Consider the following 106,656-nt stretch of genomic DNA (forward strand, 5'->3'; position numbering starts at 1 on the left):
TATAGCAGCGGAGAGGCTCTAAAGTATATTGACGATAATAAGATAGATGCCTGGATGCCTAATTTTGGGCAGTATAAGCCCGAGCGCGAAGGCTTTATTTATAACAAAGAAAAGAATCAATACGAGTGTATAAAAGAAGGAGGACACAAAGCTGTATTGGTTTTTAAAGGTGAGAAAATCGACAGCAAAAATTATCGCAAAAACCAGTATAGAAGCAGTGAATCGGACTGTAAAAAATGTCCTTTACGAGAAGAATGCTGCGGTAAGGTCACCAAATTCAAAAAGCTGGACGACAGTATCCATAAAGAACTCTACGATAAAATGCATAAAAAGCTTACCCAAAATCCCCATTATGCCAGGCGGATGGCTCGGGTGCGAAGCAAAACGGTAGAACCGGTTTTGGGAACTCTGATAAACTTTACCAACATGAAAAGGCTCAACAGCCGTGGAATCCAACAAGCCAATAAACATGTTTTGATGGCATCCCTGACTTACAACCTCAAGAAATATCTGCGTTTCATAGCGCGAAAGCCTAAATCCCAAGCCGGAATTGTATCCCCACTACAAGGAAAGGCGCAGGCTTTTTCAAAAAGCCTCTTGTTGGGCTTAAAACAGACTGTTTTTAGTCTTCTTTTTTTTGAAAACAAAACTTTACTAAAAAAATAAACCTCCTTTAAATCGCTTTAAAAGAGGTCTCTTTTTATGTTTTTTTTTATAAAGTTTATTTTTTAAGGAGGGTTGTGCAACAGCTACATGTGTAAGCGGTAGTGCTTTTTCTCGGCATATTCTAAATCTAATTCAAAAACCGATCTCTATATTTTGTAGGTGTAACGCCTACTTCTTTTTTAAAAAGTCTTGTAAAGTAGGGCGGATTTTCAAAACCTAATTCATAGGCTGTTTCTGCTACGGTTTTGTCGGTACTCATTAAAATATTTTTTGCTTCCATAACTAATGAAATGTGAATATGTTCCAGTGCTGTTTTGCCTGTTTCCTGTTTTAATAAATCGCTTAAATATTTTGGTGACAAGGCTAATTTCGTAGCCATATATTTTACAGATGGCAAGCCGTTTTTTTGGAGACCTCCGTTTTCAAAATATTGTTTCAGTATGTCGGTAAATTTCGTGATTATGGTGCCTGATAAAACAGACCTATTCAAGAATTGCCGTTTGTAAAACCGTTGAGCATATTTTAAAATGGAATCTATATGAGTAATTACAATATCTTTGCTGAACTCATCCTGATTATTGTAATATTCCAACTCTATCTTATTGAATAAATCCCATATAATATCTTCTTCCTTTGGTGACAGATGCAAAGCTTCGTTCACTTCGTAATCAAAATATCCATATTTATTTATTTCTGAATGAAGGTTATGGTTTAATAAAAAATCTTCGTGGATATAGAGTAGAAACCCTTTTTCGCTGGTTTCTACATTATTCATCATTATTTTCTGATGTGGCTTTAGAAATGCCAAAGACCCATTTTCGTGGTCATACTTTGTCCTGCCATATTGAAAGGTTCCTGTTTTTAATTTTGTTAAGGCTATCGTATAAAACGCCATCGTAAATTCTCTCTCAATAAAAGCACACTTTTCTGACTTCTCAAAAGTTAGTATGCCCAGAAGCGGATTTTCAGGTGGTGGAAATCCGTTTGATTTACAGAGTTCACTTATCGTTTTGTAATGTTTCATAAGCCCTATTTCTTAGTGAATTTATTTAATTTCATTCGTTCTTCCAAAAAAATCAAAGGTATTTAGCTACCAATTAATTTAATGAATTTTCTATGCAATACAGCTTTAATGTATCGAATAATCATAAACTAATACAATTGATACAAAAGTAGGTTACATTTTTGCAAATTGGTTTATCTTTATTTTTAAAACAGAAAGCTAGTCCGTCACCTGAAAAAATCCCGTTGCAACCTGAATGAATTCCTGAAGTTTTTTAGGTACTGCAAGTTCATCTGCTTTAGACAAACTTAAAGCTTCATCTGCTTTTTCTTCATTAGATGCAAGCTCCACCCAATTTGGATTAATTATAAGCCCGTGACCAACAGCCACCAATGACAATCCTGTTTTTAGTGCCTCTATTGCATCATTATACTGTTTGATGCCTCCAGCAGCAATAACAGGAACTCTTTGATTGACGTAATTGAGTATTAAATTTAAAATTGTAGCATCTTCATTTTCATTATCTGTTGGTTTTTGTGAAAGCAGATCAGCAAGTGAAATGTGCAGGTAGTCAATTCCGCAGTCGATTAGTTTATCAATCAATGGAAAAGTATCTTTCACTCTATAACTTTCAGGTTCTTCTGGTGAGATTCTGAAACCTATCATAAAAGGTCTGTCGGCATACTTTTCAATTACATTTTGAATTTCTTTAATCACTTCTACAGCAAAGTTCATTCGTTTTTCGGCGGATCCGCCCCAATAGTCGGTTCTTTTATTGTAATAGGGCGAAAAGAAATTTTGCAATAGAAATCCATGAGCTCCATGCAATTCTATTCCGTCAAAGCCTGCCTTTATTGCTCTGTGAGTCGTTTCACCAAAAGCCTTTATCATTTCTAAAATTTCATCATGTGTAAGTTCACGTGATACGGTTCCTCCTGCATAAAACATCGATGGTGCTAATGCTACAGGACTTGCACTTACCGGAATACCATCAGGAATAAGATCCAAAACCGCTTTATTTCCAGCATGATAAATTTGAAGTATTGCAGGTGATCCTCCTTTTTTTGCAGCATTTGCTAGTTTTTTAAGGCTCGGCAAAAACGAGTCATCGTAAGAGGCATATTCATTGTTAAAGCCTATTCCGTTTGCCATTACTCTGGTGCAGCCCGTTATTACCAATCCAACGTTTCCACTTCGAGCTTGGTAATGCTTTATTTCATCGTCTGATATGGTATAATCATCATTGCTAGCCCAGGTTGTCATTGGTGCCATTGCAATCCTGTTTTTAGTTTCAATTCCGTTTTTAAATGTAAAAGTTTGGAATAATTGTTTTGTATCTGTTGTCTTGCTCATTATTTATTTTTTTATATTGTTAAATGATGATGCAAAGGTGGGGAGTTAAATAATTCTATTAGTTATACAAAAGTCTTAATTTGTGATACAAATTACGTTCTATTTATGAGTACGAGAGTACCTGTTAGCAGTAGCCTTTTCTTCTTGCATATCTTTTTATTTTTTTAAATTCAATATCTTTAAATTCGCTTGTTCGAGTACAAATATCTGTAGATAAAAATTTAGGGACTTTCGTCTTAAATAACTCTTCCTCATAATTTGAATAGATTATATAACTTTTCCCAATTTCAAATTCTACTCCACAATCTCCATTTCCTAAACCAGTATAAATTTTTATGGTATCTGTTTTTATATCTCCTTTTAGTTTCTCTGTCACCAAAACTGTATAAATTACTTTTTTTAATATCATGTTCGGAAAATTCGAATCGGTGTAAATTTCACGAGAAATGATTTTACCTGTAAATAAAACATCTACATGATTAATTGCTTTTTTCATTTTAGATTTTCCAATACAGGTGCAGGCATTGGAAAAGCTAGTCATAGACAAAAAAGAAATAATGAATAAGAGTTGTTTCATATTTTTTCTTAAGTACACTGGTAATTAGTGGTTTGGTAATAAATTAAGCCCATTCTTCGGATTTGCCACCCGAGCGATAGCGAACAGGCGAAGCAAATCATCCCAAATACAAAACCATTTTTCCATTAAGCCAATTGCCCAAATCCGTTGTAGTTGTTATGCAACGTTTTTATTTAACTGTTTTCTTATGAAATGAATAGCTAAAAAAGCAATGAAGGCTACGATTGCCCATTTTGAAGCATCTCCAGATTTATTCATATGTTCTTGATATTCTCCACCATAAGGACCTGAGTGTTTTATGGTATTAAGAACAAATAACATTTTTTTTAAATTTGACTTGTCATTTTTAGGGTCATCAAAAAGTTGAATATTTAGCCAACCTTTTTCTCCCAAGCTTTTGCCTTCAAATAAGGTTTTTCCAAATGCATCATATTTAGCAAGTGAATAGTTTTGATTTTCTTCAATTATTAATGTGTCACATTTGTAATCTTCTGCTGTTATTTTATTTAGCATTTTTAGCACACTTTCTGATCTCTCTTCTCCAGCGCCTGGATTCTCATAATATTGATATGCAATTATTGGTGATTTTTCAATATTACTAGAGTCAATAAAGATTTTTCCATTTTCATAAAATGCATCGTAATTCATCTCAGCATTTTCTTTTTTTACTTGGGAATATTCAGTTGGAACTTGAAAAGTTAAATCTCGTAAATCTATTTTAGTTTGCGAAAACAAACTAACTGTTGAGATTAAAATTAGGAAAAAAGGGTTTTTCATATGATGTGTTTCGTAAAATGTTGCATAACGTCTTGGCACTACCAGCGGGTTTGGGACTAAATTAAGCTCTTTTTTCGGATTTGCAAAATCATCCCAAATACAAAACCATTTTCCCATTAAGCCAAATGCCCAAATCCGTTGTAGCTGTTATGCGTTGTTTTTATTTTCCTTTTCAACTACATAATAGCTAATAAAAACGTCTTCTTCTTGTAATTGTGATTCTCTATTTACTTCTTCAAATTTTACTTTTTCAATATACTCTGGTTCAATTTTAATTTCGAATGTTTCTTTTCTGTTAAAATCTCTTGCTAATAATTCCCATTCAACAATAATTCTGTCGGAATCTGTATCTGGGAGTAGTGAAATTTCAAAATATCTATTATCTTTTTGAATTAAAGGTTTATTTTCTATTGGTCTGTAAGTTATTGTTTTGTTTTCATCATCAACGTAATCGGTAAGCGATAATCTTGGAAATAAAGGAGAACCGGTATCTAGTCTTGCAACTCCACTTATAAATTTTAATATTAATCGCCAATCTTCAATAACTACAGAACCAGTATTTTCCATAACTAATTCAAAATCGCACCAAGATTTATTAACTGTATTTGAATGAAATAATGAAAATGGTTTGAGTTCAAGAAAATCTAATTTATTCCCTAAACTAAATTTTTCAATTAAAAGTTCAGAGTTAGTTTTATCCGTTAAAGTATATTTGGTTATATTTTTTTCGAAAATCGGATTTAATATAAGGTTTTCTTCGAATTTATTAAAAGAGATTTTAAAATCAAATTTGTCTTTTTGATTGATTCCGTGTAGATACCAATTATAAGTATCTTTATTTTCTTCAATTAAATCAACAATATCTTCCCAACAATATAACAAAATTTCAAAAGAACCATTTGCTTGATTTTCAACATCTTTTAATCGTACAAATTCTTCTATTTTTGCATCTTTATTTGTTGTAGATGCAATAATGTAAACAGCAAGTTCAGGTTGAAACTTTTTCGCCTTTTCTATTTCTTTGAGTATTTCTTTTTCAGATAATTTGGCATTTGAATAATCATCTTTTCCTTTCGCTTGAATTCCCCAATATTTGGTTTCTCCTTTTGGAATTCCATAAACATCAACCCCAGCTTGTTCTTGACCTAATCTGCCATTTTTTTTAATTTTATTAGGAATTGAGAAAATCTCTCCCCAAAGTTTTTTACAAAGTGATTCAAAGTCTTGCCAATTCTCTGGTTTTCCGATGGTTTTTTTCATTTAATAATTTTGTCGTTTTCTGGTAAAATAACGCATAACGTTCTGGCACTACAGCGGGTTTGGGACTAAATTAAGCCCTATTTTCGGATTTGCCAAATCATCCCAAATACAAAACCATCTTTCCATTAAGCTCAATGCCCAAATCCGTTGTAGTGGCTGTTAGCGGATGGACTTACTCTCATTTCTAGTAGATTTTGGTCAATAAAATTATTCCGTAAATCCAAAAATTATATAAAATTGTGTATGTAAATCCGTAAAATATACTTCTTTCAATATTCCCACTACATTCTGAAGACTTTTTAAATATCAATCTTAATGCTCTGAAAAAAATCCAATATAACATTCCCAAGAACACTAATATTGATATCCAAATTATTGCTCCAAGTGCAAAAAACAGATAGCTAATAATAATCGTCGCTAAAATCCACAAAATTATACTCATTATTATTCCACCGATTCCTTCTCCAATTTCTGGCATAGAATGTCCGAAACCACCGTCAGCATTCATCTCTTTTAAAAAGTTTAGTTTTTTAGAGTCAAATTTATCCGTTAATTTCCCTAAGCTATCTTTAAGTTTAGTTCCGTTATATAAACTAATTGTAATAAAAAGAAAAAAAGCGATTGAAAGAATTGAGGTTGAAATTAAGGAATTTTCTATAACTGTTTTGTGTTTTCCAATTCCATAAAACCAAACACTTAAGATTGTAATTACAATACTAATTAATGATATAGTAAATATTTTTTTTGAATCAATTAATCTTCTTCTGTTTGGTATTTTCATTTTTACCGCGATTTTTTTAGTCTATCCGCTAACTAGTTTATATACGAAACAAACAGTCACAGATCTATCCGAATTCAGGTGTATATGCGAATGTTTGCTTCGTAATTATCTTCTCAAAGATATTTATTTTTTTGCTGTAAATAATGAAGTAAGAATTTAACATATAAAATCACCTGCCAAACCTGTAATAATCCAAGTCGGGATTTTCTTTATTATTGATAGAATCTAGTATCGAATTCATAGCCATTACGCTAAAAGTAATTCCGTTTCCGCCGAATCCCAGGACATAATGTTCGTTTCTGTCGGGATCCGGTTTTCCAAAGTAGGGAAGCCCGTCTTGGGTTTCTCCAAAAGTACCAGCCCAAGAATAATCGGTTTTGAAATTAATTTTCGGGAACTTTTTTTGGAATCTGGTTAAAAGAAACCGTTCTTTTTTGGGCAATAATCTATCTCTTTTCTGGGGATCTCTAAAATCTTCATCGCCGCCGCCCATAATAATCCGGTTGTCCTGTGTTGTCCTGAAATAGACGTAAGGTTTTGAAGTATCCCAAAAAATAGCTTTTTTAAAATCATTTGACAGTTCAGGAATACTTTCAGAGGTAATTACATAAGTGCTTTTAAGATCGACAATTTTCTCAGTAAGTGTTTCCGTGCTTTCGTAACCGCTGCAATGTATAATATGGTCGGCAGAAATAGTATATTTATTTTCGGTATGAGCAATCAGTTTTTCGTTTAGTTTTTTAGTTGAAATAATGTTCGTACGGTCAAAAATCTGCATTCCGCTTTTTTGGCAATACACAAACAAATCCTGAGCAAGACGATACGGATCCATAACGGCTGCTGTTGCAGATTCTATAGCGGCCAAAGCGTTCAATCCGAATTTCTCGAGATCCCATTTTTCCAGCCATTTCACATCAAAACCATGCTTTTTTCGTGTAGCGTATTCATTTTTTAAAAACAGGACATCTTTTTTCAAGGAACAGAAATAAATACTTTTTTTGAATTCAAACTGACAGTCACTTTTTATATCATCCACGATTTTTCGCAAATCAAAAATGGCTTTTTTTCCGTTTTTGTAACTGTCAACAGCACATTTTGAACCTCTTATTTTGATAAGGTCATGCAATGAAACATCGATTTCATATTGGAGCAGGGCAGTGCTCGCAGCCGTACTCCCATTAGAGATATCACGACGGTCAACCAAAACGACTTTTTTTCCTTCATTAATAAGTTTATAGGCAATCAAAGCTCCGGTAATTCCACCGCCTATAATTAAAATCTCCGTTTCAATATTGGATGCTATAGATGGATAACTGTTTTCCATAGCATGTTTTAAGGGCCAGAAGCTTTCTGTTGAGCGTAGTTTCATTTTGATAGGTTATTTGAAATTCGTCATAATCTTAAGATCTGTTTCATAAAAATTACTTTGTCTTAACTTTTTCTTTTCGAATTACTTTGTTACTTTTTTCGTTATACACTGCATCCAGTATTTCTTTTCCGGTTTTGCTGAACACTTTTATTTTTGGTGCTTCATGAGTGCCTGTTATCGTAATTGGAAAACCAATAATTCCAAAAGGAGGAAGCCCGAGGCGCATTCTCAGGTCTAAAAGACCATCGAAACTTGTTGTTCCTTTGAGCGTAGGTTTGAAACTGGCAACACTAAAAGTAAAAGGGGTAATATGAATAAGATTGTTATCAATGGAAGATTTAATTTGGATGCCTTCCATGTCGGGATTATTCAAACCGTCCTGACCCGTTTTTTGGCTTATTCCGTCAAATAATTTAAGACCTTTTACTTTTACATCGCGTAAATTCAAAGTTCCTCCACCTTCAAGTGATTCATAAATCGGACTCATATTTCCGTCCAGATCTCCTTTTATTTTATAATCTATTGAGATGATTCCATGAGCTTTTTCGGCCACAGTTACCATATCATGAAACATCGGAATTTCGTTGTAAGCTCTTTGTACACTAAAGTTTTTTGCACGAAAATGAGCATCAAAACGGGCTGCCGTTGGCGATTCATCTTTATAAGAAGCGTCTATCAGTAATGCACAGTCAATAATATTGATAACCGCATTTTGCAAATAAAAATTACCTTTAGAAATACATGTTTTTCCTTTGAGATCGTTAAAAACAAGTCCATTATATTCAACTTTGTCAGCATTGGCTGTAAGACTTACATTTAGATTTTTAGGAACAATGACTACTCCGCTCATTTTCGGATGGTCTTCTTTTGCATACTCAACTTCCAGATTCCGGTCTTTATTTTCACCTTTTTCTAATGCCATAAATTCATCGACATTGATCAGTTTTGATTTTAAATTGAAGTTCCCGCTTAAAGTGCCACGGGATTCAAGGAAATAATTGATAGTGTTTAACAGATAACCGTTTATATCAAAATCTGATTTTCCATAAGAAGCATAGAATTTCTCAAACCACATTTTTTCATTCTGAAACCTGAAATTTCCCTGTTTAATTAAAAAAGGTTTCGGAAAAAGTTCTGACGTGGCTTTGATATTTCTTAGCAGAATCGTTCCGCGATTATCCAATTTGTCATATTGCCCGGTGGTAGCATAACTTTGTTTTCCCTGAAGAGAAAGATCGGCTTTAGCATAACCTGTAACATCCATTCCTTTTCTGGAAAACACTTTGTAAATGTTACCTACATTAAGTTCTCCTTTTATTTTGGCATTATAAGCCAGATCATTAAAGTCAGAAAGAGCCGCTTTTACATACACAGGATTTCCTTCGAATACAAAAGAAGCAGGAGCAACTGCGATAATCAGGTCTTTGTAGGTGCCGGCTTTGTTAAGCACATTGGCTGCAAAAGTAATCTTTGTGATTGGGTTTGGATAGGAATCTGTTTTGAGCCAGCCATTATCTAATGAAATTCCGCCTCTGGTTTTAGGAAATAATTTTTTAGAAGTACTAAAAAGCCCATTTGCGTCTATATCGGTTATTAAGGTTCCTTTTAAATCTATTGTGTTTAAACCCAGCGCAGCATCAAGTGTAGCAAGATCAAGTGCGCCTTTTATCTTTGCATTGACATTCATTTCTGTGAATCCTTTGCTTTGCAAAAATGCAGTGAAATAATCATTATGCCCTACGTTGAAACTGAGCTTGCTTAAATTGACCCTTAATTTTTCGACATCAAGTGAAGGCATGATGGTATTAAGGTTCATTTGAAAATTGGTCAGCGGAACAGGAGCATCTTTATAATTTACAGAGCCTTCGTTAATTTTTATGTTGAAAGCAAGATCCGGTTTTTGTTTTTTGGCCACATTATAATTTCCTTTAAAAGTAAAAAGCAAATCACTTCGTCCGGACAGCTGTGTATTTTCAAGCCAGGTTAAATATTCAGGAGGCATTACCGAAAAGAGGTCTTTTAAAGTTGTGTTTTCAGAAGCAGCCTTGATATTTATTTTATATCCGTCTCTTAAAATGGTAAATAAACCGGTGAATTTTAAAGGCAATTTATTGATTTTCAATTCGTTTTTTTGAAGAATAAAAGACAGCGCATGTGTATTGATTCTGGTAATTAAATCGGCATGTACTTCTTTTTTTCTCAAATAAGCCGTTCGGTTGTAGTAGAAACTGACATTATCAATTTGTGCATCTGTGTTCAGGTCGAAAATATCTTCGCTTAAATTTCCTTTTCCCACATAATTGAAGCCTTTTGCATCTATCAGAATTTTGGCAGAACGGTCATTGTATTTAATGTTACAGTTTTTAAAATCAATGCGCTCTAAACGAATTGCAGTTCCTTCATCTGGAGCATTTTTATTGTTTTTGTCTTTTTCCGAAAGTTCTTCAGGAGCAATGTAAATATTGTAATTGGCTTGTCCTTTTTGATTCACCATTACATTTATATCAGCGTTTGAAACGTATAATTTGTTAATTTTTACTTCATTATCAAACAATAATCTTTTAATATTAATTCCGAATGCCACCTGTTTGGCTTTTAACAAAGTATCATTTTTAAACGGAGCAGAACCAGTTAGCGATAAATCATCAAGCGAAACGGTCAGGGAAGGGAAGTGGGTAAAAAACGAAAACCTGGATTTTGAAAATTCTATTTTGCTGTCTAATCTTTGGTTTGCAATTTTTTTGACCTCAGAAGCTACTGTTCCGGGAAAAAAAAGCGGAATTAAATAAAGCAGCAATAAAACAGAGGCTATGACTATTCCTGAAATTTTTAACGTCTTTAAAACAATATTTTTGAAATTGTAATTCATTTCGTATCACTATAGTTACGGTTTCTTTTTGGTATCTTCTGCTTTTTTGGCTTCTTCATCAGCTTTTTTCTTTTCTTCCTTAGCTTTTTCTTCTTTTTCTTCTTTTTCTTTTTCAAGTTTTTCCTGCTGTTCTTCCTTTTTTTCTTTTGCTTCTTCAAGCTTTTCTTCCTTCTCTTTTTCTTTTTTCTTAAAATAACCTCTCAAAAGAAAGTTGCTTTTGGCAGCTTCCATGTTTTCGCTGAAACCTTTAGTCCCTTTTTCCAGATTATTAAGCGTTTTGTCCATTGCGTTTGCCATGCCTGGATCACGCATTAATTTTGCCAAGGCTCCATTGCCGTTGTTCATGCTATGGCTGAAAACGGCCAGTTCTTCAGAAATTATACTTACGTTATCCATGCTTTTTTTGACACTTTTCATAATGTCGTTCATTTCAATTCCGTTAACCGACGCAATCTGTCCGTTATTTTCGATTATTTTTTGTGATTTCACACCAGGCGTAATAGTAAGTACTTTATCGCCCATTAGTCCGTCAGAGCCAATACTGGCTTTTGCATCGGTTTTAATAAATTCACGGATCTCGTCTTTAATGACCATTCCTACAATTACTGTAGAGTCGTTTGCCAGCTGAATTTCGTCTACAGTACCAATGTTGATTCCTGAAAAGCGCACGTTATTGCCAACCTCTAAACCGCTTACGGTTTTAAAACTCGATGTGATTCGAAATGTTGAGCCAAAAAGATTTTTTTGTTTTCCGATAAAATATACTGCCAGTACAAAAAGCAGTAGCCCTATAGTGACAAACATTCCTAATTTCCAGGTGTATCCAGATTGCTTTTTCATGATTTTTGATTTTGATTTTTATTCAAAGAATGAGCGTACCCATTCGTCTTCACTTTTTTCTAATTCTTCGTAAGTTCCTTCTGCGTGTATTATGCCTTCTTTTAGAACTATAATGCGGTCAGCGGTTAGCTTTGCACAAGCCATGTCATGCGTGATAATAATTGCAGTGGTTTTTTGCTTGTGTTTGATGTCTAAAATTAATTCGCTGATTTCCCTTGATGTAATGGTGTCTAAACCTGTTGTAGGTTCATCATACAAAATGATTTCGGGTTTTAGAATTAAGGTTCGCGCCAGACCAATTCTTTTGCGCATTCCTCCGGATAATTCGGAAGGCATTTTATCGACAGCATCCACAAGACCTACATTGTCCAGAGCTTCAAGTACTTCTTTCTCTACTTCTTTACTGGTTAAGTCCGGTTTATGTTTCCTTAGCGTAAAAGCCAGATTTTCCCTCACCGTCATCGAGTCGTACAAGGCACCGCTCTGAAATAAAAAACCTATACGGACTCTCATTTCGTTCAGTTCTTTTTTTTGAAGTTCCAGTACATTTTCGTCAAAAACATATATTTCGCCTTTATCCGGAGAAATAAGTCCGACAATGCATTTTATAGTAACTGATTTTCCGGAACCTGAACGTCCCAAAATCACTAAATCTTCTCCTTTGTTTACCGTAAAATTTACTCCTTTTAAAATATGGTTCTTCTTGCCAAAAGTTTTATGCAAATCTTTGATTTCAATGATTGCCTTTTTTTTGCTGGCTTTAACTTCTGCTGTATTTTCTGTTTCCTTTTTCATCTTAAAAAAATAAATCGGTTATCTGAACGGCCAGCATATCAATAATAAAAATGGAAAGGGAAGCTGTTACAACGGCTGAGTTTGCAGCTTTACCAACGCTTTCGGTTCCATTAGAAGCGTTAAAACCTTTATAACAACCGATCATTCCAATGAAAAAACCAAAGAAAAAGGTTTTTATAGTGGCCGGAATTATATCCAGGAATTCCAGTGACTGAAAAATTTTAGTGATATATCTGTAAAAGCTGACATGACCATGTATATTTATCCCCACATAACCACCAAAGATTCCAATAGCATCGGCAAAAAATACCAATATAGGCACCATTAAGGTACACGCCAGAATTCGGGTAACTACCAAATAATTATATGGATTAATGGCTGAAACTTCCATGGCATCAATTTGTTCGGTCACTTTCATAGAACCCAGTTCAGCTCCAATTCCTGAGGATATTTTTCCCGCACAAATCAAAGCGGTAATTACAGGGGCAATTTCTCTGATAAGCGATAAGGCCACCATTCCCGGAAGCCATGATTCTGCACCAAATTTTACCAGTGTAGGTCTTGACTGCAAGGTGAGTACCAGCCCCATTATAAAGCCAGTTATGGCAACCAATGGCAGGGATTTGTAACCAATAACATAACATTGTTTCAAAAACTGTCTGGTCTCATAAGGAGGTACAAAAACCTCTTTAAAAAACCGGCCAGCAAACTTGGTTGCATTCCCTACATCTTCGAAAGTATTTTTTAAGCTGAGAATCAAAATATTTAGTTTTTAGGTTGAAGTGTTTAAAAAAAAACAGTTTTTTTAACAGTTTGCGCTGCTTTTTTAATAATGATGAAAGTTACCCCTATACTTGTTAAAATTCTTTACACAACTTTTCATCAACCTTATATAATTTTCATTAACACATAATAATTAACACAAATTGACGTTGCCTAAAAATTTGAAGAAAAAAAAATCCCTTCTTGCTGAAGGGATTGATTTGAATAATTAAAATCTTTATGAGTTGATAATCATATCAGCTTTTGTTTTTACCAGATCGATTACTTTGCATTCGGCTTCCTTAAAATTTTCCATGATTAATCTGGCGGTCAGATAACAAACTGTAGATTCTGCTCCCTGATTCAGGTTTACATTTTCTTTTTCAAGACCATCGTATCCGCCTCCGCTTACAGGATTGTACATAATCTGGTTTAAATGATTTTTTCCTAAAAACCAGTTAAATGCAGTTTTCATATGATCTTTGTATAATGGATTCTTAAACGCATTATAAAAACCGTTTAAAGTCTGAATAATGTATGAAACATCAATTGGCTGTTCTCCATACTCCTGTGGCTGTTCATTTTTATGATACCATCCTTTGTTTGAAATCACTTTGAAACCTTTTTTGGTATACATTTTTGAAAGAAGGAAATCAAGCGATTCTAAAGCTATTTTTTTGTAAATAGGTTTGTTGGTTACCAGATAAGCATACAGCATAGATTCTGGAAGAATACCATTTCCGTAAGTCAGATAGTTTTCAAACCATTTCCAGTCTTTGGTGGCGTGAATTTCATAATTTGAAACCAGTTTTGCATTTAGTTTGTTGATAATTGCAGAAACATACAAATTAGGAATAACAGAATTATAAAGGTAGAGTCCTTTTGTAGCAAATCCGATAGATCGTGGTGACTGAATTGTTTCTGCCCAGGGCAAGCTTTTCAGAAAACACTCAGAAGCTTTATGAACAATGTTTTCAGGTAAAATATCTTTTAAGGCTACCACACTTCCCAACGCCCAAATTCCTCTCGCGTTTGAATCTTCAAGGTTTACTTCAGCATTTTGTTCAATATGTTCCCTGTTGTGTTCATCTACATAGTTGATAAAACTTCCATCGGGTTTTTGGCAGCGTTCAATAAAATCTACATAAATTAGAATATATGGTAAGTCATCCTTGTCGCCGGTCAATTTATAATGCATTCCAAGTGCTACCAGCGCTCGTGCATTATCGTCTAATGTGTAACCGGTAGATAAATCAGGAATTGATATTTTACAGAACTGAACAATACCCAGTTCAGTTGTCATTTTTTTGATATGCGCCAATTGAACTTCAGGATAATCAAATTCAATTGCAGTTTCATTTTCAATTAGGGTTTTGTAGGTATTCATGTGAGTAATAGCTACGTTTTCCCATGATGATGCACGTGTTTTAGCGAAAGCATTTTTGCCCATTTCTTCTCTCAAATGGTCGTCAGAAAGCAGTTTTAATGTTGCCTGTGCAAACTGATCTACATTTCCAATATCAACCAAAATTCCGCAGTCTGAAGTCAGAACTTCTACCGTATGTGGAATTTTGGATGCTACGAGCGGACATGCACAGCTCATGGCATAAGAAAAAGTACCGCTTACAGCCTGATTAGGATCTTTTGAAGTAAAGAGATAAATGTCGGCAGCTTGCAGGTAATTTAAAAGTTCATTAGTATCTAAATATTTGTTTATAAAACGAACATTTTCATGTAAATTTAATTCATCCACAAGGGCTTCTAATTTTTCACGATATTGATCAACACCGTCAACAATCAGATTTGGATGTGTTCTGCCAATAATCAAATAAAGCACATTGGGTTCTTTTTCTACAATTTTAGCCAAAGCCTGCAGACCGGTTTCAATATTTTTTCCTTCTCCCAAAAGTCCGAAAGTAGCGAGAACCTTTTTGTCTTCAAAACCGAATTTTCTTTTTGCCTGTTCAGGGGTTTCATAAACTACAACGTGGGTTCCGTGTGGCACGCAGGTAATAATTTCTTTCTGAATGTCATAATCTCTGATCAGTATGTCACGAGACTGATTTGTCATTACAAAAACCGAATTGCTGTAAGAAAGCAACAGTTTTACAAACGTTTTCAGTTCAGGATTAGGATTCTGGATTACACTGTGAAAAGTAAAAGTTACAGGTTTTTTTATCACATTTAAAAACTCTAACAAATGATCTCCATAATTACCGCCAAACAAACCAAATTCATGTTGGATATGAACAAGTTTTACCAAATTGTCATTATTGATTTCTTCGGCAACTCTTACATAATCATCCTTGTCAGTTGTGTTTAAAGTAAAGGCCTGTGTTGGATTTTCTTTTGGAGATTTAACCAAATCGCAAATTTCGCAGCTGATTGAATTTCCGTAGACATCCATAATTCCTTTTATGGTGTCCTGTGTATAAGTTGCAATACCACATTGTGTTGGCGGATAAGTTGACAGGAAAACTATTTTCGATTTAATTTTTTGTAGCGTCTTCATGGAGTTCTTTTTTAATTCGTTTAATAAATCGTTAAGGTTCAAAGAGGCCGCAGCGATTTTGTCATCTGCAGCGTCGTAATAAATATATAGTCGGTTTTCAAAAATGGCTGTTCCGGTCTGGAAAATCACATAATTTACATAACCATGTCTTCATAATATTCTGAAGGTTTTAGCATTGTTTTAATGTCTGACCAATATTCTTACTCATTATTGATATCTAATAAAACAGTACATTAATGATAATTTTTTCTGCGGTATGGTAGATTCTAAATGATAACATGATGATAACATGTTTTGTACCCAATTCCGCCTGTTTAAAATTTCATTTTTTAAAATTAGAATTTAGGCATACCTGAAATTAATCCAATCCGTTTAAAAATTAACTCTAATGATTATTTATGGGAATTATGTAATAAAGCTGTTTTGTAAAATAATTTTTATAAAACCATTTTTTAAAGTTAAAAAAAAAATTAATAGGATTAATGTTAAATATTTGATTATGTGATATTTGAGTAAATGTAAAATAGTTACCTGTGTTTTAGGAATATGTGTTTAAGCTGTTGAAAAACAGGGTATTATTTATTAAAAAAGCAAAATGACTACAAAATATCAAGAGAAACTAATGCAGCTTTTACTTACTAAGCCTCAGCAAGCGATAGAAAAACTCGATTTGGTTTACGTAAGTGACAAATCCATGCTAATCGAAAGATGTAAGGAAGGAGAGGTTTTTGTTTATAGAAAAAATGGAAGATGTATTAAACAAAAATCAGAACTTAAACGTATCAACAGTCTGGTGCTTCCGCCGGCCTGGGAAAATGTCAGGATTTCTGAACTGACCAACGGACATCTTCAGGCTGTGGGTCTTGATGATAAAAAAAGAAAGCAATACAGGTATCATCCTAAATGGAATTTAATTAGAAACCAGACCAAGTTTTATAAAATAGCCGATTTTGGAAGAAAACTGCCTTTTATAAGAAAGCAGGTCGATGCCGATTTAGAAAAAAAAGAATGGTCGAAAAATAAAGTTGTAGCCCTTGTAATCCGTTTAATGGAGGAAACTCATATTAGGATCGGGAATGAAAAGTATGCCAAAGACAATAAATCATACGGGCTTTCTACTTTGCGAAAACGACATATTAACATCAATAAAAATGCGATACGGTTTGAATTCATCGGAAAAAAAGGAAAACAGCATTCAATAACAATTCGTAACAAGCAACTGATTAAATTAGTGAGCAAATGTGAAGAAATTCCGGGTTGGGAAGTGTTTAAATATTATGATGAAAATGGAGAAAGAAAAATTCTCGACAGTCACATGGTCAACGTGTACCTGCACGAAATATCAGGTGAATATTTTAGTGCCAAAGATTTTAGAACCTGGTCAGCCTCGGTTATTTTTTTTGAAACCTTAATGGAAATTGGAATTACTGAAGATGAAAAAGAAATTAAAAAAAACATCCTTACTGCTTATGATGTAACGGCTGAAGCTTTGGGAAATACACGAAATGTCTGCAAGAATTATTACGTTCACCCGCTGTTAATATCAACTTATGAGGACGGAACAATAAAGGAATATTTTGATAAGGTCAAAAAAAGCCGTAGCAATAAACAGTATTTCTCCCGTACAGAAACTGCATTTTTAGAATTAATCAACCATTATCAGCCTCTTTCTATCTAAAAGAGTAGAATTTTTTGGCAATAAAAGCGATCGGAAAACCAATGCAGGTAATGATTATTAAAATGGAAATAAGCAAAGGAAAATCTAAATGTTTGTTCGGAAGCTGAGGAAATGCAATGGGCAGAACAATCAAATTCATAATACTCCATGCAAAAAGACCATATATAGCCCCGGACAGAAAAGCATTTTTTTTAAGAAATGGAAAATTCGGGTAGATGGTAAAATAAAACCACGCAAAGGTAAAAGCTATAAAATAATGCAAACCCAATCCATAGAAGACCATTTCGGGGCCGCCGGTATAAGCTTCCTTTTTAAAAATACCGCTGGCAATAGACCGAAGGATTTTTGTGGGATGAAGTTTGGTTAAAATGAAAGAATAAAAAGTAATTGCTGCCACAAGGTCCATTGTTCCTGCTACTAATCCGGCCAAAAAAACGGCTCCGCCTTTTGCTTTCATATAAATATCTTTTTAGGGATTGATGAGCTAATTTACAATTTATTTAGATATTTAAAAATGTTATTTAGTTGATTTGTATGACGTTGCGTGTGAATTAGTCCAAAATTGATCCATTCAAAAATGGTAAAGTTTTCAAAACCCGGAATCTGAAAATCGAGACATGTCAGCGTTAAATCATAAGTTTCAGAAGCTTTTAATAAATCAGATTCTATTGTAAGGATTTGTATAGTCAGGGAGTTTTTGGAATATTCTTTTGCTTCGGGTTTCAAAAAAGCGGGAGAATCCATTTTAGTATTAAAATCCAAAAAAATCCGTTCAAGTTCAGGTACATGCGCATCGTATTTACGAATTGTCTTTTGGGTATTTCCGGCAAATAATTCAGGATAACCTGAACACGCAAGAATAATATGCTGGATGACCTGTGCGGCTGTCCAGCTGTTTTTATAAGGAATTGTATTTAATTCTTCCTGCGTAAATGAAGAAACTGTTTCATTCCATTTTTTGAATGTTTCAATGATATTATTTTGTACAGTTTCTTTCATTTTTTCTAAAGATTATGTTCTCATTCGAGTATTGAGGTGATCCACCAGACATTTCCAAAAGGATCAAGTACGCCGCAGGCTGTGCGGAAATTTTTTGTAGCAATATCCATTACCTTTTTTGCGCCGTGCTCCAGGGCTTTTTGATATGTTTCCTCAGCATTCGGTACATAGACAAATAAATGGGCTGTTTGTTTTCTCCAGTCATTATTTACATCAGATATCATGATGGTATTGCCATTGATTATAATTTCGCCATGCATAACCGATTTGTTATCACGCAAAATTTCTCTGCTTCCTTTTTCAGCGCCGAAAACTTTTTGTGTGAAATCCATAAATTCTGAAGTATTTTCTAAAATTAAATAAGGTATTATGCTTTGATGATTGACCGGTAAATTCATTTTGTAAGATTTTAAGGATTGATAAGTATCTCAAATTTACAAATAAAATGTTTATTATTTTGAATTACAGTTGTTTATGTTTTTCGGTTTCAAGGAAGCACTTCGCAATGATACCCATACGATTTGAGAATTTCTATTATGGTATGGTTGCAAATAGACAAAGCATACACCCGCAGAATTTTATCACAGTCTTCAAGATCAAAATTGATAGTACTGTTTGGAAAATGCTCAAGAAGTTTCTTTACAATCATTTGAGACTGTTCTGCTTCCTGAACATTTGTTTTAAAAACTTCTATCACTTTTTTATAAGTTTACGAACCGATGTTTTTGTATCGTTCTATTTTGTGATAATAGATGTATGAAAGTGCCAGAATGACTAAAATAATCAGAGGAAAAAATCCATCAAATGTAACTCCGTCAACGGCGAAATGGCTAATTGAAGCAAATATAAAATCGAAGCCAAAACCTGCATAAGCCCATTCTTTCACATTCTTTGGAACTTGCGGAATAACTAATGCCAGAACTCCTAATATTTTGAAAACAACGAGCGCATTTCCAAAATATTCAGGATAGCCCAAATGTCTGATTCCTTCTTTAGCCAATTCAGTTTGTGATGTCAATGCGGGCATAACACCTTCAAACAAAAAAATAAGAATAGTGGTTGTCCAGAAAATGATTTTTGCTTTTTTCATAAAATAGTTTTTAATGATTAGTTAATGTATTACAAAGCTACAATTCTAATTTTCTGATAAAACGGACATTTCTGACTATTTTAGGGGCATTTGAGACAAGATTAAATTTGCTAGTTGGTTAATTGTTTATAGAAATTAGAAATTTTTGCTTTAGATATTGGAATTTAAAGCATAGTTCGTAATCAAAAACAAATCCTTAAAGCCTAATCTGGTGTAAATGTTTTTTCCTAAGGCAGAAGCTTGTAACTGTGCATATTCAGTATCAGCATCAATAGCTTTGTTTATGGCAAACTTCATAATTTCTTCGGCAAAACCTCTTTTACGCATTTCCGGAATGACTCCAACTCCGTGAATTCCCATAATGTTTCCGGTTTGAAAAAGAGTAAGGGTTCCTATTGGTTTTTCATCAAAATGAACCAGATAAAATTTTACATTCTCATAGTTGTGCACCAGTGTTTCTTTACTAATTATATAATTAAATGACAAAGGATAAATGTCTGACCAGGTTTTGGCATCTTCCTCGTTTAACACTCTTTTGAAAGTAAGATTGCTTTGAAGCGAGAGTTTTTTATCTGGTTTTAAAGCCATTGCCACAAGTTGGTTTCGTATTTTAAAACCATTTTTTTCGAATATTTCATTAGAATCACTCCCAAAAACATCCCAATACGGTATCACTAAGCCTGGATTGTTTTTTATGATTTCGAGAATCTGAGGAAGATTTTCTTCTGTGATATCTTCCCGAAACCATAATCGGTTTGGCCAGCCGGAGTTTTTTATCTGGCTGTATTCAAAAGGAGCGTTTTGATGGTATGAAAGCAGAGGAGCCGCAACAGTTTTCCAAAGTGTAGTGAGATTATCAATATTATCTTTGATGAGGTTTATGTTTTTCATTTTTGGATATTAAATTTATTCTGTAGCAAAGATAAAATTGGCTTTTTTAAAAAACCTTTACATATGTTGATTTACAAATCTTTTCCCAGCCCTTTTCGGATTCGGCTTAATTGTGTTGGTGTAATACCCAAATGAGAAGCAATGTGTAATAACGGAATGCGGTCAGCAATGTCAGGATTTTTTTCAAGAAGCCTAACATATCTTTCAGTTGCGTTTTGCATTACGAGTGCTACTTCTCTTTGTTCTTTTTCGATAATCCAGTTTTTTTCTAAATGTGCGATATAGAAGTTTTTGAGATCGTCATTTTGCTGAATCAGCTCCATATATTTTTTATAATTGATGTTGATTAAAATGCAGTCTTCCAGAGCTTCGATGGTAAAATTGGAAGGAGTCTTGAGCATTAATGAAACTTTGGATCCCGCAAATACATTTTCGAGAAAAAGGTTTTTGTTATAAAAATTTCCCTGTTGGTCTGTAATGAATGCTCTGAGAATTCCTTTTGCAATAAAATGTAGATCTTTCGCAATTTCGCCATTTTGTAATAATGTTTCTCCTTTTTTTAACATCTGGAAATGAGTGATTTCCTTAATCAGCTTCCAGGATTTTTCAGAAATAGGGGAGTAACTTTCAAAGGTTAATTTTAGGTTGTTGAGGTATGTTTCGCTGTTGAAAGTCATTTTTACTATAGCTTTTATGGAAGATTAAAATTAGATAAGTTTTTTGTTTGATGCAAGCTGAATGATTGTTCTGCAAAAAGGGGAAGATGCAAAGTTTTTTTAAGTCTTTCCTGAGAATAAATTGCAATGTTTCTTATGAAAACCGGTGTCCTAGCCCGGATAGAAGTGAAAATCCTTTTGTGGCGGGGTTCGCCACAAAAGATTGTAACGGATAGCCGGATTAGCTCCTAAAAAAACGCCATGAAACTAAATGTCTCACAGCGTTTAAAAGTTTTATCAGAATCTATTATTCGTAACAGGTGTAATCTACTTTAATTGTTTTGGCTTCGTTGTCTTTTGTGAAATTAAAGGAATCAACCAAATTGAAATCGTCTAAATGAAATGTTCCCCATAGTTTGTAATTATCATTTTGATCGGCACGTTCTGCTTCAGAGTAATATTTTTCGAAAGTTGTGTCGTTCTTTTTCTCTATTTTGGATTTTCTGAATTGAAGAACTTCCTTGTCCTGATAGGAGGTATAGGTATGAATAAAAGGAAATTTGTTATTTGCACTGCCACAATTATGCGTCCATACAACATTATTGATGTAATACGAAATGCAGTTGTTTTCGAATTTTTCTTCTACAAAAGTATTCATGTATGAAAACTTGTCATCTGCCATAAGGGTATATGATTTTTGCAATAATTGTCCATTTTCAATCCAAAAAACTTTGGTTTCATCGGCATCTCCAACATTCTCCGTAACTATCATTTTATTATCATCATAGTTAATTGCAGCGGCTGTCTGATCTTCTTTTATGATTTTTGTAAGCATACCGTCTTTGTAGATGAATTCTTTTTTGCTTCTGTTTTTTCCTTCATCATCGTAGTAGGTTATGGCTGTTGGAAATCCTTCATTATTAAAAGAAACACTTTTTAGAGGGATTCGGACTCCTTTCTTTTTGAGAAAATAGGAGTCCAGCGTTTTTAATTTTGCAGTTCCCTGCTGAAAAACAGGTATATTGTCTGCTTCAATGTCAGAAAAAGGTAAGGAGTAACCGCTGAGTAGCGCTTTCATAACTTCTTTGGATTTTGAAGTAATTTTGTTTTTACCTAATAATGAAGCCACTTCTTTTTTATACTTTTTGGTATTCACAACGTAGGAGGACTCTTTTTTGGATTTTAACTGCTCCGCGACAAATTCGGTAGCCATTCTTGTTCCTTCCTTGACCTGAACTTTATCATCAATTTTTCCGCTCCAGTAAGCAAAGGCCTGAAAAGCCTGGCCGTCTCCCGTAATGTCCAGTGTTTGTTTGTTTTCGAAAAAGATGTAGGTGTATTTATTGATTTTGATAATTTCAAGGTTTTCTTTTGAGAAATTACGTTTTAATTCTGATTCCTCTGAAAAGTATTCGTTTGCGCTGTCATATGCGACCGTAGTAGAATACTTGTCTACATCAACGAGGAAAACATACTTTTTTCCCTTTTTTATTTGAAGGGTATCCGGCGTTATTTTTTCTTCCTCTACTGATATTGCTGCCATTGGAGCTTGCTGAATTGTTGTAGTTTTCGTTTTTGAAACTGTTTTTTTTTTGCTTTTTTTTTGTGAGTATCCCTGAAAAGATAGTGTGAGAATAATAAAGATGCTTAATAAATGTTTCATTTTTAATAAGTTGAATATTTTTTATTAATAATTTCTTACAAATATAATTATTATATGTGTAAAAAATAATCATTTTCTTATAATTTAAATTAATATTTATTAACCAATGAAAGATTTATCTCAGAAAAATTAGGTCAATATGTAACTCTCGCTTTACATTATATTAAAATCAAAAAACGCCATGAAACCCAAAGGTCTCACAGCGTTTTCATCTCAAAAAATAAATAATTAACGGGTACGGGTATTATTTCCAGCCTCCGCCCAGAGCGCGGTACAAGTCTGTATTAGCTGTAAGTTGTTGTCTTTTGATATCTGCAAGTTCCAGTTCGCTTTGCAATAAATTGGCCTGAGCGGTTAAAACTTCAAGATATTCTGCCATACCATTTTTGAATAAAAGGTTGGCATTTTTGATCGCTTGCTGTAATGTTTTTACTTTTTCTTTTAAGAAAGTTTCCTGCTGTTGTAATTTCTCTACTTTAACCAAAGCATCCGAAACTTCGCTTACGGCAACCAAAACTGATTGTCTAAAAGCTAAAACTGCTTTTTCTCTTTCCGCTACAGCGATATTATATTGCGTTTTAAGTCTTTTGTTGTTCAAAAGAGGTTGCGTTAATCCGCCTGCAACCGTTCCGAATAATGAAGCCGGAATGTTGAACCAATTGCTGGTTTCGAAAGAGTTTACACCGCCTTGGGCTGTGATTCTTAATGCTGGATATAAATCTGCTTTTGTGATTCCAACGTTTGCATTGGCTACTTTAAGAGCCAGTTCGGCACTTTTTACATCTGGTCTTCTGCTTACTAAGGCAGACGGAATTCCGATTGCGTTATTGTTTTTCACTTCAATAGCGCTCAAACGAATTGTTCTTTCTTTAGAATCAGGAAACGAACCTGTCAAAACACTCAAAGCATTTTCCTGAATCGCAATGTTTTGTTCCAATAACGGAATCAATTGTGCTGAGTTTAATTTCTGTGCTTCTGATTGTTGAATTGCTAAAGTGGTTACCTGACCCGCATCGTATTTTAATTTGATAATATTGGTTGTACTATCATTTAAACGAAGATTTTGTCTGGCAATATCCAATTGCGCATCCAACATTAGAAGATTATAATATCCTCTCGAAACATTAGCGACAATATTAGTCTGCAATGCTTTTTTTACTTCTTCAGACTGAAGATATCCTGCGTACGCCCCTTTCTTTTGGTTTTTGATCTTTCCCCAAATATCTGCTTCCCAGGAAAGTGAAGCTCCGGCAGAATAGTCGTCAATATGTTTTGCACCAATTGCCTGATTTAAGTTCAATCCCGTAAAACTATTGTCTGACGGATTGCTTGTGCTTGCGTTTACAAATAAATTAACCTGAGGTACATTTCCCCATTTTGACTGTGTAAAACGGTATTGTGCAATTTCAATGTTCTTTTCGGCAATCTGAAGGTCGTTGTTTCTCGCAACGGCGCTGTCAATTAATTTGATAATATCTTTTTCGGTAAAGAAGTTTTTCCACTCCACATCGGCAATACTGGTTGTATCACTCGAAGTTGATGCATTCCTGAAATTCTCAGGAAATGCATCTTTTGGAGTTTCAATATCCTTTGATACTTTACAGGATATTAAAGTCGTGATCAGAATGGCGAAGGTCACGATTTTGGTTATATGATTTTTCATTCTTTCTTTTATTAAATTTCTGTACAAGTATCTTTTTTAGTTTCAAGATCTCTTGAGATTCTGTACGATATATAAGCGATGCCAAATATGATGGCGACTAAAGCTGTGGTTATATAGTTTTCCATTTATTATTTTTCTTCGTTATGAATTACAGCGATTGGTTTTCCGCTCACTTTTTCTTGTAAATGCTGAAAGATGATGAATAAAACAGGAATGATAAACAAACCTAGAATTACTCCCGAAAGCATCCCTCCAGCTGCCCCAATACTGATGGAGTGGTTACCTTGTGCAGATGGGCCTTTGGCACTCATCATTGGCACTAAACCTACCACAAAAGCAAGAGAGGTCATGATAATTGGTCGCAAACGTAATTTGGCTGCATCGATTGAAGCTTTAACTAACGCCATTCCTGATTTTCTTTTCTGTACCGCAAATTCCACAATCAAAATGGCATTTTTAGCGAGCAATCCGATCAGCATGACAAGAGCAACTTGTACATAAATGTTGTTTTCAATTCCAGTTAAACCAATAGCAACAAATACTCCAAAAATACCTGCAGGGATTGATAAAATAACTGCTAGAGGAAGGATATAACTCTCATACTGTGCAGCAAGTAGGAAATAAATGAATATCAAACACAGTAAGAAAATTGTAGCCGATTGACCTCCTGACGAAATCTCCTCACGAGTTTGGCCCGAGAATTCAAACCCGTAACCTGCAGGTAATTGTTGTGCTGCTACTTCTTCAATTGCTTTAATGGCATCTCCAGAACTAAATCCAGGTTTCGGAATCGCATTAATAGAAATTGAGTTAAATAAATTGTATCGTGATGCGGTTTCTGAACCATAAATACGGGTTAGTTTTACTAAAGTATTTATTGGAACCATTTCGCCTGTTCTGTTTTTTACAAAAACTCTGTCAATTGCGGTTGGATCGGCTCTGTCTTCAATATCAGCCTGAACAACCACACGGTAATATTTACCAAATCTGTTGAAATCAGATGCCTGTGCGCTACCAAAATATGCCTGCATCGTTTGTAAAATGTCTTTTACATTAACGCCTAACTGATTTGCTTTTTCGTCGTTAACCTCTAATTGTAATTGCGGATAATCTGCTTTAAAACTTGTAAAAGCAACTGCAATTTCCGGACGTTTCATTAATTCACCGATAAAGTTTTGAGAAATTCCGCTGAATTTATCCAGTTTTCCTCCTGTTTTATCCTGAAGAACTAAATCTAAAGCCTCAACGTTACTAAATCCGGGAACAGTTGGGAAACTGAATACGAAGAAACTTCCGCCAGAAATAGCGCCCAGTTTACCACGAACCTGATTCATGATTTCGTCAATGTTTTTTACTTCGCCGCGTTCTTCGTTTGGTTTAAGCAATACGAAAACTACTGCCGAAGATGGACTGGTAGAGTTGGTCAATAAGTTGAATCCTGAAATCGCTGTTACAAATCTTGAAGCATCTAAACCTCTCAATGTATTTTCAGCATCGGTCATTACTTTTTGAGTTCCGTCTAATGATGTTCCAGATGGTGTATTTACTGCAATCGCAATAAATCCTTGATCTTCTGTTGGAATAAACCCTGCAGGAGTTGTTTTCACCATTACAACGGTTGCAACAACAACTAAAGCTAATCCGCCTAAACTCAACCATTTTCTTCTAATTAAGAATTTAAGTCCGCCAACGTAACGATTTGTCAGCGATTCAAAACTGCTGTTGAAAGCGGTAAAGAATTTTTCTTTAAATCCTTTTTTCTCATAAGGCGCATTGTGATCGTGAGCTCCGTGATTATCTTTTAGGAATAATGCTGCAAGCGCCGGACTCAATGTTAAGGCATTTACTGCCGAAATTACAATTGCAATTGCCATCGTAAAGGCAAACTGACGATAGAAAACTCCTGTTGAGCCTTCCATAAAACCAACCGGCAGGAATACAGCAGCCATTACCAGCGTAATCGAGATAATAGCACCCGTTATTTCGTGCATTGCTTCATGGGTTGCGATTTTTGGAGACAAACGTTTATGCTCCATTTTCGCATGCACCGCTTCGACTACCACAATGGCATCATCGACCACAATACCAATCGCCAGAATTAATGCGAAAAGCGTTAAAAGGTTGATCGAAAATCCGAATAACTGCATGAAGAAGAACGTTCCTAAAATTGCTACAGGTACAGCAATAGCCGGGATTAATGTTGATCTAAAATCTTGCAAGAAGATAAATACCACAATAAATACCAGTATAAAAGCTTCTAGTAATGTATGCTCAACCTGTTCGATAGACTGGTCAAGAGATACTTTTGTACTATAGAAAATATTGTGTTTGATACCTTTTGGAAAATCTTTAGAAGCTTTTTCCATCATTTTGTTAATGGCAATCTGAATATCATTTGAGTTTGATCCAGCTAACTGAATAACCCCAATTACAATTCCTTTTTTACCATTTAAACGCGTTAAACTGTTGTAAGAGTAAGCACCCAATTCAACTCTCGCTACATCTTTTAAACGAAGAACAGAACCATCTGCGTTTGAACGAATTGCAATGTTTTGATAATCTTCTGGTTTGGTAAGTTTTCCTTTGTATTTAATAACGTATTCAAAAACCTCTTTGCTTCGCTCTCCAAATTTACCTGGAGCAGCTTCCAAACTTTTGTCCTGAATAGCACCCATAACTTCGCTTGGAGTCACATTATGAGTTGCCATTTGTGTTGGATTCAACCATACACGCATAGAGTAATCTTTTACACCACCAAAAATACTGGCAGAACCCACACCAGGGATACGTTTTAGTTCCGGAATAATATTAATCTGTGCATAGTTGGCCACAAACGTCTGATCGTATTTAGTTTCATCATCGGTGTACATACCAATTGCCATGATGAAACTGTTTTGCTGTTTCGCCGTAACAATACCTTGCTGCACAACCTCGGCAGGAAGCTGGCTTGTCGCCTGAGCAACCCTGTTTTGAACGTTTACCGCAGCCTGATCGGCATCTGTACCCAGTTTAAAGAAAACTGTAATAGCCAAAGTTCCGTCGTTACTGGCTGTAGAACTCATGTAAGTCATGTTTTCTACACCATTTATAGATTCTTCGATAGAAGGTGCCACAGAACGTAAAACCGTTTCTGCGTTAGCTCCAGGATATACCGCCGTTACCAAAACCGATGGAGGCGCAATATCAGGAAACTGTTGTAAAGGCAGTTTAGTTAAACCCAATACTCCCAGAATTACCAATAAAATGGAAATTACGGTTGCCAGTACAGGTCTTTGTATAAATATTTTGAACATTATTTCTTTTGATTATTTTTTGTTAGTTACTTCGGCAACTTTAGCTGCTTTTTCAGGCTGGATCGCTTGTCCGTCCTGAAGTTTGTCAATACCGCTTAACACGATTTGGTCACCCGTTTTTACACCGTCTTTAATTAAATAGTTCGTACCGCTTTTACCCACAACTGTGATAGGTATTTTGGTTACTTTGTTGTCTTTGCCTACAGTAAAAACAAATATTTTATCCTGCATTTCAACTGTAGCCGATTGTGGCACTAAAATCGCATCGTCATGGTTTAATCCTAAACGGATTCTTCCTGTGTTTCCAGAACGTAACGTTCCGTTTGCATTTGGGAAAGTGGCTCTAATTGTGATAGCTCCTGTAGTTTTATCAAACTGACCGTCAACCATATCGATTTTTCCTGTTTTTGGATAAGCATTGTTATCAGCCAAAATCAAAGTAACCGGAGGTAATTTTTTGATTTTATCACCAAGAGAGCTTCCTTTATATTGCTCTTTAAAGTGGATAAAATCTGTTTCACCCAAAGAGAAATAAGCAAATACTTCATGAACATCAGATAAAGTGGTTAAAGCCTCAATATCAGAAGCAGAAACCAAACTTCCTTGTTTTTTAGGTAATCTTCCAATGTATCCGCTCACTGGAGCTGTTACGTTAGTATATCCTAAATTAATTTTTGCAGAACCTACCATTGCTTTTGCTTGTTCGATATTCGCAGCAGCAATTTTTTGAGAAGCTTTAGCCGTTTTCAATTGGTAATCAGAAACTACTTTGTTCTGAACTAACGGCGTCAGTTTATCCACTTCTAAATTAGCGTTGATTAAAGCTGCTTCTGCAGCGTGAAGACTTGCCAAAGCATTGTTTAACTGCTCACGGAAAGGGCGCTCATTGATTTTGAATAAAGTTTGTCCTTTGTTTACATAAGCACCTTCGTCAACAAAAATTCTGTCAAGATTTCCGCTTACTTGCGGGCGAATCTCAACATCTACAGTTCCTTGTATAGAAGCAGGATATTCAGCGTCAGTAGTGGTATTGGTACTTGTGATGGCCAAAACTGGTAAAACCGGTGGAGGAGGAGCAGTAGGCGCCTGATTTTTGTCGCCACAGCTGCTTAATACTAAGGCCAGAATAAAACTGGTTATAATTACATTTTTCATTTTCATAGTGGTTTTAATTGGTTGAACATTTTCTCGGATAAAATTCTTTGGTATTCTGGCATTCTCGGGATTCATATTTAATTAAATTAAATTATCTAACGTTGTTAAGTAAATGTGCGCAAATTTCTATACAGTTATACTTTTCCAATTCTACTCTAAATCAGTATTAAATTATCTAACGTTGTTAAGTAAAAGTCTAAAAAAAAAGCTTTTATTACCTTTATTAAATTTTCTAACAGTGTTAAGCGAAAGTTATAAAAAAAAGGATTTTACATTATCCCGTTTAAATCATTTTACACTGTTAAGTAAAATTGAAAATTTTTTTATTGTATAGATTTGATGATACCAGTAATAGCATCTTTCAAAATCTGAGCATTTATTGTTTCTAAAATATCACTTTTGTTAATGATGTTAATGGCGATTAAACCATGAATAACAGAAAAGAAAGTGAAGTACTTTTGCTTTATGATATCTTCACTAGGATTGCTGTCTTTCATAATTTCAGCAATAACACCAGTGAACAATTTATAAGGTGCTTCCTGAGCCGAACATCGCTGTGCACAGCAGGTCATCTGGACACCAAACATCAGTTGATAAAGTTCAGTATTAGTAAAAGCGAAATCCCAATAAGTCATCCACATGGCTTCTAACTGATCTTCGGGTTTTTCAAACTTGTCTTTTGCAGTCTGTAACTCTTTAGCCAGTTTTAAAAAACCTTTGCCTGTCAGTTCTTCTAATATTGCTTCCTTATTCGAGAAATATTCATAAATAATAGGAGCAGTATATTCAATTCTGTCGGCAATTTTACGCATACTCAAACCATTCCAGCCTTCCTCTTTTACGATATCATAAGCAGCGCCAAGGATATTGTTCCTTGTCTCTTCTTTTTGTCTTAAAATTCGATCTTTGCTAGCCATTGTATTTAAGTATTAAATCGTTTAACACTGTTAGGCAAATGTATGGCGGATTTTCGGATTTCAAAATATTTTTATCATAATATTTTCTTATCGTACGATAAACAATTTAAAAAACGTTCGCGATGCCTTGATTTAATTGAGATTTAAATTTTTTGAAATATTTTTTTGAAGCAGAACATTTTTCGTTTTCAGGACGTTTTGTCCCGCTCTACATTGTATTTTTTGTGGTGAACCCCACCACAAAAAGATGTCATTTCGATCGGGGCTAGGCGAGGAGATATCGTTTTTATAATTTTTTACGTCTAGTTTCATTCCGACGAAGGAGAAATCACACTCGCAAATCGACAAAGATTGACAAGAAGCTAAACTCATTCAAAATGAAAATTAAGAAATTCAAAAGTTTCATTAAAACTTCTTATCAATTCAATTTTTTTATCTCTTCGCCATTTCTTCAGTTCTTTTTCCCGGGCGATTGCTTCCTGTATCCAGGTGAATCTCTCATAGTAAACTAAAAACTGAATATTATATTTTGCTGCAAGACTGCTAACATTTAAATCTATATTTTCTTTATGTTTTGCAAGTCTTTGTCTTAAGTTGTTAGTAACACCAATATAAAAAAGAGGTTCGATGCTCATTTGTTATAATGTAAACGTAATAAGTATGATAGCCAATTTGCGGATTTAGCATTTTTTTGTACGAATATACATGTTTTTTTTAGTTTCTATGAGTGTAGTATGTCATTTCGAGGAACGAGAAATCACACACGAAATTCGACAAAGATTGGAGACTACCTTTATGAGTTTCAAATGGATGATAAAATTGTTTCAATACATCCAATATGTCATTTCGAGCGAAGGGAGAAATCACACGCGGGATTCGATAAAGATTAGAATCATACTTTGCGGATTTTCAAGTTGATGATAAGATTGTTTCAAAGCATCCAGTTTGTCATTTCGAGGAACGAGAAATCGAACACGGAATTCGACAAAGATTGGAGGCCATATTTTATAGAGCTTCTGAGAAATCACACTCGTTTATCGACACAGATTGGCGACTAACTTTGCGGAGTTTCTAGTGTGATTTCTCCCTTCGCTCGAAATGACAAACTAAACTTCATATCACAATTTCTAATAAAGACCAAAGCATTAAGACAAGTAAACTGCATTTTAGCTCTCGGCGTAATGCGACAACACGAAACCCTCCAAATAGGACTAACAAATTTTGAAGACAATTATTATTGGATCAATGAATTGGCGGAGATTTTCAATCCTTATTTGAGTGAGGAGTAAGGTTTGTAAAATGGAAAAACCTCGATCATTAAAAATCGAGGTTTTATTTTTAAATACAATCTGTTCGTTACTTTGCGGGCACGGATTACAAATCCGCGCTATCGGCTCTTTTTGTATATATAATTTTAAATTTAATATGGTTTTTTGTAATTCTAAATGTAGACCATCAACTATAATATTAAAATTTTCATCACCCATATCTTCTATTTCATAAATTCCTTCTGCAATTATTCGGTTATTAATTTCAGTTTGATATAAAGTTGCATACTTTCCGTAATGAAATCTAAATTCTATTCCATCTTCATATTGATACAGAGGAAAATCTTGCTAATAATTGGTGAGTTTCAGTTGACGTAGGTGTTTTTTGAAATACTTTTTTCAGAGAAGAGAATAAATAATTTTTATTTCCACCCTTCATATTACAGATTTCTTCAGTCAACTTTGATAAATCATAATTTAATGGAATATCATTTTTTAATTCATCTGTAAGACCTTCATGCAAAATTTCGGCGAGTTTTGCACCAGATGGATAACCAGCAGATATAGACATTCCAGCTCCGATAAACAACACAACTTCTTCATTTCTTATAAGTTCAAAAACTCTCTCTCTAGCCATATTTATTATAATTTAAAGATACTTGACCAATTTAATAATATTTCTAATATTGATCTTATATTTATAAAAAAACAGTCCCTCCAAAAAGAGAAACTGTCCTAAGGCAAATTTTAGATTTGCAATCCGAAGAATGCGTACAGTAATTAGTTTATGATGTCGCCTTAACCATTTTAGATTAGATGAATGTTGTAAATAGGTTTTGTAAGTTGAACCCAAAAAGCACTATATCAATTTTTTTCGTAACATTGTCAAAAAAAAATGAAAACATCAACTACCATAAAAACCGCAATTGCTGTATTGTTTTTTCAGCAAACCGTATTTTCTCAGGAAACTAAAAAAGAAGTCATTTCAAGCGAGCCAAAATATACTATTGAAAACTGTGTCAATCATTTTGAACTGGACAAAGCCACCAAAACAAAAGTTGGCTACCAATATTGGTTCGCCGATAAAAATTTCACTCAGGAAAACACACTCAAAATGAGTATCGTCGAGCCTGGTAAGTCAACTCACGCACCACACCATCATCCGGAGGAAGAATTCTTTTATATTCTGGAAGGTTCTGCTTCTTTTTATTTAGATGGTAAAACTGTAGTCGTTGGCCCCAATACAAGTTTATACTGCCCATCCAACGCAGAACACGGAATAAGCAATGCCGGAACTACTAATTTGAAATATTTGGTGATTAAGAAAGATTTGAGGTAGTTTTTTTTTGAATAATTTAATAAATTTTAAAACAGCAAGTTAGTTTATGAGAAATTTTTGTTTGATACTTTTTGTTATCCTTTCGTCGTTTGATTCAATAGCTCAAAAAGTAAATATTGAAATTATTACTAAGAATAATGATACTATAAAAGATTATAAAATAAATGCCGATTATTCATTTGATAATTCAATGATTCTTGACTTACAGAGTAAATTAAAAGTTTATGATTCAGCAGGTAAAAAAAAGGAGTTTCTTCCTAATGAACTGAAATCGTTTAGTTTTATGAATGCAGGTAAGCGAGTTGAATTTATTAGTATTGAAAATAATGTATTTGGATTACTCTTGTACTCAAATAAACTTAAATTGTTGAAAGCTATTCAGGCTGGATATTCAAAAGTGAATGTTTTCATCGTTATAAGGCCTAACAACGGAAAGATATCATATATGGAGGCAATGGGACTCAGCAGGCTTATTTCGAAAAAAGTTATTACGCGCGAAATCACTGATTGTCCGACAATATTGGAAAAGGTAGAAAATAAGGTTTTAAAAATTAGTGGTGTAGAAGGGGTAATTGAATTAATAAAAGCTTACGAATCAGATTGTTTCTAAAGCTTTATTTAGAGATATTAAATGCTATTTGTCAACGTTTTATCCAAAGACCAGTAACCGCTACCTTTGATAAACAGAAAAACACTTCCGAGCAGCATTGCCCAGTCTGTTCTGCTTTCGTGAAGCAATTCCCAAAAACCTTTTTCCAGATAGATTGTAAATTTGGTGGTAGCTAGTGCCACAAGCATAATTATAATCAATGGAATGCTTGCCAGTCGGGTTAACAAACCAAGAAGAATTAACGAGCCACAAATGATTTCAAATGTACCTGTCAGATTGCCTAAGAAATCAGGTGAGGGCAAACCGATTTTCTCAAAACGCCCGGTTCCACGAAGGGCTGGGAATAAAAATTTCTGGATTCCTTCAGATAAAAATACTACTCCGACAATCAGACGGATTAAAATTGTAGTTTTAGATGAATCGGTGGTTATTATTTGATTTCTCATAATTTGTTGGTTTGGGTTAAATGTAAGCAAACATCCCAATATTCAGATGATTAGGGAGTAGGAATTTAGAAAAAAAGAAGTTTTAAATCGGATAAATTAATCCATAAAAAAAACAGCCTCAATAAATTTCTTTAAATGAGGCTGTTTTTGAAAGTTATAAAGCTTTTTAGTTTTTAATAAATTTGATAGCATTGCCGCCATTCAATTTTAAGAAGTATGCTCCGTTAGTTAAACTTTGGATATTGATTTTTGTATTGTTATCTATTGTTCCGCTTTTTACTTCAGAACCAGAAACATTATATATTTTGTAATTTTCTGTTTTGGTTAATGCAGAAATCTGAATAAAATCGGATGAAGGGTTTGGGTATAATTGTAACCCATTATTTGTTCCGTTAAACTTATCTGTTGACAATGTTAATGTACTTCCTGTCCAGTTTGAAGATGTACCGGTTAAAGCAAAATTATAAAGTGTTCCATTGTTAGAACCCAGTTCATCAATCAGGTTAGTTTCTGATGTGTTGCTTCCATTGGCAGTTCCCTGATTGAATTTATAGTAAGAAGCTAAACCTGTCTGTGGCAAAGTCAGTCTGACAGATTTGTTGGAATCGATTTCAGTTGCTGTTCTGGCGGTATTCCAAATACGTACTTCGGCAATATCCACATTCAGGTATCTATTATCGATATATGCAGCACCTATATATATATTAGGATTTGAATTCAAAACCACAGAACTAGGAACGTTTAATTGATTATCCAAAACACCGTCAACATAAAGAGCAGCTCCAACATTAGCATCTCTAACCAAGGCAACATGATGCCAGTTTCCATCAAGAAGATTAATATTACCGTTTACGGTTTGATTAAGGCTTCCGTCCCAAAAACTTAATTTATTGTTTAGAACAGAGAAAGCAAAATCATTGGCATAACCTCCCACATCAGAATCCATGATTCCGGCTCCTTGATAAGCTACAGACCCTGTAGGTGAATTGCTCAATAGTTTAATGTTGGCTTCTAATGTAAATGATTTTGTTGTGACATTTTTAATCACAACAAAATCATTTACACCGTCAAAATTTAGAGCGTTAGTTGACTGTGCATTTAGGGTTGTAGACAGCAACATAAGAAAGGATACTAAAATGTAATTTTGTTTCATAGATTTAGGCTTTTAATATTTAATAGAATTGATATAATTTACTTTTTGAACGCTTTTTTTAATTTTCAAACATAAAAATCCTTACAGATTATTCAGGTTTTTGACCATCGGATCTGGATTATGACAAGGATAAATGAATTATGAATAACGTATTTTTACCGAGCGAAAATACGACTTAAAATAGTATATAATCAAGAAAATAACTGCGAAATCAGAAATATTTTTGCGTTTTGGGTACTGATTTTAAGATTATTCTTAGGTTTTTATCTTTTTAATAATAAAAGCTATAAGAGAAGTATTTGTCAATTTTGATTTAAGGATTGTAATACGTTTTACAACTATCCTTTTTTAAATTTTTTGAGTATTTCTATGATTTCACGAACCAAATCTTTTTTGATGGTTAATGAATTAATTAAGTTGGGAAATTTTACTATTTAAAAAAGCTGGGCTTACAAAATAACGTGAACGATAAATGGTGCAAACTTCAAAAAAATGCAATTGTTTTTGAATTATGATTATATCTTTTACTATATTATTCGTATTTGAATTATGTTTTTAATTAAAGTCGAAAATATTTAAAGTTATTTTATATTCATTTAAATTAACGGTATTTGAAGCTTAATGCAGACTAATGACTTTTGTGATTTTCCATTCGTTGTTTTCTTTTTTCCAAATAATGGTAAACCTGCCAATTTTTGAAACACTGTTTGGTTCTTCTTTATTTTGAAATTTATGAAAGCCGATTTCTACAGCACCGTAATCTTTTATAGGATAAACTTCGATACTGCCTTTTACGAGTTCTCGGGTTACTTTTCCGCAGACATTTTTTTCGGTTGCTGAAACGATTTCGTTCTTAGAATTCATAAAACCGCCTTTATCATGAAAAAATTCTATATTTTCAGAAAAAAACGAACTGTATTTTTCAAGATTTACGTCGCAGGTATTATAAGCACCAAAAAAAGCACTGTCAAGACCGACAATAGTTTCGTATAAAGCGGGATCGTCTGGTATATAATTCTCTGTGATTCTGTATTTGGTTTTGGTCGAACAGCTTAAAAATGCTAACGCTGTGAAAATAAAAAGGATAGAGACTGCTGGTTTCATATCATAAGTTTGAATTACACAAACGAAGTTATGAAAAAAAGGTAAATTTATTACTAATGGTACATTGACTAAAATTGATTAAAAATGAATTATTTATATTTTAGTGTCATCATAAACCGAGTTGAAACCTTAACGTTTCATAAGCCTTCGACTCCGTTCAGGATGACACTTATAATATAGTAATATCACAAAACAGCAGTTTTTCTTTTTTTAATGATTTCCAAAAAAGCTAAGCATACTTTCCAAAGCATTTTCTGAATGCATTCGTTCACCATTTTCAAGAGATTCCCGGGCTATTTCTGAAGCTCTTAAAAGCATATTCTTTTCGTAAGCAGTAATAGCTTCATACATCGTTTTATCTGATGCTAAAAGTTCACTCAGTTCCAAAGCATCACGCATGGCCATGTTTACGCCTTCGCCTGCAAATGGGGGCATTACGTGTGCTGCATCTCCAAGCATTGTTACATTTGGCAGAGCTTTCCAGCTTTGGTCCAATGGCATGCAATAAATAGGGCGGGGGATAAATGGTATTGTTGCTCCTTCAAACAATTCGTGCCAGATTGTGCTCCATTCCGGATACTCTTCTTTAAACCAGTTTAATAATTGCGATTTATCAGAGTAATCCAAACCACTCTGTTCGGCCCATTTTTCATCTGTTTTGAAACTTGCGTAGAAACCAATTTCATCATCACCTTTTTGACCCATTAAAAGGTCTTTATTCTTTCCGAAAGCCATTATTTTTCCGCCACGAAGTAAAGAATTCATTTTTGGTGCTGTTGCCGACGCATTATAAATAGTGCCTTCAAGCATTGTAATTCCCGAGTAAAACGCTTTGATGTCTGTAATGTAAGGGCGTATTTTTGAATTAGCTCCGTCAGCTGCAACAACCAGATCTGCATATTCTGAATTTCCGTTTTTGAAATGAATCAGCCAGCCTTCTTTTTGTGGTTCCATCGAAGCAAAATGGCTGTCCCAAATAACTGTTTCGGACTGTAATGAATCTAATAATATTTTGCGTAAAGCGCCTCTGCTTATTTCCGGACGAAAATATTCATATCCAAAATTTTCTTCGGTTTTTGTATCGTGATCGCTGAACAAAACTTCTCCCTTTTCGTTCATAATTTGCATTCGGTCTGCACCGGGCATGTAGTTTTTTTTGAATTCATTCAGTAACCCCGCTTTGTTAATGGCTGCAAGTCCGGAATCTTCGTGCAGATCGAGCGGGGAACCCTGAACACGTGCATCTTTGTTGATGTCTCTTTCAAATACTTTTACACTTAATCCTTTTAATTCAAGAAGTCTGGCCAGTGTCAATCCGCCTGGACCTCCTCCGATAATGGCAATTTTTTTATTTTCTAAAAGCATAATTTTAAATTTTATGCCGCAAAATTATTTCTTGTGATAGACTAAAAATTGTAAAAAACGGTCATTTTGATTTTTGAATAATTCTTTGGGAGAAACACCAGAAAGTTTTTTGATTTCCTTTATAAAATGGGATTGATCTGTAAAATTAAGCTGTGGGGAAAGTTTGCCGTCTTTAATATGATGAAGAGAAGCCTGAAAACGCAGAATATTACAATAGGTTTTTAGTGAGATTCCCAATTGTTGATTAAAATAACGATTGATTTGTCTTTCGCTCCACGAAACTTTTTCAGATAATTCTTTGATGTTTATTTCGCCATCAGCAGCAAAAATTAATTCAAAGAGTTTGTGTTTTCGCAAATCAGTTTCTTTAGGCAAAAGTGATTTGATTTTTCGGGAAGCTTTTTGACTGAATTCCTCAAAATTATCAAGGTCGTTTATATTAAAACCCCAAAAATCATTTGGCAGTTCTTTTCCGCTGTCAACCAATTGAGCAATCGATTCATGAAAAATATATTCTAAAGCAAGCGGATTGAAACTAACAGCAAAAAACATTTCAATATTTGTTTTGGGCATTGTCTTCGGCTTGGTTTCAAGTCCCATCAACATAATCTGGAACTGATTATCAGTTGTTTTACATAACAGTAAATCAATTTTTCCGTTTGGAATAATGACACCTTCCTGAAATCCTGACAGATTTTGCAGAGAAGAAAAACAATACACAAAATCTGCAAGCTCAGAATCAGGCTGGATAAGATTATATACAAGTGGATTGTTCATTTTTGAGCTGTTTTGAATAAATGAAGACTGGATTTTGTTTACTTAATTTCAAATTGCTTCACCATCCAGTGATTGGAATGATTTTTAACCAAATCATTTTTAATGTCAGGATTTTGTGTGTTCAGATATTTATAAACCTTAAGCGGAACAGAATCTGGATAGACTGTTAAACCATTATTTATAGTCTTTAAGGCTTCAGCAGACTCATTATTTGAGTTGAATGCCTCGGTTTTATAAATGTACACGATTGCCGGAACTTTGTTATAGACCGTTTTAAATTCAGTTTCCAAATCATTCATTAAATCAACCTGAAATTTTGCATTTGACATTTTTCCAACTGCAGCGGTTTGTGTTATATGGTCCTGATAAATCATGAACATTACCAGCAGATGGTAATTGCTGGCTTTTGGATTTTGATATAGTTTTTCAAATTTTGTTGAAACTTCAGGATTCAGCTCACCCAAATCCGATTGTAAAACCTGGTTATAAAACTCCTGAAGCAAATCAAAAACAGCTTTGTCCTGAGAGTCAGTTTTAGTTTCTTTTTTTAATTGGGCGATGTATTTTTTATAATCTACAGGTTCTTGTGCTGTTATATTTATTGAAATAAAAAATAAAATGATAAGGCTTAGTTTTTTCATTGGATAATTTTGGGCGGGAATGTTTTTTAAAATTTGGTATTAATATTTTTTACAACGATGTATTTGGACATTTTTTCAGATAGCCAGGCAGTAAATTTGCTTTTGTTTTTAAATCCGAAAATATGGATGTCTGGAACAATTTGTTCAAAATGAGCATTTCTGTCCAAACCATATTCTCCTGGAAATAAAATTAAAGTCTAATTATTTGATGTGTCAATGCCTACTTATTTGCTTTCACTGTATAATAGTCATCAAAACGAGTATAGATATGTGTTTCTTCTAGCACTCCTTTATCATATATTTCCACTTTTGTCCTGTCTCCTGTTTTTCGGTCATAAAAGATTATTTCAGTCAGTCTTTTTTTGCGGTCAAATAATTCAGTTTTATGATTCCTGCCATCTTCCATATAATGAATCGATTTCAAGTTTCCGTTACTTTTATAAGAATAACTTTTTACGTTATAGAAATCTCCTCTTTTATAAGTTTGACCTTCGTAGATATATTCATTAGTATATTTTCCTTCAGTAACTAACTGCTGCTTATTGTTGTAAATAAAATAATAAGCCTCATTTATGGGATTTATTAATTCATAAAATGTTTGCAGTTCGGGATAGCTGCAAGGGCGGGTTATCATTTCTTCTTTTCTTTTAAAAACAGCTGTATCATTTTGTGAAACCCATAAAGTATCTGTTTCTGAGGTATTTGTTTTGTGTTTTATTTTTGAAATAATACTATTTTCTTTTTCAGAAGAATGCTTTTTAGTTGTAAAATTACAGCTGATTGCACTAAAAAATAATAATAAAATAAAGGGAATTATTTTCATTATACTCATTTTTTTAAGATGACATTTCAATAGAAAGGTTATAATTATCAGAATTATTTTTAAGACCGTTTGTACTCCATATTGTACATATCAAAACCAGGAGCCCAATAATCTTTTTTAATTTCGAAAAGTTCAAAGCCTTGTTTTTCATAAAATTTATAAGCTACTTGTGAGGTTCTGACAGTAATCCTCTGAATAGTTTCAATTGAATTAAGTTTGTCGATTCTGTGCTTAAGCAGTTTTGTTCCTAAAGATTTCCCCTGATAATCCGGGTGAAATATATCCCAGCTAATTTTTCCAATGGTTTTGTTATCGGCAAAGTTGATTCCGCCACAGCCTACAATTTTTTCGTCATAAAGTAAAACGTAATAAAGTTCTCTTTCGGTCTCTAAATAGCTTTTCAGGTCTTCCTCTTCCTCTTCGGCAAAGAATTCTGGTATATTTAGTTTTATTAAATTTATAACCTCATCTTTATCGTTGGTTTCGTATTCTCTTATTGTAATTAAGCTTGTCATTTTACTATGTTTTATTTTATCGGAATCAAAGATGTAACTCTCTTGTTAGCTGCATTTTTTTATTTGCGTCTTTCAAATAGCCATTTTGGAATTTCCTCGGTTATTAAAAACGGAATGACAATGTTATTATGATTTAGATTGCTTAAAGTTGTAAAAATCAAATTTTTGTTTGAAGATAATTTATTAAACAATTCAACACTTCCGATATAAGGATTCTCGTCATCTTTTTCCCCATGAATCAGCCATATATTTTTTCTGCTTAATTTTTTAAGACTTGAAAAATCAGGAACAGCAGCAACAGAAACGGTTGCAGCAAATTTTTCTGGCGCAATATTTAACAAATTTTGTGCAGTAGAACCACCCATAGAATAACCAACTAAATAAATCCTGTTTTTATCAATGTCCGGATATTCTTTTTCAACATTTTGAATTAATTCCAGTAAAGCAAAAACATCCTGCGAAGGTTTTGAAATTTGAACACCATCACTGTTTTTTTCATAATTTGAAGAGCGAGTGTTGAATTGCGGAGCCATTACGTAACATTGATATTTAGTGTAAATTTCTGGTCTCAGCCAAATTTTTGCAAAAGGTTCAAGTTGATTTTCATTATCATTTCCAATTCGGCTGGAGTTGTGAAAAGTAATTACTAAAGGATATTTTTTATTAATACTATCTTTTTTTGGCGTTAGAAGCCTGTAAGGAATTTGTGTATTTTCTTTAGTAAATATTTTTTTTAGAAAGGCATCCGTATTTAGACTATTTACTATTTTTCGATTATTTACGAAAGTTAAACTATCAACAGTTGTATCCCGGAACTCTTTTTTCTGTGCAAAAGTCCAATTTGCAGTTAAAAGTCCAAAAAGTAACATTAGAATTTGTTGTAAATTTATTTTAGACATAAAGCTTTTATAGAATTGGGACTAATTAGTTTATAGTGATAACGAAATTATTATTACAAATAGAAAAGACAATATATTTTACATCAGTGTATAATTTTTGATATAGGTTTTCCAATCTACTCCAAAAGGAATTTTTATGAAGTTGCCTTCTGGTGAAATCAATATTTTGGTTGGATATCCGGATACTTCAAATGCATCATTGGTTTGCTTGTCAATCTCGCTTACCGGAAATGTGTATTTATTATCGTTCATGAAGGCCAATAAATTTTGAGAGCCATAGGAAAAGCTATAAATCCTTAATTTTGAATCCTTATTACTGCTGTTTGTTGTAAAAAGAGATTGCAATTCTGGTAATTCTTTTCTACATGGACCACACCAGGTTCCCCAGACATCAATATAAATCCAGTTCTTTGGTTTCTCTGTTAAGTTTAGTTCTTCATTTTCATATTTTATTTTAACCTTAGGAACAGGGTTGCCCATTTTATGAACATAAGCTGTCCAGTAATCAGAAAAAGACAAATCAGAGTTTGATTTCTCGTAAAATTCACGCAATGACTTTAGGTTCACATCAGATGGATTCCCAAATGTGATATTACTTAATAAGACTAATGCTTCAGCATTTCGATTGTTCTCAACCAGATATTTTTGATATTTTGACTGAAATCCAAATTCTCTTGTATTACCGGTTAAAAGAGCAGCATCATAAAAATAAGCACTTTTTCGAAGCCTGTCATTTTGGTCGGGACTGTAATCTGAAGCTTTTTTCAAGTATTCTTCTTTAGGATCAATACGATATAAATAATTGTAACTGTAGGCTAATAAATATCTGTGCCAGGCTCTTTTTTCTTCATCCGATCTCTCTGTCTTGATTTTAACTATATAAGGATATGATTCTAAATTGGTTATATTTTTGTTTAATATTTTTGCTATGCCTTTATTATCGATAGCCTTCTTTTGTTCTAATTCCTGTAATATCAAAAGAGTATATCTTTCGGTTCTCGAATCATAATTTGTACTGTCTTTTAGAATACCATTAAGATCCTTTAAAATCCCCTTAAAATCATTTTCGTTAGTTGCCTCCATCGATTTACTCCACAGATAAATTGGAGCTACGATCGTATTAATTTTATTGTTGTTCTTTAAAATTAATTGTTCCAGATATTGTTGCGCATATAATCTTGGAGCATTCTGTATTTGTTGGGAAAGTGTATTGTGAATCCTGTCAATAAACATTTGAGGAGATAAGTGATATAGTTCAACAGAAGATTCAACTGCCGTTTTTGTTTCGCCATTTCGCCATAAATCACTAAGAGAATTGGTTAAAGTAAATGCTTTTTCAGGAATTTGTCCCGCACATAGGCTCAAAAAAGAAAGACCGATGGCGAATGTCATCAATAATTTGTTCATAAGGGTTTGGTTTTGTAGTTAGCGGTAATGAATAGGACTAATAGAAATAGCTAATCAGAAATAGCCTGAATCTGATAATTGACTTATTTATACTTCTCAAATATAGAAAATAATAGTTGTAAACCTACAAATAAACAAATTTAAAGTCTTGTGAACTTTTGTCAGGATGAGACAGTATTGGGTTCATGGTCGTAACTCCCGCACTAATGAGGGAGACTTTTGAGAGATTTAGGATTTATAACAGCATTAAAAAAATTGCGCAAAGTCAACCTAATTGTTTATGAAAACAGGATAAAGAGTTTGAAACGCGGCTTTTCAGATAAATTGCCTATAAATTAGGTTTATAAGAAACTTTTGTTTAAATATCCGCGTTACAAACGCTACAATTTATCTTTTAATTTATGCAGGCACTCGTTGCAAACGAGCGCCAGAGGGAACTTTTATTCAATACCAGGGCAATATCCCATATAATTTACTTCATATAAAATAACTCTTCTTTTTTTCTCAGTCAAATCAAGAATATAAAACACTTTATTTTGTGTTAAAATTTCACAATTTATTTTTTCATTATCGTATTGGTTTATCAAATCAGGTGATATTATTTTATCTTTATTTTTTTTCAAAAATCTTTTATTAACTATTTTTCTTTCTGATCTAACGTTAATATCTTTTTTTTCCCAACCTTTAAATTCTAAATGAAAAAACGAAAGATAAATACTATCTAATGTGAAAGCGAAAGATTTTTCTTTAAAATCAGTTGGGATTATGCGAGTTTGAATATCATTTTTTTTTTCATTTGCTTTTCCATGATAAGGAATATAAATAGTATCTAGTTTTTTTAAGTACTCAAAATCCTGACCAAAAACATTTGTTGAAATAATAAATAAAATGATTAAATAAATAACATTTTTCATCTTAATTTTTTTTATCAAGCCAAGTACGGCCATATTTAACATATAATTCCAATTTGTTTAAAGCATCAGAACCTACTTGAAAATCCGTTTTGTATGAAGTTGCTTCACTTAAGCCTTCTAAGCTTATAGATTCGAAATAATGTTGCCAATTCCAAGGTTCAGATGTTGATTGGTCTTTTTTTGTATAAACAGTTAACGATTCCACCTCTATTCTCCCTGCAGGATAGGTTAGAAAATCTCTTGATTCGGTTAATATTTTTGTAATAGTTGGAATCATATTATTGTACATAAAATCATGTTGCTCTTTACCAACAGGATATTTTTTATTAAGAAGACTTGCAATATCAGTAGGTCCCACAATAGGATTATTGGCTATTGTATATAAGTAAGCATGAATAAATTCGTGCAAAACAGTTTTTGCATTTTCAATCTTTGTTTGTTTCATGCTGCTATTGTTGAGTATTTTTTTATTGATTTTAATCAAAATATAAGGTAAATTAGGATCGTAAGTTGTGTTGGCATTTATTTCTTTAGTTGGGTTATCAGAGTCATAAACAGCATCTGCAAGCTCAAATTTTACATTAAATCTTTTACTATTGCCAAACATAGAAACAAATAGATTCTTAAATTCAGGAGCCAGAGTGAGATAACATGCGGGAGCGGGGGCTAGATAATAAATTTAGTTTTTATTATGATATAGTAATATTAGAATCTTTTTTGAGGTATAAAAAATTCTGGTTTTCAAAAGCCCGCACGAAAGGATTCGTGCGGGAGCAGTAAGAGATTCCATTTATTACTCATAAACTGGGCAATGATATATTAAATAAACTTTGTATAATACAATTTTTTCTTTTTTACTTTCATGTAAATCGATGATATAAAGTGTTTTATGGCCTGATAATAGGTCGCAGGCAATATATTGATTTTCAAATTTTTTTAAAAAATTAAAATCAATTGTACTTTTTTTATATTTTTTTAAAAATGCTTTATCTTCAATTCTAGGAAGAAATGAATTTCCGTTTTCTGAAAGTGGATTTTTATAATCCGGTTTTTCAAAAAGAAGATATTCTTTTTCTTTCTTTTTCAAGTAGAAGCGATAATCTCTATAATTACTTGTATAGATATTTTTTTTTAAGTTCTTTTTTTTCGTAAACGAAATATAAATCGTATCAAGTTTTTTTATGTAATCAATATCTTGGCAAAATCCAAAATTTGAAATGAGAAATAGAATAATTAACTTTTTCATATTTTATTATCTTTTAATTATTATTTATCCAATTCATTATGCCCATATTCTATATATTTGCTTAAGAGATTCCACTGATCAGAATTTTTAGGAAAATCTACTTTAAAACAATTAGCTTCGTTCAATCCATTTAAACTAAGATATTTATAATATTCATTCCAAATCCAAGATGTTGAAGTTAATGGATTTGTTGTTGGATGCATAGTTACTTCATTTTCTAAAACATTTCTACCTCTTTGAGTTGTCACCAGATCTCTAATTTCTCCAAGTATTTTCTGCATAGTAGGAATCATATCATTGTACATAAAATCATGCTGTTTGTTACCAACCGGATATTTTTTATTAAGAAGACTTGCAATATCTGTAGGACCCACAATAGGATTATTGGCTATTGTATATAAATAAGCATGAATAAATTCGTGCAAAACAGTTTTTGCATTTTCAATCTTTGTTTGTTTCATGCTGCTATTGTTGAGTATTTTTTTATTGATTTTAATCAAAATATAAGGTAAATTAGGATCGTAAGTTGTGTTGGCATTTATTTCTTTAGTTGGGTTATCAGAGTCATAAACAGCATCTGCAAGCTCAAATTTAACGTTATGCCTGTAATTACCACTAAACAAATCGCCAAACATAGAAACAAATAAATTCTTAAATTCAGGAGATTTTAGTAGTGCATCGTAAATTTCGTTAAACTTTTGTCCTTCTGGTGTATCATTTGTTATTGCAGATCGGTCAATATTATACGGAGAAAAATAAGAAGCCCTTACATCAAAAAGTAAATTAGGATTTAGACTCATTTGATTCAAGATTTGCAAAGGGAACGATTTTGATTCAAGATTTAGTTCTGTGCCTAATTTAATGATTTCAAAAGCATTTCGATTTGCGTTTGTTACAGTAGGGTTGCTATTTACATAATTTAGTAATGCAGTTGCGACGTGGTCTTTGCCATGCAGCCATTGCCATTGTTCAACAGTCATAGGTAATTTTATACGCAACATCCTAAGTGCTTCGGGTTCTGCATTAAGCGTTATAAAACCTACAGGACGCAGGTCATCGCAAGGAGTTCCTTTTTGTGTATGATTGGGGCGTTCAGAAGGTGGGTAATAGTGCGTGCCGCAATTACCGCAGGAACAGCAGCCTAAATCAGTAGTACTGCCGCCGGTGGTATCTCCTGATTCATTCGGCGGGTAGTAAGTCCATGTAACCGGACCATAAGAATAGCCATTATCAATATAAGGATTATCACTGCCACTACCACCGCCTGGGTAAGCGCCAGCTGTACCGGATAAATCAATAAATGAAGAAGCTGAAGGAACAGGATCCCCGTTTGGATAAATCAATTGAAGGCAGGGATCTTTTGAGGTTGTCTTGCCGGTGAGTGATGTTTTATTAAAAAAAGCACTGGCTCTGTATAAGTCAACTCTTCCTTTAAAATATTTAAAAGAATACAGGTTGTTTTTGTACGCCTCAAAGTTCTCAGGATTGCAGGTGTATTTTTCAACAAAAATATTTTGCGTTTTGTCCGGTAAAATATTTACGATAAGATTATAAGTGATGTTAGCAGGAGTATCACTAAACGAAAACCGGATACTGTAGTTTTTATTAGAAAGTGTATCCACAACTTCAATTATATTGTTTGTTTCAAAAACTGCTTCAGTACTTCCACCAGCTGATTTGTTGGTTTTAAATTTACCGGTTTTAATATTGCCAAAATTTTGATTTATAATAGCATCAACTTCAGGTATGTCGTTTAATGAGACAGTTTTGGCTTCAAATGGTGCTTTCTTTTGTAAAGCATTTTCATAAAGTTCATTCTGACAGCCGGAAATGGTCAATAATGCTAAAAATAGTAAAAAACGGATGTATTTCATAATAGTAAGATTTGGTTTGTAAAAATAAATAAAACAGGTGTAATGTGGAAAAATATTACAAATAAAAAAACTCCATAAAAAAAGTGCCATAAAACCTAAGTCTTACAGCACTTTCGAACAAATCAATAATTAATTAAAGCGTACAGGTTATTCGTTTACAACATCGCCTTCTTTTATTTCTTCGCTGGCGATTTTTACCAATTTGTCTTTCGGGTTCAGGTCTCCGAATATTTCGATTTTATCCTCGATTTCCCTTCCTTTTTTTACGTCTACTCTTGTCGCTTTGTGATTGACTACTTTAATGACAAACATCCCTTCGGCAGAACTCACCAAAGCCGATTTTGGCACTACAAATGTGCTGTCTTTTGCGTTAAGCGGCAATAGCACTTCGGCTACCATTCCGGGTAATAAATTTCCTTTGGTGTTGTGAACGTCCATTTCGACTCTTTCAGAACGTAATTTCAAATCCAAAGCGCCGGACATTCTGGTGATTGTGGCTTTAAAAGTTTCCGGCAATGATTTTACATTAAAACTCATTTCGTCGCCATTGTGTAAATACCCGGTGTACAATTCGGGAACAGAAACCGCCAGACGCAATTTGTTTTGCTGCTGAATCGTCAATAATGGCGAACTTGAAGTGGGACCAACAAAAGTTCCTAAATTCACGTTTCTTGCCGCTACGACACCATCAAACGGAGCACGAATTTCAAGATAACTTCTCATGATTTTTACCTCTTTATGAGCTGCAATCGCTGCCTGATATTGTGCGTAATCCGAATTTTTCTTTCCACTTGCCATTTCCAGATCATTTTTAGAAATCGTTCCTTCGACCTTGCTCGTTTCGTACAAACGGTTATAGGTGCTTTTACTGGTGGCGTAAATTGCTTCCATGGATTTCAGTCTTGATTCGGCTGCAGCCAGTTGAGAACTGATTTCCGGTGCTTCCAAAACAATCAAAAGCTGTCCTTTGGTTACTTTTGAGCCAATATCTACTTTGAGCGTTTTTACGAAACTGCTCACTTTGGCATACAAATCTACCTGTTGGAAACCTGTTAATTCGGCCGGTAAACGCAATTCGGTAGTTAGTTTTTCTTTTTCCAGAAGAAAGGTTTCCGTTTTCGGTTCGATTGCTGCCGTAACAACTTCTTCCTTTTTAGAATTACAGCTGTTCAGGAAAAATAGTGCTGCAAAAAACAGCGCGGTTGGTTGGAGTATTTTAGTCTTCATTTTATGATTTTATATAAAATATGATATAATGTCTTATTGAATAAACAGGCGGAAAGGATAAAAGTCTGTAGAGTACTTGCACGACCAATTGGCTTTGGGCTTTGGGCCTTGGGCTTTATGACTTTCGACTTTCGACTTTGGACTTTCAAACTTTATGACTTATTTAACGATGAAATATAATGAATGCTTTCTTCGTCTTCAGGATCGAGGGAAACAGATTGTGTCGTGGTATGTTCCTGTGCCCAGGCGAAAATCAACGGTAAAATTAATAATACTGCAAAGGTCGAAAACAATAATCCCCCAATTACGGCTCTTCCCAACGGAGAAACCTGATCGCCTCCTTCGCCATGACCAATTGCCATTGGCAGCATTCCGGCAATCATCGCCACCGAAGTCATGATAATCGGACGAAGACGCAGTGCCGCCGCTTCACGGGCCGACTCTAAAGCGTTTCCGTTTATTTTTCGTAACTGTTCGGCATTGGTAACCAGTAAAACGGCGTTTGCAATCGAAACCCCAACCGACATGATGATTCCCATGTACGATTGTAAATTCAGCGTTGAACCTGTAATGGTCAGCATCAAAAGTGCCCCCAAAACTACCGCCGGAACTGTGGTTAAAATAACCAGCGAAACTTTGAACGACTGGAAATTAGCGGCCAACATTAAGAAGATTACAAAGATGGCAACCAATAATCCTACTTGTAAACTACTTAATGTTTCCTCCAATACTTTACTCAGTCCAATTGGCGTGACAAATAAGCCACGTGGTAATTCGCCTAATGAACTGATTGTTGCATTAACATCTTTCGCTGCCGTCCCCAAATCGGTTTGATTGATGTTTGCTGTAACCGTAATGTATGGCATTGCCCCTAAATTGTCATTTTCACCGCTCACAAAGCCGGGTGTAATTTTTGCAACGTCACTCAAAACAGGACGAAGCGAGTTTTTTAATACCGGAATTTCGCCGATATCGGTTTTGCTTTTCATTTGGTTTAACGGAACCTGAACCTGAACGTTTACAGATAAGCCGGTTCGTTCGTCAATCCACGTATTTTTTTCGGTATATCGCGATGATGATGTCGAAGCAATCAGCGAACGCGAAATGTCATTCATGTCCACGCCGAGTTCGGCAGCACGGGTTCTGTCAATATCGATGTTCATCGCCGGATAATGAATCGGCTGACCGATCTGTACATCACGGAAATACTCTATTTTCTGTAATTTTTCAACGATTTGATTGGCATAGGTTTCATTTCGTTTTTTGTCTTTTCCTGCAATTCGGATTTCGATTGGAGTAGGAGAGCCCTGACTCAAAACCTTATCCGTTAATTCGATAGGTTCAAAAGTCAGTTTTACATCAGGCAGCACCTTTTTGATTCTCGCCCTGAACTCATCTTTAAATTCATCCATATCAGCATGGTAATCCTTTAAACTCACCTGAAAAACAGCTTCATGCGAGCCTGCCATGAACAAATAAATCGGGTTAATAGAAAACAACGATGGGTGCTGCCCTACATATACAGAAGATATTCCGATGTGTTCATTGCCGACCATTTTCTTCAGTTCTTTCAGTACCAAAATGGCTTTTTCTTCGGTACGTTCCAAACGGGTTCCGTCGGGAGCGCGCATTCTCAATTGAAACTGACTCGAATTTACTTTCGGAAAAACATCTTTTCCGATGAACGAAATAAATACAATAGCAAGTGTCGTAGCCAGAACCAAATACGTCAAAGCTGCTGCTTTTTTGTAAGGGAACAATCGTTCCAGTGTTCGCATAAAACGCATTCTGAAACGCTCGAAAGCACTGATTTTTCCGTTTCCATCCGTATCTGTTCTTTCCACATAATCCTTTTTCTGAGTAATCAGTTGTTTCTCTGATTCCGGTGTTAATCCGCAGGCGTTAAATTCGGCTTCATCGTCTGTAATTTCAGGTGTATGATCGTGTTTCGGATGCGCTTTCATTAACCAGTTTGCCATTACTGGTACAAAAGTCTGAGACAATAGAAACGAAATAACCATCGAGAATCCAATCGCCAAAGCCAATGGCAGGAACAAAGCTCCCGGAATTCCGACCATTGTAAAGGCTGGTGCAAAAACCGCCAAAATACAAAGCAGAATCAATAATTTAGGCAAAGCAATTTCCTGACAGGCGTCCCAAATCGCGAGTGCTTTTGGTTTGCCCATATCGAGATGCTGGTGAATATTTTCTATCGTTACGGTACTTTCATCCACCAGAATTCCAATCGCCAGCGCCAGTCCGCTTAAAGACATTAAATTGATGGTCTGTCCGAATAATTTCAGGAATAAAACGCCCGAAATAATCGAAATTGGAATCGTTAAAATTACAATCAAAGCTGCACGACGGTCGCCAAGGAAAAGTAAAACCATCAAACCTGTTAAAACCGCTCCGATGATTCCCTCGGTAATCAAACTTTTAACCGAGTTGATTACATAAACCGACTGGTCAAATTCGTATGATAATTGTACGTCTTCAGGAAGTGTGCTCTGGATTTTAGGCAATTCAGCTTTTAATTTCTGAACCACATCCCAGGTCGAAGCGTCTCCGGCTTTTGCAATACTGATATAAACCGAACGTTTTCCGTTTACCAAAGCGTATCCGTTGGTCACATCGGCACCATCTTTTACAGTGGCAACGTCACCTAATTTAAGATTCTGAACTCCACCTTTAAACAACGGAATCTGTTCAAAATCCTTAATTTCCTTAATCGTATTATTGGTAGGCGAAATGTAATTGATATCGCCAATTCTCACGTTTCCTGATGGTGCTGTCTGGTTGTTGATACGAATGGCTTCTACAATCTGATCGGGCGTCATATTGTGTGAACGAAGCAAATCGGGATCTACGTTAACCTCTACTGTTCTTGGGCTTCCGCCAAAGGGAGCCGGAGATAATAAACCCGGAATTGAGGTAAACGACGCACGTACATACACGTTCGCCAAATCCTGCAATTCGTTGTTCGAACGTATTTTACTGCTCAAAACCAATTGCCCAATCGGGAGTGACGAAGCGTCAAAACGAATGATAAACGGAGGCTGCGTCCCCGGAGGAAATGCCGCCTGAATTCGGTTCGAAAGTGAACTCAGTTCGGCGGCAGCCTGAGCCATGTTGGTGTTTTCATAATAGGTTAATTTCATAATCATTAACCCCTGAATATTTTTGGTTTCAACCGATTTTACCCCATTGGCAAAAGGAAGAATGTTCACGTAATTTTTAGCAAAATAAGCCTCCATCTGATCCGGAGTATAGCCTCCAAACGGATGAGCAATATAAATTACAGGCAAATTCATTTTCGGAAGAATATCTACCTTGATGTCTTTGATGGCACCAATTCCGAAGAAAAATAAACCGGCCACCAATACTAATATGGAGATGGGTTTGCGGAGTGCAAAACGTATTAAATTCATTAGGTGCTATAATTAAAATTCATTTATAAATAAGTCAAAATTGCCTGTTGCGGCTACTTTTAGCAAATACGATTGCCATACATTATTATTGACGATATCACGATCGATTTCGGCACGATTCAGTGTGTAAATTGTCTGGGTCAGATCGGTCAGGTCTGTTAATCCATTTTTGTATAATGTCGATTTTTGCAGATATGCTCTTTGTGCCGCATTTACCTGAATTGGCGCCTCGGCGTAATTCTCCAACGTGATTTTTATTTTATCATCCGCAAAATTAAGCTGTGACTTCAATTCCCTGTCGGCCTGATTGTATTCTTCCTGTAAAGCCTGAGAAACAAATTTTTGGGAACTTACCTGTTTGCTCATTCGGAAAGGTGTGGTCAGATTCCATGTAATTCCAACTCCAATCAAATAATTGGTACGATCCGGATTTACGCCATCCCAGTAATTTCGGTTAAAAGCGGTCTGATCTGTAGCGTAAGACGAATCAAATCCTGAAGCCCGGGTTTGTAAAACACCAAACGCACTCATCGTAGGATAATAAAAACGTTTGTACAATTTGACCTGCTGGTTGCTGTAATCTATTCTCGTTTTATACAATTGCAATAACGGGTGAAGACTGTCTGTGGAAGCACTACTTTTGATAAGCTCTTTTGGAATCTGCGTAACAAAAAGGGTATCAGTAACAAAATCCTGAGGTGCAACGCCCATTAAATCGACCAGTTTGTTATTTTGCTCCTTAACGAAATTCCGGGCAAGGTTTAGTGCCATTTTAGCTTTTGAAACTTCTGCTGTAGCCAAAGTAGAATCCACTCCGGCGAGTAATCCGTTTTTAACTCGTGCAACTGCTGTCTTTTTAAATACTTCGGCACGGTTTAAATTCTTTTGCTGTGAAATCAGTAATCTTTGGCTTGCCAGTAAATTGAGATAAGCGGCTGAGATTTTAATTTCCAATTGGAATTTCTCCTGGTTCAGATCTTTTTCTTTGGCTTGAACATCAATTTTAGACAGGTTGATTTTTTCTTTGGCTTTTCCGAAAGTGAAAAAATCCCAGTTCATATTCACTAAATAAAGTGCACCAAAAGCGGAGTTCCAGTTTTGTTCCGGAAGCGGCAATCCTGACGAAGCAACGCCCAGACCTCCAAAACCATATAATGGCCCGTTTTGTCCGTTTACGGTTCCGTAGTCCTGTTGCGCTGATAAATTAAGGTTGGGCAGGTAATCACGTCGTGATTGTTTAAGGCTCTCCTGCGAAGCATTGATGTAGTTGTTTTTTGCTCTGACTGAACCGTAATTTTCAAGCCCGGTTTTTATTGCATCTTTTAAAGACAGGGTCTGAGAATGACTGTTTAGGGCAAAAATCAGGAAAAATAATAAGGTAATTTTTTTGAAATACATAAACCCAAGTGTGAAATTATGCCTCAAATTTATTTCTGAAATCAGAATAAAAACCTTTATAAATGATGTACTTCACTAATAAATGACGAATTGAATTTGTCATTTTTTGGAAAAAATAATTAAATATTTGTTCGTACTTTGTAAACTATTTAAGTGCAGAAGATGAATAAAAAGCTAAGTAACATGATGGAAAACAAGTGGTGGCAGGAGATTGCCGTCGTTCTTTTTTCATTCACGGTTTATACCCTAAAAAATGACTGGATGCTTTTCAGTTCCTTCACTTCAATTTTAATGGGTATTTTTTTCTACTGTATTTTATACATGCATGCCCAGTTCAACAGGTTTTTTATACTTCCGATTTTATTCAAAAGCAAAAGACCGGTAACCTATGTTTTTTTAACACTTTTAGGGGTCTTTCTTTTTTCAATTGTTTTATATCAGATTACGACTTTAAGCATGTATGCGAACTGTCGTTTGTATCAAAATTCACATCAGCGCAGCTATATCTATCAGCTGGCTAGTGTTTTGGGGACTTTGGTTTGTATTTTGAGTCCGATTATAGTTTTTAAATTTTACAGAATCAATAAAAAACAGACAGACGAAACACTGCTTTTCAACCAAATGCAGCTGAATTCACTGAAAGGACAGCTGAACCCACATTTTTTATTCAACACTTTTAATACGCTTTACGGAATCAGTCTGGAATTTCCTGAAAGAACGCCTGATCTGATTATGAAAGTATCACAGCTGATGCGTTACCAGTTAGAAAGCAACAACAAGCAATCTGTTTCTCTGGAAGATGAATTGGAGTTTATAAACAGTTACATCCAACTCGAAAAAGAACGTGTCGGGTATCGCTGTGATATTACATACGATTGTAAAATTGACAACGAAAACGCCTATAAAGTATCACCAATGCTGCTAATTGCCTTTATAGAAAATGCGTTCAAGCACGGAACCTGTGCGATAGAAAAATGTTATGTACGTATTATTATTACAGTCGAAAACGGACTGCTGCATCTGCATGTAGTCAACTCTATTCCGAAGAAAACGGATGTGGTTTCTACTAAAATTGGTTTAAAAAATACGATTGAAAGACTGAATCTGATTTATGGAAAAGAGTATAAATTAGATATTCAGGAGGATAAAAATACGTATATCGCAGATTTGAAAATACAACTGAAAAAGTTTGTATAATGAAGGAAACTAAAAAATGCATTATCGTTGATGATGAGCCGGCAGCACATTATGTTTTGGCCAATTACATCAAACAGAATCCACAGCTTGAACTTGTTTTTCAGGGCTATAATGGCGTTGAAGCGATGGATTATCTCCGCGAAAACAAAGTTGATCTGATGTTTCTGGATATCAATATGCCGGAGATTTCAGGAATGGAATTGCTCAAGATTATTCCAACGCATCCCAAAACGATTTTAACCACCGCTTATTCTGAATTTGCACTCGAAAGTTATGACTACGGCGTGATTGATTATTTGTTGAAACCCATTTATTTTCCAAGGTTTTTAAAAGCTATTGATCGTTTTTTTGCAACAGAAAATGTAAAAACCAGAGAAGAAGAAATCGTTAATTCTGTTAGCGTAAAAGTCGATGGTTATTTTATGGATATCGAATTAGACCAGCTTTTGTTCGCACAAAGTTTTGGTAATTACGTAAAACTGCACACTTCAAAAAGAACTTATCTGGCTTCAATTACTACTACAGAGTTAGAAAAATGCCTTCCTGAAAAGAACTTCATGCGTATCCATAAATCATATATCGTAGCATTGGATAAAGTGGATGAAAGCGAAAAAGATTTTGTGGTGATAAAAAATGAAAAACTTCCGGTTGGAATTACCTACCGAAGAGAATTGACAGACAGACTCAAAAATAAAGACAATATATAAAAATTCAGAAATAAGTGCTTACTAATTCAGTTATTTCAAAAAGAAGCCTGACAGGATTAATTTTCTGCAGGCTTTTTTGATTCTGATTTTATTTCAGATTAGTTAACGGCTAACTTTTCTTTCCAAACAGAAAGGTTTACTCCTTTAAAAATTAGCCACAAGCTTAAGGCTAATTCTGCGATAAGGCAAGGCAGCAATAATACAATGCTAGAAAGTTGCGGAAAAAGAATTAACGCAAAACTGTTTAGAAGATAACAAAATCCGGCGATTGACATCAGCATTCCGAATACTTTAGGGAAATATCCGGATTTGTAAATTAAATACCCTTCGATAAGACATACAAAACCAAAAAAGATCAATCCAACCCCGAAGCCAAAGTCGTGCAATTTTATAGAAAGATAAGATAATGTATGCAATTGATCCGGACTAAAGGATTTTAAATAACCAGCATCTCCCAAAAAGAAAAGCGCTGCCAGTAGATTTAATTTGTTGGCAACTAAAACAGCAGTCTGAATCAGATTAAAAGACAAATTAAGGAGGGCGAGTTTTTTGCTTACAGGCCTAAGCAAATAATAAAGAATTATCATGACGGGCAGATCACAAATCTGCATAATCAAATCTGCGGTAATGCCAATTTTCCATAAAAAATCAGAATGTATAATGTTGTTTGCAGTAGCGGTTGCATCTCCATAAACAACTAGTTTATTTCGGACAAAGGTTTCAGCAAAAGCACCGGCTATGATGATGAGTAAATAAAATAACCCTGCGATTCGGGCATAAAGTTGTGGAGAATTTTCAAATTTTGTATTGTCTTTCATAGGCGATGATTTGGTTTGAAAATTAGACGGGCAGTACATTAAAAAGTTACTTGTTTTATCAATTAAAAATCATATTATTTTTAATGCAAACTGAAAATTTCAAGGAAACTTCATTTTAAATTCATTTATAAGTAGTAAATTTAGTATAGTTTTTTGAACTTGTTAAATTTTTAATGATAGAAAAAATGAAAAAAATATCTGTAATTTTAGCTTTGTTCGGCTTTAGTTTTTTACTTGCTCAGGAAGGTACGAATATGAAAAAAACAGTAACTCCTCCTGAAGTGGTAAAAGTTGCTTTTGAAAAAGAATACCCCGGAAAAATACCGGTCTGGTCTGAAGAATATGTTGGCGATGATAATGATGAACTTCGCTATGAGGCGAAATATAATGTAAACAAGACAACAAAAGCACTGGCGGTTTATGATAATTTAGGAAATATGAAAGCGTATGAGCTACAGATTCCGTTAAGTAAACTGCCGGTAAAAGCACAGACTTACCTGAAGAAAAATTATCCGTCAAAAGCAATAAAAGAAATTGCGGTAGTAGTGGATGATAAAAACAAAACGACTTATGAGGTTGGAGTCGAAAAAGATTCAAAGTTTTACGATCTCATTTTTGATAAAAGCGGAGGATTCGATGTCAGTATCGAAAAAAATTAAAATTTGCTTACTTACTAATTCAGATATTGAAACGACAAACCCGATAGTTTTGGCTTATCGGGTTTTGTTTTTGGATTAATTTTTTTAGGTATAATTAATTTTAACACATAGAAGCATAGTTTTTGTAAACGTAAAAGACATTTCACTTATTTAAAAAACGCATAGCTATGTGTTGAGAAATGAGTTTCTCTTTTTAACCTTTTCAAAAAAGAAAAACCTATGTTTCTATGTGTTGAAAAATAGATTGAATTTCTAAAATATTATAAAAATATTCCTCCAGAAACCTCAATGCGCTGCCCATTTACCCAGCGGGATTCTTCAGAACATAAAAAGGCAACTACACCGCCAATATCATCCGGTAAACCAACTCTTCCTAAAGCCGTTAAACCGGCAATCATTTTGTTTATTTCATCATTGTCACGAACAGCCCCGCCTCCAAAATCGGTTTCAATTGCACCCGGAGCCACAATGTTAACTCTTATTTTTCTTTCACCTAGTTCTTTCGCCTGGTATTGTGTCAAAGTTTCAATAGCGCCTTTCATCGAAGCGTAAGCTGCGTAACCCGGGAATGAAAATCTGGCCAGACCACTTGAAATATTTACAATTCCGCCACCATCGTTTAGTATGGGCAATGCTTTTTGGGTTAAAAAGAAAGGGCCTTTAAAATGAATATTAGTAAGCTGGTCAAATTCGGCCTCAGTGGTTTCTGCAAATGAATTATGAATTCCGATTCCGGCATTGTTTACCAAAAAGTCGAATTTATCTGTTTTGAAAATATTTTTTAAAGAGTTAGAAACTTCTTCTAAAAAAGAATCAAAAGTACTGGACTCCGCAACGTTTAACTGAATTGCGTCTGCTCTCTGGCCTAAGTTTTCAATTTCTTTTACTACCTCTTCAGCTTCGTCTTTTTTGCTGTGGTAGGTAATAATTACATCAATTCCTTTTTTTGCAATTGCAATAGCCATATTTTTTCCTAAGCCTCTGCTTCCGCCTGTAACTAAGGCGATTTTTGTATTTACTGCCATTTTATTTTTGATTAAATTAATAAACCAAAGGTAGGAGTGAAGCATTGTTCGGAATTTGTAAATATCAAACCGATGTTTGCGAAATTCAAATATCAATGACAATGGCAATGGCAATGACAATAACAATAACAATTTCAAAAATCAATTTCAATGTCAATAACAATTTCGATAACAATTTCAATTCAAAAATTAATATCAATTTCAACTCAAACTCAAACTCAAACTGGGAACTTTGAACTTTAAACCTGAAACTTTAAACCTGAAACCTGAAACTTGAAACTTGAAACTTTTAAATTAACCTCTAAAAGCTATAGGCGTAAATGAAGTTTGTTTTTTAAAGAAGTTCGAAAAATGTGCCAGTTCTTCAAAACCAAGCGAATAGGCAATTTCAGAAATATTCCAGTTGGTTTGTCTTAAAAGAATTTTGGCTTCGCTGGTTAATCTGCTGCTGATTAATTCGGTTGTGGTTTTTCCGCTATTTTCCTTTAAAACCTTGTTTAAATGATTGACGTGAACTGAGAGCCTTTCTGCGAAATCTTTGGCAGTTCTTAATTCTAAACGCTGATGAGGTGATTCAATCGGGAATTGTCTTTCTAATAATTCGGCAAATAAAGATGAAACCCTGGCTGCCGAATTGTGTTTGGAGTACAAAGCTGTGACGGGTTGTAATTTTTGTCCAAAGTGAATTAATTCAGCCACATAATTCCGAATTAAATCATATTTGTAGACATAATCAGAGTTGATTTCTTTTTGTATTTTGCTGAAAATGAATTCAACTTCAGTAATTTGTTCGTCTGAAAGCTGAAAGACAGGAAAACCGTCCGGTGCAAAAATGGGAAGTTCGTTTAAAACAATTCCGCTCTTATTTAGGAATTCATCTGTAAATACACAAAATTGTCCTGTTTGATTTGTATCCTGCGGAATGTAATTATAAGGAATTTTTGGTGTAGCAAATAAAAGAGCCTGTTTGTCAATTTCAATTATTTTATCCGCATATTCAGCTCTGTTTCTGCCTTTAATAAGGCTTATTTTGTAATACGCTCTTCGGTCATAAGGCATAGTACACTTTCCCAAAAGCTCTTTAATATTAAAAACATTAAACTGGCAGATCTCTTTTTGAATGCAGTTATCTAACAGCGAATTGGATTCGCTATTGGTTAATTCTGCAATTTCTTTATAAAATAGTTCGAGGGATTTCATATTTGGTTTATTTGTAAAATTCAAATATACGGAACTAATTATGAATTATAAATTGTTAGTTGTGAATTGTAAAAGGTGAGATGTGAGTTGTAAAATGTAAAATTAATTGCTGCTTACTTTCTAACCTCTAACATTTTACAAAATTAAAACAAACTTCCCTGAACAAATTCAGGCTGTGTATTTCCGTTAAATGTAAAAGTATCAATTACAAAAAACTGTTTTTTGACAGGATCAAGCTCCCGTAAAACAATTTCTTTACACAAAAAATCAATCTCAATAGTTGTAAAAAGCTGTGAAGCTATTTTAAGGTTTTCGGGTGTAAGTTTTCTGCCAATTGACAAATGCGGATCGTCACTTTTTTTGAGTTTTAAAGATTTCAGAGTTTCCTGAATCTTTTTCATGACCGCTTTTAGTTTGTTTTTTGAATCTTCATTAGGCGCAATAAAAAAGGCGCCGCTGTTTTCATAAGAAGAAAAATGGTCCAGATAAACAGGAAAAGGCGTAAAAGTGTCGCAGATTTTAAAAAGCTTTTGTTTAAAAGTATCGATTTGTAAATCATCAATCGTGAATTCGCATATCGTAATATGAGCGGTAGAATTGCAGCTATTGTACCAGTTGATTTTACTTTTCAGATATTCCTTCATTGTTTTTACTGAATCAATAACATCCTGCGAAGGATAAATTGCAACCGAATACTTTTTTTCCATTTTTTAAAGTTCCCCTTTTTTAAACAATCGGTCATAAATTTCAGACTGAAGCAATCCGCTGCCGCCACCAAAATGTTCTATGATTTCAACTCCCGGATGGGCTTTTAAACAAAATGCTGCAAATTCTTTTTCAACATGATCTTCAATCGCTGAACTTAACAAAACAAAATCGACCTTATGCTGTAAAAAATGATCCTTAGCCAATTCTTCATCATTAAACCCAACTGCATTCCAATTTTCATTAGCATTTACCAGCCGAAGCAAAATTTCAAGTATAGGCTGGTTTTTACCCAATATTAAAAAGTCATATTTTTTCATGATGAGATTTTTTACATTACAAAAATAGTTTTTATAAGTCAAAATGATCTTAATCCAGGTTAAGAATGACATTCGATAGAGATAAAAAAATAATGTTTTGAGTTAATCTAATTCCTGTTAAAAATCGAAATTTGATATAGCAAACAAAATCAGTATTAACTAAAAAATCAATATTATGCTACGTTGGACAGTCATTTTTATTATTCTAGCTATAGTAGCCGGAATATTCGGTTTTGGTGGTATAGCTGCCGGAGCTGCAAGTATTGCGAAAGTCTTATTCTTTATATTTATCGTATTATTCCTTTTGTCTTTAATCAGCGGCAGAAGAAAAATTTAGAACGGTATTTTCGAAATAAAGCAAAAAGCGGCACATTTATTTTGGTAAATGTGTCGTTTTCAATTAAAATAAAAATAGAATCATGGGAACAAAAAGCGGTGCTTATCAGGATGTTTACATTAAAAGAGAAGATATAATGGTAAGCTTAAAAAATGACGTGACAGATTTTTGCGAAAAATATATAAAACCTGTTCATCCTGAAAACTGGGACTGGTCGGTTCGCGATTTTGAAAATCCTGAAAATGACCCTACTATCGACGAGGCGAGGGTAATTGCCAGACTTGTTTTTAAAGATTTAAGTGAGGAAAAAAAGACCGATGTCGATCTTTCTACCATGAACAACGTCGAATCGATAAAAGCCTATTTAAATCCGGATAGCAAGTATGAAGCCTTTAATATGGAAGAATTTGCTTTCGCTCTAAAAGTTGAACTGGAACACGGAAAAATTAAGGATGTCAATGTGACCAACAACCATCCTTTTTTAACAGCCATGATTGCGCTCGCACACATGACAGAAAGCCTGACCTATTACAAAAGATTGAAAGTCATGGAAGCTGAAGGTGAAATTTATGAAATCATGCGTAAAATAGAAAGTTCAGACAGTTTTGAAAAAGACAAATGGAAGAAGGAACTGATTAAAGCTCAAGAAGAACTTACAGAAGCAAGAGCAGGTCTGGCGGAACGTCTTGAAAAAATGGATGATATTCCGGCTCTGGAAAAAATTGGGGATTAAGAGTTTTATACTTTCATAAAAAAAACCGTTATCAATTTTGAAACGGTTTTTTTGTGCTTTAATATGAGGGAAATCTAAAATTTTCTCGGATCGTTATCAGGATAAATTTCTTTATTATCTTCTTCCTGAATATCATCTTCTTTGTATTCATAATCTTCTTCTTCCTCAATTTCTTCTTCTTCATCATCCTGATCAATATCTTCTAAATCTTCTTCGGTTTCATTAAAGGTATTTTCGAATGAATCAGAAGGATTGTCAAATTCGTCATTAACGGTTTTTTCATCTCCGTCAATATCAATTTCGCTTAATTCGTCATCGTCTTCAAGGTCTCTGTCGCTATGAAAATCATCGTTTAAATCATCCAGGTCATCTTCATCATTTGTGATTTTTTCCTGGTCAGGATTGGGTTTATTGGGATCGTAGCCGTTTCTAACTGTAAATCCCTGTTCGGCAATTTCTCTGTTGGTTTGTTTTTGTTCATTGTTTTGATACAGTTCCTCATTCATAAGGACATTTTTATCTGTATTATTTGGATCTATAGTGCTCATAATGGTAGTTTTTAATGTTCTTAATTATTTAGGTCATGATTAGTCATTTCGTTGCTCTAACTCGTCATAGTCTAAGTTTTCATCGTTTTGAATACCTTCTTCTTCCGTTTCCGTTTTTTCAGGTTTGTAATAATTATCGTCTTCCTGATGTTTTTTTACATATTCTTCTTCGCTTATGCTTCCATCATTAGGAATATTTTCATTTCTTAAGATATTATCCTTTTTCAGCAGTTTGTCTATCGCTTTTTCGATTAAAACAGCAGCATCCGGATCCAGAAATCCTCCCTGAAATTTTTGTTGAAAGTAAAGCTGTGCATTTTCGTAATCGTTGTATTTGTTTGTATGATATGTGATATGCGTTTTCATGGTATATGCTTTAATAAATTGATATTACAAATCTATCCATCATTCCAAAGAAACGTCTTACAGGATTTGCCGATCTCCTTTCATAATATACAGGTGTTCATCTTGAAACTTTGAAATCAAATGATATAAGTAAAAGGCTGGTTAACAGTCTAATTTTGAAAATATTAATAACTTAAAATAGTATAGCTATGAAAACTACAGATAGTAAAAAAAAGGCTGCTCCTAAACAAAGCACCAAAAAAAGTACAGAGATAAAACCAAAAAAAGATGCCGCAAGTGGTCTGACAGAATTATTTGAAGATGGTCTTAAAGATATTTACTGGGCAGAGAAAGCTTTAACCAAAGCGCTTCCGTTAATGGCAAAAAATGCAACTTCAGCCGATTTAATTGAAGCTTTAAATTCTCATTTGACAGAAACAGAAGAACACGTAAGCCGTCTGGAAAAAGTTTTTGAACTAATTGGTAAAAAAGCTTCAGCAAAAAAATGTGATGCCATGGAAGGACTGATCGAAGAAGGAAAAGGAATTCTTGAGGAAACAGAAAGCGGAGTAGTACGTGATGCCGGAATCATCGCAGCAAGCCAAAAAATCGAACATTACGAAATTGCAACTTACGGAACCCTCAGACAATTTGCAGAAACATTAGGTCTGGCAGAAGCAGCAAGCATATTAGAATTAACGCTTGATGAAGAAAAAGGAGCCGATAAAAAACTTACCGAAGTTGCTGTAAATGCAGTAAATCTTGAAGCCGCAGAAGCAGATTAATTTTTAAGGAAAATCTAAAAGCACAGTTTCGGCTGTGCTTTTTTTGTTTAATCAAATCATGTAATTATGCCAGAAGGTCCTTCTATAGTGATATTAAAAGAAGAAGTTCAGCAATTTTCGGGACATAAAGTACTGGAGGTATCCGGAAACAGCAGTATTGAGATCAGCAGACTACAAAATAAGATAATCCGTGGATTTAAAACCTGGGGGAAACATTTTTTAATTTGTTTTGATGATTTTACAATCAAAATCCACATGCTGATGTTTGGTACGTACAGAATAAACGAACGGAAAGAAACAACGCCAAGGCTAAGTTTGATTTTTGCAAACGGTGAACTTCATTTTTACACCTGTTCTATTAAAATTTTAGAAGGAGACATCAATCTTTATTACAACTGGGAAGAAGACGTGATGAATGAAAACTGGAATCCGAAAAAGGCAAAACAAAGCATGGATAAAATTCCAGACAAATTGATTTGCGATGCTTTGCTGGAACAAAATATATTTTCGGGAGTGGGAAACATCATAAAAAATGAAGTTTTATACAGATGTAAAATTCATCCGGAATCTCTGGTTGGTAAAATTCGGAAGAAGGATATTCAAAGTCTTATTGATGAAAGCGTTACTTATAGTTTTCAGTTTCTGGAATGGAAGAAAAATGATGAATTAAAACAACACTGGCTTGCCCATACCAAAAATATGTGTGTTCGTTGTGATCTTTCTATTATAAAAAAATATACAGGCGTCAAAAAAAGAAGAAGTTTTTTTTGTACGAACTGTCAAAAATTATATCAATGAGAAAAGAAGTTTTAATAGGCTGCTCCAGCTTTAACAACCGCTACTGGAAAGGTATTTTTTACCCTGAAAACCTGCCTTCCTCTAAATGGTTTGAATTTTATAGCCAGCACTTCGAAACCTATGAATTCAATGGCAGTTTTTATAAATTCCCAACCGTGCGGATACTGGAAAACTGGTATAATAAAGCGCCTGAAAATTTTATTTTTTCAATAAAAGTACCAAAAGAAATAACGCACATTCGAAAATTTAACGACTGCAAAAATCTGATCCAGGATTTTTATGATATATGCAAAACTGGTTTAAAAGAGAAATTGGGATGTGTCCTTTTTCAGTTTCCGCCAGGTTATCATTTCACACTTGAAAATCTGCAAAAGATTGTAGCGAATCTCGATCCTGAATTTAAAAATGTCATTGAGTTTCGGCATGAAAGCTGGTGGATTCCGGAGGTTTGGAATATTTTTTCAGAAAATAATATTACATTTTGCAGCGTGAGTCATCCGCAGCTGCCAAAAACCATTTTCGCAGATTTCCCGCTAATCTTTATCAGACTTCACGGAACCCCAAAAATGTTTTATTCATCCTATTCAAATGAAGAACTCATCTTTATAAAAGACAAAATTATGAACAAAACGGCTTTTGTCTATTTTAATAATACAGCAAGTGAAGCAGGTATTCTGAATGCTTTGGAGTTTCAAAATGAATATAAAAAACAATGGCAATCTTAACTTAGACTGCCATTTGATCTACAGTTTTAAGCTGCCTTCAATTCCGTCATCCATAGTTTTTCCTGTAACAAATGCTACTGTCATTTTAGCAATTGCGACCATTTTGCCATGCTTGTTATTCCAGTAATAACCGTCTTCAGGAGCTACTTTTATGATACTCAGGTTAGGGTCATCCTCACCACCAGTCATCCAGATTTTAATGATTGGATTCCATAATTCTTTAATTCTTTTTCTATCATAAGAGACAGAAGCATTTCCATGAAGTAAAAGAAACTTATCGTGTGGCTGTGCAAAAATGAGTTCGACTTTTGAATTTTCCATAATTTCAGCATTCTTATTGCTGTTTTTATCGGATAAGAAAAAAATATTTCCGTATTCATCAATCTCCTGAAATGACATTGGTCGTGATTGTAATTTTCCGTCTTTATATGTACACAACATGCAGGTTTTAATATCTTCAGCTAAATCTTTTATTTTTTCAGTCGCTGAAACGTTTTTAAGGTCTTTATGATCTCCCATGACTTTTATTTTTTTAAATTAAATTTTGAATATATATAAAAATAAAGGTCACAATTTTCGGTTTTTAATGTTTATATAATTCATTTTTAGGATTATGATATTTCTATTTAAAAACTTCAAAAATTAGGAATTTATTGATAATTCTGTTTATTTGTCTATCTTTGATATAGATTTATTAACTCCATAAATCCCGCTATGAGTGATATAACGATATTCTACACTGACGATGACGAGGATGATTTGAGTATTTTTTCAGATGCTGTTGAATCACTACAAAAAAAGGTAAACCTTCAGACTTATACAGGAGGTCAAAAATTATTAAATGCAATTTATAATCCGCCGCCAAAACCTCATATTGTTTTTCTGGATCTGAATATGCCCGGAAAGAATGGTTTTGATGTTTTAGCGGAACTGCGTGACAATGAAGAAAAAATACAGATTCCTATAATTGTTTTTTCTACTTCAAATGAACCGGGAATTATTGAAAAATGCAGGTTATTGGGAGCCAGCTGCTTTATGACAAAGCCTGTTTTAATGAGGGATATCATAAAATCAATTGATTACGCTCTTGAAACTGACTGGCGAAATTTTGTTCCTACAGTTCATAACTTCGTTTATAAATCATAAACTGAATTTTTAAAATTCAGGAAGATAAATGTCAAAAGTAGCTCCTTTATCTTTTTCTCCTTCAGCGGTAATTATTCCTTTGTGGTTGTCTACAATTTTTTTTACGATGGCAAGTCCAATTCCGGTGCCTGCATATTCACTTTCGGTATTCAGACGCTGAAAAACTTCAAAAATACGGGTTTTATATTGCGGTTCAAAACCAATCCCGTTGTCTGATATTTGGAGATGGTAATACATTTTATCAGGAAAATCAACGTGTAAATTTATTTTTTCACCTATAATTCTTTCTGCTTTAATTTCGATGATTGGCACAGTATCTTTTTTAGAAAATTTAAGGGCATTTCCAATAAGGTTATGCAGTAATTGCCTGAATTGAAAAGGAATAATTATAGCTTCACCTAAGGGTTGCAAAATTACCTGAGCATTTTTTTCTTTAATCCGTTCAGAAAAATCAATTGTAACTTCTTCGGCAATTTCATTTAGATCTGATTTTATAAATATTCTTTCAGCAGAATTTGTTCGGGAATAGGTCAGGAGATCCTGTATCAGGGTTTGCATCCTTTTGGCAGAAACTTCAATTCGGCCTAAATATGTTTTGGCTTTTGTCGAAATATTATCTTCATCCAAATCAGACAAACGGCTTGCAAAAGTCTGAATTTTTCGAAGTGGTTCCTGCAAATCATGGCTAGAAATATAAGCGAAAGACTGCAGCTCAATATTCATATTTATCAAATCCCTGTTTTTGATTTCTAATTGTGCTGTACGCTCGGAAACTTCTTTTTCGAGTTTGTCGGTAAAGTTTTTCTGATCCTGAATGTCGGTGCTTGTTCCAACCCACATCTGAGTGTTTCCGAGCTCGTCTTTTTGGGCTACAGCACGGCTTAGCTGCCATCTGTATTCACCATCATGACGCCTGAAACGATGTTCGAAAAAAAAGTCATTTCCGGTTTTAACAGCATTCATCCAGTTGTTGATATTTTCTTTCCTATCTTCAGGATGCACGATTTGAAGCCATCCTTGTTCTTCGATATCTCTTTTTGATAATCCGGTATAGGTGAAAACAGACTGATTATAGTAATTCAGATTCCCCAAAGGGTCGCTGGTCCAGATATGCTGTGGCATAGAATCTGCCAAAAGCCTGAATTTCTCCTCACTTTTCATTAAAATCTGATGACTGTTTTTTTCGTCGGTAATATCTAAAACAGTTCCGAGCATTTTTATGGCGATTTTGTTTTCATCAAAAAAGATTTTACCATGCACCCTTATCCAGCAGATTTCATCATCCTGTTTTATAATTCTGCATTCATATTTGTAAATACCGGTTTGGAGAGCGAGCCCAAATGCTTTTTCTAAAATTGGCAAATCATCCTTATGTATTTGACTTTTAATTTTTTGACGTGTTATGTTGCTTCCTTTTTCCTGTCCGAAAATTTGAGGTAAATTTTCAGAATAAATAATGGCATCGCTTAAAAAATCTAAATCCCAGGTGGCAATTTCGGCAATTTCTATAGCCAGTCTCGTTCTTTGTTCTGCGATTTCCAGTTTTTTACGGGCTTCAACCTTATTTGTTACGTCATAAACGCTAACCATTACGCCATTTACTTCACCATTTTTTTCAAAAAGGGGAGTATATTGATAATCCAGATAAAACTTTTCCAGTTTGTCTTTTTGCTGAACATACGCAATGGCTTCATTTTCACGAATTGTTATTCCTTTTGAAACAACATCATTTAATAATTCGGGATATTTTTGGTTTAACAATTCAGGAAATACTTCCAGAATGGGTTTGCCAATAGTTTCCTGTGGGTTTCTTTGCCAGATCTTTTTCATCATAGCATCGTTTGCCATTTCGATTACATGATTTTTCCCTCTGAAAATAGTCATCGCTATCGGGGATTCCATTACAAATTTCCGGAAAGCCTTTTCGTTTTCTGTTAAAAGATGGCGGGCCTTTACGGCATCTGTAACTTCATAACTAACAACAATAACGCCGGTAACCTGATTGTTTTCTTCTCTTAATGGATAGAAAACCAAATTAAAATAGCCCGGTTCTTCTTTACCATATCGGTTTAAAATTACAGAAAGTTCATCTGTGTAATAAGGGATTCCTTCCTGAAAAACTTTTGAAAGTAAAGGATAAACGGTTTGCTTGGCTTCAGGTACTGCTTCAAAAACAGGTTTTCCCAGAATTTCATCTTCTGTTTTATCAATAATTTGAAGGTAAGTAGCATTTGCTGTTTCAACCACTAAATCGGCTCCTTTTAAAATTGCAATTCCAACGGGAACCTGCTTTATAGTATCCCTGAATTTCTTTTCGCTTTCTTCAACCTTATTTCGCGAAATTACCTGCATGGTAACATCGTTTGCAATGGCTACAATTCCGGAAATACTACCATCGGGTTCTTTCAAAGCTTCGTAAACGACATTTATAAAAGTATTTTCTATTTTACCGTTTCTTGTTAACCGTACGGGAAGCTCATAGTCTTTAAAAGTTTCGCCGGTAGTATATACATTTTCTAAAATAGCTTCAAGTCCCTGATCTCTAACCTCTGGAAGTGCATCAAAAACAGGTTTGTTAATTACCAGATCTTCTTCTTTTTCCCAAATTTCGAGCATACGTTTATTGGCTATTTCTATAATATGTTCTTTACCCCTAAAAATACACATAGCATTGGGTGTGTGAAGAATATTATTAAGATAGCGTTTGTTACTGTCTTCTAATTTTTTGACCAGATTGACCTTGTCTGTGGTTTCATTACAAATAACCAAAACACCGGCCGGTTTTCCAGACTCATTATTTACAGGACTATAACTAAATGTCCAGTAAACATCTTCCATTTTTCCGTTACGGTAGATAGGCAGTAACTGATCTTCGTGCCAGGTAGATTCTCCTTCGATAAGAACCTGATCGATAAGCGGTTTTATAAAGTCCCAGGTTTCAGGCCAGGAATCAGCCCCTTTTTCTCCTAAAATAAAAGGATGTTTTCCATTGTTTCCAAGGCTTGGGCGATACGCATCATTATAAAAACAAATATGTTCAGGTCCCCAAAACAAAAACATTGGAAATTTTGAATTTAAAAGTAGTCCTAACGTTGTTTTTAAGCTTTGCGGCCATGAATCTATAGAGCCAATCAGAGTTTTGCTCCAGTCTTTTGACCGGGTTAATTCTCCCATTTCACCGCCTTTTGCTAAAAAATCCTTATTTGTTTGGGTCATTGCGAAAAATTGTATTTTTTTAAGTATTGAAGAGGAGTAAAATCCTGTTAGAGTCAATAAATGTAGTGATTTTATAAATATATTTTCAAAAGGAAAAGTAGTTTAACAGGCTTTTTTTTATTTTTTGTGGTAAATATTTTTATGGGATAATAAAAAAATCTTTTGAGTTAAAGTGCCGGATTTAAACGAAGGAAATTTGTTTATATAAAGGATTTTGGAAATTCTTTTAGTTTACTAAATAAAACCCAATTCTCATGAAAAAGGAACTTGCTAAAAACGAATTAGAATATATAGATGAATATCGAAAAAATGGATATTACCGTAGTTTTTTGTTTAAACAGGGCGCACTAGTGGAAACAGAATCAAAGTATCCGTATCAGCCGGACGAAATTTCTATCGTGGCGCATCACCGCTACGAAGGAATGAGTAATCCCGAAGACATGTCGATTTTGTATGTAATTAAAACTGCAGACAATAAAAAAGGGACTTATTTATTAGGATATGGACCGACCGCCGATTTGGAAGCTGCTGAATTCTTTAAAGACATACCTGAAAAAAATTATGCTCTGAATTCAGATATTCATAAGCTCGTTTAAATAAGGACTCACTTGAATGGTTACATAAGATAAGTTTAGGATTTTTTTATTTTGCTGAAAAAAACAGCTGTTTCATGAATTTGGAGCAGCTGTTTTTGGTTTTAAAATTTTTATGTAAAATATTAATTATGAAACTACTGCATGAAATTGTATAACAAAAAACATTTTGACTATAGCGAAATTTGAATAGTTCAAAAAAGGAAATCAGATAGAGATTTATCAAATTTTAAAATTTTGAACAGTTTTTTTTAGGAACGTTTTAAAAGTTATCAGATGAAGAAACTTTACTTGAATACTGCCAGTATGAATACTATTTTTAATTATCTTAAAGATAGCCTTGACGGATCTTTGACTCTTGAAAGCAGTCAGTACAAACTAAAGACCAGAACTAAAAATGCAGACGGGGCCATAGATGGGATAACAGTAAGCTCTCATATTTCTTTTGTAGAGTTTGACATTGTATTTTATAAAGATACACAGCTAAGCCTTGAATCTGTTGCGGGTTCTAATGTATTGTTTGTTTATTGTTCTAAAGGGAATTTAGGACACAGTTTCGGAATTAACGGTGAAAGGAAAACAATAAAGGCGAATCAAAACGGAATCATAAGAAATACTTCTACTATTAATAGTGTTTTTTATTTCGAAGGTTTTAAACCTGTTCGCTTTTCAATTTTAAGTTATAATACTAAAGCAGAAAATAGTGGGCTTTTTTCTGCTATGAACAAGGTATTCTGTGGTAATAATGATAGTTACATAAAGGTTGGCAGACAAAATTTTGAAATAGCAAAAAAAATAAATGAATTTAATACTATTCCGCAAAGGGGAATTGTTAGAAATCTATTGAGAAACAGGATTTTGGAAGATATTTTAAAAATAGAACTTGACCAGCATACTTACGGATACCTCAAAGATTTACAACCGATTATGAGGCTGGCAAACAAACAGCTTGAGGAAATTAAAAAAGTTCGGGGTCATAATTTCTCTCAGATATTATCAGAAGTAGGTCACTCTGGCAGGAATCATTTTTTTAAAGTATTCAGAGAAAAATATCATCTGGTATTCAACAGGCATTTTAACCAAAAATTAGTTAGCTAACAGAGCATTATATATTGAAAAAAACAGCTTTTTAACAAGGCTGTTTTTTTATTCCTTTTCATAATTAAGAAGGAAATAAACCATTATTAGATTCAGTATTAATGAAATGCTGTTGGAGATAATAACTGGTATGTCATTTTTTAAAATACCGTAGACAACCCAAACCGCAACACCAAAAGTAAGTACGCCAAAAGTGAGCAGCGAAATTTGTTTTACCTTTTTTGTTTTCCACACCTTTATAATTTGCGGAATAACCGAAAGCGTAACACAAATTCCTGCTAAAAGACCAATCAGATCAATATAATTCATTTTTTTTCGATTTAATTATCCTCCTACAAGTTCCCCTCCGTTAATATGAATAAATTGCCCTGTAATATAACTGCTGTCTTCAGAAGCTAAAAAAACATAAGCTGGTCCAACCTCTGAAGGCTGTCCGGCTCTCCCCATCGGATTGTCTTTTCCAAAGTCTGAAACTTTATTAAACGTAGAAACAATCAAGGGTGTCCAGATTGGTCCTGGCGCAACTCCGTTAACTCTGATTTGTCTTTTTGCCAGCATTGTTGACAATGATCGGGTAAAACTCAAAATAGCTCCTTTGGTACTTGAGTAATCAAGCAGGTGCTCACTTCCCCGATAGGCGGTTACAGAACTTGTGTTGATGATACTGTCACCTTTACTTAAAAAAGGTAAAGCAGCTTTGGTGATATAAAAATAAGGATAAATATTGGTTTCAAATGTTTTTTGGAGCTGTGCAGTTGTAATTTTTTCCAGTTCTTTCTGAGGAAACTGAACAGCCGCATTATTAACGATTATATTTAATTTGCCAAATGTTTTGATACAGTTTTTAACGGAGTTTTTGCAAAATTTCTCCTCTTTTAAATCGCCACTAATCAAAAGACATTGCCGGCCTTCTTTCTCAATAAGCTCTTTTGTTTTTAAGGCATCCTTATCTTCTTTGAGGTAAACAATTGCAATATTGGCGCCTTCTCTGGCAAAGTGTACTGCAACGCTTCGGCCGATTCCGCTGTCACCGCCTGTTATAAGAGCTGTTTTACCCAGAAGCTTTCCGCTTCCGGTATAATTTTCCTTAATTATTTCAGGTTCAGGATTCATTAGGTATTCGTTGCCGGGGATGTCCTGTTTTTGTTCCGGAAATGTTGTCTTATTCATAGCTTTTCATTTTAAAAATATAACTAAAGTAAGATTCTCTTGTGGTAATGTTTAACGTGATTGAATCAAAAATTGTCGCAAAAAAGTTAAATTTTATAAGTTCACATGGGAATTATGTAACTTATTTGGTTTCATATAAAATAAGTGTTAAAATTTTTTTGGATACATTTGAGAGTTTTATAAAATTTAAATTCAAAAAAAACCAGTATTTACGCCCCTTTAATCATAACACCTTAGCCCACAAACAAATGGTATTAATTGTAGACGATATAAAGGCAAATATAATTGCCTTAAAAAAAACTTTAGAGCTACATAATATCGATGTAGATAGCGCAGAATCTGGTGAAGAAGCATTGAAGAAAATTTTACAGACGAATTATTGTCTTATTATCATGGATGTACAGATGCCCGGACTTGATGGTTTCGAAGTGGTAAAAATTCTGTCGGGGAACAAAAAAACAAAAGACATTCCGGTAATTTTTCTTTCTGCTCTGAATATCGAAAAAAAATACATTTTTAAAGGTTATGAAACCGGTGCTGTTGAATATATAACCAAACCAGTCGATACAGATCTGCTTATTTTAAAAGTAAAGACATTCCTTAAAATTTACGAACAGCAGAATCAGCTGAAAGAAATGAAAGACCTGCTTTCGAAAGAAATTAAAATCCGAAAAGAAGCACAGGACAATCTGGAGACAAAAATTTTAGAAAGGACAAAAGAACTCGTACTGAAAAACGAAGAACTGGAACTTAAAAATCATGAGCTGCAGCAATTTTCATGGGTAGTATCACATGACCTGAACGAGCCCATCAGAAAAATTCAGATTTTTATTAAAATCATCAAAGACCTTTATCTGGCAAAAGATGATAAAGCGGTTGATTATGTAAACCGAACAATTAAGTCTGCAGAACGGATGCAGACCCTGATTACAGATCTGCTTGCTTACTCTAGATTATCTTCAACTGTTCAGCCTGAAAAAACAGATTTAAATGTTGTGCTGCAGGAAGTGCTCTCAGATTTTGATTATCTGATTGAACGAAAAAATGCAACCATCAAAACAAATGAACTCCCAACGATTGACAGTATTCCAAGCCAGTTAAGACAGGTTTTTCAGAATCTGATTGGAAATGCACTTAAGTTTTCAAATAATACAGATGAGCCTCTGATTGAAATTACCTCTGAAATAATTGATGCAAAAAGTTTTGACGCAAAACCTTCATCCAATGGAAAGTATTGCAGGATTATCGTAAAAGATAACGGAATCGGTTTTGATGAAATTTATCTGGACAGGATTTTTGTTATTTTTCAGAGTCTTAATGACCGACAAAGCTACGAAGGAACCGGAATCGGACTCGCAATTGCAAAAAAAATAATCGAAAAACATAACGGGTTAATTACCGCCAAGAGTCAAATAGGCAAAGGGGCAAGCTTTATCATAGTTTTGCCTTTGCAATATCAGGAAATAAATAATGCACATGAAACAAAACAACTTTAAAAGGAATTTATTAATTAGTTCGTTAGTTTCGTTATTGATACTAATGATAAGCTCAACGGCTTCATTTTTGAGCATCAGAAGCCTGCTGAACAGCAACTACTGGGTAAACCACACTCAGGAAGTAATTTATAACCTGAATGAAGGTGTATCTATAATCACAGATGCCCAAACAAGCATGCGTGGCTATTTAATAAGTGGTAATGAACAATTTCTGGATCAGTATAACGATGCAGAAAAAAAATCGAATGTTATTTTTGGTAAACTGCAGGAACTTACTATTGACAATCCTTCACAGCAAAAAAACTTAAAAGAGTTGAAATCCCTTACGGATGTTTTTTATAAATATTTGCATAATCAGGTAGTTAAAAAGCGTTTAGGGAAAGGAACTGTTACCTTCGATCTAAATGAAGGTAAAAAACTGATGGATAAGCTACGGGCTTATTTTAAAAGTATTGAAAATACAGAACAAATACTTTTAAAAGAGCGAAACGCAAATTCGCAGCGATATGGTAATTATAGTTTTATATTAATTATTTCAGCATTTGTTATTGCTTTTGTTATAACAGTTGTTTTCTTACTTCGTATCTTAAAAGATTATAATGAGCGCTCCTTTCTTCAGGAAGAATTAGAAAAAAAAGACAGAGAAACCGCAGAAAGAATTCAAGCAATAAGCACTATTGCCGGAAATATTTCAAAAGGGAATTATGAGATCAGGGTCGATGATACCAAATCTGACGCCTTGGGCAGTGTTGGAGAATCGCTAAACAGCATGGGAGCTTCCTTAAAATCATCTTTTGATTTGTTGTCTCAAAAAGAATGGATGCAAACCGGAATTGCACAACTAAACAATGTGATGATAGGAGACAAAGAACTCGAAAAACTATCGCAGGATGTTATTGAATTTTTATGTCAGTATACCAAAAGCAGTGCAGGGGTTATTTATGCAATTGAGGGTGATGAACTGTATGCAACTTCAGGATATAGTTATCTTCCAAATAAAAACAGGCAACATATCAAGAAGGGAGAGGGATTAGTTGGACAATGTGTGGTTTCAGGAAAAATACTGGAAATAAAATCTTTCTCAGAAAGTGATGTTCAGATTACTTATGCTTTAGGAGAAATAAAACCCAAACAGATTGTTGCGGTACCATTAATAGATACTAAAATTGAAGGTGCTTTTGAATTAGCAAGTGTAAATGAGTTTAGAGAAATTGATTTGGAATTTCTGCAAGCCGTTTCCAATAATATTGCGATCGCCATAAAATCTACCCAAAACAGAAAAAGGGTTCTGGAACTATTGGAAGAAACCCAGGCACAGTCAGAAGAATTAAGGATTCAGCATAGCGAACTCGAAGCTATGAATGCCGAACTGGAAACCCAGACTGAAAAACTGCAGGCATCCGAAGAAGAATTGAGAGTGCAGCAGGAAGAGTTAGAACAAACCAACGAAGAACTCTCTGAACGTAGTACTTTACTGGAAGAAAGAAATAATGAAATTCAGAAAAAATCTGAAGCACTGGAACTTTCTACGCGTTATAAATCTGAGTTTTTAGCGAATATGTCGCATGAATTAAGGACTCCTTTAAATTCTATTTTGTTGTTGAGCCGTTTGCTATCTGAAAACAATAACAAAGGCATGAGCGCTGAAGAAATCGAATTTGCAAAAGTTATTCAGAGTTCAGGTAACAGTTTACTAGGTTTGATTGATGAGATTCTTGATTTGTCTAAAATTGAGGCCGGTAAAATGGAACTGGAATTTTTAGATGTGACGACCAAAGAAATAACAGACAATTTATCTAGTTTATTTTCGGTAGTGGCAAAAGAGAAAAAAATAGACTTTAAAATTATTGCAAAAGATGCACCGGTAGTTATTAAAACTGATAAAATGCGTCTTGAGCAGATACTTAAAAATTTAATTTCAAACGCAATCAAATTTACCGAAAAGGGATCTGTAAGTTTAGAGATTAAGATCAATGAGGATGATGATAAAATAATTTGTTTTATTGTAAAAGATACCGGAATTGGAATTCCGCTGGATAAACAGCCTTTGATTTTTGAAGCTTTCCAGCAGGCAGATGGCTCCACCAAAAGAAAATATGGAGGAACAGGTTTAGGGTTGTCGATAAGCAGGGAACTGGCAAAATTACTTAGAGGAGAAATTATTTTGCACAGTAAAGTAAATGAAGGAAGTACTTTTACATTATGTCTTCCGGTTTTTGGTTCTGAAATTAAGAAAATAACAGTCGAAAAGACACCGCCTATTGAAATTGAACTTATTGAAAATGCTGAAGCCAAAAAGCAAAAGAACAAATACATCAGCACTATTATTCCTGATGAAATAGAGGATGACAGAAATTCGGTTTCTGAAAATGATAAAGTAATTCTAATTGTTGAAGACGATATCAGTTTTGCCAAATCTTTATTAACCTTTAGCAGGAAAAACGGTTATAAAGGAATTGTTGCAGTAAGGGGAGATTATGCACTAAATTTTGCTTTGATTTACAAACCGGTTGGTATTTTGCTAGATATTGAACTTCCCGTAAAAAGTGGCTGGGAAATTCTGGAAGAGCTAAAAAACAACTCACAAACAAAACATATTCCGGTGCATATTATGTCTTCTCATAAACTGAAGCAGGAAAGTTTATTAAAAGGAGCCGTTGATTTTCTGGATAAACCGGTAACGTTTGAAAAAATTCCGGAAATTTTTATGCGAATAGAACATATCATCAGTAAAGAAGCGCAAAAAGTCCTGATAATTGAAGATAATCCTAAGCATGCAAAAGCTCTGGCTTATTTTTTAGAAACTTATGATATTAATTCTGAAATCAAAAGTGAAGTTTCAGAAGGATTAAAAGCACTTAATAAGAGTAATGTAGATTGTGTAATCTTAGATATGGGAATACCGGACAAACAAGCCTACCAAATTCTTGATGGTGTAAAGAAAAGCCCAGGTCTGGAAAACCTCCCTGTTATTGTATTTACCGGAAAAAGCCTATCAATTAAAGAGGAAGTAAAAATTAAAAAGTATGCAGATTCCATAATTGTTAAAACAGCACATTCATATCAGAGAATGCTGGATGAGGTGTCACTTTTCCTGCATTTGGTTGAAGAAAACAAAGGCCCGGAAGCGAAAAAAGAAAATTACAAAAAACTAAATTTACTCAATAATATTCTGCAGGATAAGACAGTTTTGATTGTAGATGATGATGTTCGTAATATTTATTCGCTAACAAAAGCTCTGGAAGTATTTAAAATGAATGTTATTACGGCATTTGATGGCAAGGAAGCTATAAAAATACTGGAAGAAAACCCGGACACAGATATTGTTTTACTTGATATGATGATGCCTAATATGGATGGTTATGAAACAGCAGAAAAGATACGAAGCAATCCAAAATTCCTGACACTGCCATTGATTGCAGTAACAGCAAAAGCAATGACGGGAGATCGTGAAAAATGCATCAGTGCAGGTGCTTCAGATTATATCACTAAACCGGTTGATATTGATCAATTGCTTTCATTGCTTCGTGTGTGGCTATATGATAAAGTTTAATTAAACAAAGCAAAATGGACAAAAAAAGACTTTTAATTGTAGATGATGATTCCAGAAATATTTTTGCTTTGGAAAACACACTTCGAGCCAAATCATTCGATTGTGTATCGTGCTTGAGTGCAGAAGAAGCCATAAAAATTTTAAACGCTGATGCCAATATAGATGCTATTTTGATTGATATGATGATGCCCGAAATGGACGGGTATGAAGCAATTCCTTTAATTAAAAAAATTCCGTTATATAAATCAACTTTTATTATAGCGGTAACCGCTCAGGCTATGGCAGGAGATGAAGAAAAATGTCTGGCAGCAGGTGCAGATGGATATATTTCTAAACCGGTTAATGTCGATAAATTGCTTTTGTTACTGAGCAAAATATAAATGACTATGATTGAAGATATTGAATTAGAAACCCTAATTAATGAAGTATATGAATATTATGGTTTTGATTTTGGTAGTTATTCCAGAGCATCCCTAAAAAGACGTGTAAACAGAATATACCAGCTGGATGGATTTACCCATTTTGAGGAGTTTCTATCAAAAGTAAGATCTAATCCGGAGTATTATAAACACATGGTTGACGAAATTACGGTAAATGTTACCGAAATGTTTCGGGATCCTTCTTTTTATGCAGTCATCCGAAATCAGATTCTTCCGCTGTTGGGACCAAAACCTTTTATTCGTTTGTGGCATGCAGGATGTTCGACAGGTGAGGAAGTGTATTCTGTCGCTATTTTACTGAAAGAGGCCGGATTGCTGCATAAGTCTATAATTTATGCCACAGATATAAATGCAAAGGTTTTAGAAACGGCAAAAAAAGGTATTTTTCCATTGAGAATGATGAAAGAATACTCCGAAAATTATAGGGATTCCGGCGGGAAAGAAGATTTTTCAAACTACTATACAGCCAATTACGGTATTGCAAAATTTAATGATGAACTGTCTCAAAAAATGGTTTTTTCACAGCATAATTTAGTTTCAGATACTTCATTTAATGAATTTGATTTGATTTTTTGCCGTAATGTCCTGATCTATTTTGATAATGAATTGCAGAAAAGGGCAATCAGTTTATTTGATGATAGTCTTGCTGTTTTAGGCTTTTTGGCTTTGGGCACAAAAGAAACCATAAAGTATTCAATAGCTCCAGACAAATACAAACAATTAGATCGGGAAAAAATATGGAGAAAAATCAAATAATTCCGGATTTTAAAGTGGTAATCATAGGAGGATCAGCCGGAAGTTTAAATGTCCTCATGCAAATTTTACCACAATTGTCTCCAATAAAGTCTTTTGCCATCGTAATTGTCGTACATCGGAAAAGCACAGATGAGCAAACTTTTGAAGAACTAATTGAAATCAAATCAGCTGTTAAAGTAAAACAAGTCGAAGACAAAGTTCCTTTTTTGCCGGGATTTATTTATATCGCTCCTTCTAATTATCATTTATTATTTGAAAAAAATAACACATTATCGCTTGATATTTCTGAAAAGGTCAATTACAGCAGGCCAAGTATTGATGTTTCTTTCGAATCAGCTGCTGAGGTTTACAAAGATAAATTGGTCGGAATCTTATTATCAGGATCGAATGCAGACGGTACAGAAGGATTAAAAGCAATTCAAAAAGAAGGAGGAACTGTAATTATTCAGAATCCCGAATCTGCCGAAATGTCTTTTATGCCCAATCATGCTATTCAAAATACAAGACCCGATTATGTTCTAAATATTAAGGAAATTCTTCAGTATATTCTTTTAATGGATAACTAAGTTTAATTATTTTAGTAGTTTAAAAAATAAACTATAATCATTGGGTAAATAAAATAGATTAAAAGTAAAATTGTAGTTAAAAAGTAGTTTGCAATTTAACCTGACATTTATTTTAATTTCATCCAAATGATTTAACTATAAAAATATTGACTTAATGAATTCACCTGTTTATGTTTTGGGTACCGGACTTTCGCACAACGGATCTGCAGTTTTATTAAAAGACGGACGTGTTTGTGTAGGCATCGAAAAAGAAAGGTTAAACCGGGTCAAACATGATGGAGGAAATGATAATCTGGCAATTCAGTATTGTCTGGATGCTGAAGGAATTCAGTTAAAGGATATTTCGCTTGTAGTACAATGTGCCAATTTCGATATTCCCGATCGTAATCAATATAAAGGCAAAAGACTTTTTACAGAAGCACCGGATTTGAAAATTGTTGATATTTCGCATCATTTGGCGCATGCCTACAGTGCCGTAGGAACCTGTTCGTTTTCTGAATGTGCGGTAATGGTGATTGATGGCTGCGGAAGTCCGCTAGACCAGTTTCTCAAACTACATCCCGAACAAAAAACATACATAAACCTGGAGATACTGAATGAAGTTCAGATGGTTTGCGAAAAAGACAGTTTTTACCATTTTGACGGGCAAAAATTAATTCCTTTGATTAAGGATTTCAGTAAAATGGCCGAAAAATCAGGTGGTTTATTTTCGCTTCCTACTACACAGCATTCTATCGGAGGATTCTATGCTTCCGTAAGCCATTATGTTTTTGGAGATATGGATGATGTGGGTAAATTAATGGGACTGGCACCATTTGGAAAATCAGGTGTTTATGATTTTGAAGCTTTTAAATTTAAATCGGGTAATCTGTTTGTAAATGAAGACTGGAAAAACCAATTTACGAATCCGTCAAAAGGATATGAATATTTCAAAAATAACTTTGATTATTACGCCAATGTAGCAAAATGGGCTCAGGAACAGGTTGAAAAAGCTGTTTTAAAATGCATTCAAAACCGATTAGAAAAATTTCCGCATAAAAATTTGTGTTATTCAGGCGGCGTAGCACTCAATGCTGTGGCAAATGCAAAACTTCAGGACAGCAAAATAGTCGAAAATATTTATTTTGAACCTGCCGCAGCAGATAATGGACTGGCACTTGGCTGTGCATTTTACGGCTGGCTGGAATATTTAAAAATGCCAAAAGTGCCCCATGACGGAAGTACTTGTTTTGGTAAAACATATACTAATGCCGAAATTGAAGCTGCATATAATAAAGAGGAAAACAGAAAATACAATTCTAAAAAGTTTTCGAATGTAAATGATCTGGCAGATTATTGCGCAGAAAAATTAAATCAGGGAAAAACGATTGCCTGGTTCCAGTCTGGATCAGAATTTGGTCCGCGTTCCTTGGGACGAAGAAGTATTTTGGCACATCCCGGAATTGAGGGAATGAAAGATCATATCAATCTGGACATTAAATTCAGAGAAGATTTTCGTCCTTTTGCTCCGGCAGTTTTAAAAGAAAAAGTGAATGAATATTTTTTACACGGAAGAAATAGTCCTTACATGATTTTGGTAGATAAAACAAAATCAGAGCATTTGGAAAAGCTTAAAAACGTCACACATCGGGATGATTCTGCACGTGTTCAGACAGTCGAAGAGAGTTGGAATTCAAAGTTTGCGAAATTGCTTACTGCATTTTATAAACAAAGCGGAATACCCGTTTTACTCAATACTAGTTTAAATAAAAAAGGAATGCCTATCGTTGAAACTCCCGAAGAGGCACTTGATTTATTTGAAATTACAGCTTTGGATATTTTAGTTATGGAGAACTATGTAATCGAAAAATAATGGTTATTCCAAATCTTTCAGAAGAGCATCTAAATTTGGCGGATTCATCCGTTTCAGTTCAGCAATTATAAGCTGTTTTTCTTTTTCGGAAACTTTTGCTGCAGGTCGGATAAATTCACTTTGACGGGCTTCTTTAAAAAACAAATCATCTGTCCAGTCATTTCGAAGTCCGTCAATAACCAGATGAATCCTGTCCTCAGTTCCTCGATTGGCTACAGAGTGGGTAAAATTGGCATCAATATACCAGCATTCGCCTTCGTTCATTATCAAACGATTTCCATCTAAAATAAATTCAACTTCGGTATTTGTAATGATGGGAATATGTAATCTGAAACAGCCATCTTCGTATCCCAGACAATTATCAGTATGTGGCTTAATTTCGGCACCAACATCTAGTTTCAATAAACGGGCAGCTGTTTTTTCAAATAAAAAGCTATCCAGAATTTCCTGAAAATAAGTGCATGAATCCATGATTTCGGTAGGAACCAGTTTTTCATTCCCTCTCGGAAGTGCAAAAATAGAATCTGACTTTCCGTTTTGTGACATTAAGGCAATAGAGGTCCATTTTCCTGTATAATCATTTGTGTTGTAGTGATTGGTCCAGCTTTTATCGATGATTTTACGAACGTCATTTTTAAGTTTTTCAGGATCAAAAAACATCGGAAACTTTATTGAGCGTACTAATTTATCCATAATTTAATCTCTTAGCCATTTTAACATTTTTGGAAAAGCTTCTTTACCTTCTTTTGCAGCATTTACTTTTCCTAAGGTAAGTCCTGTCCATTCCAGAAAAGGCAATCCAATATAATTTTCATTGGTAAAATTAGAAATCAGCCATTCCGACTCGTTTTTGTAACCGTTTGGATGAAATACAAATTCAACAGGTAATTCTAAATGTTTCGCAGCAGCAAAAGACCAAAGAATCGCACCCATTTCTTCGCCTTGAGAAGGCCAGTCAGCAGCCATTTGATCAGTACCTGCAAGTTTTCTTTCTGAAGAAGTTGTTACTGCCAAATGCCCTGCTTCATGAAGAATATCTCCGGGATATAATAATTTTTCAAAATCAATATAAAGACAGTTTGGACCTAAAGACAATCCTGGTAAAAAAGAAGTTTCCAGCTGCTTCTCAATAACTTCAATACCAATTTCGTTTAAAAATGAAAGGACTTTTTCTAATTCAGCAGTTTGATTTTTTACGGTCATGGTCAAATAAAATTATTTCGGAATTAAGTCAGTATACCAGAATCCGTAATCAAAAGCATCTGTTGCATTGGTGTCACAGGCCGTATTGCTGGATTCTGTTTTTGGTTTTTCATATTTTCGATATACGGTTTCACCAATTTCAAAGTTGATAGCTTCTGAGAAAATAGGCCCATCAAAAGTAAAAGTATGAAATTCACCATTCTCGCCGCAGACATCTACATTTTCAGGTAAATCATTAATAAAATCCTGATCTATGATTCGACTAACAAAACTTTTATCAAGATAACGTTCGTTTACACAAACCACGATTGTTTTAAACCCTAACCGAATGAATTCCTGAATCAAATCAGAAGTAGGGATTTTCCAGATTGGAAAAACAGCTTCAAAACCTATTTCGGCTAATTTGTCTTCACGGTATTTGCGTAAATCTTCCAAAAAAATATCTCCAAAAACAGAATGTGTGATGCCTTCTTTTTTCAATTCAGATAAGGTTTTAGTCATGACATTTTCATACACTTCCATAGTTGGCATTTCCGGAATCTGCATTATTTTTAGAGGTAAACCAAGGCTTTTAGCTTGTGTTTCAAGTAATTCTGTGCGTACACCGTGCATTGAAATTCGCTGATATTGCTGGTTAACGCTGGTTAGTAAATATTCAATTTTATAATCCGGATTTTGAAGGATTTTATATAAAGCAAGAGCAGAATCTTTTCCGCTGCTCCAGTTAAATAAGGCTTTTTTAGGTGTTGACACGTTCTCAAAATTTTCTAATGTAAACATACAAATTTCATTCGATTTGTTGATGAAACCTTTGTAACTTTGGATTTTGCCTTCAAATTTATTTCAATGAAATACTTCTTATTATTTTTCACCACTTTCGTTTTTGCACAACAAACCCAATTTGTCGATTTTAAATCGGTTTCGGGTCAATTAAAACTGAATGCCATTGAAAAATCGGTTTCAGGTTTGGTTGACTACCATTTTGAAGTATTAAAACCGATTGATACTATTAAGATTGATGCCAAAAACATGGAGTTTTCCAATGTAACAATCAATCAAAAAGAAGCTGTTTTTATCAATACAGGTAAGCAATTACAAATCGTAGGTCATTTTCAGGAAGGCGATAATCAGTTGACTTTTGAATATGCTGTAAAACCAAAACAAGCTTTATATTTTGTAAATATTGAAAATGCTGAGGTACAGATCTGGACACAGGGGCAGGGAAGATACACGAGTAACTGGTTTCCGAGTTTTGATGATGTGAACGAAAAATTGATTTTTAACCTTGGCATTACGTACGATAAAAACTATCAGGTTGTTTCGAACGGAATCTTAAAAGAAAAAACAGAAGAAAATAATCAATTTCACTGGCAATACCAAATGGAAAATCCAATGAGTTCTTATTTATTGATGCTTGCGATTGGTAAATTTGAAAAAAAAGAATTCAAATCAAAATCTAAAATTCCGCTTGAATATTATCTGGAACCCAAAGATGCAGATCGTTTCGAACCGACATACCGTTATTCGAAGCGTATTTTTGATTTTTTAGAGAAAGAAATAGGTGTGAAATATCCATGGAAAATCAACAGACAGATTCCCGTTCGGGATTTTTTGTATGCCGGAATGGAAAATACAACCACAACGCTTTTTGCAACCCGACATGTAGTAGATTCGATTGGTTTTGCAGACCGAAATTACACAAATGTTGATGCACACGAGCTGGCACATCATTGGTTTGGCGATTTGATTACCGCCGAAAGCAGTACCCATCATTGGCTTCAGGAAGGTTTTGCAACGTATTATGCCTTATTGGCCGAAAAAGAAATTTATGGTGAAGATTATTTTTATTCGAAATTATACGATACAGCGCAACAGCTCAAATTCGCTTCCAGAACTGATTCAATTCCGGTTTTGAATGCTAAAGCCAGTTCGTTGACTTTTTACGAAAAAGGAGCCTGGGCTTTATTTGTTTTGCATGAATCAATTGGTGATAAAGCGTTTAAAAAAGCTATAAAAAGTTATTTAAAGAAATATGCCTATAAAACGGTTAATACGCAGGATTTCTTTAACGAAATTAAAAAAGTATCTGATTTTGACTTAGATAAATTTCAGAAAACATGGCTTGAAACCACCGTTTTTGATACACCGACAGGTAATGCTCTGTTGAGTAAAAATAAAACGATTCAGCAGCGACTGGAAATTGATAAACTGAAAAAAACACCTTTAGCTGAAAAACAGGATTACTTTTTGAAAATTTTAAATTCAGATAGCTATCAGTCTGTAAAAGAATCGATTGTTGAGCAAATTGAGTCTGAAAAATACGAAGTTAAAAAAGCACTTTTAACAGCTGCCTTGCAAACAAATAACATTAAAGTTCGTCAGGCTGTTGCCGAAAATTTATCGAAAATCCCGGAAGATTTTAGAACAGAATATGAAACATTATTAGAAGATAAGTCCTATCAGACACAAGAAGTGGCCCTTTATTTTTTATGGAAAGATTTTCCTCAACGCAGAGCAGAATATCTTGATAAAACTAAAACATGGATTGGTTTCAACGATTACAATCTTCGTACGTTATGGCTTTCGCTGGCATTATCTACACCAAATTACAGCAATGATCCCGAAGGTTTAATTTCAGAATTAATTGCTTTTTCTTCTACAAAATACGAAGCTACTACAAGACAAAATGCTTTAGAAAAACTAATTGCGTTTAAAATTATTAACGATCAGGTGCTGAGTAATTTAGTTAATTCTACCACACATCACATGTGGCAATTCTCGAAATTTGGAAGGGAAACCATTCGATTGTTATTAAAAAAATCTGAAATGCGTGCTTCGTTTGAAAGAATTTTGCCTAATTTGACCCCCGATGAACAATTTCAGCTGAATCGTTTATTGAAAGAGTAAATAGTAATGAAGCATAGACATATAGAAGAAAGAATCAAGATAAAAGAATAGAAAAGTCTTTGTTCTAAAACAACAAACCTACAATTAATTTATGAGAGCATTGGTTATTTCCGGTGGCGGTAGTAAAGGCGCATTTGCCGGCGGTGTTGCACAATATTTATTAGAAGTAAAAAAATATCAGTACGATTTATACCTCGGGACTTCAACCGGAAGTTTATTGATTCCGCATCTGGCACTCGGAAATATTGAGCAAATCCATTCGATTTATACCAATGTCAACATGTCTAAAATATTTAATATTTGTCCTTTTGTGGTCAAAGTTAAAGATGGGGTTGATATTGTCACTATTAATCACTTCAATGTAATTCGCCAGTTTTTTAAGGGAAAAAGAACGTTTGGAGAAAGCAAAGGATTGAAGAAATACATTAGAACCAATTTCACCTTATCTGATTTCAATCAGTTAAAAAAACTTAAAAAAGATGTTGTCATCACGGTAACTAATTTTACAAAAAACGAAGCCGAATATAAATCGATAAAAGAGTGTACTTACGAAGAGTTTTGTGACTGGTCCTGGATTTCGAGTAATTATGTGCCTTTTATGAGTCTGGTTGAAAAAAACAATTGTGAATATGGCGATGGCGGATTTTCAAGCCTGGTTCCTATTCGCGAAGCAATCAACCGCGGAGCAACAGAAATTGATGTAATTGTTTTGGAAACGGAAGTGAATATGGAAAAAACGGTTATTGGCAAAAACCCATTTTCTTTAATGATTGATTTGTTTAGAATTGCCCTCGATCAGGTTGAAAAACATGATATTGCGATAGGAAAACTAATAGCAAACAATAAGAATGTAAAACTTAATTTATATTACACTCCAACAAAACTGACCAATAATGCCTTGATTTTTAATAAAGAGGTCATGAAAACATGGTGGGAACAAGGATATGAATATGCTCAGAATAAGTCTGAAATTATGAGTGATAATAAGTAGAATTCAATTTTAAATATGCTAAGATGTTAAAAATTCAATATAATAAGTATCTATCGAATGATTTTTTAGAAGAGTTCCTTAATTATAATGAGATTATGGAGAATTATCTTTTGCAAAGATATTTTAAGAACAGACAAAATTTTGATGTAGAAAAAATTTCTTCATTAGAAACGACTCAATTGATATCTTTTTCAAAAACTTTTTTTCAAGAATCTACATTTTATCCTCAAAGTTTTAGGACATCTTTTTTTATCCAAATCTTCTCAATTTTGGAGCATGAGTTAAAAGAAATATGTTCAATCCATTTTGAACATCATAAAATTGATTTTTCGATGGAAGATCTTAAAGGAAATAGTGAAATTGAAAAAGCAAAACTATACTTAAGAAAAGCAGGCAAAATTGATTTTTTAGAAATGAATCCTGAATGGGAATATTTAAATATAATGAGAAAGATTAGAAATAGATTTGTTCATAGCCAAGGTGAAATTAGCCAAAATCATGGAGATTGGAAAACCATTTATAGTTTTATAAACTCAAATAAAAATTTATTAGGCTTCAGAAATTGTGCTGAATATCTAGAAGAATATAAATTTAAAGAATTGTTCGATCTAAATTCAATATTTATGTTAGACATCCAAGCTCCTGAATTTAATTCTCGAATGATATCACAGGTTAAAAAATTCCTCGAAAAATTAATAAAAAAACTTAATTCTTTAGAAAATCCTACCATAGATCACCAACCTCATTCTTTATAAACCCCAAAGCAGCATTACTTGGCGACTGCTTTTCCAGTAAATCATTCAAAATCACTTCACGCAATTTATCAGCATTGTCTACACGGTCACTCATGGCTGCTTTACGAATCATTTGTATGGTTGCATTTTTTGCAGTTGTAATAATCGTCCAGCACTCATCCGACATGTAAATCTGCTGCGTTAAATTGTGTTCGAATTCCTGTTCAATTTGTTCAATTATAAAATTTTCGTAATCGTGTTTTTGTTGTGAAATTGGAGTGATACGAATTAATAATTTCGTCAGGTTAATTCGCTCCAAAAATAAGGTCATACGCTCGTAAGCCTGCAAACGTATAGGTAAAGATTGTTTTTGATATTCTTTGTTTAGTAAAAAAGCACGTTTTTTGTCATTGTTTTTAATGTGCAGTTCAAAAAAACTGTAAGCCACAAATCCGGTAACAATGGCTGGTAAAGTATAACTCGCTAATTCTATAATTCGTGTAAAATCCATTTCAATAATTTTTAGGCAAAAATATACTTTTTGAGGAGAAATACACTTTAAATTTTTAGTAATAAACAAATTGGAAGCCGTACTTTTGCAACTTGTTTTTTGAAACAATTCAAATACGATTTTAATGGATTCCTATATTATATTTTTTCTTTGTCTTGCTGCATTTGCGGCTGGATTTATTGATGCAATAGTTGGCGGAGGAGGACTGATTCAAACTCCGATGGGATTGATTTTATTACCAAATCTTCCAGTTTCGACAGTTGTTGGGACATTAAAGATTCCAGCCTTTAGCGGAACTGCTTTTGCTGCTTTTCAGTATCTTAAAAATGTAATTATCCAGTGGAGATTATTATTGGTTATGATGTGTCTGGCTGTTCCTTCGGCATTTTTAGGCTCAACGATTTTAACTCTTGTGAGTAACGATTTTATGAAACCGCTTTTACTCATAGTTTTATCTTTACTGTTTGTGTACACCTATGCGAAGAAAAATTTCGGACAGCATGTGGCTAAAGATCATTCTCCATCAGTCCAGATTATGTATGCTGTTGTCATTAGTGTTATTATTGGTTTTTATGACGGATTTATTGGTCCCGGAACCGGCAGTTTTTTTGTGGTTGCTTTTATCGCTTTATTAGGGTTTGACTTTTTGCATGCCTCTGCGAATGCAAAAATGGTAAATCTGGCGACCAACTTTGGGTCGATTTGTTTGTTTATAATAAAAGGAAAAATCATCTGGAGTATTGCAATTCCTATGGCTATTAGCAATGGAATAGGAGGCTGGCTTGGGGCAAAGCTTGCTATCAACAAAGGAAATGGCTTTATCAGGATTTTCTTTTTGGTTGTCGTAATCGGAACACTTCTTCGATTTGCTTACGATGTTTTCTATAAATAATCTTTGAATTCTTCATAATCTACCTTGTTTTGTTATCGATTACATTGGTTAATGTAATTATGAATAATGTATTTGTGTATAGCGCAATTTTTGTATGTAAATATTTGTTTTTTGTGATTTTTTTAACGTTTAACTTGTTTATTGATAATAAAATTATATATTTGTGTAATCGATTACATTTTTGTATTGACAGATTTTAGCTTCAGGAAAGCTTTTGAGGTGAAATAATTTGAGAAAAATAAGAATTACATCTACTTTAATAATATGAAGAAAAAGTTAACTTATCTGTTTTTTACAATTTTGCTTTTTCCTCTTGGAATGAATGCTCAAATTTATGTTTCACCAGCAGGAAAAGAAACCAATTCAGGAGCTATTGATTCTCCTACTACGCTTCAACACGCAATCAAAATTATAACTCCTGGGCAAACAATTTATATGCGCGGGGGTATTTATTCAATAGCTTCAACCATTTTTATTATACGGGAAAATAGCGGTACAGCTGGAAAACTAAAAAGAATAGAAGCTTATGCTGATGAAACTCCGATTCTTGATTTTTCAGCTCAAAGGGAAATCAACGAAAACAAAGGAATTGTACTGGATGGTTTTTATTGGTATTTTAAGGGAATCACAATTAGAAAAGCGGGAGACAACGGGATGCTGCTTTCAGGAAATAATAACACTATTGATAATTGCATTTTCGAAAAAAACAGAGACAGCGGATTACAGATCAGCCGGTATTATGCTGCTTATACCGCAATAAATCAATGGCCTTCGAATAATTTAATTCTGAACTGTGAGTCTTTTGATAATAAGGATTCATTAGCAGAAAATGCAGATGGTTTTGCTGCAAAACTGACGTGTGGGCAGGGAAATATTTTTCGTGGTTGTATTTCTCACAATAACAGTGATGACGGCTGGGATTTATATACCAAATTAAAAACAGGACCTATTGGGGCAATTTTATTCGAAAATTGTGTGGCTTACAACAACGGCACGCTCACTAATGGAACAACTACAGCAACGGGTGATAAAAATGGTTTTAAATTAGGTGGAGAAGGTATTCCTGTGAATCATATTCTGCGTCGCTGCATAGCTTTTGGAAACGGTCAGCATGGTTTTACAGACAATAATAATTTAGGATCGATTGAGATGACCAACAACACTTCTTACAATAATAAAAGTAATGGTTTTGGTTTTCGTGAAGGAGGAAAGCATCAATTTAGAAACAATGTATCTTATAAGTCTTTTAAAGATAAAATTTTTGGTAAAGATGTTGAAAATTCGAATGTCTGGTGGATAAAAGGAAGTACCAACGGAAGAACTCCGGCGCTTGTAATTAGTGATGATGATTTTGTTTCCTTAACAGTTCCGACTGTTCTTAAAAATGAAGACGGGAGTCCAAATTTAGGCGAATTTTTAGCATTGAAATCCAATAGTGATTTTATAGATGCGGGTATACAGGTAGCCGGAATTGAATTTAACGGAATAGCTCCGGATTTAGGCGCAAGAGAATTTGGGGCTCAGCAAAAAACTGATTTTGTATTGAAAACTGTAGCAAAACCAATTGCTGGAGGAAGTGTAACCGTTAGTCCGGTTAAAGTAACTTATGATGCAGGTGATGTTGTAACCTTGACCGCAATACCATCTCCAAATTATATATTTAAATCCTGGAGTGATGGTTCAACTACTGCCACGACAACAGTAAAAATGGATATCAACAAAACCATTACAGCTAATTTTAAAAGTACATTACCGGCTGCTTATATTTTGACAACTGTAGCAAATCCAACTGAAGGCGGTACAATTACTGTAAATCCGAATAAAGCCACTTATGCAGAAGGCGAAGTAATTACTCTTACAGCTATTCCTTCAGCGGGGAATGAATTAAAGTCGTGGAATTCAGGTGAAACTACCAATGAAATAACTGTTGCAATGACTGCTGATATGGGTATCACGGCAACTTTTGGCGAAAAACTCACAGGTACTCATACCTTGCGAATAGAAGAAGCTGCACCGGGATTTTGCGCTTATGAGGGAACCATAGCAATTAATTCAAGCGCTGCCAACAGAAAAGTAACGAATATCACGGATGCTCCCGGAAATGGAATAAATTATACGGTAAAAGTACCAAATTCAGGACTTTATATGGTAGTGTTTCGATATGTGCATAGAGGTAAAACTACAGCAGCAAAAGTCAAAGTAAATGCAGCAGATAGTATTGATGTAGCTTTCCCAATAACATCCAGCACAACCAAATTTGCGACAACCGAGCCATTAACTATTAAATTGAATAAAGGTATAAATACCATCAGATTAGAAACGATTGATGCTTTGACCTTTGCGAACATAGACTGGATGGAAATTACCGGAGAAGCTCCGGTGGCAGAATCTTGTCCATAAAACTAACTTTTTAAAATTGACCACTTTGAAAATTAACTATCTTAACCAAACTTTACTAAATGAAAAAAAAACTAACCACTTTGTTTTCTGCATTGCTGTTTTTTCCGCTTTGCGTATTTTCCCAAATTTATGTTTCACCAACAGGAGTTTCCGCAAACGATGGTACCATTGGTAATCCGACAACTTTATTAAACGCTATCAGTATCGTAAGTCCCGGGCAGACTATTTACATGCGTGGAGGGATTTACTCAGTTGCATCTACCATTTTAATTGCAAGAGCAAATAGCGGAACTGCTGGAAATTTGAAAAGAATCGAAGCGTATTCTGGTGAAACTCCTATAATTGATTTTTCTGCGCAGGCAGAACTTCCTGCAAACAGAGGTATTATTCTAGATGGTTTTTATTGGTATTTTAAAGGCCTTACCATTCGAAATTCAGGTGATAACGGAATGCTGCTTTCAGGAAGTAATAACACGATTGATAATTGTATTTTTGAAAAAAACAGAGATACCGGACTTCAGTTAAGCCGTTATGATGTAAATGCGACAACCATTAGCCAATGGCCTTCAAACAATCTGATTTTAAACTGTGAATCTTTCGATAACAAAGATGTTGGAGCAGAAAATGCTGATGGCTTTGCTGCAAAACTGACTTGCGGTGAAGGTAATATTTTCAGAGGCTGTATTTCGCATAATAATATTGATGACGGCTGGGATTTGTACACCAAGACAGAAACAGGACCGATCGGAATTATTTTATTTGAAAATTGTGTGGCCTATAATAATGGAACATTGTCAACGAGCAGTACTTCCGGAACCGGTGATAAAAACGGTTTTAAATTAGGAGGCGAAGGAATTCCGGTAAACCATATTGTTAGACGCTGTGTTGCTTTCGGAAACGGAAAGCATGGTTTTACCGACAACAATAATTTAGGTTCGATCGAAATGTCGAATAACACTTCTGTAAATAATGCTGAATCGAATTTTAATTTCAGAACTGGAGGGACACATCAGTTTCGAAATAATGTTTCTTATAACTCAGGTACCAGCGATAAAAACTCCGGAACTGACGTAAGTTCTTCAAACGTTTGGTGGATTAGTAAAAAGAGTACCAACGGAAGAACGCCTGCCATTGTTTCCAGTGCAGCAGATTTTGTGACTTTGACTCCTCCAACTATCATTAAAAATGCTGATGGAAGTCCTAATTTGGGAACTTTTGCTACCCTAAGTTCAAATAGTGATTTTATTGATGCAGGAGTTACGACAACGGGAATCACCTTTAATGGAAGTGCACCTGATTTAGGAGCAAGAGAAACAGGTCCGGCTCAGACAACAGATTTTGTTCTGACAACTGTTGCAAGCCCTGTGGCAGGAGGTACTATTGCTATAAATCCAAATAGTGAGACTTATAATGCAGGAACTGTAGTGACATTAACAGCAACTCCAGCTGCAAATTATCAATTTCTTTCATGGAGTAACGGGGCTACAACAGTAACCACAACTGTAACAATGGATGCCAGTAAAACGATTACGGCAAACTTTAAAAGCACACTTGCGGCAGCTTATGTTTTAACTGTAAACGCAACTCCTGCAAACGGAGGAACAATCACTATTTCGCCAAATAAATCAACTTATTCGGAGGGAGAGGTAGTAACGCTAACAGCAACTCCTGCTACAGGATATGTATTTGATAAATGGAGCAACAACGTTACAACTTTAACCACGACTGTTACAATGAACAGTGATGTAATCATTAGTGGATCGTTTACTTTGCCTGTTACAGGAACACAAACGTTAAGAATTGAAGATTCGACTTCATTCACCTCTGGCTATTGCGGTTACGAAGGAACTATTTCTTCAAATACGGGTGCTAATAACGGATTCGTAACTAATTTTTCGAACAGCCTTGGAAAAGGAGTGAGCTATACTATAAAAGTTCCAACTGCTGGTGTTTACAGTGTTGTTTTTAGATACGTAAACAGCAGTTCAGGAAATCCTACTACAGCAAAACTGAAAGTGAATGGTTCTGATGCTATTCCAGCCTTATCATTTCCAAAAACGGCAAATTCTACGACTTTTGCATTGACTGCTGCTGCTAATATTACATTGGTTCAGGGAGTTAATATAATTCGTTTAGAGACTACGGTGTCTTCTGCCTTTGCAGATATTGACTGGATCGAAATAACAGGTGAAACCCCGTTAGCAGAATCGTGTACAAGTCAGGTTGCAAAGTTGGCAATTGATGGTTTTGAACAAAATGTTTTTGATGCTTATGTTTCTCCAAATCCTGCTGTTGGGATCATTAATTTATTTGTTAATTCCTCTCATGTACAAGAAGCAAGTATTATGCTGACCAGTATAACCGGACAGCTGATTTTATCGAAAACACAACAATTAGATTCAGGAATAAATACTATTGCTGTAAATAAAAATACAATCACAAGCGGTTTGTATATTCTTACGATCGAATCGGAAGGAATAAAAAAATCGATAAAAGTAATTGTACACTAAGAAAACCAAAACCACTTTCTTAAATTGAAAAGCCACTTTGCTCCTGTGAAGTGGTTTTTTTCTTTTTAAGACAATTTTGATTTTTACAGAATTAAGATTCTAAAAGTTTAATTCTTATTTTTGCATAAAAGGAGAAAATTTCATGCAAAATTATATTGACCAGCTCAACGAAGCTCAACGAGAACCCGTTTTACAAAAAGACGGACCAATGATTATTATTGCTGGTGCCGGTTCGGGCAAAACCCGTGTTTTGACCATCAGGATTGCTTATTTGATGTATCAGGGAGTTGATGCTTTCAATATACTATCGCTAACATTTACCAACAAAGCTGCCCGTGAAATGAAACACAGGATTTCGGCAATTGTGGGAGCCAGTGAGGCGAAGAATTTATGGATGGGAACTTTTCACTCTGTTTTTGCACGTATTCTTCGTTCAGAATCAGAACTTTTAGGGTATCCTTCCAATTTTACTATTTATGATTCTCAGGATTCTGCCAGATTGATTTCTTCCATTATAAAAGAAATGCAGCTGGATCGTGATATTTATAAGCCGAAACAGATTTTAGGACGAATTTCGACATATAAAAATAGTTTGATTACCGTAAAAGCCTATTTCAACAATCCTGAATTGATGGAAGCGGATGCGATGTCAAAAAAACCTCGTTTGGGCGAAATTTATCAGCAATATGTAGAGCGCTGTTTCAAAGCCGGAGCAATGGATTTTGATGATTTATTATTGAAAACCAATGAATTGTTGACTCGTTTTCCGGAGGTTTTGGCGAAATATCAGGATCGTTTTCGTTATATTTTGGTTGATGAGTACCAGGATACCAATCATTCGCAGTATTTGATTGTAAGAGCTTTATCAGACAGATTTCAGAATATTTGTGTTGTTGGTGATGATGCACAGAGTATTTATGCTTTTCGTGGAGCGAATATCAATAACATCCTGAATTTTCAAAAGGATTACGAAGGCGTAAAAATGTTTCGTTTAGAGCAAAATTACCGTTCAACCCGAAATATTGTGGAAGCTGCAAATACGGTTATGGAGCACAACAAAACCAAGTTAGACAAGGTAGTCTGGACTGCTAATGAATTTGGGCCAAGAATTAAGGTTCACCGAAGTTTGACTGATGCCGAGGAAGGTCGTTTTGTAGCCAGTACAATTTTCGAACAAAAAATGCAGAGTCAGCTTCACAACGGGGCTTTTGCGATTTTGTATCGTACCAATGCGCAATCTCGTGCGATGGAGGATGCTTTGAGAAAACGGGATATTCCGTACCGAATTTATGGTGGATTGTCATTCTATCAGCGTAAAGAAATAAAGGATGTTTTGTGTTATTTGCGTTTGGTTCTTAATCCGAAAGACGAAGAAGCTCTGATTCGTGTAATCAATTATCCGGCACGAGGAATCGGGGATACCACTGTTGAAAAGCTAACTATTGCTGCGAATCATTATAAACGCTCGATTTGGGAAGTAATGGTAAATATCGATAAAATCGATTTGAAACTGAATGCCGGTACGAAAAACAAACTGAAAGATTTTGTAACGATGATTCAGAGTTTTCAGGTTATCGACCAAAATCAGGATGCTTTCTATATTACAGACCATGTTGCTAAAAAAACAGGTCTGGTTCAGGAATTAAAAAAAGATGCTACACCAGAAGGAATGGCTAAAATTCAGAATATCGAAGAACTTTTGAACGGTATTAAGGATTTTACCGAAGGGCAGCGGGAAATTGACGGGGCAAGAGGGGCTCTTTCCGAATTTATGGAAGATGTGGCTTTAGCAACTGATCTGGATAAAGATACTTCTGATGAAGATCGTGTTGCCTTAATGACGATACACCTTGCGAAAGGTTTGGAATTTCCACACGTATTTGTGGTCGGAATGGAAGAAGATTTGTTTCCGAGTGCTATGAGTATGAGCACAAGAAGTGAATTGGAAGAAGAGCGCCGTTTGTTTTATGTAGCACTTACACGTGCAGAACATCAGGCATATCTGACTTACGCACAGTCACGTTATCGTTGGGGAAAACTGACAGATAGTGAGCCCTCTCGTTTTATCGAAGAAATTGACGGTCAATATTTAGAATATTTAACACCTTCAGAAAGTAATTATCGTTACAAATCACCAATTGACGGAGATATTTTTGGAGATGTAGATAAATCTAAATTGAGATTGTCAAAACCTGTAGGAGGAACACCTCCAAAACATATTACGGATAACAGCCCAAAACCGGATTTAAATATTAGAAAACTAAAACCGGTTGCAGGGACGAACCCAAATACAAGTGCTGCAAATTTATTCGATAACAAATTAACAATAGGAAATGTTGTAATGCATGAGCGATTTGGAAAAGGAGAAGTAATAAATTTAGAGGGTGTCGGAGCAGATAAAAAAGCCGAAATAAAATTTGAAGTAGGCGGAATTAAAAAACTTTTGCTGAGATTTGCTAAATTAGATGTTGTAGGATAAATAAAGTTTCAAAGTTTCAGGTTTCAAGTTTCCTGCTTTGAACGTAATTTGAACTTGAAACCTGAAACCTGAAACAAAATTAAATTTAAAAAAAAAAAAAACATAAATGGCAGAATTTATTAAAATATATCCAGATAAACCTAGTGAAGCCGCAATTGCCAAAGTGGTAAAAGTCCTTCAAAATGGAGGTTTGGTGATTTATCCAACTGACACTGTTTATGGTTTAGGTTGTGATATTACCAATTCGAGGGCTTTAGAAAAAATTGCTAAAATCAAAGGGATAAAGCTTGAAAAGGCAAATTTTTCGTTCATTTGCCATGATTTAAGCAATTTGTCAGATTATGTGCGTCAGATTGATACTGCTACTTTTAAAATTTTAAAAAGAGCATTACCGGGTCCTTATACTTTTATTTTGCCAGGCAATAATAATCTGCCAAAAGAATTTAAAAAGAAAACTACAGTAGGTATACGTGTTCCTGATAACAATATTATATTAGAAATTGTGCGGCAGTTAGGCAATCCTGTAGTATCTACTTCTATTCACGATGATGATGATGTGATTGAATACACAACAGATCCCGAACTTATTTTTGAAAAATGGCAAAATCTGGTAGATATGGTTATAGATGGAGGATATGGTGATAATGTAGGCTCTACTATTATAGATTTATCAGAACATGAACCAGTTATAATAAGAGAAGGAAAAGGAGATATTGATGTTTTGTAAAAAAAAACTTAAAGTATAAATTTTTGAAGAAAATATTAGTAACTTTATTATTAGTTAAATTTAGTTAGTTAAAATTAAAAATAGTGCTACCCTTTTCAGGGGTATTTTAAAAAAAAAGCAGGTCAAACGACCTGCTTTTTTGTGTATTATAGTATACTATTATTTTGCCTGTTTTTTCATTTCTTTTTCAATCATATCATAGAACTGATCGATTTTTGGCATAACAACAATACGGGTTCTTCTGTTTTTTGATTTGTTTTCTGCTGTATCATTTGGAACCAAAGGAACATAAGAACTTCTACCTGCAGCGATTAATTTAGCCGGATTTACTCCTAAATCATTTGTTAATACTCTAACAATTGAAGTAGAACGTTTAACACTTAAATCCCAGTTGTCAAGTAAAACTCCATTGCTTCTGTAAGGAACATTATCAGTATGACCTTCAACCATACACTCAAAATCAGGTTTGTCATTAACTACTTTTGCAACTTTAGCCAAAACTGTTTTAGCTTTATCAGTTACATCATAGCTACCGCTTTTAAATAATAATTTATCAGCGATAGAAATAAATACTACTCCTTTTTCTACATTGATTTCAATATCCGGATCGTTAATTCCAACTGCACCTTTTAAGCTTGTAACTAATGCTAAAGTTACACTGTCTTTTTTAGTTAAGGCATCCTGAAGTCTGGAAATTTTCAAATCTTTTTCTTTCAAGCTCTCTAATGATTTTTCAAGGTTTTCAGCTCCTTTTGTTGTCAAAACAGTTAAATCTTTAGAGCTGTTGATAAGGTCTTGATTATGTTGTTTATAGCTTTCGGCGGTAGCGGCTAATCCTGCTTTTTCTTCAAGGCAAGAGTTTAATTTCACAGTACAAGAATTTAATAAATCCTGAATCTCTTTGTTCTTAGCTTCTAATGCAGCGTATTCTTTTTTTGATACACATGATGTGAAAGCCATTAGTACTGATAGTGCAATTACTATTTTTCTCATAAATGTTAAATTTAATTAGACGTTGATTACAAATTTAGTTTTTAATATTTTGATTATTGTTAAAGATTTCTTTAAAAACAATCAATTTTTTTATATAATACAAGAAAACGATGCTTTTTACGGTATAGTATTTTTGTATTTGAAAATCTTTTCTCTTTTTTAAGTAACCCAGTGACAGGTAATAAAATGAAAAGTGTGCATGTAAAACAGCAAATGCATGTTTGAATTTTCCTTGGGTCAAAAATCGGAGTCCGGCAATACCATCAAGTATCATTCTAAAAAAAATAATAAAAAATAATCCTCTTTTAGGAAGATTTTTAACCAGCATTAGTAGTGAATTCCTAAAATTTAAATACGTTTTTTTGGGATTACCCTGCTCTAAAGTCGCTCCTCCAACATGATAAACAACAGATGATGGCGTATATTTAATGATATAACCTTCATTTAAGGCACGCCAGCATAAATCAATTTCTTCCTGATGTGCAAAAAAGGATTCATCAAATCCTTTAAGATCATCATAAACTTCTTTTCGAATAAAAAAACAAGCTCCGGAAGCCCAGAAAATTTCACAATTATCGTCATATTGACCATTGTCTTTTTCTAGAGTGTCAAAAATACGACCACGGCAAAAAGGAAAACCAAATTTGTCAATAAAACCTCCTGCAGCACCAGCATATTCAAAATATTCTTTGTTTTTGAAATCAAGTATTTTAGGTTGAATAATGGCGGTTTGTTTTTCTGTATTAAAAGTTTCGATTATTGGTTTAAGCCAGTTTTCGGTTACTTCAATATCAGAATTGACTAACGCATAAATTTCGGCATTGACTTCTTTTAAAGCATCATTATAGCCCTTTGCAAAACCATGATTTCCTGTGTTTTTTATGATTTTTATTGTCGGAAAATTTTGCTGTATAAAATTTACGGATCCATCTGTTGAAGCATTGTCGGCTACATAAATAGTAGCTTCTTCAGAAAACTGAATAACCGATGGCAAGAATTGCTCTAATAATTTTACTCCGTTCCAATTTAAAATGACAACTGCAATTTTATCCAAAAGTATTTTTTTTAATGATTTATTAAATTTCCTTATAATCAGGCAATGATTTTAAAAACTCATACTTCTCGTTTTCAAAATCCATCTGACAATAATAATGATGCAGACCGTTTGTGACTTTCAAAAACCGTGCCTGCATTGTCATGTTATAACGGGCAATCTGATCAAAAGTTGCCTGAGAGATCTTAACTTCTGGAGCTTTGCATTCTACTAAAATGTGAATGGAACCATTTGGATTAAAAACTACAACATCATACCTTTTTCGTAATCCGTTGACTGTTAAAACTTTCTCTACGTTTATCAGCGATTTGGGATATTTTTTTTCATTTATTAAATAATGAACAACGTGCTGACGAACCCATTCTTCGGGGGTGAGAATTATAAATTTTTTCCTGATTTCGTCAAAAATAGACACTTTATTTTCGCTATTTTTGAATCGAAAATTGTAAGTTGGGAAATTAAGTTTAAGCATAAAGCAAAAATATAAAATAGTTTCAGGTTTCGAGTTTAAAGTTTCACGTTTTGAAGCAGAACTTGAAACTTAAAACTTGAAACATAAAGATGGAATGGACGAAGTAATAAAAATTGTTAACGATATTAAAGCCGGAAATATTAAACCGATTTATTTTTTAATGGGTGAAGAACCTTATTATATTGATAAATTATCTGAATATATTGAGCAGAATGTACTTGCCGAAGAAGAAAAAGGTTTTAATCAGACAGTTTTATATGGAAGGGATGTTTCTGTAGACGATATCGTTTCAACGGCCAAGCGCTATCCTATGATGGCTGATCGACAGGTAGTTATTGTAAAAGAAGCTCAGGATTTATCAAGAACAATTGATAAAATCGAATCTTATGTTGAAAATCCGATGGAAACTACTGTTTTGGTTTTTTGTTACAAATATAAAACACTTGATAAACGTAAAAAAGTAACGAAGCTATTAGCACAAAAAGGCATTGTTTATGAAAGTAAAAAACTATATGAAAATCAGGTAGGTGACTGGATTAAGCGTGTTTTGGCAGGAAAAAAATATACCATTGACCCGAAAGCAAATGCTATGCTGGTAGAGTTTTTAGGGACAGACTTAAGTAAAATTAATAATGAGCTGGAAAAACTGCAGATTATTCTACCGCAGGGAACAATGATTACACCCCAGCATATTGAGGAGAATATTGGTTTCAGCAAAGATTATAATGTTTTTGAGCTTCGAAAAGCCATTGGCGAACGTAACCAGTTAAGAGCTTATAAAATAGCTGAAAATTTTGCACATAATCCAAAAGAATATCCTTTGGTTATGACAACCGGACTCGTGTTTGGTTTTTTTGTGCAGCTATTGAAATACCACGGATTAAAAGATAAAAACCCAAAAAATGTAGCAGCTGTTATTGGCGTAAATCCTTATTTTTTAAAGGAATATGATTTAGCTTTAAAGAATTACCCAATGCGAAAAGTAAGTCAGATAGTGGGGGCTTTGCGCGATATAGATGTTAAAAGTAAAGGAGTTGGGGCAAATGCACTGCCACAATCGGATTTATTAAAAGAAATGCTGTATAAAATATTTAATTAAGCCGTTAAAATTCACGATATTTGCGTTTCTAAAAATTTTACTACTTAAAATAATTACACAATTATGGGAATGAATAAAAATACCGTTTTAGGATGGGCTACTTTTATAATGGTACTTATGGGATTGTTACTTATAGGTCTTGGTGTTTTTAGATACAGTGAAGTATCAGGCTGGGGATTTGCTGCTGTTGGGGTTGGGTTTTTAGCTAATGCATGGGTTTTTAATGCTTTGAAAGGAAGAGTTTAAAAGAATAAAATCAAAATTTAAAAGATCAATCAAAAAATAATTAATTAATTAAAATTAAAAATAAAAAAGAATGTCAGACGATAAGAAAGTAATTTTCTCAATGCAGAAATTGAGTAAAACCTATCAGGGAGCAGACAAACCGGTACTTAAAAATATTTATTTGAGTTTCTTTTACGGGGCTAAAATTGGTATTTTAGGTTTGAATGGTTCCGGAAAATCTTCTCTTTTAAAAATTATTGCAGGTGTAGATAAAAACTATCAGGGAGATGTAGTTTTCCAGCCGGGATATACTGTTGGGTATTTAGAACAGGAACCAATCCTTGATGATTCTAAGACTGTCATCGAGATTGTGCGTGAAGGAGCAGCTGAAACAATGGCGGTTTTAGAAGAATACAATCAAATCAATGATTTATTTGGTCTTGAAGAAAACTATTCAGATCCGGATAAAATGGATAAATTAATGGATCGTCAGGCAGCACTACAAGACAAAATTGATGCGCTAGGTGCCTGGGAAATCGATACCAAATTGGAAATCGCAATGGACGCTTTGCGTACTCCGGAAGGTGATACGCCAATCAAAAACCTTTCAGGAGGTGAGCGTCGTCGTGTAGCTTTATGCCGTTTATTATTGCAGCAGCCGGATGTATTGTTATTAGATGAGCCTACCAACCACCTTGATGCGGAGTCAGTTCTTTGGTTAGAGCAGCATTTAGCTCAATATGCAGGGACTGTAATCGCGGTAACACACGACCGTTATTTCCTGGATAACGTTGCAGGATGGATTTTAGAGCTGGATAGAGGAGAAGGTATTCCATGGAAAGGAAACTATTCTTCATGGTTAGATCAAAAATCAAACCGTCTGGCTCAGGAAGAAAAAGTGGCTTCTAAACGCAGAAAAACGTTAGAGCGTGAGTTGGAGTGGGTTCGTCAGGGGGCTAAAGGACGCCAGACGAAACAAAAAGCGCGTTTACAGAACTACGACAAATTATTAAATGAAGATCAAAAACAACTAGACGAGAAATTAGAGATTTATATCCCTAATGGTCCACGTTTAGGTACAAATGTTATTGAGGCTAAGAATGTTGCGAAAGCTTTTGGAGACAAATTATTATATGATAATCTGAATTTTACTTTGCCTCAGGCGGGTATTGTTGGAATTATCGGACCAAATGGTGCTGGTAAATCTACTATTTTCAAAATGATTATGGGTGAGCAGTCAACTGATAGTGGAGAATTCTCAGTTGGTGAAACTGTAAAAATTGCTTACGTAGATCAGTCGCACTCTAATATTGATCCGAACAAATCGATTTGGGAAAATTTTGCTGATGGCCAGGAATTAATTATGATGGGCGGAAAGCAGGTTAACTCAAGAGCTTATTTATCACGTTTCAACTTTGGAGGTGGTGAACAAAACAAAAAAGTGTCGATGTTATCTGGTGGAGAGCGTAACCGTTTGCATTTAGCAATGACTTTGAAAGAAGAAGGGAACGTACTTTTGCTGGATGAGCCTACAAATGACCTTGATGTAAATACACTTCGTGCTCTTGAAGAAGGACTGGAGAATTTTGCAGGTTGTGCCGTAATCATTTCGCACGACAGATGGTTCTTGGACAGAATTTGTACACACATTCTGGCTTTCGAAGGAGATTCTGAAGTTTATTTCTTTGAAGGAAGTTTCTCTGATTATGAAGAAAATAAAAAGAAACGTCTTGGCGGTGATTTAACTCCAAAACGTTTGAAATACAGAAAATTGATTAGATAATTTTCTGAAATAAATTCCAATTTTTAAAATTCCAAATTCCAAATTGTAAAAGATTTGAAATTTGGGATTTTTTGTTTTTTGTCAATTCGACCGAAGGGAGACTCGAGCGATAGCGAATAGGCGAAGCAAATCACACTAGAAATTCGGCAAAGATTTGAAAAACTTTTTCCTCAAATGACAAGTTTTTGAAATTGGAATTTGGAATTTCAGATTTGGAATTTCATAAAAACTTAGCTTTCAATTCAGGTGTAGGAATCATACAGCTCTCTTTTTTACCATACCATTTGTAACGGTTTTTAGCAATATAATCGTAAATGTAATTTCGAAGTTTTTCAGGTAAAATTTTAAAAATTGAAATTAAACTGTAAATCCCGCCTAATTCTTCTGCAATTTCAATAGCTGCGGATGATTTGTAATAATAGGCAATTCCGGGATTATACAAAATGATACTGTCAATTTTATTCTGATCAACACCAATATAACTGCAAATTTCTTTCCCCAAATCAGATTGCAGGGCTGCAAAACGAAAAATATCTTTTTTATCGTGTTTGATAATGAATTGAACCGCTCCGTCGCATAAATTGCAAACACCGTCGAACAGGATTATTTTTTTATTTTGAGGTAAGTTTTGCATATTGTAAAATTATTTTTTCACAGCTTCTACCAATTCCAGTTCATCCAGACTTACTTTGGAAGTAAAAATACCGTAATTTACGGTTGCTTTATTTTTTTCAATAGCATCAATACTTCCAACTGATCTTCCATCCAGCATTCGCACGCGGTCACCAACTTTTAAAATTGGTTTTGGTTTTTCTACAACTGGTTTAAGTTTCTTCTCTTTTTTCTCTTGGCGTATTTCTTCAACTTTTACTTGTACTTCAGCAATAATTTCCTTTTGTTTTTCAACTTTTGCCTTTACTTCTTTTGGAGTTGCTTTTTTACGTTTTGAATTTTCGATTTCAACAATTTTTAAGAATTCGCCAATAAGTTCCTTTTTGTTTTTATTGTTGAAATATTTCTCAGCAATATCATCGATTTTTTGGCCAATGTAAATTATCTTTTGATTACTGTCGTATAATTCCTGATAGCTCTCCAGTTTCTGCTGGATTCTGGTATTGATGTTTTCCATCTTTTTACTTTCCTCACGCGCCCTGGTTTCTTCTTCTTTTAAATTCAGAGAAGTTTTCTCCAGTTTTGACCTTTCCTTCTGAAGCGTCGCAATAGTTTTATCAAAACGAACTTTACCCACTTCGATTTTCTTTTTCGCACGATTAATCAGTCCAAACGGAATTCCATTTTTCTGGGCTACTTCAAAAGTAAACGAACTTCCTGCCTGACCTAGAGCAAGTTTGTACATTGGTTCCAACGATTTTTCATCAAACATCATATTGGCATTGGTTGCGTATGGCAATTCGTTAGCCAAAATCTTTAAATTGGAGTAATGCGTTGTGATAATTCCGAAAGCTTCACGATGATAAAATTCTTCAAGAAAAATTTCAGCCAAAGCCCCACCCAGCTCAGGATCAGAACCTGTACCAAACTCATCAATTAAAAACATAGTCTTATGATTACATTTCTTCAAAAAGTAATTCATGTTTTTTAATCGGTAGCTGTAAGTGCTTAAATGATTTTCAATAGACTGATTGTCTCCAATATCAGTTAAGATTCTGTCAAATAAGAATGTTTCACTTCTTTCATGAACCGGAATCAAAATTCCGGATTGCAGCATTAGTTGTAGTAAGCCAACAGTTTTAAGCGAAATGGTTTTTCCTCCCGCATTTGGACCTGAAATTACAATAATTCTGTTTTCTTGTTTCAGTTCGATGGTCTGCGGATGCGTAACTTCTTTTTTTTGTTTATTGTTCAGATATAAAATAGGATGATACGCTTCTCTAAAGAACAATCTTCTTTCTTCTGTAATTGCTGGTAAGATTCCGTTGATTCTGTTAGCGTATTTTGCTTTTCCGGCAACCACATCAATATCACTTAAAAAATCCTGATATTCAATTAATAAAGAAAGGTAAGGTCGAATCACATTCGATAAATTCTTTAAAATTCTCGTAATTTCTTCTTTCTCTTCATATTCTAAATTGGCTAATTCTCGTGAATATTTCAGTGTAGCTTCAGGTTCGATATAAGCAATGCTACCGGTTTTAGAGCTTCCTAAAATTGAACCTTTTACTTTACGGCGATACATTGCCAGAACTGCTAGCACTCGACGATTTTGCACAAAACTCTCCTTAATATCATCCAGATATCCTAAACCATTGTATTGTGTCAGTGCAACACCAAAACTTTGGTTTACTTTACCACGAACCAAATTCATGTTCTGACGAATGCTTAACAGAGCAGGAGAAGCATTGTCTTTAATTTCTCCATATTTGTCTACAATTGCGTCAATAGAAGTGATGATATCTTTGGTCAGTTCTACACGTGACGCCCTTGCATTTAAGTTAGGATAATAATCATCGAATTTTCGTAAGAAATTCAACAAGACATTTGTCGTTGCTGAAAGATTGGCAATTTTCCTGAAGCTTCCTACTTCAAGAAAACTGTCTTCAATGGCCAAAAACTTAATTTCATGCGTGATGGCGTCAAATCCGTGATTCGGAATGGCGTTGTTGTTTTCAAAAGACGAAACATATTCTGATGTCTGCATTAAGGCCTGCATCAAAGTTTCTTTGTCTCTAAATGGTTTTATTTCTAAAGCTTTTTCTTTTCCAATATCGGTATTGCACCCATCTGAAATGGTTTCGAGAACAGTTGGAAATTGTAAGTCTTGTAATGTTTTTTCGGTAATACTGATCATTTAATTTCTTTAAGAAAGTGAAGGCAAAAGTACGAAAACATTAGTGAATTTTGAATTATGAATTATAAGTTATAATATTTACTCATTCTGTTCTGTTTTCTATTTATACTTTCAACTTTCAACTTTCAACTTTCGACTTTCGACTTTCGACTTTCAACTTTCGACTTTCAACTTTCGACTTTCAACTTTCGACTTTCAACTTTCGACTTTCAACTTTCGACTTTCAACTTTCGACTTTCAACTTTCGACTTTCAACTTTCGACTTTTTCTTAAGTGGTAAATATGATTTCAACAAAAAAATCCTGAAATTCGCATAAAAAAGTATGGACGTAAAAATGCATGATTCCTGGATGCCGGTTTTGAATGAAGAATTCGAAAAACCGTATTTCAATGAGTTAATTGAATTTGTGAAATCTGAATATACTACAAAAGTTTGTTATCCAAAAGACAGTCAGATTTTTTCAGCTTTCGATCATTGTCATTTCGATCAGGTAAAAGTGGTGATTATAGGTCAAGATCCTTATCACGGCCCAAATCAGGCAAACGGATTGTGTTTTTCTGTCAATGACGGGATTCCGTTTCCTCCTTCCTTATATAATATCTTTAGAGAAATCGAAACAGATTTAGGTAAAACGCTTTCTAAAACCGGTAATTTAGAACGTTGGGCAGATCAGGGTGTTTTTCTTTTAAATGCAACGTTGACAGTTCGACAATCTGAAGCCGGAAGCCATCAGGGAAAAGGCTGGGAAAAATTTACGGATGCTGTTATCAAACAAATTTCTGCCGAAAAAGAAAATGTTGTTTTCCTGCTTTGGGGAGGTTTTGCTCAGAAAAAAGCAGCTTTAATCGACGCTTCAAAACATCATATTTTAAAATCAGGACATCCTTCGCCTTTAAGCGCTAATAGAGGATTTTGGTTTGGAAACAAACATTTTAGTCAGACAAATTCTTTCCTTAAATCAAAAGGTTTAAAAGAAATTGAATGGTAATATTGAGGTAAGATTGGATTTTTTTGTCAATCAAACTTAGGAATCATCAAAGAATTAAAAAAAGGGATTATCTTTGCACCCACATTCAACACAAACTAAGTTTCATGAGTTCAGATTCTAGCAAAAGGTATGCACAAAGAGGTGTTTCGGCATCAAAAGAAGACGTACACAACGCCATAAAAAATATTGATAAAGGTTTATTTCCGCAGGCTTTCTGTAAAATTGTCCCTGATTATTTAACTCAGGACGAAGAACACTGTCTGATTATGCATGCTGACGGAGCCGGTACAAAATCGTCTTTGGCTTATATGTATTGGAAAGAAACCGGAGATATTTCAGTATGGAAAGGAATTGCACAGGATGCTTTGATCATGAATATTGACGATTTATTATGTGTTGGAGCAACAGATAATATTTTGCTTTCATCTACTATCGGAAGAAATAAAAACCTAATCCCTGCCGAAGTTATTTCAGCAATCATCAACGGAACAGAAGAATTAATCAACGAATTAAAATCTTTCGGAGTAACCATTCACTCAACTGGAGGAGAAACTGCTGACGTTGGGGATGTCGTTCGTACTATTATTGTAGACTCGACTGTTACAGCCCGTATGAAACGCTCCGATGTTGTAGATAATGCAAATATTCAGGCCGGTGACGTAATCGTTGGTTTGGCTTCTTTTGGTCAGGCAACTTACGAAAAAAGTTATAACGGTGGAATGGGAAGCAATGGACTTACTTCTGCACGTCACGATGTTTTCGGTAAATATTTAGCTAAAAAATATCCTGAAAGTTTTGATGCAGCCGTTCCAGAAGAATTGATTTATTCAGGTCAGGTTAATTTGACTGATGCTGTAGAAAACAGTCCAATAAACGCTGGTCAGTTGGTGCTTTCGCCAACCAGAACCTATGCGCCAATCATCAAGAAAATTTTAGACACCTACACGCCAAACGAAATTCACGGAATGGTGCATTGCAGTGGAGGAGCACAGACTAAAATTTTACATTTCGTTCAAAATTTACATGTTATAAAAGACAATTTATTTCCGGTTCCGCCATTGTTCAAACTGATTCAGGAACAATCAAAAACCGACTGGAAAGAAATGTACCAGGTTTTCAACTGCGGTCACCGTATGGAAATTTACGTTCCTGAAAATATTGCTCAGGATATTATCGAGATTTCAAAATCATTCAATGTTGATGCACAAATCGTAGGAAGGGTAGAAGCTGCTGATGCTAAAAAACTGACTATCACCAGCGAATACGGAACTTTTGAATATTAAAATATAATTTGTCAGGCTGAGCGGAGTCGAAGTCCTTTATTTCTTAAAGCCTCAACTCTCCTTCAGATTACCTTTAGAATATATAATAATTTTAGCTTTTTCAGGAGCTAATCCCGCTATTCGTTACAATCTTTTGCTTTTTAAAGAAAAAAGCAAAAGGATTTTCACTTCTATCGGGGCTAAAATTATAGTTTCATAAGAATTACAGTGGTTATCCATAATTTTCAAGATCTGAATTATGTTTTAATCTTTTCAATTTAAAGATATGTATGAACTGCTTTTTTGGAGATATTTAGACGAAATTTACCTGAACAATCAGGAAGTTTATGAAGCTTTACTTGAAAAGCAGGAAGTTGAAGGTCTTGAAATTCTTCCCATACAGGTAATCCTCAATCGAATTAGTTCTGTTTTCTCTCAATGGGAAAAAGTCGACGACAATAGTTGGCAAAATAATGCGGGAAAAGGTGCTTTTCAGGTTATTACGACACCTCAAAGCGTCAAAATAGACTGCTACGGAACCGAAGGCAAAACTATGAACAAACTGGTAGATTTACTGGAAGAGTTCAAATGTCCTTTGTATGATCCACAAGTTCCGGAACGCTATGACGAAATGAGCGAGTAATTTTCTCTTTATATGAGGATTTTTGAAACATACTGAAATAAGTGCCATAAATTTATACTTAAAAAATTTAATAGTTAGATATGAAAATAAATCTAAAATCAGGAATTGATAAATTGCTTTTCGGAATGAAGCAAAATGATGTGACAGCTGCTTTAGGAAAACCTGATAAAAATTATAACGATGAAGATGATAATGTGATTTTTGTATACAATGCACAAAAAATGAGACTGACTTTTTATCAGGAAGAAGATTTTAAATTGGGTTATGTAGTTGCTTCTGGTCATGATTTGGAGGTTTTTGGATTCAAATTGATAGGAAGAAAAATTGCAGATGTTAAAAAGGATCTCGCAACTAAAGGGATTACAAAATACAATCAGGAAACTTTTGATACTTTCGAAAACTACTTTAATGAAGATAACTGGTTTATTCTGCAAACCGAATTCGAAGAAGTAGTAAAATTTGAAATAGGAGCTATTATTAATAATAAAGACGAATTTGACTGGAAGTTTCCTGCTAAGAAATAAGTCTTTAAAAAAATAGTAAATAAAAAACCGATAAGTTCATTTTGAAGCTTGTCGGTTTTTTGTTTTTCTGCATGCCATATATATAAGTAGAAAAGTATACTATATAGTATAAGATTAAAGTTTGTTGTGCTGAGCGAAGTGAGGTTTTATTAAGGTTTGGAATTTGATTTTAATAAGGAGCTTGATCCCGCTATTAGTTCCAATCTTTTATTTTGAACTCCAAAACAAAAGGATTTTCACTGCTATCGGGGCTATGGCGGATTTTTTCAGGAGAGAAACAGGGATAGATTAGGGGTTGTTGTTTTTTTCGAGATCAAATATGTGGTAAGAATCTTTTTGGTGTATTGAATTTTGTTTATTAAAACAGTTCAAAATAGGAAAACTTCACAAAAGCAAGATGTCAAAAAGCTTGTAAATTATCAAAACTTCTTTTAAATAAAGATAAAACTTACAAGATGTAAAAAAAAGTTAGAATATAATTATTGCGTTATCAGCGAGTTAAGAAAAAGTTTTAAAAAAGATTAAAAAAAGGGTTTAAAAAAGCTTGCGCAACTGGAATTGTTGTGTACTTTTGCACCCGCAACAGCGAAGGCGTTCATCGAAATACTGGCAAGATAATAAGTAATCAATCAGAAAAGAAATTCTGAAAAAAAGATTG

The 106,656-nt window shown here is 34.2% G+C and carries 99 protein-coding genes; 36 read left to right on the plus strand and 63 right to left on the minus strand.

The features are described 5' to 3' along the window. Positions 1 to 666, plus strand: a 666-nt coding sequence (locus AAEO57_RS16250; RefSeq protein ID WP_341694086.1) for a transposase, incomplete at its 5' end; no start/stop codon positions are given. 127 nt (positions 667 to 793) lie between these two features. Here AAEO57_RS16250 and AAEO57_RS16255 read toward each other — a convergent pair. From AAEO57_RS16255 to AAEO57_RS16310, 12 genes are all read right to left on the minus strand, one after another. After that, a complete protein-coding gene (locus tag AAEO57_RS16255) occupies positions 794 to 1,690 on the minus strand; it encodes a helix-turn-helix domain-containing protein (protein ID WP_341694087.1) in 897 nt (298 codons plus the stop codon). A gap of 198 nt (positions 1,691 to 1,888) precedes the next feature. Next, positions 1,889 to 3,022 carry an NADH-dependent flavin oxidoreductase gene (locus tag AAEO57_RS16260; protein WP_341694088.1) on the minus strand — a complete coding sequence of 378 codons (1,134 nt, stop codon included), beginning with the start codon at positions 3,020 to 3,022 and terminating at the stop codon, positions 1,889 to 1,891. Positions 3,023 to 3,146: 124 nt separating this feature from the next. Further along, positions 3,147 to 3,518: a hypothetical protein gene (locus AAEO57_RS16265; RefSeq protein ID WP_341694089.1), complete on the minus strand. Its 372-nt coding sequence runs from the start codon at positions 3,516 to 3,518 to the stop codon at positions 3,147 to 3,149. Between the two features lie 237 nt (positions 3,519 to 3,755). Further along, positions 3,756 to 4,493: a hypothetical protein gene (locus AAEO57_RS16270; RefSeq protein ID WP_341694090.1), complete on the minus strand. Its 738-nt coding sequence runs from the start codon at positions 4,491 to 4,493 to the stop codon at positions 3,756 to 3,758. A gap of 30 nt (positions 4,494 to 4,523) precedes the next feature. Next, entirely contained in the window at positions 4,524 to 5,636 is a 1,113-nt protein-coding gene (locus tag AAEO57_RS16275; RefSeq protein ID WP_341694091.1) for a hypothetical protein, read from the minus strand. A 184-nt stretch (positions 5,637 to 5,820) separates the two neighbouring features. Beyond that, positions 5,821 to 6,417: a hypothetical protein gene (locus tag AAEO57_RS16280; RefSeq protein ID WP_341694092.1), complete on the minus strand. Its 597-nt coding sequence runs from the start codon at positions 6,415 to 6,417 to the stop codon at positions 5,821 to 5,823. Between the two features lie 169 nt (positions 6,418 to 6,586). Next, positions 6,587 to 7,786, minus strand: a complete 1,200-nt coding sequence (locus AAEO57_RS16285; RefSeq protein ID WP_341694093.1) for an NAD(P)/FAD-dependent oxidoreductase — start codon at positions 7,784 to 7,786, stop codon at positions 6,587 to 6,589. Positions 7,787 to 7,838: 52 nt separating this feature from the next. Beyond that, positions 7,839 to 10,655, minus strand: a complete 2,817-nt coding sequence (locus tag AAEO57_RS16290; RefSeq protein ID WP_341694094.1) for an AsmA family protein — start codon at positions 10,653 to 10,655, stop codon at positions 7,839 to 7,841. Between the two features lie 15 nt (positions 10,656 to 10,670). Continuing rightward, on the minus strand, positions 10,671 to 11,495 hold the full coding sequence (locus AAEO57_RS16295; RefSeq protein ID WP_341694095.1) for an MlaD family protein: 825 nt from the start codon (positions 11,493 to 11,495) through the stop codon (positions 10,671 to 10,673). 18 nt (positions 11,496 to 11,513) lie between these two features. Then, entirely contained in the window at positions 11,514 to 12,290 is a 777-nt protein-coding gene (locus tag AAEO57_RS16300; RefSeq protein WP_341694096.1) for an ABC transporter ATP-binding protein, read from the minus strand. A gap of 1 nt (position 12,291) precedes the next feature. Next, a complete protein-coding gene (locus AAEO57_RS16305) occupies positions 12,292 to 13,050 on the minus strand; it encodes an MlaE family ABC transporter permease (protein ID WP_341694097.1) in 759 nt (252 codons plus the stop codon). Between the two features lie 240 nt (positions 13,051 to 13,290). Beyond that, the gene (locus tag AAEO57_RS16310; RefSeq protein WP_341694098.1) at positions 13,291 to 15,693 is read right to left on the minus strand and encodes a glycosyltransferase; all 2,403 of its coding nucleotides are present in this window, start codon (positions 15,691 to 15,693) and stop codon (positions 13,291 to 13,293) included. Between the two features lie 466 nt (positions 15,694 to 16,159). Here AAEO57_RS16310 and AAEO57_RS16315 point away from each other — a divergent pair, with 466 nt between their 5' ends. Beyond that, the gene (locus AAEO57_RS16315; protein WP_341694099.1) at positions 16,160 to 17,242 is read left to right on the plus strand and encodes a DNA topoisomerase IB; all 1,083 of its coding nucleotides are present in this window, start codon (positions 16,160 to 16,162) and stop codon (positions 17,240 to 17,242) included. Here the strand turns inward: AAEO57_RS16315 and AAEO57_RS16320 are convergent. From AAEO57_RS16320 to AAEO57_RS16385, 14 genes are all read right to left on the minus strand, one after another. Further along, the gene (locus AAEO57_RS16320; protein ID WP_341694100.1) at positions 17,235 to 17,699 is read right to left on the minus strand and encodes a DUF1440 domain-containing protein; all 465 of its coding nucleotides are present in this window, start codon (positions 17,697 to 17,699) and stop codon (positions 17,235 to 17,237) included. The two genes, AAEO57_RS16315 and AAEO57_RS16320, sit on opposite strands and share 8 nt — an antisense overlap. A 32-nt stretch (positions 17,700 to 17,731) precedes the next feature. Further along, positions 17,732 to 18,241 carry a DinB family protein gene (locus AAEO57_RS16325; protein ID WP_341694101.1) on the minus strand — a complete coding sequence of 170 codons (510 nt, stop codon included), beginning with the start codon at positions 18,239 to 18,241 and terminating at the stop codon, positions 17,732 to 17,734. A gap of 20 nt (positions 18,242 to 18,261) precedes the next feature. Then, complete coding sequence (locus AAEO57_RS16330) at positions 18,262 to 18,639, minus strand: VOC family protein (protein ID WP_341694102.1); 378 nt, start codon at positions 18,637 to 18,639, stop codon at positions 18,262 to 18,264. 89 nt (positions 18,640 to 18,728) lie between these two features. Next, on the minus strand, positions 18,729 to 18,938 hold the full coding sequence (locus AAEO57_RS16335; protein WP_341694103.1) for a hypothetical protein: 210 nt from the start codon (positions 18,936 to 18,938) through the stop codon (positions 18,729 to 18,731). A gap of 12 nt (positions 18,939 to 18,950) precedes the next feature. Continuing rightward, the gene (locus AAEO57_RS16340) at positions 18,951 to 19,331 is read right to left on the minus strand and encodes a DoxX family protein (RefSeq protein WP_341694104.1); all 381 of its coding nucleotides are present in this window, start codon (positions 19,329 to 19,331) and stop codon (positions 18,951 to 18,953) included. Between the two features lie 150 nt (positions 19,332 to 19,481). Beyond that, positions 19,482 to 20,222, minus strand: a complete 741-nt coding sequence (locus AAEO57_RS16345) for a GNAT family N-acetyltransferase (RefSeq protein WP_341694105.1) — start codon at positions 20,220 to 20,222, stop codon at positions 19,482 to 19,484. Between the two features lie 71 nt (positions 20,223 to 20,293). Next, entirely contained in the window at positions 20,294 to 20,899 is a 606-nt protein-coding gene (locus AAEO57_RS16350) for a Crp/Fnr family transcriptional regulator (protein WP_341694106.1), read from the minus strand. A 286-nt stretch (positions 20,900 to 21,185) separates the two neighbouring features. Further along, entirely contained in the window at positions 21,186 to 22,541 is a 1,356-nt protein-coding gene (locus AAEO57_RS16355; protein ID WP_341694107.1) for a hypothetical protein, read from the minus strand. 244 nt (positions 22,542 to 22,785) lie between these two features. Further along, positions 22,786 to 24,204: a TolC family protein gene (locus AAEO57_RS16360; RefSeq protein ID WP_341694108.1), complete on the minus strand. Its 1,419-nt coding sequence runs from the start codon at positions 24,202 to 24,204 to the stop codon at positions 22,786 to 22,788. Positions 24,205 to 24,332: 128 nt separating this feature from the next. Continuing rightward, a complete protein-coding gene (locus AAEO57_RS16365; RefSeq protein WP_341694109.1) occupies positions 24,333 to 27,497 on the minus strand; it encodes an efflux RND transporter permease subunit in 3,165 nt (1,054 codons plus the stop codon). 12 nt (positions 27,498 to 27,509) lie between these two features. Continuing rightward, positions 27,510 to 28,727 carry an efflux RND transporter periplasmic adaptor subunit gene (locus tag AAEO57_RS16370; RefSeq protein WP_341694110.1) on the minus strand — a complete coding sequence of 406 codons (1,218 nt, stop codon included), beginning with the start codon at positions 28,725 to 28,727 and terminating at the stop codon, positions 27,510 to 27,512. A 248-nt stretch (positions 28,728 to 28,975) separates the two neighbouring features. Beyond that, complete coding sequence (locus AAEO57_RS16375) at positions 28,976 to 29,569, minus strand: TetR/AcrR family transcriptional regulator (RefSeq protein WP_341694111.1); 594 nt, start codon at positions 29,567 to 29,569, stop codon at positions 28,976 to 28,978. 368 nt (positions 29,570 to 29,937) lie between these two features. After that, positions 29,938 to 30,204 carry a GIY-YIG nuclease family protein gene (locus AAEO57_RS16380; protein WP_341694112.1) on the minus strand — a complete coding sequence of 89 codons (267 nt, stop codon included), beginning with the start codon at positions 30,202 to 30,204 and terminating at the stop codon, positions 29,938 to 29,940. 955 nt (positions 30,205 to 31,159) lie between these two features. After that, entirely contained in the window at positions 31,160 to 31,474 is a 315-nt protein-coding gene (locus AAEO57_RS16385; protein ID WP_341694113.1) for an SIR2 family protein, read from the minus strand. A 258-nt stretch (positions 31,475 to 31,732) separates the two neighbouring features. On the opposite strand from AAEO57_RS16385, the gene AAEO57_RS16390 reads away from it, so the two are divergent. Next, positions 31,733 to 32,176: a cupin domain-containing protein gene (locus AAEO57_RS16390; RefSeq protein ID WP_341694114.1), complete on the plus strand. Its 444-nt coding sequence runs from the start codon at positions 31,733 to 31,735 to the stop codon at positions 32,174 to 32,176. Positions 32,177 to 32,222: 46 nt separating this feature from the next. Beyond that, positions 32,223 to 32,786, plus strand: coding sequence for a hypothetical protein (locus AAEO57_RS16395; protein WP_341694115.1), 564 nt, complete (start codon positions 32,223 to 32,225; stop codon positions 32,784 to 32,786). 17 nt (positions 32,787 to 32,803) lie between these two features. On the opposite strand, the gene AAEO57_RS16400 is transcribed toward AAEO57_RS16395, so the two are convergent. The 17 genes from AAEO57_RS16400 to AAEO57_RS16480 all read right to left on the minus strand — a co-directional run bounded on the left by AAEO57_RS16400 (position 32,804) and on the right by AAEO57_RS16480 (position 52,003). Next, complete coding sequence (locus AAEO57_RS16400) at positions 32,804 to 33,232, minus strand: DoxX family protein (protein ID WP_341694116.1); 429 nt, start codon at positions 33,230 to 33,232, stop codon at positions 32,804 to 32,806. Positions 33,233 to 33,398: 166 nt separating this feature from the next. Beyond that, the gene (locus tag AAEO57_RS16405; protein WP_341694117.1) at positions 33,399 to 34,385 is read right to left on the minus strand and encodes a LamG-like jellyroll fold domain-containing protein; all 987 of its coding nucleotides are present in this window, start codon (positions 34,383 to 34,385) and stop codon (positions 33,399 to 33,401) included. Positions 34,386 to 35,003: 618 nt separating this feature from the next. Next, entirely contained in the window at positions 35,004 to 35,489 is a 486-nt protein-coding gene (locus AAEO57_RS16410) for a nuclear transport factor 2 family protein (RefSeq protein WP_341694118.1), read from the minus strand. 210 nt (positions 35,490 to 35,699) lie between these two features. Continuing rightward, complete coding sequence (locus AAEO57_RS16415) at positions 35,700 to 36,854, minus strand: FAD-dependent oxidoreductase (protein ID WP_341694119.1); 1,155 nt, start codon at positions 36,852 to 36,854, stop codon at positions 35,700 to 35,702. Positions 36,855 to 36,878: 24 nt separating this feature from the next. After that, on the minus strand, positions 36,879 to 37,631 hold the full coding sequence (locus AAEO57_RS16420; RefSeq protein WP_341694120.1) for a helix-turn-helix domain-containing protein: 753 nt from the start codon (positions 37,629 to 37,631) through the stop codon (positions 36,879 to 36,881). A gap of 38 nt (positions 37,632 to 37,669) precedes the next feature. Then, a complete protein-coding gene (locus AAEO57_RS16425; RefSeq protein ID WP_341694121.1) occupies positions 37,670 to 38,272 on the minus strand; it encodes a hypothetical protein in 603 nt (200 codons plus the stop codon). 220 nt (positions 38,273 to 38,492) lie between these two features. Continuing rightward, positions 38,493 to 39,095, minus strand: coding sequence for a hypothetical protein (locus tag AAEO57_RS16430; protein ID WP_341694122.1), 603 nt, complete (start codon positions 39,093 to 39,095; stop codon positions 38,493 to 38,495). A 59-nt stretch (positions 39,096 to 39,154) separates the two neighbouring features. Further along, the gene (locus AAEO57_RS16435; protein ID WP_341694123.1) at positions 39,155 to 39,610 is read right to left on the minus strand and encodes a GNAT family N-acetyltransferase; all 456 of its coding nucleotides are present in this window, start codon (positions 39,608 to 39,610) and stop codon (positions 39,155 to 39,157) included. 59 nt (positions 39,611 to 39,669) lie between these two features. Then, positions 39,670 to 40,509: a carboxylesterase family protein gene (locus AAEO57_RS16440; protein WP_341694124.1), complete on the minus strand. Its 840-nt coding sequence runs from the start codon at positions 40,507 to 40,509 to the stop codon at positions 39,670 to 39,672. Between the two features lie 78 nt (positions 40,510 to 40,587). After that, on the minus strand, positions 40,588 to 41,916 hold the full coding sequence (locus AAEO57_RS16445; protein WP_341694125.1) for a TlpA family protein disulfide reductase: 1,329 nt from the start codon (positions 41,914 to 41,916) through the stop codon (positions 40,588 to 40,590). Between the two features lie 440 nt (positions 41,917 to 42,356). Continuing rightward, complete coding sequence (locus AAEO57_RS16450; RefSeq protein ID WP_341694126.1) at positions 42,357 to 42,830, minus strand: hypothetical protein; 474 nt, start codon at positions 42,828 to 42,830, stop codon at positions 42,357 to 42,359. Position 42,831: 1 nt separating this feature from the next. Beyond that, positions 42,832 to 43,437, minus strand: coding sequence for a hypothetical protein (locus tag AAEO57_RS16455; protein WP_341694127.1), 606 nt, complete (start codon positions 43,435 to 43,437; stop codon positions 42,832 to 42,834). Positions 43,438 to 43,623: 186 nt separating this feature from the next. Then, positions 43,624 to 44,076, minus strand: coding sequence for a hypothetical protein (locus tag AAEO57_RS16460; RefSeq protein WP_341694128.1), 453 nt, complete (start codon positions 44,074 to 44,076; stop codon positions 43,624 to 43,626). A gap of 20 nt (positions 44,077 to 44,096) precedes the next feature. Further along, positions 44,097 to 45,950 carry a hypothetical protein gene (locus tag AAEO57_RS16465; protein WP_341694129.1) on the minus strand — a complete coding sequence of 618 codons (1,854 nt, stop codon included), beginning with the start codon at positions 45,948 to 45,950 and terminating at the stop codon, positions 44,097 to 44,099. Positions 45,951 to 46,097: 147 nt separating this feature from the next. Continuing rightward, the gene (locus AAEO57_RS16470; protein WP_341694130.1) at positions 46,098 to 47,177 is read right to left on the minus strand and encodes an efflux RND transporter periplasmic adaptor subunit; all 1,080 of its coding nucleotides are present in this window, start codon (positions 47,175 to 47,177) and stop codon (positions 46,098 to 46,100) included. Positions 47,178 to 47,329: 152 nt separating this feature from the next. After that, a complete protein-coding gene (locus tag AAEO57_RS16475) occupies positions 47,330 to 50,605 on the minus strand; it encodes an efflux RND transporter permease subunit (protein ID WP_341694131.1) in 3,276 nt (1,091 codons plus the stop codon). Between the two features lie 12 nt (positions 50,606 to 50,617). Further along, positions 50,618 to 52,003, minus strand: coding sequence for a TolC family protein (locus AAEO57_RS16480; RefSeq protein WP_341694132.1), 1,386 nt, complete (start codon positions 52,001 to 52,003; stop codon positions 50,618 to 50,620). A 162-nt stretch (positions 52,004 to 52,165) separates the two neighbouring features. Between AAEO57_RS16480 and AAEO57_RS16485 the strand changes: the two genes are divergently transcribed. Further along, the gene (locus AAEO57_RS16485; RefSeq protein WP_341694133.1) at positions 52,166 to 53,200 is read left to right on the plus strand and encodes a sensor histidine kinase; all 1,035 of its coding nucleotides are present in this window, start codon (positions 52,166 to 52,168) and stop codon (positions 53,198 to 53,200) included. Next, positions 53,200 to 53,907 carry a LytR/AlgR family response regulator transcription factor gene (locus AAEO57_RS16490; protein WP_341694134.1) on the plus strand — a complete coding sequence of 236 codons (708 nt, stop codon included), beginning with the start codon at positions 53,200 to 53,202 and terminating at the stop codon, positions 53,905 to 53,907. Before AAEO57_RS16485 ends, AAEO57_RS16490 begins: the two co-directional genes overlap by 1 nt. Positions 53,908 to 54,005: 98 nt before the next feature. On the opposite strand, the gene AAEO57_RS16495 is transcribed toward AAEO57_RS16490, so the two are convergent. Then, positions 54,006 to 54,725, minus strand: coding sequence for a DUF4386 domain-containing protein (locus tag AAEO57_RS16495; protein WP_341694135.1), 720 nt, complete (start codon positions 54,723 to 54,725; stop codon positions 54,006 to 54,008). 185 nt (positions 54,726 to 54,910) lie between these two features. Here AAEO57_RS16495 and AAEO57_RS16500 point away from each other — a divergent pair, with 185 nt between their 5' ends. Continuing rightward, the gene (locus AAEO57_RS16500; protein ID WP_341694136.1) at positions 54,911 to 55,384 is read left to right on the plus strand and encodes a hypothetical protein; all 474 of its coding nucleotides are present in this window, start codon (positions 54,911 to 54,913) and stop codon (positions 55,382 to 55,384) included. Between the two features lie 260 nt (positions 55,385 to 55,644). Here AAEO57_RS16500 and AAEO57_RS16505 read toward each other — a convergent pair whose 3' ends face one another. The 4 genes from AAEO57_RS16505 to AAEO57_RS16520 all read right to left on the minus strand — a co-directional run bounded on the left by AAEO57_RS16505 (position 55,645) and on the right by AAEO57_RS16520 (position 58,634). Beyond that, the gene (locus AAEO57_RS16505) at positions 55,645 to 56,409 is read right to left on the minus strand and encodes an SDR family NAD(P)-dependent oxidoreductase (RefSeq protein ID WP_341694137.1); all 765 of its coding nucleotides are present in this window, start codon (positions 56,407 to 56,409) and stop codon (positions 55,645 to 55,647) included. A 294-nt stretch (positions 56,410 to 56,703) separates the two neighbouring features. Beyond that, a complete protein-coding gene (locus tag AAEO57_RS16510) occupies positions 56,704 to 57,609 on the minus strand; it encodes a helix-turn-helix domain-containing protein (protein WP_341694138.1) in 906 nt (301 codons plus the stop codon). Positions 57,610 to 57,752: 143 nt separating this feature from the next. After that, positions 57,753 to 58,316: a 2'-5' RNA ligase family protein gene (locus AAEO57_RS16515; protein ID WP_341694139.1), complete on the minus strand. Its 564-nt coding sequence runs from the start codon at positions 58,314 to 58,316 to the stop codon at positions 57,753 to 57,755. A 3-nt stretch (positions 58,317 to 58,319) separates the two neighbouring features. Then, a complete protein-coding gene (locus AAEO57_RS16520; RefSeq protein ID WP_341694140.1) occupies positions 58,320 to 58,634 on the minus strand; it encodes a hypothetical protein in 315 nt (104 codons plus the stop codon). 175 nt (positions 58,635 to 58,809) lie between these two features. On the opposite strand from AAEO57_RS16520, the gene AAEO57_RS16525 reads away from it, so the two are divergent. Beyond that, the gene (locus tag AAEO57_RS16525) at positions 58,810 to 58,971 is read left to right on the plus strand and encodes a DUF1328 domain-containing protein (RefSeq protein WP_078230027.1); all 162 of its coding nucleotides are present in this window, start codon (positions 58,810 to 58,812) and stop codon (positions 58,969 to 58,971) included. Between the two features lie 82 nt (positions 58,972 to 59,053). Next, on the plus strand, positions 59,054 to 59,704 hold the full coding sequence (locus AAEO57_RS16530) for a DUF5661 family protein (protein WP_341694141.1): 651 nt from the start codon (positions 59,054 to 59,056) through the stop codon (positions 59,702 to 59,704). A 74-nt stretch (positions 59,705 to 59,778) separates the two neighbouring features. Here the strand turns inward: AAEO57_RS16530 and AAEO57_RS16535 are convergent, their stop codons facing one another. Both AAEO57_RS16535 and AAEO57_RS16540 read right to left on the minus strand, forming a co-directional pair. Beyond that, positions 59,779 to 60,252, minus strand: coding sequence for a hypothetical protein (locus AAEO57_RS16535; protein WP_341694142.1), 474 nt, complete (start codon positions 60,250 to 60,252; stop codon positions 59,779 to 59,781). 39 nt (positions 60,253 to 60,291) lie between these two features. Beyond that, a complete protein-coding gene (locus AAEO57_RS16540; protein ID WP_341694143.1) occupies positions 60,292 to 60,618 on the minus strand; it encodes a hypothetical protein in 327 nt (108 codons plus the stop codon). 188 nt (positions 60,619 to 60,806) lie between these two features. On the opposite strand from AAEO57_RS16540, the gene AAEO57_RS16545 reads away from it, so the two are divergent. The 3 genes from AAEO57_RS16545 to AAEO57_RS16555 all read left to right on the plus strand — a co-directional run bounded on the left by AAEO57_RS16545 (position 60,807) and on the right by AAEO57_RS16555 (position 62,905). Then, complete coding sequence (locus AAEO57_RS16545; protein WP_341694144.1) at positions 60,807 to 61,382, plus strand: YciE/YciF ferroxidase family protein; 576 nt, start codon at positions 60,807 to 60,809, stop codon at positions 61,380 to 61,382. Between the two features lie 66 nt (positions 61,383 to 61,448). Beyond that, positions 61,449 to 62,180, plus strand: coding sequence for a DNA-formamidopyrimidine glycosylase family protein (locus AAEO57_RS16550; RefSeq protein WP_341694145.1), 732 nt, complete (start codon positions 61,449 to 61,451; stop codon positions 62,178 to 62,180). Beyond that, positions 62,177 to 62,905, plus strand: a complete 729-nt coding sequence (locus AAEO57_RS16555; protein ID WP_341694146.1) for a DUF72 domain-containing protein — start codon at positions 62,177 to 62,179, stop codon at positions 62,903 to 62,905. The genes AAEO57_RS16550 and AAEO57_RS16555 overlap by 4 nt, the downstream gene beginning before the upstream one ends. Positions 62,906 to 62,923: 18 nt before the next feature. On the opposite strand, the gene AAEO57_RS16560 is transcribed toward AAEO57_RS16555, so the two are convergent. Then, a complete protein-coding gene (locus AAEO57_RS16560; protein ID WP_341694147.1) occupies positions 62,924 to 63,424 on the minus strand; it encodes a pyridoxamine 5'-phosphate oxidase family protein in 501 nt (166 codons plus the stop codon). A gap of 195 nt (positions 63,425 to 63,619) precedes the next feature. On the opposite strand from AAEO57_RS16560, the gene AAEO57_RS16565 reads away from it, so the two are divergent. Further along, complete coding sequence (locus AAEO57_RS16565; protein WP_341694148.1) at positions 63,620 to 64,051, plus strand: response regulator; 432 nt, start codon at positions 63,620 to 63,622, stop codon at positions 64,049 to 64,051. A gap of 9 nt (positions 64,052 to 64,060) precedes the next feature. Here the strand turns inward: AAEO57_RS16565 and AAEO57_RS16570 are convergent, their stop codons facing one another. Beyond that, positions 64,061 to 67,267, minus strand: a complete 3,207-nt coding sequence (locus AAEO57_RS16570) for a PAS domain-containing protein (RefSeq protein ID WP_341694149.1) — start codon at positions 67,265 to 67,267, stop codon at positions 64,061 to 64,063. A gap of 254 nt (positions 67,268 to 67,521) precedes the next feature. Here AAEO57_RS16570 and AAEO57_RS16575 point away from each other — a divergent pair, with 254 nt between their 5' ends. Beyond that, on the plus strand, positions 67,522 to 67,863 hold the full coding sequence (locus tag AAEO57_RS16575; RefSeq protein WP_341694150.1) for a hypothetical protein: 342 nt from the start codon (positions 67,522 to 67,524) through the stop codon (positions 67,861 to 67,863). A gap of 273 nt (positions 67,864 to 68,136) precedes the next feature. Then, positions 68,137 to 68,958, plus strand: a complete 822-nt coding sequence (locus AAEO57_RS16580) for a hypothetical protein (protein WP_341694151.1) — start codon at positions 68,137 to 68,139, stop codon at positions 68,956 to 68,958. Positions 68,959 to 69,006: 48 nt separating this feature from the next. Here the strand turns inward: AAEO57_RS16580 and AAEO57_RS16585 are convergent, their stop codons facing one another. Together AAEO57_RS16585 and AAEO57_RS16590 are read right to left on the minus strand one after the other, a co-directional pair. Continuing rightward, a complete protein-coding gene (locus AAEO57_RS16585; RefSeq protein ID WP_341694152.1) occupies positions 69,007 to 69,267 on the minus strand; it encodes a SemiSWEET family sugar transporter in 261 nt (86 codons plus the stop codon). A 15-nt stretch (positions 69,268 to 69,282) separates the two neighbouring features. Continuing rightward, the gene (locus AAEO57_RS16590; RefSeq protein ID WP_341694153.1) at positions 69,283 to 70,128 is read right to left on the minus strand and encodes an SDR family oxidoreductase; all 846 of its coding nucleotides are present in this window, start codon (positions 70,126 to 70,128) and stop codon (positions 69,283 to 69,285) included. 248 nt (positions 70,129 to 70,376) lie between these two features. Between AAEO57_RS16590 and AAEO57_RS16595 the strand changes: the two genes are divergently transcribed. From AAEO57_RS16595 to AAEO57_RS16620, 6 genes are all read left to right on the plus strand, one after another. Beyond that, positions 70,377 to 71,624 (plus strand): hybrid sensor histidine kinase/response regulator, encoded by a 1,248-nt coding sequence (locus tag AAEO57_RS16595; protein ID WP_341694154.1) that lies wholly within the window; start codon positions 70,377 to 70,379, stop codon positions 71,622 to 71,624. Continuing rightward, positions 71,605 to 75,177 (plus strand): response regulator, encoded by a 3,573-nt coding sequence (locus AAEO57_RS16600; RefSeq protein WP_341694155.1) that lies wholly within the window; start codon positions 71,605 to 71,607, stop codon positions 75,175 to 75,177. The genes AAEO57_RS16595 and AAEO57_RS16600 overlap by 20 nt, the downstream gene beginning before the upstream one ends. Before the next feature lie 14 nt (positions 75,178 to 75,191). Next, positions 75,192 to 75,557 (plus strand): response regulator, encoded by a 366-nt coding sequence (locus AAEO57_RS16605; protein ID WP_341694156.1) that lies wholly within the window; start codon positions 75,192 to 75,194, stop codon positions 75,555 to 75,557. Between the two features lie 6 nt (positions 75,558 to 75,563). Further along, entirely contained in the window at positions 75,564 to 76,373 is an 810-nt protein-coding gene (locus AAEO57_RS16610) for a CheR family methyltransferase (RefSeq protein ID WP_341694157.1), read from the plus strand. After that, entirely contained in the window at positions 76,355 to 76,939 is a 585-nt protein-coding gene (locus tag AAEO57_RS16615) for a chemotaxis protein CheB (protein ID WP_341694158.1), read from the plus strand. Before AAEO57_RS16610 ends, AAEO57_RS16615 begins: the two co-directional genes overlap by 19 nt. Positions 76,940 to 77,093: 154 nt before the next feature. Next, positions 77,094 to 78,791 carry a carbamoyltransferase family protein gene (locus AAEO57_RS16620; protein ID WP_341694159.1) on the plus strand — a complete coding sequence of 566 codons (1,698 nt, stop codon included), beginning with the start codon at positions 77,094 to 77,096 and terminating at the stop codon, positions 78,789 to 78,791. Positions 78,792 to 78,794: 3 nt separating this feature from the next. On the opposite strand, the gene AAEO57_RS16625 is transcribed toward AAEO57_RS16620, so the two are convergent. The 3 genes from AAEO57_RS16625 to AAEO57_RS16635 are packed head-to-tail and all read right to left on the minus strand — an operon-like array spanning position 78,795 to position 80,774. Beyond that, positions 78,795 to 79,484 carry an aspartyl/asparaginyl beta-hydroxylase domain-containing protein gene (locus AAEO57_RS16625; RefSeq protein WP_341694160.1) on the minus strand — a complete coding sequence of 230 codons (690 nt, stop codon included), beginning with the start codon at positions 79,482 to 79,484 and terminating at the stop codon, positions 78,795 to 78,797. A 3-nt stretch (positions 79,485 to 79,487) separates the two neighbouring features. Further along, complete coding sequence (locus tag AAEO57_RS16630; RefSeq protein WP_341694161.1) at positions 79,488 to 79,994, minus strand: hypothetical protein; 507 nt, start codon at positions 79,992 to 79,994, stop codon at positions 79,488 to 79,490. Positions 79,995 to 80,006: 12 nt separating this feature from the next. Continuing rightward, on the minus strand, positions 80,007 to 80,774 hold the full coding sequence (locus AAEO57_RS16635; RefSeq protein ID WP_341694162.1) for a Dph6-related ATP pyrophosphatase: 768 nt from the start codon (positions 80,772 to 80,774) through the stop codon (positions 80,007 to 80,009). Between the two features lie 66 nt (positions 80,775 to 80,840). On the opposite strand from AAEO57_RS16635, the gene AAEO57_RS16640 reads away from it, so the two are divergent. The 3 genes from AAEO57_RS16640 to AAEO57_RS16650 all read left to right on the plus strand — a co-directional run bounded on the left by AAEO57_RS16640 (position 80,841) and on the right by AAEO57_RS16650 (position 84,647). Then, complete coding sequence (locus AAEO57_RS16640; protein WP_341694163.1) at positions 80,841 to 82,901, plus strand: M1 family metallopeptidase; 2,061 nt, start codon at positions 80,841 to 80,843, stop codon at positions 82,899 to 82,901. A gap of 91 nt (positions 82,902 to 82,992) precedes the next feature. Then, positions 82,993 to 83,892, plus strand: a complete 900-nt coding sequence (locus AAEO57_RS16645) for a patatin-like phospholipase family protein (RefSeq protein ID WP_341694164.1) — start codon at positions 82,993 to 82,995, stop codon at positions 83,890 to 83,892. A gap of 23 nt (positions 83,893 to 83,915) precedes the next feature. Then, positions 83,916 to 84,647, plus strand: coding sequence for a hypothetical protein (locus AAEO57_RS16650; RefSeq protein ID WP_341694165.1), 732 nt, complete (start codon positions 83,916 to 83,918; stop codon positions 84,645 to 84,647). Here AAEO57_RS16650 and AAEO57_RS16655 read toward each other — a convergent pair. After that, a complete protein-coding gene (locus tag AAEO57_RS16655; protein WP_341694166.1) occupies positions 84,616 to 85,137 on the minus strand; it encodes a DUF7935 family protein in 522 nt (173 codons plus the stop codon). The two genes, AAEO57_RS16650 and AAEO57_RS16655, sit on opposite strands and share 32 nt — an antisense overlap. A gap of 124 nt (positions 85,138 to 85,261) precedes the next feature. Between AAEO57_RS16655 and AAEO57_RS16660 the strand changes: the two genes are divergently transcribed. The 5 genes from AAEO57_RS16660 (at position 85,262) to AAEO57_RS16680 (ending at position 94,145) form a co-directional block, all read left to right on the plus strand. After that, positions 85,262 to 86,029 carry a sulfite exporter TauE/SafE family protein gene (locus tag AAEO57_RS16660; protein ID WP_341694167.1) on the plus strand — a complete coding sequence of 256 codons (768 nt, stop codon included), beginning with the start codon at positions 85,262 to 85,264 and terminating at the stop codon, positions 86,027 to 86,029. 264 nt (positions 86,030 to 86,293) lie between these two features. Further along, on the plus strand, positions 86,294 to 88,429 hold the full coding sequence (locus AAEO57_RS16665) for an InlB B-repeat-containing protein (protein ID WP_341694168.1): 2,136 nt from the start codon (positions 86,294 to 86,296) through the stop codon (positions 88,427 to 88,429). Between the two features lie 59 nt (positions 88,430 to 88,488). Next, positions 88,489 to 90,939 (plus strand): InlB B-repeat-containing protein, encoded by a 2,451-nt coding sequence (locus AAEO57_RS16670; protein ID WP_341694169.1) that lies wholly within the window; start codon positions 88,489 to 88,491, stop codon positions 90,937 to 90,939. 142 nt (positions 90,940 to 91,081) lie between these two features. Next, positions 91,082 to 93,418 carry an ATP-dependent helicase gene (locus tag AAEO57_RS16675; protein WP_341694170.1) on the plus strand — a complete coding sequence of 779 codons (2,337 nt, stop codon included), beginning with the start codon at positions 91,082 to 91,084 and terminating at the stop codon, positions 93,416 to 93,418. Between the two features lie 106 nt (positions 93,419 to 93,524). Beyond that, positions 93,525 to 94,145 carry an L-threonylcarbamoyladenylate synthase gene (locus tag AAEO57_RS16680; RefSeq protein WP_341694171.1) on the plus strand — a complete coding sequence of 207 codons (621 nt, stop codon included), beginning with the start codon at positions 93,525 to 93,527 and terminating at the stop codon, positions 94,143 to 94,145. Positions 94,146 to 94,304: 159 nt separating this feature from the next. On the opposite strand, the gene AAEO57_RS16685 is transcribed toward AAEO57_RS16680, so the two are convergent. Genes AAEO57_RS16685 through AAEO57_RS16695 form a run of 3 tightly spaced genes read right to left on the minus strand, consistent with a single transcriptional unit; the run spans position 94,305 to position 96,664 of the window. After that, complete coding sequence (locus AAEO57_RS16685) at positions 94,305 to 95,138, minus strand: OmpA/MotB family protein (protein WP_341694172.1); 834 nt, start codon at positions 95,136 to 95,138, stop codon at positions 94,305 to 94,307. A gap of 34 nt (positions 95,139 to 95,172) precedes the next feature. Continuing rightward, positions 95,173 to 96,192 (minus strand): glycosyltransferase family 2 protein, encoded by a 1,020-nt coding sequence (locus AAEO57_RS16690; RefSeq protein WP_341694173.1) that lies wholly within the window; start codon positions 96,190 to 96,192, stop codon positions 95,173 to 95,175. A 22-nt stretch (positions 96,193 to 96,214) separates the two neighbouring features. Further along, positions 96,215 to 96,664 carry a type I restriction enzyme HsdR N-terminal domain-containing protein gene (locus AAEO57_RS16695; RefSeq protein WP_341694174.1) on the minus strand — a complete coding sequence of 150 codons (450 nt, stop codon included), beginning with the start codon at positions 96,662 to 96,664 and terminating at the stop codon, positions 96,215 to 96,217. Between the two features lie 94 nt (positions 96,665 to 96,758). Here AAEO57_RS16695 and holA point away from each other — a divergent pair, with 94 nt between their 5' ends. The 3 genes from holA (at position 96,759) to ettA (ending at position 99,771) form a co-directional block, all read left to right on the plus strand. Continuing rightward, positions 96,759 to 97,763 carry a DNA polymerase III subunit delta gene (gene holA / locus AAEO57_RS16700; RefSeq protein ID WP_341694182.1) on the plus strand — a complete coding sequence of 335 codons (1,005 nt, stop codon included), beginning with the start codon at positions 96,759 to 96,761 and terminating at the stop codon, positions 97,761 to 97,763. 69 nt (positions 97,764 to 97,832) lie between these two features. Then, positions 97,833 to 98,009, plus strand: a complete 177-nt coding sequence (locus AAEO57_RS16705; RefSeq protein ID WP_198530125.1) for a CAL67264 family membrane protein — start codon at positions 97,833 to 97,835, stop codon at positions 98,007 to 98,009. A 70-nt stretch (positions 98,010 to 98,079) separates the two neighbouring features. Continuing rightward, positions 98,080 to 99,771, plus strand: coding sequence for an energy-dependent translational throttle protein EttA (ettA, locus tag AAEO57_RS16710; protein ID WP_341694175.1), 1,692 nt, complete (start codon positions 98,080 to 98,082; stop codon positions 99,769 to 99,771). Positions 99,772 to 99,991: 220 nt separating this feature from the next. Here the strand turns inward: ettA and AAEO57_RS16715 are convergent, their stop codons facing one another. After that, a complete protein-coding gene (locus tag AAEO57_RS16715; RefSeq protein WP_341694176.1) occupies positions 99,992 to 100,405 on the minus strand; it encodes a thiol-disulfide oxidoreductase DCC family protein in 414 nt (137 codons plus the stop codon). A 9-nt stretch (positions 100,406 to 100,414) separates the two neighbouring features. Then, positions 100,415 to 102,580 (minus strand): endonuclease MutS2, encoded by a 2,166-nt coding sequence (locus AAEO57_RS16720; RefSeq protein ID WP_341694177.1) that lies wholly within the window; start codon positions 102,578 to 102,580, stop codon positions 100,415 to 100,417. Between the two features lie 323 nt (positions 102,581 to 102,903). On the opposite strand from AAEO57_RS16720, the gene AAEO57_RS16725 reads away from it, so the two are divergent. The 4 genes from AAEO57_RS16725 to AAEO57_RS16740 all read left to right on the plus strand — a co-directional run bounded on the left by AAEO57_RS16725 (position 102,904) and on the right by AAEO57_RS16740 (position 105,998). Beyond that, positions 102,904 to 103,569 carry a uracil-DNA glycosylase gene (locus AAEO57_RS16725; RefSeq protein WP_341694178.1) on the plus strand — a complete coding sequence of 222 codons (666 nt, stop codon included), beginning with the start codon at positions 102,904 to 102,906 and terminating at the stop codon, positions 103,567 to 103,569. A 104-nt stretch (positions 103,570 to 103,673) separates the two neighbouring features. Continuing rightward, positions 103,674 to 104,852: an AIR synthase related protein gene (locus AAEO57_RS16730; RefSeq protein ID WP_341694179.1), complete on the plus strand. Its 1,179-nt coding sequence runs from the start codon at positions 103,674 to 103,676 to the stop codon at positions 104,850 to 104,852. Positions 104,853 to 105,117: 265 nt separating this feature from the next. Beyond that, positions 105,118 to 105,474 carry a hypothetical protein gene (locus AAEO57_RS16735; protein WP_341694180.1) on the plus strand — a complete coding sequence of 119 codons (357 nt, stop codon included), beginning with the start codon at positions 105,118 to 105,120 and terminating at the stop codon, positions 105,472 to 105,474. Positions 105,475 to 105,554: 80 nt separating this feature from the next. Further along, the gene (locus tag AAEO57_RS16740; protein WP_341694181.1) at positions 105,555 to 105,998 is read left to right on the plus strand and encodes a hypothetical protein; all 444 of its coding nucleotides are present in this window, start codon (positions 105,555 to 105,557) and stop codon (positions 105,996 to 105,998) included. The last annotated feature ends 658 nt before the right edge of the window (positions 105,999 to 106,656 follow it).

It is taken from the genome of Flavobacterium calami (assembly GCF_038290035.1).
In the GTDB taxonomy this organism is placed as follows: Bacteria; Bacteroidota; Bacteroidia; order Flavobacteriales; family Flavobacteriaceae; genus Flavobacterium; species Flavobacterium calami.

What these genes read in the sequence shown, in the direction of transcription:
- AAEO57_RS16255 (WP_341694087.1), bottom strand. Translation starts at nt 1,690, where the DNA reads ATGAAACATTACAAAACGATAAGTGAACTCTGTAAATCAAACGGATTT.
- AAEO57_RS16260 (WP_341694088.1), bottom strand. Translation starts at nt 3,022, where the DNA reads ATGAGCAAGACAACAGATACAAAACAATTATTCCAAACTTTTACATTT.
- AAEO57_RS16265 (WP_341694089.1), bottom strand. Translation starts at nt 3,518, where the DNA reads ATGAAAAAAGCAATTAATCATGTAGATGTTTTATTTACAGGTAAAATC.
- AAEO57_RS16270 (WP_341694090.1), bottom strand. Translation starts at nt 4,493, where the DNA reads ATGGGAAAATGGTTTTGTATTTGGGATGATTTTGCAAATCCGAAAAAA.
- AAEO57_RS16275 (WP_341694091.1), bottom strand. Translation starts at nt 5,636, where the DNA reads ATGAAAAAAACCATCGGAAAACCAGAGAATTGGCAAGACTTTGAATCA.
- AAEO57_RS16280 (WP_341694092.1), bottom strand. Translation starts at nt 6,417, where the DNA reads ATGAAAATACCAAACAGAAGAAGATTAATTGATTCAAAAAAAATATTT.
- AAEO57_RS16285 (WP_341694093.1), bottom strand. Translation starts at nt 7,786, where the DNA reads ATGAAACTACGCTCAACAGAAAGCTTCTGGCCCTTAAAACATGCTATG.
- AAEO57_RS16290 (WP_341694094.1), bottom strand. Translation starts at nt 10,655, where the DNA reads ATGAATTACAATTTCAAAAATATTGTTTTAAAGACGTTAAAAATTTCA.
- AAEO57_RS16295 (WP_341694095.1), bottom strand. Translation starts at nt 11,495, where the DNA reads ATGAAAAAGCAATCTGGATACACCTGGAAATTAGGAATGTTTGTCACT.
- AAEO57_RS16300 (WP_341694096.1), bottom strand. Translation starts at nt 12,290, where the DNA reads ATGAAAAAGGAAACAGAAAATACAGCAGAAGTTAAAGCCAGCAAAAAA.
- AAEO57_RS16315 (WP_341694099.1), top strand. Translation starts at nt 16,160, where the DNA reads ATGACTACAAAATATCAAGAGAAACTAATGCAGCTTTTACTTACTAAG.
- AAEO57_RS16320 (WP_341694100.1), bottom strand. Translation starts at nt 17,699, where the DNA reads ATGAAAGCAAAAGGCGGAGCCGTTTTTTTGGCCGGATTAGTAGCAGGA.
- AAEO57_RS16325 (WP_341694101.1), bottom strand. Translation starts at nt 18,241, where the DNA reads ATGAAAGAAACTGTACAAAATAATATCATTGAAACATTCAAAAAATGG.
- AAEO57_RS16330 (WP_341694102.1), bottom strand. Translation starts at nt 18,639, where the DNA reads ATGAATTTACCGGTCAATCATCAAAGCATAATACCTTATTTAATTTTA.
- AAEO57_RS16340 (WP_341694104.1), bottom strand. Translation starts at nt 19,331, where the DNA reads ATGAAAAAAGCAAAAATCATTTTCTGGACAACCACTATTCTTATTTTT.
- AAEO57_RS16345 (WP_341694105.1), bottom strand. Translation starts at nt 20,222, where the DNA reads ATGAAAAACATAAACCTCATCAAAGATAATATTGATAATCTCACTACA.
- AAEO57_RS16350 (WP_341694106.1), bottom strand. Translation starts at nt 20,899, where the DNA reads ATGACTTTCAACAGCGAAACATACCTCAACAACCTAAAATTAACCTTT.
- AAEO57_RS16355 (WP_341694107.1), bottom strand. Translation starts at nt 22,541, where the DNA reads ATGAAACATTTATTAAGCATCTTTATTATTCTCACACTATCTTTTCAG.
- AAEO57_RS16360 (WP_341694108.1), bottom strand. Translation starts at nt 24,204, where the DNA reads ATGAAAAATCATATAACCAAAATCGTGACCTTCGCCATTCTGATCACG.
- AAEO57_RS16365 (WP_341694109.1), bottom strand. Translation starts at nt 27,497, where the DNA reads ATGTTCAAAATATTTATACAAAGACCTGTACTGGCAACCGTAATTTCC.
- AAEO57_RS16370 (WP_341694110.1), bottom strand. Translation starts at nt 28,727, where the DNA reads ATGAATCCCGAGAATGCCAGAATACCAAAGAATTTTATCCGAGAAAAT.
- AAEO57_RS16375 (WP_341694111.1), bottom strand. Translation starts at nt 29,569, where the DNA reads ATGGCTAGCAAAGATCGAATTTTAAGACAAAAAGAAGAGACAAGGAAC.
- AAEO57_RS16380 (WP_341694112.1), bottom strand. Translation starts at nt 30,204, where the DNA reads ATGAGCATCGAACCTCTTTTTTATATTGGTGTTACTAACAACTTAAGA.
- AAEO57_RS16385 (WP_341694113.1), bottom strand. Translation starts at nt 31,474, where the DNA reads ATGGCTAGAGAGAGAGTTTTTGAACTTATAAGAAATGAAGAAGTTGTG.
- AAEO57_RS16390 (WP_341694114.1), top strand. Translation starts at nt 31,733, where the DNA reads ATGAAAACATCAACTACCATAAAAACCGCAATTGCTGTATTGTTTTTT.
- AAEO57_RS16395 (WP_341694115.1), top strand. Translation starts at nt 32,223, where the DNA reads ATGAGAAATTTTTGTTTGATACTTTTTGTTATCCTTTCGTCGTTTGAT.
- AAEO57_RS16400 (WP_341694116.1), bottom strand. Translation starts at nt 33,232, where the DNA reads ATGAGAAATCAAATAATAACCACCGATTCATCTAAAACTACAATTTTA.
- AAEO57_RS16405 (WP_341694117.1), bottom strand. Translation starts at nt 34,385, where the DNA reads ATGAAACAAAATTACATTTTAGTATCCTTTCTTATGTTGCTGTCTACA.
- AAEO57_RS16410 (WP_341694118.1), bottom strand. Translation starts at nt 35,489, where the DNA reads ATGAAACCAGCAGTCTCTATCCTTTTTATTTTCACAGCGTTAGCATTT.
- AAEO57_RS16415 (WP_341694119.1), bottom strand. Translation starts at nt 36,854, where the DNA reads ATGCTTTTAGAAAATAAAAAAATTGCCATTATCGGAGGAGGTCCAGGC.
- AAEO57_RS16420 (WP_341694120.1), bottom strand. Translation starts at nt 37,631, where the DNA reads ATGAACAATCCACTTGTATATAATCTTATCCAGCCTGATTCTGAGCTT.
- AAEO57_RS16425 (WP_341694121.1), bottom strand. Translation starts at nt 38,272, where the DNA reads ATGAAAAAACTAAGCCTTATCATTTTATTTTTTATTTCAATAAATATA.
- AAEO57_RS16430 (WP_341694122.1), bottom strand. Translation starts at nt 39,095, where the DNA reads ATGAAAATAATTCCCTTTATTTTATTATTATTTTTTAGTGCAATCAGC.
- AAEO57_RS16435 (WP_341694123.1), bottom strand. Translation starts at nt 39,610, where the DNA reads ATGACAAGCTTAATTACAATAAGAGAATACGAAACCAACGATAAAGAT.
- AAEO57_RS16440 (WP_341694124.1), bottom strand. Translation starts at nt 40,509, where the DNA reads ATGTCTAAAATAAATTTACAACAAATTCTAATGTTACTTTTTGGACTT.
- AAEO57_RS16445 (WP_341694125.1), bottom strand. Translation starts at nt 41,916, where the DNA reads ATGAACAAATTATTGATGACATTCGCCATCGGTCTTTCTTTTTTGAGC.
- AAEO57_RS16450 (WP_341694126.1), bottom strand. Translation starts at nt 42,830, where the DNA reads ATGAAAAATGTTATTTATTTAATCATTTTATTTATTATTTCAACAAAT.
- AAEO57_RS16455 (WP_341694127.1), bottom strand. Translation starts at nt 43,437, where the DNA reads ATGTTTGGCAATAGTAAAAGATTTAATGTAAAATTTGAGCTTGCAGAT.
- AAEO57_RS16460 (WP_341694128.1), bottom strand. Translation starts at nt 44,076, where the DNA reads ATGAAAAAGTTAATTATTCTATTTCTCATTTCAAATTTTGGATTTTGC.
- AAEO57_RS16465 (WP_341694129.1), bottom strand. Translation starts at nt 45,950, where the DNA reads ATGAAATACATCCGTTTTTTACTATTTTTAGCATTATTGACCATTTCC.
- AAEO57_RS16470 (WP_341694130.1), bottom strand. Translation starts at nt 47,177, where the DNA reads ATGAAGACTAAAATACTCCAACCAACCGCGCTGTTTTTTGCAGCACTA.
- AAEO57_RS16475 (WP_341694131.1), bottom strand. Translation starts at nt 50,605, where the DNA reads ATGAATTTAATACGTTTTGCACTCCGCAAACCCATCTCCATATTAGTA.
- AAEO57_RS16480 (WP_341694132.1), bottom strand. Translation starts at nt 52,003, where the DNA reads ATGTATTTCAAAAAAATTACCTTATTATTTTTCCTGATTTTTGCCCTA.
- AAEO57_RS16485 (WP_341694133.1), top strand. Translation starts at nt 52,166, where the DNA reads ATGAATAAAAAGCTAAGTAACATGATGGAAAACAAGTGGTGGCAGGAG.
- AAEO57_RS16490 (WP_341694134.1), top strand. Translation starts at nt 53,200, where the DNA reads ATGAAGGAAACTAAAAAATGCATTATCGTTGATGATGAGCCGGCAGCA.
- AAEO57_RS16495 (WP_341694135.1), bottom strand. Translation starts at nt 54,725, where the DNA reads ATGAAAGACAATACAAAATTTGAAAATTCTCCACAACTTTATGCCCGA.
- AAEO57_RS16500 (WP_341694136.1), top strand. Translation starts at nt 54,911, where the DNA reads ATGAAAAAAATATCTGTAATTTTAGCTTTGTTCGGCTTTAGTTTTTTA.
- AAEO57_RS16505 (WP_341694137.1), bottom strand. Translation starts at nt 56,409, where the DNA reads ATGGCAGTAAATACAAAAATCGCCTTAGTTACAGGCGGAAGCAGAGGC.
- AAEO57_RS16510 (WP_341694138.1), bottom strand. Translation starts at nt 57,609, where the DNA reads ATGAAATCCCTCGAACTATTTTATAAAGAAATTGCAGAATTAACCAAT.
- AAEO57_RS16515 (WP_341694139.1), bottom strand. Translation starts at nt 58,316, where the DNA reads ATGGAAAAAAAGTATTCGGTTGCAATTTATCCTTCGCAGGATGTTATT.
- AAEO57_RS16520 (WP_341694140.1), bottom strand. Translation starts at nt 58,634, where the DNA reads ATGAAAAAATATGACTTTTTAATATTGGGTAAAAACCAGCCTATACTT.
- AAEO57_RS16525 (WP_078230027.1), top strand. Translation starts at nt 58,810, where the DNA reads ATGCTACGTTGGACAGTCATTTTTATTATTCTAGCTATAGTAGCCGGA.
- AAEO57_RS16530 (WP_341694141.1), top strand. Translation starts at nt 59,054, where the DNA reads ATGGGAACAAAAAGCGGTGCTTATCAGGATGTTTACATTAAAAGAGAA.
- AAEO57_RS16535 (WP_341694142.1), bottom strand. Translation starts at nt 60,252, where the DNA reads ATGAGCACTATAGATCCAAATAATACAGATAAAAATGTCCTTATGAAT.
- AAEO57_RS16540 (WP_341694143.1), bottom strand. Translation starts at nt 60,618, where the DNA reads ATGAAAACGCATATCACATATCATACAAACAAATACAACGATTACGAA.
- AAEO57_RS16545 (WP_341694144.1), top strand. Translation starts at nt 60,807, where the DNA reads ATGAAAACTACAGATAGTAAAAAAAAGGCTGCTCCTAAACAAAGCACC.
- AAEO57_RS16550 (WP_341694145.1), top strand. Translation starts at nt 61,449, where the DNA reads ATGCCAGAAGGTCCTTCTATAGTGATATTAAAAGAAGAAGTTCAGCAA.
- AAEO57_RS16555 (WP_341694146.1), top strand. Translation starts at nt 62,177, where the DNA reads ATGAGAAAAGAAGTTTTAATAGGCTGCTCCAGCTTTAACAACCGCTAC.
- AAEO57_RS16560 (WP_341694147.1), bottom strand. Translation starts at nt 63,424, where the DNA reads ATGGGAGATCATAAAGACCTTAAAAACGTTTCAGCGACTGAAAAAATA.
- AAEO57_RS16565 (WP_341694148.1), top strand. Translation starts at nt 63,620, where the DNA reads ATGAGTGATATAACGATATTCTACACTGACGATGACGAGGATGATTTG.
- AAEO57_RS16570 (WP_341694149.1), bottom strand. Translation starts at nt 67,267, where the DNA reads ATGACCCAAACAAATAAGGATTTTTTAGCAAAAGGCGGTGAAATGGGA.
- AAEO57_RS16575 (WP_341694150.1), top strand. Translation starts at nt 67,522, where the DNA reads ATGAAAAAGGAACTTGCTAAAAACGAATTAGAATATATAGATGAATAT.
- AAEO57_RS16580 (WP_341694151.1), top strand. Translation starts at nt 68,137, where the DNA reads ATGAAGAAACTTTACTTGAATACTGCCAGTATGAATACTATTTTTAAT.
- AAEO57_RS16585 (WP_341694152.1), bottom strand. Translation starts at nt 69,267, where the DNA reads ATGAATTATATTGATCTGATTGGTCTTTTAGCAGGAATTTGTGTTACG.
- AAEO57_RS16590 (WP_341694153.1), bottom strand. Translation starts at nt 70,128, where the DNA reads ATGAATAAGACAACATTTCCGGAACAAAAACAGGACATCCCCGGCAAC.
- AAEO57_RS16595 (WP_341694154.1), top strand. Translation starts at nt 70,377, where the DNA reads ATGGTATTAATTGTAGACGATATAAAGGCAAATATAATTGCCTTAAAA.
- AAEO57_RS16600 (WP_341694155.1), top strand. Translation starts at nt 71,605, where the DNA reads ATGAAACAAAACAACTTTAAAAGGAATTTATTAATTAGTTCGTTAGTT.
- AAEO57_RS16605 (WP_341694156.1), top strand. Translation starts at nt 75,192, where the DNA reads ATGGACAAAAAAAGACTTTTAATTGTAGATGATGATTCCAGAAATATT.
- AAEO57_RS16610 (WP_341694157.1), top strand. Translation starts at nt 75,564, where the DNA reads ATGATTGAAGATATTGAATTAGAAACCCTAATTAATGAAGTATATGAA.
- AAEO57_RS16615 (WP_341694158.1), top strand. Translation starts at nt 76,355, where the DNA reads ATGGAGAAAAATCAAATAATTCCGGATTTTAAAGTGGTAATCATAGGA.
- AAEO57_RS16620 (WP_341694159.1), top strand. Translation starts at nt 77,094, where the DNA reads ATGAATTCACCTGTTTATGTTTTGGGTACCGGACTTTCGCACAACGGA.
- AAEO57_RS16625 (WP_341694160.1), bottom strand. Translation starts at nt 79,484, where the DNA reads ATGGATAAATTAGTACGCTCAATAAAGTTTCCGATGTTTTTTGATCCT.
- AAEO57_RS16630 (WP_341694161.1), bottom strand. Translation starts at nt 79,994, where the DNA reads ATGACCGTAAAAAATCAAACTGCTGAATTAGAAAAAGTCCTTTCATTT.
- AAEO57_RS16635 (WP_341694162.1), bottom strand. Translation starts at nt 80,774, where the DNA reads ATGTTTACATTAGAAAATTTTGAGAACGTGTCAACACCTAAAAAAGCC.
- AAEO57_RS16640 (WP_341694163.1), top strand. Translation starts at nt 80,841, where the DNA reads ATGAAATACTTCTTATTATTTTTCACCACTTTCGTTTTTGCACAACAA.
- AAEO57_RS16645 (WP_341694164.1), top strand. Translation starts at nt 82,993, where the DNA reads ATGAGAGCATTGGTTATTTCCGGTGGCGGTAGTAAAGGCGCATTTGCC.
- AAEO57_RS16650 (WP_341694165.1), top strand. Translation starts at nt 83,916, where the DNA reads ATGTTAAAAATTCAATATAATAAGTATCTATCGAATGATTTTTTAGAA.
- AAEO57_RS16655 (WP_341694166.1), bottom strand. Translation starts at nt 85,137, where the DNA reads ATGGATTTTACACGAATTATAGAATTAGCGAGTTATACTTTACCAGCC.
- AAEO57_RS16660 (WP_341694167.1), top strand. Translation starts at nt 85,262, where the DNA reads ATGGATTCCTATATTATATTTTTTCTTTGTCTTGCTGCATTTGCGGCT.
- AAEO57_RS16665 (WP_341694168.1), top strand. Translation starts at nt 86,294, where the DNA reads ATGAAGAAAAAGTTAACTTATCTGTTTTTTACAATTTTGCTTTTTCCT.
- AAEO57_RS16670 (WP_341694169.1), top strand. Translation starts at nt 88,489, where the DNA reads ATGAAAAAAAAACTAACCACTTTGTTTTCTGCATTGCTGTTTTTTCCG.
- AAEO57_RS16675 (WP_341694170.1), top strand. Translation starts at nt 91,082, where the DNA reads ATGCAAAATTATATTGACCAGCTCAACGAAGCTCAACGAGAACCCGTT.
- AAEO57_RS16680 (WP_341694171.1), top strand. Translation starts at nt 93,525, where the DNA reads ATGGCAGAATTTATTAAAATATATCCAGATAAACCTAGTGAAGCCGCA.
- AAEO57_RS16685 (WP_341694172.1), bottom strand. Translation starts at nt 95,138, where the DNA reads ATGAGAAAAATAGTAATTGCACTATCAGTACTAATGGCTTTCACATCA.
- AAEO57_RS16695 (WP_341694174.1), bottom strand. Translation starts at nt 96,664, where the DNA reads ATGCTTAAACTTAATTTCCCAACTTACAATTTTCGATTCAAAAATAGC.
- holA (WP_341694182.1), top strand. Translation starts at nt 96,759, where the DNA reads ATGGACGAAGTAATAAAAATTGTTAACGATATTAAAGCCGGAAATATT.
- AAEO57_RS16705 (WP_198530125.1), top strand. Translation starts at nt 97,833, where the DNA reads ATGAATAAAAATACCGTTTTAGGATGGGCTACTTTTATAATGGTACTT.
- ettA (WP_341694175.1), top strand. Translation starts at nt 98,080, where the DNA reads ATGTCAGACGATAAGAAAGTAATTTTCTCAATGCAGAAATTGAGTAAA.
- AAEO57_RS16715 (WP_341694176.1), bottom strand. Translation starts at nt 100,405, where the DNA reads ATGCAAAACTTACCTCAAAATAAAAAAATAATCCTGTTCGACGGTGTT.
- AAEO57_RS16720 (WP_341694177.1), bottom strand. Translation starts at nt 102,580, where the DNA reads ATGATCAGTATTACCGAAAAAACATTACAAGACTTACAATTTCCAACT.
- AAEO57_RS16725 (WP_341694178.1), top strand. Translation starts at nt 102,904, where the DNA reads ATGGACGTAAAAATGCATGATTCCTGGATGCCGGTTTTGAATGAAGAA.
- AAEO57_RS16730 (WP_341694179.1), top strand. Translation starts at nt 103,674, where the DNA reads ATGAGTTCAGATTCTAGCAAAAGGTATGCACAAAGAGGTGTTTCGGCA.
- AAEO57_RS16735 (WP_341694180.1), top strand. Translation starts at nt 105,118, where the DNA reads ATGTATGAACTGCTTTTTTGGAGATATTTAGACGAAATTTACCTGAAC.
- AAEO57_RS16740 (WP_341694181.1), top strand. Translation starts at nt 105,555, where the DNA reads ATGAAAATAAATCTAAAATCAGGAATTGATAAATTGCTTTTCGGAATG.